Annotated in this window: 84 protein-coding genes and 1 tRNA gene (1 of these 85 running past the window's edge); 47 read left to right on the plus strand and 38 right to left on the minus strand. The window is 71.2% G+C overall.

Translation table 11 applies throughout. The features are described from left to right. The 3 genes from Msi02_RS11980 to Msi02_RS11990 all read left to right on the plus strand — a co-directional run. The coding region (locus Msi02_RS11980; protein ID WP_204048417.1) for a DUF4153 domain-containing protein at positions 1-1,962 on the plus strand (1,962 nt) is incomplete at its 5' end. Positions 1,963-1,975: 13 nt separating this feature from the next. Then, a complete protein-coding gene (locus tag Msi02_RS11985) occupies positions 1,976-3,520 on the plus strand; it encodes an N-acyl-D-amino-acid deacylase family protein (RefSeq protein WP_204048418.1) in 1,545 nt (514 codons plus the stop codon). A gap of 340 nt (positions 3,521-3,860) precedes the next feature. Further along, the gene (locus Msi02_RS11990; RefSeq protein WP_204048419.1) at positions 3,861-4,826 is read left to right on the plus strand and encodes a hypothetical protein; all 966 of its coding nucleotides are present in this window, start codon (positions 3,861-3,863) and stop codon (positions 4,824-4,826) included. Between the two features lie 69 nt (positions 4,827-4,895). Here Msi02_RS11990 and Msi02_RS11995 read toward each other — a convergent pair whose 3' ends face one another. Together Msi02_RS11995 and Msi02_RS12000 are read right to left on the minus strand one after the other, a co-directional pair. Further along, positions 4,896-5,576 (minus strand): response regulator, encoded by a 681-nt coding sequence (locus Msi02_RS11995; RefSeq protein ID WP_079314487.1) that lies wholly within the window; start codon positions 5,574-5,576, stop codon positions 4,896-4,898. Positions 5,577-5,580: 4 nt separating this feature from the next. Continuing rightward, entirely contained in the window at positions 5,581-6,717 is a 1,137-nt protein-coding gene (locus tag Msi02_RS12000) for a sensor histidine kinase (RefSeq protein ID WP_204048420.1), read from the minus strand. A gap of 229 nt (positions 6,718-6,946) precedes the next feature. Between Msi02_RS12000 and Msi02_RS12005 the strand changes: the two genes are divergently transcribed. Beyond that, positions 6,947-8,431 (plus strand): nitrilase-related carbon-nitrogen hydrolase, encoded by a 1,485-nt coding sequence (locus Msi02_RS12005; protein ID WP_204048421.1) that lies wholly within the window; start codon positions 6,947-6,949, stop codon positions 8,429-8,431. Here the strand turns inward: Msi02_RS12005 and Msi02_RS12010 are convergent. Both Msi02_RS12010 and Msi02_RS12015 read right to left on the minus strand, forming a co-directional pair. Then, positions 8,403-9,269 carry an alpha/beta fold hydrolase gene (locus tag Msi02_RS12010; RefSeq protein WP_204048422.1) on the minus strand — a complete coding sequence of 289 codons (867 nt, stop codon included), beginning with the start codon at positions 9,267-9,269 and terminating at the stop codon, positions 8,403-8,405. The two genes, Msi02_RS12005 and Msi02_RS12010, sit on opposite strands and share 29 nt — an antisense overlap. Positions 9,270-9,380: 111 nt before the next feature. Next, positions 9,381-10,070 (minus strand): tetratricopeptide repeat protein, encoded by a 690-nt coding sequence (locus tag Msi02_RS12015; protein WP_239108328.1) that lies wholly within the window; start codon positions 10,068-10,070, stop codon positions 9,381-9,383. A 108-nt stretch (positions 10,071-10,178) separates the two neighbouring features. On the opposite strand from Msi02_RS12015, the gene Msi02_RS12020 reads away from it, so the two are divergent. From Msi02_RS12020 to Msi02_RS12030, 3 genes are read left to right on the plus strand one after another with little or no spacing between them, the layout of a single operon-like run. Beyond that, positions 10,179-11,417: a type III PLP-dependent enzyme domain-containing protein gene (locus tag Msi02_RS12020; RefSeq protein ID WP_239108329.1), complete on the plus strand. Its 1,239-nt coding sequence runs from the start codon at positions 10,179-10,181 to the stop codon at positions 11,415-11,417. Between the two features lie 13 nt (positions 11,418-11,430). Then, the gene (locus Msi02_RS12025) at positions 11,431-11,817 is read left to right on the plus strand and encodes a Rid family detoxifying hydrolase (RefSeq protein ID WP_079314482.1); all 387 of its coding nucleotides are present in this window, start codon (positions 11,431-11,433) and stop codon (positions 11,815-11,817) included. Positions 11,818-11,819: 2 nt separating this feature from the next. Continuing rightward, positions 11,820-13,016, plus strand: a complete 1,197-nt coding sequence (locus tag Msi02_RS12030) for a hypothetical protein (protein ID WP_204048425.1) — start codon at positions 11,820-11,822, stop codon at positions 13,014-13,016. A 60-nt stretch (positions 13,017-13,076) separates the two neighbouring features. Here the strand turns inward: Msi02_RS12030 and Msi02_RS12035 are convergent, their stop codons facing one another. Further along, positions 13,077-13,730, minus strand: a complete 654-nt coding sequence (locus Msi02_RS12035; protein ID WP_239108330.1) for a TetR/AcrR family transcriptional regulator — start codon at positions 13,728-13,730, stop codon at positions 13,077-13,079. Between the two features lie 36 nt (positions 13,731-13,766). On the opposite strand from Msi02_RS12035, the gene Msi02_RS12040 reads away from it, so the two are divergent. Continuing rightward, positions 13,767-14,105, plus strand: a complete 339-nt coding sequence (locus Msi02_RS12040) for a rhodanese-like domain-containing protein (RefSeq protein WP_079314479.1) — start codon at positions 13,767-13,769, stop codon at positions 14,103-14,105. Positions 14,106-14,118: 13 nt separating this feature from the next. Here Msi02_RS12040 and Msi02_RS12045 read toward each other — a convergent pair whose 3' ends face one another. The 6 genes from Msi02_RS12045 to Msi02_RS12070 all read right to left on the minus strand — a co-directional run bounded on the left by Msi02_RS12045 (position 14,119) and on the right by Msi02_RS12070 (position 20,883). Then, complete coding sequence (locus tag Msi02_RS12045; RefSeq protein ID WP_079314478.1) at positions 14,119-15,114, minus strand: LacI family DNA-binding transcriptional regulator; 996 nt, start codon at positions 15,112-15,114, stop codon at positions 14,119-14,121. Further along, the gene (locus Msi02_RS12050; RefSeq protein ID WP_239108331.1) at positions 15,115-16,506 is read right to left on the minus strand and encodes a GH1 family beta-glucosidase; all 1,392 of its coding nucleotides are present in this window, start codon (positions 16,504-16,506) and stop codon (positions 15,115-15,117) included. After that, positions 16,503-17,327 carry a carbohydrate ABC transporter permease gene (locus Msi02_RS12055; protein WP_079314476.1) on the minus strand — a complete coding sequence of 275 codons (825 nt, stop codon included), beginning with the start codon at positions 17,325-17,327 and terminating at the stop codon, positions 16,503-16,505. The genes Msi02_RS12050 and Msi02_RS12055 overlap by 4 nt, the downstream gene beginning before the upstream one ends. Further along, positions 17,320-18,342: a carbohydrate ABC transporter permease gene (locus Msi02_RS12060; RefSeq protein ID WP_204048426.1), complete on the minus strand. Its 1,023-nt coding sequence runs from the start codon at positions 18,340-18,342 to the stop codon at positions 17,320-17,322. Before Msi02_RS12060 ends, Msi02_RS12055 begins: the two co-directional genes overlap by 8 nt. 72 nt (positions 18,343-18,414) lie before the next feature. Next, complete coding sequence (locus tag Msi02_RS12065; RefSeq protein WP_204048427.1) at positions 18,415-19,716, minus strand: ABC transporter substrate-binding protein; 1,302 nt, start codon at positions 19,714-19,716, stop codon at positions 18,415-18,417. 219 nt (positions 19,717-19,935) lie between these two features. Next, positions 19,936-20,883 (minus strand): AraC family transcriptional regulator, encoded by a 948-nt coding sequence (locus tag Msi02_RS12070; protein ID WP_204048428.1) that lies wholly within the window; start codon positions 20,881-20,883, stop codon positions 19,936-19,938. 141 nt (positions 20,884-21,024) lie between these two features. Between Msi02_RS12070 and Msi02_RS12075 the strand changes: the two genes are divergently transcribed. Next, positions 21,025-21,531, plus strand: coding sequence for an anthrone oxygenase family protein (locus Msi02_RS12075; protein ID WP_204048429.1), 507 nt, complete (start codon positions 21,025-21,027; stop codon positions 21,529-21,531). Between the two features lie 291 nt (positions 21,532-21,822). Next, positions 21,823-23,211 (plus strand): glycoside hydrolase family 16 protein, encoded by a 1,389-nt coding sequence (locus Msi02_RS12080; RefSeq protein ID WP_239108332.1) that lies wholly within the window; start codon positions 21,823-21,825, stop codon positions 23,209-23,211. A gap of 69 nt (positions 23,212-23,280) precedes the next feature. Here the strand turns inward: Msi02_RS12080 and Msi02_RS12085 are convergent, their stop codons facing one another. Both Msi02_RS12085 and Msi02_RS12090 read right to left on the minus strand, forming a co-directional pair. Next, positions 23,281-23,859, minus strand: coding sequence for a hypothetical protein (locus tag Msi02_RS12085; protein WP_204048430.1), 579 nt, complete (start codon positions 23,857-23,859; stop codon positions 23,281-23,283). A gap of 278 nt (positions 23,860-24,137) precedes the next feature. Next, positions 24,138-24,731, minus strand: coding sequence for a TetR/AcrR family transcriptional regulator (locus tag Msi02_RS12090; protein ID WP_204048431.1), 594 nt, complete (start codon positions 24,729-24,731; stop codon positions 24,138-24,140). A gap of 81 nt (positions 24,732-24,812) precedes the next feature. On the opposite strand from Msi02_RS12090, the gene Msi02_RS12095 reads away from it, so the two are divergent. Then, the gene (locus tag Msi02_RS12095) at positions 24,813-25,520 is read left to right on the plus strand and encodes an alpha/beta fold hydrolase (protein ID WP_239108333.1); all 708 of its coding nucleotides are present in this window, start codon (positions 24,813-24,815) and stop codon (positions 25,518-25,520) included. Here the strand turns inward: Msi02_RS12095 and Msi02_RS12100 are convergent, their stop codons facing one another. Beyond that, on the minus strand, positions 25,521-26,141 hold the full coding sequence (locus tag Msi02_RS12100; protein ID WP_204048432.1) for a LysE family translocator: 621 nt from the start codon (positions 26,139-26,141) through the stop codon (positions 25,521-25,523). Between the two features lie 74 nt (positions 26,142-26,215). Further along, a complete protein-coding gene (locus tag Msi02_RS12105; protein ID WP_239108334.1) occupies positions 26,216-26,605 on the minus strand; it encodes a response regulator transcription factor in 390 nt (129 codons plus the stop codon). Positions 26,606-26,733: 128 nt separating this feature from the next. On the opposite strand from Msi02_RS12105, the gene Msi02_RS12110 reads away from it, so the two are divergent. Then, positions 26,734-26,808, plus strand: a tRNA-Arg gene (locus Msi02_RS12110). A gap of 327 nt (positions 26,809-27,135) precedes the next feature. Here Msi02_RS12110 and Msi02_RS12115 read toward each other — a convergent pair. The 3 genes from Msi02_RS12115 to Msi02_RS12125 form a co-directional block, all read right to left on the minus strand. Continuing rightward, entirely contained in the window at positions 27,136-29,829 is a 2,694-nt protein-coding gene (locus Msi02_RS12115) for an RICIN domain-containing protein (RefSeq protein WP_204048433.1), read from the minus strand. Between the two features lie 447 nt (positions 29,830-30,276). Beyond that, a complete protein-coding gene (locus tag Msi02_RS12120; protein ID WP_204048434.1) occupies positions 30,277-33,291 on the minus strand; it encodes a glycosyl hydrolase family 95 catalytic domain-containing protein in 3,015 nt (1,004 codons plus the stop codon). Between the two features lie 332 nt (positions 33,292-33,623). After that, complete coding sequence (locus Msi02_RS12125; RefSeq protein WP_239108335.1) at positions 33,624-34,037, minus strand: RNA-binding S4 domain-containing protein; 414 nt, start codon at positions 34,035-34,037, stop codon at positions 33,624-33,626. A 197-nt stretch (positions 34,038-34,234) separates the two neighbouring features. Here Msi02_RS12125 and Msi02_RS12130 point away from each other — a divergent pair, with 197 nt between their 5' ends. Then, the gene (locus Msi02_RS12130; protein ID WP_204048436.1) at positions 34,235-34,975 is read left to right on the plus strand and encodes a VOC family protein; all 741 of its coding nucleotides are present in this window, start codon (positions 34,235-34,237) and stop codon (positions 34,973-34,975) included. A 62-nt stretch (positions 34,976-35,037) separates the two neighbouring features. Here the strand turns inward: Msi02_RS12130 and Msi02_RS12135 are convergent, their stop codons facing one another. Further along, on the minus strand, positions 35,038-36,009 hold the full coding sequence (locus Msi02_RS12135) for a helix-turn-helix transcriptional regulator (protein WP_204048437.1): 972 nt from the start codon (positions 36,007-36,009) through the stop codon (positions 35,038-35,040). Positions 36,010-36,054: 45 nt separating this feature from the next. Here Msi02_RS12135 and Msi02_RS12140 point away from each other — a divergent pair, with 45 nt between their 5' ends. The 3 genes from Msi02_RS12140 (at position 36,055) to Msi02_RS12150 (ending at position 37,135) form a co-directional block, all read left to right on the plus strand. Further along, complete coding sequence (locus Msi02_RS12140; protein WP_204048438.1) at positions 36,055-36,213, plus strand: hypothetical protein; 159 nt, start codon at positions 36,055-36,057, stop codon at positions 36,211-36,213. Further along, complete coding sequence (locus Msi02_RS12145) at positions 36,210-36,662, plus strand: hypothetical protein (RefSeq protein WP_079314464.1); 453 nt, start codon at positions 36,210-36,212, stop codon at positions 36,660-36,662. The genes Msi02_RS12140 and Msi02_RS12145 overlap by 4 nt, the downstream gene beginning before the upstream one ends. Before the next feature lie 134 nt (positions 36,663-36,796). Then, positions 36,797-37,135 (plus strand): Imm51 family immunity protein, encoded by a 339-nt coding sequence (locus Msi02_RS12150; RefSeq protein ID WP_204048439.1) that lies wholly within the window; start codon positions 36,797-36,799, stop codon positions 37,133-37,135. A 274-nt stretch (positions 37,136-37,409) separates the two neighbouring features. Here the strand turns inward: Msi02_RS12150 and Msi02_RS43145 are convergent, their stop codons facing one another. Next, on the minus strand, positions 37,410-37,592 hold the full coding sequence (locus Msi02_RS43145) for a cellulose binding domain-containing protein (protein ID WP_239108336.1): 183 nt from the start codon (positions 37,590-37,592) through the stop codon (positions 37,410-37,412). Positions 37,593-37,725: 133 nt separating this feature from the next. On the opposite strand from Msi02_RS43145, the gene Msi02_RS12160 reads away from it, so the two are divergent. Continuing rightward, entirely contained in the window at positions 37,726-38,028 is a 303-nt protein-coding gene (locus tag Msi02_RS12160) for a DUF1905 domain-containing protein (protein ID WP_239108337.1), read from the plus strand. Between the two features lie 76 nt (positions 38,029-38,104). On the opposite strand, the gene Msi02_RS12165 is transcribed toward Msi02_RS12160, so the two are convergent. Both Msi02_RS12165 and Msi02_RS12170 read right to left on the minus strand, forming a co-directional pair. Then, on the minus strand, positions 38,105-38,761 hold the full coding sequence (locus tag Msi02_RS12165; RefSeq protein WP_079314462.1) for a response regulator: 657 nt from the start codon (positions 38,759-38,761) through the stop codon (positions 38,105-38,107). Next, positions 38,751-40,841, minus strand: coding sequence for a sensor histidine kinase (locus Msi02_RS12170; RefSeq protein ID WP_204048441.1), 2,091 nt, complete (start codon positions 40,839-40,841; stop codon positions 38,751-38,753). The genes Msi02_RS12165 and Msi02_RS12170 overlap by 11 nt, the downstream gene beginning before the upstream one ends. Positions 40,842-41,027: 186 nt before the next feature. Here Msi02_RS12170 and Msi02_RS12175 point away from each other — a divergent pair, with 186 nt between their 5' ends. Together Msi02_RS12175 and Msi02_RS12180 are read left to right on the plus strand one after the other, a co-directional pair. Continuing rightward, positions 41,028-41,690 carry a hypothetical protein gene (locus Msi02_RS12175; RefSeq protein ID WP_204048442.1) on the plus strand — a complete coding sequence of 221 codons (663 nt, stop codon included), beginning with the start codon at positions 41,028-41,030 and terminating at the stop codon, positions 41,688-41,690. 29 nt (positions 41,691-41,719) lie between these two features. Then, entirely contained in the window at positions 41,720-43,831 is a 2,112-nt protein-coding gene (locus tag Msi02_RS12180; RefSeq protein WP_204048443.1) for an ATP-binding protein, read from the plus strand. On the opposite strand, the gene Msi02_RS12185 is transcribed toward Msi02_RS12180, so the two are convergent. The 4 genes from Msi02_RS12185 to Msi02_RS12200 are packed head-to-tail and all read right to left on the minus strand — an operon-like array spanning position 43,785 to position 53,282. Further along, complete coding sequence (locus Msi02_RS12185) at positions 43,785-45,620, minus strand: N,N-dimethylformamidase beta subunit family domain-containing protein (RefSeq protein ID WP_204048444.1); 1,836 nt, start codon at positions 45,618-45,620, stop codon at positions 43,785-43,787. The two genes, Msi02_RS12180 and Msi02_RS12185, sit on opposite strands and share 47 nt — an antisense overlap. Next, entirely contained in the window at positions 45,617-46,969 is a 1,353-nt protein-coding gene (locus tag Msi02_RS12190) for a condensation domain-containing protein (protein ID WP_239108349.1), read from the minus strand. Before Msi02_RS12190 ends, Msi02_RS12185 begins: the two co-directional genes overlap by 4 nt. 2 nt (positions 46,970-46,971) lie before the next feature. Continuing rightward, positions 46,972-47,217, minus strand: coding sequence for an acyl carrier protein (locus Msi02_RS12195; protein WP_204048446.1), 246 nt, complete (start codon positions 47,215-47,217; stop codon positions 46,972-46,974). Further along, on the minus strand, positions 47,214-53,282 hold the full coding sequence (locus tag Msi02_RS12200; RefSeq protein WP_204048447.1) for a non-ribosomal peptide synthetase: 6,069 nt from the start codon (positions 53,280-53,282) through the stop codon (positions 47,214-47,216). Before Msi02_RS12200 ends, Msi02_RS12195 begins: the two co-directional genes overlap by 4 nt. 290 nt (positions 53,283-53,572) lie before the next feature. On the opposite strand from Msi02_RS12200, the gene Msi02_RS12205 reads away from it, so the two are divergent. From Msi02_RS12205 to Msi02_RS12235, 7 genes are all read left to right on the plus strand, one after another. After that, the gene (locus Msi02_RS12205) at positions 53,573-54,973 is read left to right on the plus strand and encodes a class I adenylate-forming enzyme family protein (RefSeq protein ID WP_204048485.1); all 1,401 of its coding nucleotides are present in this window, start codon (positions 53,573-53,575) and stop codon (positions 54,971-54,973) included. Then, a complete protein-coding gene (locus tag Msi02_RS12210; protein WP_204048448.1) occupies positions 54,970-56,463 on the plus strand; it encodes a condensation domain-containing protein in 1,494 nt (497 codons plus the stop codon). Before Msi02_RS12205 ends, Msi02_RS12210 begins: the two co-directional genes overlap by 4 nt. Continuing rightward, positions 56,460-57,413, plus strand: a complete 954-nt coding sequence (locus Msi02_RS12215; RefSeq protein ID WP_239108338.1) for a thiamine pyrophosphate-dependent dehydrogenase E1 component subunit alpha — start codon at positions 56,460-56,462, stop codon at positions 57,411-57,413. The genes Msi02_RS12210 and Msi02_RS12215 overlap by 4 nt, the downstream gene beginning before the upstream one ends. Next, a complete protein-coding gene (locus Msi02_RS12220; protein WP_204048449.1) occupies positions 57,410-58,393 on the plus strand; it encodes an alpha-ketoacid dehydrogenase subunit beta in 984 nt (327 codons plus the stop codon). Before Msi02_RS12215 ends, Msi02_RS12220 begins: the two co-directional genes overlap by 4 nt. Continuing rightward, the gene (locus tag Msi02_RS12225) at positions 58,386-59,480 is read left to right on the plus strand and encodes a 2-oxo acid dehydrogenase subunit E2 (protein WP_204048450.1); all 1,095 of its coding nucleotides are present in this window, start codon (positions 58,386-58,388) and stop codon (positions 59,478-59,480) included. Before Msi02_RS12220 ends, Msi02_RS12225 begins: the two co-directional genes overlap by 8 nt. Then, on the plus strand, positions 59,480-64,858 hold the full coding sequence (locus Msi02_RS12230) for a non-ribosomal peptide synthetase/MFS transporter (protein WP_204048451.1): 5,379 nt from the start codon (positions 59,480-59,482) through the stop codon (positions 64,856-64,858). Before Msi02_RS12225 ends, Msi02_RS12230 begins: the two co-directional genes overlap by 1 nt. Positions 64,859-64,965: 107 nt before the next feature. Further along, a complete protein-coding gene (locus Msi02_RS12235) occupies positions 64,966-65,748 on the plus strand; it encodes a lytic polysaccharide monooxygenase (RefSeq protein WP_204048452.1) in 783 nt (260 codons plus the stop codon). A 285-nt stretch (positions 65,749-66,033) separates the two neighbouring features. On the opposite strand, the gene Msi02_RS12240 is transcribed toward Msi02_RS12235, so the two are convergent. Then, on the minus strand, positions 66,034-67,608 hold the full coding sequence (locus Msi02_RS12240) for a cellulase family glycosylhydrolase (protein WP_204048453.1): 1,575 nt from the start codon (positions 67,606-67,608) through the stop codon (positions 66,034-66,036). A 459-nt stretch (positions 67,609-68,067) separates the two neighbouring features. Between Msi02_RS12240 and Msi02_RS12245 the strand changes: the two genes are divergently transcribed. Further along, on the plus strand, positions 68,068-69,084 hold the full coding sequence (locus Msi02_RS12245) for a LacI family DNA-binding transcriptional regulator (RefSeq protein WP_204048454.1): 1,017 nt from the start codon (positions 68,068-68,070) through the stop codon (positions 69,082-69,084). A gap of 15 nt (positions 69,085-69,099) precedes the next feature. Here the strand turns inward: Msi02_RS12245 and Msi02_RS12250 are convergent, their stop codons facing one another. After that, complete coding sequence (locus Msi02_RS12250) at positions 69,100-71,172, minus strand: heavy-metal-associated domain-containing protein (RefSeq protein WP_204048455.1); 2,073 nt, start codon at positions 71,170-71,172, stop codon at positions 69,100-69,102. Between the two features lie 340 nt (positions 71,173-71,512). Between Msi02_RS12250 and Msi02_RS12255 the strand changes: the two genes are divergently transcribed. From Msi02_RS12255 to Msi02_RS12265, 3 genes are all read left to right on the plus strand, one after another. Then, entirely contained in the window at positions 71,513-72,853 is a 1,341-nt protein-coding gene (locus Msi02_RS12255; RefSeq protein WP_204048456.1) for a hypothetical protein, read from the plus strand. 538 nt (positions 72,854-73,391) lie between these two features. Then, entirely contained in the window at positions 73,392-74,894 is a 1,503-nt protein-coding gene (locus tag Msi02_RS12260; RefSeq protein ID WP_204048457.1) for an outer membrane protein assembly factor BamB family protein, read from the plus strand. Between the two features lie 78 nt (positions 74,895-74,972). Continuing rightward, on the plus strand, positions 74,973-76,505 hold the full coding sequence (locus tag Msi02_RS12265; RefSeq protein WP_204048458.1) for a hypothetical protein: 1,533 nt from the start codon (positions 74,973-74,975) through the stop codon (positions 76,503-76,505). 60 nt (positions 76,506-76,565) lie between these two features. Here the strand turns inward: Msi02_RS12265 and Msi02_RS12270 are convergent, their stop codons facing one another. From Msi02_RS12270 to Msi02_RS12280, 3 genes are read right to left on the minus strand one after another with little or no spacing between them, the layout of a single operon-like run. Further along, positions 76,566-78,728 (minus strand): CotH kinase family protein, encoded by a 2,163-nt coding sequence (locus Msi02_RS12270; protein ID WP_204048459.1) that lies wholly within the window; start codon positions 78,726-78,728, stop codon positions 76,566-76,568. Further along, a complete protein-coding gene (locus tag Msi02_RS12275) occupies positions 78,719-79,549 on the minus strand; it encodes a polyphosphate polymerase domain-containing protein (protein ID WP_204048460.1) in 831 nt (276 codons plus the stop codon). Before Msi02_RS12275 ends, Msi02_RS12270 begins: the two co-directional genes overlap by 10 nt. Beyond that, the gene (locus tag Msi02_RS12280; RefSeq protein ID WP_239108339.1) at positions 79,546-80,151 is read right to left on the minus strand and encodes a DUF4956 domain-containing protein; all 606 of its coding nucleotides are present in this window, start codon (positions 80,149-80,151) and stop codon (positions 79,546-79,548) included. Before Msi02_RS12280 ends, Msi02_RS12275 begins: the two co-directional genes overlap by 4 nt. Positions 80,152-80,697: 546 nt before the next feature. Between Msi02_RS12280 and Msi02_RS12285 the strand changes: the two genes are divergently transcribed. Genes Msi02_RS12285 through Msi02_RS12315 form a run of 7 tightly spaced genes read left to right on the plus strand, consistent with a single transcriptional unit; the run spans position 80,698 to position 88,789 of the window. Further along, positions 80,698-81,936, plus strand: a complete 1,239-nt coding sequence (locus Msi02_RS12285) for an aspartate kinase (protein WP_239108340.1) — start codon at positions 80,698-80,700, stop codon at positions 81,934-81,936. A 28-nt stretch (positions 81,937-81,964) separates the two neighbouring features. After that, positions 81,965-82,777 carry a 2-amino-3,7-dideoxy-D-threo-hept-6-ulosonate synthase gene (locus tag Msi02_RS12290; RefSeq protein WP_204048462.1) on the plus strand — a complete coding sequence of 271 codons (813 nt, stop codon included), beginning with the start codon at positions 81,965-81,967 and terminating at the stop codon, positions 82,775-82,777. Positions 82,778-82,816: 39 nt separating this feature from the next. Beyond that, complete coding sequence (locus Msi02_RS12295; protein WP_204048463.1) at positions 82,817-83,923, plus strand: 3-dehydroquinate synthase II; 1,107 nt, start codon at positions 82,817-82,819, stop codon at positions 83,921-83,923. Positions 83,924-83,956: 33 nt separating this feature from the next. Then, positions 83,957-84,331: a tyrosinase family oxidase copper chaperone gene (locus tag Msi02_RS12300; RefSeq protein ID WP_204048464.1), complete on the plus strand. Its 375-nt coding sequence runs from the start codon at positions 83,957-83,959 to the stop codon at positions 84,329-84,331. 20 nt (positions 84,332-84,351) lie between these two features. Then, on the plus strand, positions 84,352-85,266 hold the full coding sequence (locus Msi02_RS12305) for a tyrosinase family protein (RefSeq protein WP_204048465.1): 915 nt from the start codon (positions 84,352-84,354) through the stop codon (positions 85,264-85,266). A 21-nt stretch (positions 85,267-85,287) separates the two neighbouring features. Then, positions 85,288-87,147 carry an asparagine synthase (glutamine-hydrolyzing) gene (asnB, locus tag Msi02_RS12310; protein ID WP_204048466.1) on the plus strand — a complete coding sequence of 620 codons (1,860 nt, stop codon included), beginning with the start codon at positions 85,288-85,290 and terminating at the stop codon, positions 87,145-87,147. A gap of 1 nt (position 87,148) precedes the next feature. Continuing rightward, positions 87,149-88,789 carry a carboxylesterase/lipase family protein gene (locus tag Msi02_RS12315; RefSeq protein WP_239108341.1) on the plus strand — a complete coding sequence of 547 codons (1,641 nt, stop codon included), beginning with the start codon at positions 87,149-87,151 and terminating at the stop codon, positions 88,787-88,789. A 73-nt stretch (positions 88,790-88,862) separates the two neighbouring features. On the opposite strand, the gene Msi02_RS12320 is transcribed toward Msi02_RS12315, so the two are convergent. After that, positions 88,863-90,020: a helix-turn-helix domain-containing protein gene (locus tag Msi02_RS12320; protein ID WP_239108342.1), complete on the minus strand. Its 1,158-nt coding sequence runs from the start codon at positions 90,018-90,020 to the stop codon at positions 88,863-88,865. Between the two features lie 230 nt (positions 90,021-90,250). Here Msi02_RS12320 and Msi02_RS12325 point away from each other — a divergent pair, with 230 nt between their 5' ends. The 7 genes from Msi02_RS12325 to Msi02_RS12355 all read left to right on the plus strand — a co-directional run bounded on the left by Msi02_RS12325 (position 90,251) and on the right by Msi02_RS12355 (position 97,835). Then, entirely contained in the window at positions 90,251-91,672 is a 1,422-nt protein-coding gene (locus Msi02_RS12325) for an FAD-binding oxidoreductase (RefSeq protein WP_239108343.1), read from the plus strand. Beyond that, positions 91,669-92,298 (plus strand): NADPH-dependent F420 reductase, encoded by a 630-nt coding sequence (locus Msi02_RS12330; protein ID WP_204048467.1) that lies wholly within the window; start codon positions 91,669-91,671, stop codon positions 92,296-92,298. The genes Msi02_RS12325 and Msi02_RS12330 overlap by 4 nt, the downstream gene beginning before the upstream one ends. Positions 92,299-92,391: 93 nt before the next feature. Then, positions 92,392-93,594, plus strand: a complete 1,203-nt coding sequence (locus Msi02_RS12335; protein ID WP_204048468.1) for an MFS transporter — start codon at positions 92,392-92,394, stop codon at positions 93,592-93,594. A 310-nt stretch (positions 93,595-93,904) separates the two neighbouring features. After that, on the plus strand, positions 93,905-94,627 hold the full coding sequence (locus Msi02_RS12340) for an AfsR/SARP family transcriptional regulator (protein WP_204048469.1): 723 nt from the start codon (positions 93,905-93,907) through the stop codon (positions 94,625-94,627). A 405-nt stretch (positions 94,628-95,032) separates the two neighbouring features. Next, positions 95,033-95,200: a hypothetical protein gene (locus Msi02_RS12345; protein ID WP_239108344.1), complete on the plus strand. Its 168-nt coding sequence runs from the start codon at positions 95,033-95,035 to the stop codon at positions 95,198-95,200. Positions 95,201-95,340: 140 nt separating this feature from the next. Further along, a complete protein-coding gene (locus tag Msi02_RS12350) occupies positions 95,341-96,813 on the plus strand; it encodes an AAA family ATPase (protein ID WP_204048470.1) in 1,473 nt (490 codons plus the stop codon). Between the two features lie 86 nt (positions 96,814-96,899). After that, positions 96,900-97,835 carry an MBL fold metallo-hydrolase gene (locus Msi02_RS12355; protein ID WP_239108345.1) on the plus strand — a complete coding sequence of 312 codons (936 nt, stop codon included), beginning with the start codon at positions 96,900-96,902 and terminating at the stop codon, positions 97,833-97,835. Positions 97,836-97,843: 8 nt separating this feature from the next. Here the strand turns inward: Msi02_RS12355 and Msi02_RS12360 are convergent, their stop codons facing one another. The 3 genes from Msi02_RS12360 to Msi02_RS12370 form a co-directional block, all read right to left on the minus strand. Beyond that, on the minus strand, positions 97,844-101,317 hold the full coding sequence (locus tag Msi02_RS12360; protein ID WP_204048471.1) for a discoidin domain-containing protein: 3,474 nt from the start codon (positions 101,315-101,317) through the stop codon (positions 97,844-97,846). 17 nt (positions 101,318-101,334) lie between these two features. Next, positions 101,335-103,098, minus strand: a complete 1,764-nt coding sequence (locus Msi02_RS43925) for a discoidin domain-containing protein (RefSeq protein WP_204048472.1) — start codon at positions 103,096-103,098, stop codon at positions 101,335-101,337. A 211-nt stretch (positions 103,099-103,309) separates the two neighbouring features. Continuing rightward, on the minus strand, positions 103,310-103,723 hold the full coding sequence (locus tag Msi02_RS12370) for a MarR family winged helix-turn-helix transcriptional regulator (protein WP_204048473.1): 414 nt from the start codon (positions 103,721-103,723) through the stop codon (positions 103,310-103,312). A 147-nt stretch (positions 103,724-103,870) separates the two neighbouring features. Here Msi02_RS12370 and Msi02_RS12375 point away from each other — a divergent pair, with 147 nt between their 5' ends. Continuing rightward, entirely contained in the window at positions 103,871-104,911 is a 1,041-nt protein-coding gene (locus Msi02_RS12375) for an aldo/keto reductase (protein WP_204048474.1), read from the plus strand. A 130-nt stretch (positions 104,912-105,041) separates the two neighbouring features. Here Msi02_RS12375 and Msi02_RS12380 read toward each other — a convergent pair whose 3' ends face one another. The 3 genes from Msi02_RS12380 to Msi02_RS44265 all read right to left on the minus strand — a co-directional run bounded on the left by Msi02_RS12380 (position 105,042) and on the right by Msi02_RS44265 (position 112,679). Beyond that, on the minus strand, positions 105,042-105,698 hold the full coding sequence (locus Msi02_RS12380) for a response regulator transcription factor (RefSeq protein ID WP_204048475.1): 657 nt from the start codon (positions 105,696-105,698) through the stop codon (positions 105,042-105,044). Then, positions 105,695-106,861 carry a sensor histidine kinase gene (locus tag Msi02_RS12385; protein ID WP_204048476.1) on the minus strand — a complete coding sequence of 389 codons (1,167 nt, stop codon included), beginning with the start codon at positions 106,859-106,861 and terminating at the stop codon, positions 105,695-105,697. The genes Msi02_RS12380 and Msi02_RS12385 overlap by 4 nt, the downstream gene beginning before the upstream one ends. A gap of 298 nt (positions 106,862-107,159) precedes the next feature. Further along, a complete protein-coding gene (locus tag Msi02_RS44265; RefSeq protein ID WP_308441801.1) occupies positions 107,160-112,679 on the minus strand; it encodes a ThuA domain-containing protein in 5,520 nt (1,839 codons plus the stop codon). 476 nt (positions 112,680-113,155) lie between these two features. On the opposite strand from Msi02_RS44265, the gene Msi02_RS12405 reads away from it, so the two are divergent. Beyond that, on the plus strand, positions 113,156-114,637 hold the full coding sequence (locus Msi02_RS12405; RefSeq protein WP_239108347.1) for a GMC oxidoreductase: 1,482 nt from the start codon (positions 113,156-113,158) through the stop codon (positions 114,635-114,637). Between the two features lie 22 nt (positions 114,638-114,659). Further along, positions 114,660-115,343: the 5' portion of a YqjF family protein gene (locus Msi02_RS12410; RefSeq protein ID WP_204048478.1), read on the plus strand. Its footprint extends 42 nt past the window's final position; 684 of the gene's 726 nt are visible here — the first part of the coding sequence; its start codon is at positions 114,660-114,662; the stop codon falls past the right edge of the window.

Raw genomic sequence — 115,343 nt, forward strand, 5'->3', positions numbered from 1 at the left:
ACGCTCGCGCCGCACACGCTCGCGCCGCACACGCTCGCGCCGCACACGCTCGCGCCGCACACGCTCGCGCCGCACACGCTCGCGCCGCACCCCGGCGTCGGCTACGACCGCGCCGGGCACCTGGCGCGGGCGGCGCTGGGGGCGGGCGTCGGCATGTTCGCCGGATTCTTCACCGGAATGATCGTCTCGGTCTTCCTCGGCCTGGGCGTCCTAGCGCTGATGCTGTTCACCGCCCTCGGCACGATCGCGGGAGTGGTGCGGGGCTCGTCGTCGGCCCGCCGAGCCGCGGCGGCGTTCGCGCAGGGGCCGGGGCGATACCCGCCGATGCCCGAGCCGCCCGCTCGTGTGCCCCAGGGTCCCGCCGAGTCCGCCGCCCAGGGCGTGAGCGTCTCCCCGCCCGCCGCTCGTGTGCCCCAGGGTCCGGCCGAGCCCGCCGCCCAGGGGGCGGGTGTCTCCCCGCCGCCGCCCGCGTACGTGCCGCCGCCGCTGTTCCCGCGGCCGCAACTGCCGGACGCGCCCCGATGGCTGCTGCCCGCCGCCGCGGCGGCAGGCCTGGTCGCCGCCGTCGCCCTGCCGTACGCGTCGCCCGGGCTGGGAATCGTGCTGACGGCGGTCGCGCTGGGTGCGGCGGCGTTCCCGGCGGTGCTGCCGCTCCGGCGTGGCCGGATCACGCCGTGGACGGTGGTCTTCGGCCTCCTGGCGTACGCGCTGGTCTCCGTGGCGCTCTTCCGCGACGCCGAATGGCTGGTCGGGCCGGTGCTGCTGGCCGCGTTCGGCGTCGGGTCCCTCGCGGTGTCGGGCGGCGGGCGGGGCTGGCTCGCGGTGATCAAGGGAGGGGTCTCGGTCGCGTTCGCGGTGCTGCCGCTGCCGTGGTTCCTGGCCGGGCCGCTCCGGGGCCTGGCGCGGCGCCGGATGCTGCCCACGCTGGTCAGCGCCGTCGTGACCGTCGTCCTGCTGGCCGTCTTCGGCCTGCTGTTCTCCTCTGCCGACGCCGTCTTCTCGGCCTTCCTCAGCGACCTGCTGCGTACGCCGGAATGGGCGCAGAGCCTGCCCTACCGGGTCTTCGTCTTCTGCGTGTTCGCGGTGCTGGCCGCAGCGGCGGTGCTGGTGGGCCTGCGCCCGGTGGCCGAGCCCGCCGCGCCCGACCTGCGGATGTCCCTCGGCCGGCAGGTGTGGGTGATCCCGCTGCTCGGGCTGAACCTGCTGTTCGCGGCGTTCGTGGCCGTGCAGATCACGGTGCTGTTCGGCGGGAGCCGCAGGGTGCTGACGACGGCGGGGCTCACCTACGCGCAGTACGCGAGGTCGGGCTTCTTCGAACTCGTCACGGTCAGCGTCTTCGTGCTCGGCGTCGTGGCGGCCGCGGTCGCCCTGCTGCGCCGCGAGAGCCGGGCCGACCGCTGGCTGCTCGCCGCGCTGCTCGGCCTGCTGTGCGCGTTCACGCTGGTCATCCTCGCCTCGGCGCTGCACCGGCTCGGCCTCTACACCGACGCGTACGGCCTGTCGCGGCTGCGGGCCTCGGTGGAGGCGACGATCTGGTGGCTCGGCGCCGTGTTCGTGCTGGTGCTGGCGACGGGAGCGGTGCGGCTGTCCGGCGGCGGCACGTCGTGGTTCTTCCGGGCCCTCGTGCTGCTCACCGGGGTGTCGCTGCTGGCGTTCGCGGTGTGGGACCCCGACGCGCGGGTGGCGGAGACCCAGCTCACGGTCCGGGGCGTGGAGCGGCTCGACCACCGCTATCTGAGCGACCTCGGCGCGGAGGCCGTGCCGATCCTCGACCGCCTGCCCGAGCCGGACCGCAGCTGCGTGCTGAGCGACGTGGTGGCGGTCAACGACCTGTCCAGGCCGGACCCGTGGAACGGCTGGAACCTCGCCCGCGCCCGCGCCCGGGAGGTGCTGGAGCGGCGGCCCGTCGTGCGGCCCGACGACTGCCCCGGCTCGTCGCGTGTGCCCGGCCCGTACGACTGATCTAATCGGGGGCGTGACCTTCGATGTGCTGATCAGCGGTGGCCGCGTCGTGGACGGCACCGGAGCCCCCGCGTTCCGCGCCGACGTCGGCGTGCGCGGGGGCCGGGTCGAGGCGGTGGGCCGCCTCGACGCCGCCGAGGCGGACGTGCGGATCGACGCGGCGGGCAGGCTCGTGCTGCCGGGCCTGATCGACTGCCACGCCCACGGCGACGCGGCCGTGTTCGACCCTCTCGTGCAGCACGCCGCGCTGCGGCAGGGGGTCACCACGTTCGTGCTGGGACAGGACGGGCTGTCGTTCGCGCCGGCCACGTCGCCAGCCGCCTTCGCGTACGCGAGCCGCTACTTCGCGGCGGTCAACGGCCCGCACCCGCACGTGGACGGGCCGGTGAGCGTCGCCGAACTGCTCGCCGGATACGACGGCGCGACCGCGCTCAACACCGTCTACCTGCTTCCGCACGCGACGATCCGGTTCGATGTGATGGGCCCGGCGGAGCGGGCCGCGGACGAGGACGAGACGCGGGCCATGCTCCGCAGGGTCGAGACGGGCCTGGCCGAAGGGGCGGCCGGACTGTCGTCGGGGCTGGAGTACGCCCCCGGCCGGTACGCCGACGCCGCCGAACTCGCCGCCCTGTGCCGGCCGCTGAACGGCCTGCCGTACGTGACCCACATGCGCGCGTACGGCGCGTCCGCGTCGGTGGGGATGGCGGAGGTCGTGGAGATCGCCCGGCGGTCCGGCGCGGCCGTGCACGTCTCGCACCTCCACGGCCCGGCCTCCACCCTGCTGCCGCTGGTCGAGGACGCCCGGCGGCGAGATGTCGACCTGACCTTCGACACGTATCCCTACCTGCGGTCCAGCACGATCCTGGCGATGGTGACGCTGCCGCCGTGGGTGCCCGCCGCCGACCCCGACCGCGCCGTGGCGATGCTGTCCTCCGAGCGTGACCGCCTCGCCGATGAGTGGGCGGGACGCGACGACCTGTGGCCGCGCATCACGCTCTCGCACGCCCCCGGGTTCGAGTGGGCCGAGGGGATGACCCTGCCCGCAGCCGCGGCCGAGTACGGCGCCACGCCCCCCGAGTTCTGCCGGCTGCTGCTGGCGAAGACCCGGCTCCAGGCGGGCTGCGTGCAGGCCCGCCCCGACGAGGGCCCGGCGGGGGAGGAGTCGGTGCGCGCGGTCATGCGCGACCCCGGCCACACCGGCGGCTCCGATGGCATCTACGTGGGCGGCCATCCGCACCCGCGCGGCTTCGGCGCGTTCGCCCGCTACCTCGGCCGGCACGTGCGCGAACTCGGCGACCTCACCTGGGAACAGGCCGCCGTGCACCTGGCCTCACACCCGGCGCGCCGCTTCCGGCTGCCCGACCGCGGTCTCGTACGGCCTGGTCAGGCCGCGGACCTGGTCGTCGTCGACCCGGCCACGGTGGCAGACACCGCGACCTACGAGAGGCCCCGGTCGCTCGCCGTGGGCGTGGACGACGTGATCGTCGGCGGCGTGCCGGTGCTGCGCGGCGGCAAGCTCACCGGAGCCACCCCCGGCCGCCCGCTGCGCCCCGCCTGAAGGCCCGACCAGGGTTGGCTCGCTGTCCATGGGTGGTTCACAGGTGGGCGGCGTGCGTCGCGGACGGCTCGTCCGGCGGGGCGGCGGCGCGCGCCGTCGCCGACGCCGTTACGACAAAGAGGGACGGCCGAAAAGCTGATGCCTCCGGCACCAGCTCGTCGTGCTGCGCGGGTGACTGCGCTCGCAGAGCCCTGAAGCAAGGGACCTGGTGTAACGCGTCCACGATTTGGCGGTATGGCTTGGTGTGGAGGAGGTGGACAAGTCCGGCTCGGGCGGGTCAGCGGAACGGGCGGCGTCGCCGGCCCCTGAGCAACTGCCAGGACTGCGGCTCGGGACCGAGATGAACGGACGGGCGTGGTGGCGGTCTCCGGCGATGACGACGCTGGCCGCGACGGTGACGGCGTTGGGGGTCTTCGCCGGGATTGTCGCCTTTGCGCTGGACCGTGCTCAGAACAGGGACTACGTCGACGGAGCGTTCCGGAACTGGGCGGCCGTCGCGACGGTGTCGCTCCTGGTTTCGGTGGTGCTGCTTCTGCGTGGGATCGCGGCGGTCCGCGCCCTGCCGTCCGGCTGGACGCGGGGACGGGCGTGGTGGACGTGGAACTTACTGGCGTACGTCGTGCTCGGGGCGACGGCGGCGCTGCTCCTGAATCTCGTCGTGTCCGGCAGCAATCACGTCAGGGTGCCGATCCGGGACTTCGCCGTGCTCATCCAGGGCCTCACCCTCGCGGGATGGATCAGCGGAGCTCCCTGGCTCCTGCTGGTGTGGCTGACCCACGAGCAGGTGGGGCTCCTGGCCGTACACATCGGCCGGATCGTGCCTCCGCAGCCGGTGGGCGGGTTCTCCCCGGCGCGGCTTGACGCTCTTGTCGTCGCCGCCGCCGTCCAGGCCACCGCCCACGTCTGGCAGACCATCGAAAGGTGCGCCCTGGTCCTGGCCCTGCTGGTGTCCACAGCGGTGGTCAACACGGGTGCCCTGCGCGCCACCCTGATCATGTCCCACGCCATCCCGGCCTCGGACTTCCCGCCCGGCTGGGTCCTCGGGTACGGCGCCTTCTTCGCCACACTGGTGGCCGCGGTGGTCGTCCCGCTCGTCCTGGCTTGGCGCACCCAGGCGTACAGGTTGATCGACCGCGCCCTGGGCGAACCGGTCGCCGGCATTCCCGACGACACCTATCTGGCGGCTCGAACCCGCCTGGAGACCCACCTTCACATCGACGCCCAGATCCTGCGCCGGCCGATCGCCGCCCTCAGCGTCCTGTCTCCCATCGGCACGGCCGCCCTCACCGCGTTCATCGGCTCCTGAGCGCCTCGGCGAGGCCCTCGAAGCGGGGTCCTACGGCCCCACGGTGTCCCGATGCGCGGCGCCGCGTCGTCATCGCCGATCGGTGCGGGACATCTCCTGGTCTCCGGCGACGACCAGGCCGGACTCGTACGCGAAGACGACGGCCTGCGCGCGGTCGCGCAGGTCCAGTTTCGTCAGCAGGTTGCTCACGTGACTCTTGACCGTGTGCTCGGTGACCACCAGATCAGCGGCGATCTCGGCGTTGGACCGGCCGCGTGCGAGCAGCCGCAGCGTGTCCATCTCCCGGTCGGTCAGCTCACCGAGTCGCTGCCGCAGCCGGGGCCGGGCACGTCCACGCCCGACGAACTCGGCGATCAGGCGCCGGGTGATCGCAGGGGCCAGCAGCGACTCCCCCTCGGCGACCAGGCGGACGGCGCGTACGAGGTCGTCCCGCCGTACGTCCTTGAGCAGGAAGCCGCTGGCCCCGGCGCGCAGGGCGTCGTAGACGTACTCGTCGACGTCGTACATCGTCAGGACCAGCACCTTCGCGTCGGTCCTGCGGCACACCCGCGCGGTGGCCTCGACGCCGTCCACGCCGGGCATCCGGATGTCCATGAGCACCACGTCCGGCGCCAGTTCGACCGCCTTGGCAACGGCCTCGGCGCCGTCGGCCGCCTCGCCGACCACGGTGATGTCGTCGTGGGCGTTGAGGATCATCGCGAAGCCACCGCGGAACAGGTCCTGGTCGTCGGCGACGAGTACGCGCAGCATGCCGTCAGCCGATCGGCAGGGTCGCGGTGACGGTCAGACCCGGGTTCCCCGGCCGGACGGCGAACCGGCCGCCGCAGGCCGTGACCCGCTCCCGCATCCCGATCATGCCGTGTCCTTCCCGTAGCTCCCGTCCGCCCCGGCCGTCGTCGGCGACCTCGACGTCCAGGGTGTCACCGGACCAGTGGAGCCCTACGCGGACGGTGCTCGCTCCAGCATGCCGGATCGTGTTGGTCAGCGCCTCCTGGATGATCCGGTACGCGGCGATGTCCACGTCGGAGGGAAGGCGCCGTGGCTCGCCACGCACGTCGGCGGAGACGTCCAGGCCGGCCCGGCGGGCGTTGTCCAGCAGACCGGGCAGGGCGTCGAGCCCGGGCTGCGGTCCCCGGGCCGGAGCCGGACCACCGGGTGCCTCGCTTCCGCGCAGCGCGCCGAGGATCAGGCGGAGCTGGCCGATCGCGTCCCGTCCGGCCTCGGCGATCGCCTCGAAGACCGCCTCGGCCTTCTCCGGGTGATCGCGCACCACCAGCGGGCCGGTCTCCGCCTGGATCACCATGAGGCCGACCGAGTGGGTCACGATGTCGTGCATGTCGCGGGCGATCCGGGTGCGTTCGCGGGCGACCGCGGCGGCGCGTTCCTCGCGGATGCGGGCTTCGCGCTCCCGTTCGGCCTCCCGGCCGGCCCGCCGGGCCCGTGCGCCCACGCCGAGCGCGTACGCGGCGACGATCGCGGTGAGGAGGTAACGGTAGGTCTCCAGATCCTCGTGCGGGACGACGAGCGACACGGCCACGCCGGCGACGAGACCCGCGATGCCCCCGGCGCGCCGCGCCCGGGAGAGATCCGCCGCCGCGAACGTGTAGGTGCACACGAGCACGCCGTAGGGCAACAGCAGCAGCACCAGAGTCGCGGAGTGCGGCAGCGACTTCGCCGTGATCGACAGGAGCGTCGTGGCGCAGCCCACGACCGCCCCGACGGGGAGGATGGCGCGGCGCCGCCACAGCACGGGCACCGACATCAGGACGGCGAGCGCCACGGCCCACCACGGCTGCCGGTACGGGACGAGGACGGGCGTCACCGTCATCACGGTGACGACGGCGGCGATCGCGACGTCGGCCCTTGATGCACTGAGGATGCTCGCCCGCATGACCGGCTCCGGGGTTGTCGGAGGGAACCCGGCAAGACTATGCGCGCGGCACCCGCCGTCGCCTCCACCGCCCGGTTGAAGGCCGTCTCACTCCTTCGAGTGAAACCCGGTGCCACGACTCTCCGAGCGGTCCTGGTCCCTGCGACCGGCACCCGGATCGTTCCCGCCGGTGATGTGCGTCGAGGCCGGAGCCTGGAGGGTCGGGGCGGCTGGAGAAGGAGGCTGCACGATGAATTCACCGATCCGGCGTCTGGCCGTGGTGCTCGCCGCCACGGCGCTGTCCGCGACGCTGTTCCATCTCGGCACCGGGCTCACGCCGGTGCCCTGGCTCACCTGGGTCGCACCGCTGCCGGTGCTCGTCCTGGCTCACCATGTCGGCGCCCGCGCCGCGTTCCTCGCGGCGTCGGCCGCGTGGCTCGGCGGTGAGACGGCGATGTGGGGCTACTTCCTCGACACGGTGCGGATCCCGCCGCCGATGGTCGTGTCGATGCTCGTCGGGTCGGCCCTGCTGTTCGGGCTGGTCGTCCTGTTGTCACGGGCGCTGATGCTGGGGGGGCGTCCGCTGACGGCGGTCGCCGTCGTGCCGGCGGCCTGGGTCGCCGTGGAGTACGCGACCTCGGTGCTGTCACCGAACGGGGCATGGTGGAGCCTGGCCTACACCCAGGCCGGCGTCCTTCCGGTCCTGCAGACCGCCTCGGTCACCGGACCGTGGGGAATCACCTTCCTGATCCTCGTGGTTCCCGCGGCCGCCGCCGCGCTCCTCGCACCGTCCCCCGCAGTACCGGGGGCGGCCGGGCGGCTGCGCGTGGCGGTCACCGCCGCGATCGTCCTGGCCCTGGCGGTGGGATACGGCGCCTGGCGGCTGCGCACGCCGTACGGTGAGGGCTCGGGCTCGGAGAAGGTGGCGCTGCTCGCCGCCGACCACGACGGCTGGGTCCCGGTCGCCTCGGCGGAGGGACGTGACCTCCTCGGGCGGTACACGGCGCGGATCCCGGGCCTCGCCGCACGAGGTGCGCGGGTCGTGGTCATGCCGGAGAAGGTCTTCATCGCCGACGACGCGACACTGCCCGCCCTGGCGGCGCCGCTGGCGCGGCTCGCCGCCGACCACCGCGTCGACATCGTCGTCGGACTGGTCCTCAAGCGGTCCGGCAGCCTCCGCAACGCGGCCATCGACTTCCCCGCCGACGGGAGCCGGCCGGTCGAGTACTTCAAGCACCACCTCATCCCCGGACTGGAAAGCGATTTCCAACCCGGGGACCGTATGGCCTTCGTGCCCGGTTCGGGCTCCCGCTGGGGGATCGCGATCTGTTTCGACCTGGATCTGCCCGGTCTGGTGCGCGACTACCGCAGGAGCGGCGCCACGGCGATCTTCGTGCCCGCCTGGGACTTCGATCGGGACCGCTGGCTGCACGGGAGGATGGCGGTCACCCGGGGCGTCGAGACCGGGCTCACCGTGGCGCGCGCGGCGCGGAACGGCGACCTGGTCGTGAGCGACGCCAACGGCCGGATCCGGACCGAGGCGCACAGCGCGGACGCGCCGTTCGTGTCCGCCCTCACCACGCTGCCCACCCGCTCGGCCGACACGCCCTACACAAGGTTCGGCGACTGGTTCGCCTGGGCCTGCGCGCTCCTGCTGGTGCTCGCACTCGCCTTCCTGACCCGCACCCGGCGTGCGCCGGCCGGGACTACCCGGCCAGGACCTGGCGCAGCGTGACGGCGAAGTTGTCCGGGTCGCCCGGCGTGCCGAACGTGTCGTCGAGGAACCCGCCGTGGTTGCTGGGGAAGATCACGGGTTTGGTGCCGAGCCGCTCGGCGACCGCCTCGCCCGCGCGGCGGGCCATCTGGCCCTCCGACTCGACTCCGACGCCGACGACGACGCGGGTCGGGGCCGCGCGGAGCGCGTCGAAGTCGGGCTCGTAGTGCGTGCAGGTCATGAGGTTCTGCTCGAACATCACGTCGCCACGCGAACCGTCGTCCTCCGCCGGCAGCCCGAACTCGGCCGGGCTCGGCATGGGCTGATCGGCGAAGTCCGCCGGGATCTCGCCCTGGTGACCGACGACCACGATGAACTTCACCATCGCCGGGCCGAAACCCTGCCGATCGTACGTCCGCCGGATGTCGGCCACGGCGGCCAGCGCCTGCTCCCGGTCCGGCAGCACCTGGGCGGCCGGCGGCTCGTGCGCCACGAGCGTGCGCACCTGTTCCGGATGCCGGGCCACGAGCGCGAGCCCGTTGACCGCGCCTCCGCTGCTGGCGAAGATGTCCACCGGCCCGCCTCCGAGCGCGTCGATCAGGCGGTGCAGGTCGTCGGCGTGCAGATCGGGCGTCGACTCGGCGGCGCCGTCGGTCCGCGTGCTCCGGTCGCTCCCGCGCGGGTCGTAGGTCACCACAGTGCGGTCCTGGAAGTGCCTGGCCAGGGCGGCGAACCCGGCGGCGCCCATCGGCGATCCGATCAGCAGCAGGATCGGCTCGGTGGTTCCCTCGGCCTCGCGCACGTCGTAGTGGAGAACGCAGCCGGGCACCTCAAGGGTGTGCGTCCTGGGCTCGGGCATGGAGTGGCTCCTCTTCGACGCGGGTGAGGCGGCCAACCTTATCTCGAACGTGTCATCGAATGAAGGGCGATTCGCGGAATCGGCGGAGGCGTCGATTCGACCCGGCCGGGGTCACAGGGCCGTACGCGCCTGTTCCACGTGCCGCGCGATGCCCAGAGCGCCGCTCTCCTCCGCGAGGGCGGCCGCCTCGTCGAGCAGCCGCAGGGCATCGTCCCTGCGGTCCTCGGCGGCGGCGATGTAGGCCAGCCCGACCAGGTTGGCGGCGACACCCGGATGGAAGCCGAGCTCCCGGCGCAGCCGCACCGACTCCTCCAGCCGGTCCCGCGCCGCCTCCAGCCGCCCGGCCCTGTGCTCCGCGATGCCCAGGTGCCTGAGCGCGTAGGACATCGTCAGCCTGTCGCCGGCCCTCGCCGCGAGCTCATGCGACCGCCGGAAGGCGGGCCCGGCCGCGTCGTCGTCGTCCCGTACGACCTGGTGGAAACAGCCGACCCAGAAGAGCGCCTCGCCCTCGCCGCGTACGTCGCCGAGCCGCCGGTAGAGGTCGGCGGCCCGCTCGAACAGCTCGAGCTCGCGGGGGTCCTCCACACGGTGTTCGAGGAACCGCGCATGGACGACGCGGCCGCGGGCCAGCGCGAGACCCGCCTCGACCGCGCCGATGTCCCGTCCCGTTCCCGCCGTGGCGAGGTCGGCTTCCACCGCGTCCAGCTCCCGGTCGGCCTCGGCGAGAGCCGAGGAGTCGCCGCCGAAGACCGCCTGCTCGTAGAGAACCCTGGCCCGTTCGAGTCGTACGTCGCCGCTCATCCCGATTCCATTCGTGATCACCGCGGTGCGAGGTCGCGAGTCTACCCCCGCCGTGGTGGTCCAGTACGATCCACAAGGTGGTCTGAACCGGGACAACGAGGGGGCGGCGTGGGTTTCGCGGACGGCCCCCGGCATGACACACCGCGAGGGCTCCCGGAGATCGTCGTCGACGCGCGTACCCGGGGTTTCCTGTGGCCGGGTGAGCCGATCGGCGGCCGTGAGTTCGCCGAGGCCCGGCACTCCCTGTTCGACGGCACGTTCACCTGGCCGGTGATGACGGCGCGGCGCTCGGCCCTCGACCACAACATCGCGACGCTGGCCCGCTTCGCGGACCGGCACGGGCTGGCCTTCGCGCCGCACGCCAAGACCACGATGTCGCCGCAGCTCGTGCGGGCCCAACTCGACGCCGGGGCCTGGGGGGTCACCGCCGCCACGCCGGGCCAGGTGCTCGTCCACCGCTCCTTCGGCGTCCCCCGCGTGCTGCTGGCCAACGAGATCTTCGACCGCGGCGCGCTGCGCTGGCTGGCCGGCGAGATCGCGAGCTTCGACTTCCTCTGCTACGCCGACTCCGTCGAGGGCGTGCGCGTGCTCGACGAGATGGCCGGCGACGTACCGTTCCGCGTGCTGGTCGAGCTGGGCCACCCGGGCGGCCGGTCCGGCTGCCGCGGGCAGGACGAGCTGCTGGCGGTGGCCCGCGCGGCGCGGGAGGCCAGGGGGACCGAGCTGGCCGGGGTCGCCGGATACGAGGGGACCCACCACGAGGCCGCCGAGGTGCGCGGATTCCTGCGCGACCTGGCCCACGCGGCGCGGACGCTCGCGCCGGAGGTGGCCGGCTCCATGGTGGTCTCCGCCGGGGGCAGCTCGTGGTTCGACCTGGTGGCCGAGGAGCTCGCGCCGCTGACCGGGGAGCTGGGCGCGACCGTGGTGCTGCGCAGCGGCGCCTACATCGCCCACGACGACGGCTACTACCGGGAGCACACGCCGTACAACCGGCTGGAGGGCGAGCTGCGCCCGGCGCTGGAGGTCTGGGCCCAGGTCCTGTCCGTGCCCGAGCCCGGTCTCGTGCTGGCCGGCATGGGCAAGCGGGACGTCCCGTACGACATCCACCTGCCGTTCCCCAGGGCCGTACGGCGCGGCGGCCGGGGCCCGGCCGAGCCGCTGGCCGGGGTGACGGTCGTCAAGGTGCAGGACCAGCACGCCTATCTCAGCGGCGACGCCGGGCTGCGCCCGGGAGACCTGGTGGCGTTCGGGCTGTCCCATCCGTGTACGGCCTTCGATAAATGGCGCGTCATCCCCGTGGTGGACGACGACGACATCGTGATTGATTTGATCAATACGTGTTTCTGATGGAGCGGTGACAATGGCTGGCAAGCAGGAGATCCGTACGACCGCCGGGGCCGCGCCGATCGGCGCCTACTCGCAGGGGCTCGTGGTGGGCGACTTCCTCTACACCTCGGGAATGGGGCCGCTCGACCCCGAGACCGGCGAGGTCGTGGGCGACGACGTGGCCGCCCAGACGCACCGGACGATGCGCAACCTCGGGGCGGTGCTGGAGGCCCACGGCCTGACGTTCGACGACGTGGTGAAGGCGACGGTCCACCTGCAGAACCTGAAGGAGGACTTCGCCGCGTTCAACGAGGTCTACCAGTCCTACTTCACCCGGCCCTACCCGGTGCGCACCACCGTGGGCTCCGATCTCATGGACATCCTCGTCGAGATCGACTTTGTGGCGTACGCGGGCCGCTGACGATGGACAGCGCCCTGTACGTCTTCGTCGAGGACCTGCGCGCCGAGGGCGTGCGAGGGCTGCTCGACCGGGCCTCGGCGTACGGCGTGCGAGGCGTCGCGGTGGCCGCGGCCTACCACCAGGCCAGGGACGTGACCCCGCACGGGGCGTCGCGGCTGACGCTGCGCCGCGACGGCGTCCACTTTCCCCCGCCGGACGACCTGTTCGGCGGGCTGCGCCTGACCGCGCCCGTGCAGCCCGGGGCGGAGGACCGGCCGCTCGACGAGCTCCGCCGGGCCTGCGCCGACCGGGGGATGCGGCTGCACGGCTGGACGGTGTTCCTGCACAACGCCACCCTCGGCCTGGCCCACCCCGACGTGACGGTGGAGAACTGCTTCGGCGACCACGGCTCCCCGGCCGACCTGTGCCCCTCGCACCCCGACGTACGGGCGTACGCGGTGGCTCTGGCCCGGGCCGTCGCCCGGCAGGGAGTGGACACGGTCGTGGCCGAATCGCTGCACTTCGGGGCCTTCGCGTACGAGCGGTGCCAGGTGGCGCTCGGCCCCATGGACGCCTTCCTGTTCGGCCTGTGCTTCTGTGCCCACTGCATGCGCCGGGCCGCCGACCTCGGGGTGAACGCCGAGGTGGCCAGGCAGGAGTGCGCCAGGATCGTCGGGGGCGTGCTCGACGGCGATCCCCCCGCCGAGGGCGAGGTCACGCGGGCGGCGCTGACGGCCTACGCCGGTCCCGAGGCGGTGGCGTACGCGCGGGCCCGCTCCGAGAGCGTCACGTCGCTGGTGGGGGAGGTCGCGGCGGCGGTGACGGCCGAAGGCGCGCGGCTGACGTTCATGGACGCGACGGGCGCGGCCAAGGGCTACGCCCACGGGCTGCCCTCGGCCGGGCTGGCCGCGCACGACTCCTGGCAGCTCGGGATCGACCTGGTGGCGCTCGGCGACCTGGTCCCGTCGTTCGCGGTCCTCGGATACGCCAGGGACCCCGCCCGGGTGGCCGACGACGTCGCGGCCTACCGGCGCTCGGTGGGCAAGAACCCCGAGCTGAGGGTCGTGCTGCGCCCGGGCGCTCCGGACACCGACTCCGCCGAGCGGCTGGCCGCCAAGGTCCGCGCGGCCCGTACGGCGGGGGCCGGGGCCACCGACTTCTACGCGTACGGCCTGGCGCCCTTCGAGGCGCTCGGCCGCATCACCGAGGCGCTCGCCTGAAGCCGGAATCGCCGGCTCTCGCCTGGCCGGGGCTGTGAGCGGCGGCCGGTGCGCCGGGTGTCACGGCCGGTCGGTCTGTTCGTGCCGCTGGACCAGGGCGTCCGTGAGGACGGCCAGACCTGCGGCGACCCGCGCGGTGTCGCACTCGCGTAGCACGGCGGTGACGTGCTCGGCGGCCAGCGGGGCGAGCAGCGCGTGGGCGAGATAGTCGGCGTCCGCGCCGGGGCGCGCCTCGGCCAGCAGGATCGCCAGGTGGCGGTGCCAGAAACGGTAGGAGCCGATCCGATACCGGGCGCCGGGGCTGGCGGTCTCGGAGACGCGCAGCAGATCGAGGTGTTCGAAGAGGTAGCCGGCGTAGGCCTCGACGAACGCCCGCACCCGATCGCCGGGTGACGCGCCGGGCCCCAGCGGCGGCGGCCCGGACAGGATCCGCTCCTGCAGTTCCCGTTCCTTGTCGTCGAGCAGGGCCGCCACGAGTCCCGACTTGTCCCCGAACCGGCGGAAGAGTGTGCCCTTGCCCACCCCGGCCTCCGCCGCCACCGCGTCCATCGAAACGGCTTCGACGCCGTGCTCCCGGAACAGCTTCGCCGCCGCCTCCAGCACCCGCCGCCGGTTACGGGCCGCGTCCGCGCGTTCACGAGGTGGGTCTCCCAGCAGGGAGACGAGATCCCTTGACGAACCGGACTGCGGTCCGGTAGTTTCCGAGCTGTTCACACAACCGGACTGTAGTCCAGTTACTTGGAGGACGCAATGACCGCTCTCATCAGCAGGGACGAGCTCAAGGCCGCCATCGACGCCGGGACCGTCACCGTCGTCGACGCGCTGGGCGGCGACTACTACGCGCAGCAGCACCTTCCGGGAGCGATCCCGCTGACGGAGGCCGAGGTCGCCGACCGGGCCGCCGAACTGCTGCCGGACAAGAACGCCGCGATCGTCACCTACTGCTCGAACCCCTCCTGCCCCAACAGCCAGGCCGTGGCCAACCGGCTGACCGCGCTCGGATACACCGACGTGCGCAAGTATCGGGAGGGCATTCAGGACTGGGTCGAGGCCGGTCTGCCGGTCGAGTCGCTGACCACGGCGTCCTGATCGATCCGGCCGTTCAGGCGGAGCCCCGGACGACGAGCTCGGTGGGGAGGATCACCGGGTCGGCCGGGCCGTCCTTGAACAGGCCCAGCAGCAGCCGGACCATCGCGGCGGCCTGCTCGATGATCGGGTGCCTGATCGTGGTCAGCGGGGGCTCGGTGTAGCGGGCCGCCTCGATGTCGTCGAACCCGACGACCGCCACGTCGTCCGGCACCCGCCGGCCCGCCTGGCGCAGGGTCTGCAGTGCCCCGATGGCCATGAGGTCGTTGGCGACGAAGACGGCGTCCAGGTCCGGGTCGTCCTGCAGCAGGTGGCGCATGGCGACGGCGCCGGACTCGCGGGTGAAGTCCCCGACGGCGACGATCGACCGCCGGTCGGACTCGCGCAGCGCGTCGCGGTAGCCCTTGAGCCGGTCCTGGCCGCCGATCATGTCCTGCGGCCCGGCGATCGTGGCGATGCGCCGCCGCCCGCTGTCCAGCAGGTGGCGCACCGCCTTCACCGCGCCGCCCACGTTGTCGTTGTCCACGTACGGCAGGGGCACCGGCACGGCCGGCCTGCCGTACGAGACGACGGGGACGCCCATCCGCGCGATGGCGGAGGGCAGCGGGTCGGCGCCGTGCATCGAGATCAGCATGACCCCGTCGACGTGGCCGCTGGCGATGTAGCGCTCGATCCTCGCGTGGCTCTGGGCCGAGCCGCCGAGCATGAGCACGACCTGCTTGTCGGCGGCCTCGAGCTCCAGGCTGGCAGAGCGGATGACCGTGGAGAACATCGGGTCCTCGGAGAAGACCCTGGTCGGCGGCTCCGACACGACCAGCGCGATCGAGTCGGTCCGCTGGGTGACGAGACTGCGCGCCGCCGAGTTGGGGACGTATCCCAGCTCGTCCACGGCGCGCATCACGGCATCCCTGATCTGCGGTGTCACCGTCATCTGCCCGTTGACGACCCGGGAGACGGTGGCGCGGGAGACCCCTGCCCGCGCCGCCACCGCCTCCAGAGTGGGTCGTTTCATTCATTCCCCCATAAACCCATTGCGTTTGATGACGTCTCGATACCACAGCGCGCTGTCCTTGGGAACGCGTCGCTGGGTTTCGAAGTCGACGTACACGATGCCGAACCTCTTGTGATAGCCGAAGGCCCACTCGAAGTTGTCCAGGAGCGACCATACGAGATAACCCCTCAGGTCCGCACCGGCGGAGATCGCGGCGTGCGCCGCCCGCAGGTGGCCGTCGAGGTAGGCGATGCGGTCCTTGTCGTGTACCTCGTCACCGGTGAGGTGGTCGTCGAAGGCCGCGCCGTTCTCCGTGACGAGCAGCCCGACCTCGGGATAGTCGCGCGACAGCCGTACGAGCAGGGTCTCCAGGCCGGACGGCTCGATGGGCCAGTCCATCGCGGTCGTCGGGCCGGTCGGCGGCTCGAACCGGATGCCCTCGGTGCCGGGGAAGGCGGGGTTGGCCGGCTCACCGGGCGCGGCCGACACGAAGGACGGGTTGTAGTAGTTGATGCCGAGCAGGTCGATCGGCTGGTGGATGACGGCCAGGTCGCCGTCCCTGACGTGGTCCAGGCCGCCGTGGCGGGCGGCGATCTCCAGCACGTCCTCCGGGTAGCGGCCCCGCAGCGCCGGGTCGAGGAACTGCCGGTTCATCAGCGCGTCCACGCGCGCGGCCTCCTGGTGGCCGTCGTCCGTCTGGATGACCGGCGCGAGGTTGAGGGTGAGCGCGACCTCGGCGGCCCCGGCCGCGCGCAGCGCCTGCGCCGCCAGCCCGTGGCCGAGCAGCAGATGGTGGGCGGCGCGGAACGCGGCGGCCGGGTCGCGCCTGCCCGGGGCGTGGACGCCGGAGCAGTAGCCGAGGAAGGCGGCCACCCACGGCTCGTTGAGGGTCGTCCAGGTGCGGACGCGGTCGCCGAGCCGCTCGTGCACGACGGCGGCGAAGTCGGCGAAGCGCGCGGCGGTGTCCCGCGAGGCCCAGCCGCCGGCGTCCTCCAGCGCCTGCGGCAGGTCCCAGTGGTACAGCGTGGGGTAGGGCGTGATGCCGTGGGCGAGCAACTCGTCCACCAGCCGGTCGTAGAAGCCGAGGCCGGCGGCGTTCACCTGCCCAGCCCCGGTGGGCAGGATCCGCGGCCAGGCCACGGAGAACCGGTAGGCCGCCAGGCCCAGGCCGGCCATGAGCCGTACGTCCTCGGCGTAGCGGTGGTAGTGGTCGCAGGCGACGTCGCCGGTGTGGCCGTCGGCCACGTTGCCCGGGACCCTGGAGAAGGTGTCCCAGATCGAGGGACCCCTGCCGTCCTCGGCGGCGGCGCCCTCGATCTGGTAGGCCGCCGTGGCGGCGCCCCAGACGAAGCCGTCAGGGAAGACCATCTTCGACGATCCGGTCCCCCGAGATGCCATGGTCGTCGCCGTCATCCCTTAACAGCTCCCTGCATGATGCCTCCGATGATCTGTTTGCCGAGCAGGACGAAGATGAGCACCAGCGGCAGGGTCGCCACCGCCGTGCCCGTGAGGCCGAGCGTGAAGTCCCGCACGTAGCCGCTGGCGAGCTGCGACAGCGCGACCTGCACAGTGGGATTGTCCGGGGTGAGGACCACCAATGGCCAGAAGTAGTCGTTCCAGGCGGTCATGAACGTGAGCATGCCGAGCACCGCCGCCGCGGGCCGCGCGGCCGGGAGCACGACGTGCCAGAACAGCCGGGCCGTGCTGCACCCGTCGATCCGGCCCGCCTCCAGCAGCTCGGTCGGCAGCGCGCGGCTCAGGTACTGCGTCATGAAGAACACGCCGAACGCGTTGACCAGCGCCGGGACGATCACGGCGTACATCGTGCCGGTCCACTCCAGCTTGATCATCAGCATGTAGAGCGGGATGATGCCGAGCTGCGTCGGGACCATCATCGTCACGACGGTCATCAGCAGGAGCACGTTGCGCCCGCGGAAGCGCAGCTTGGCGAACGCGAAGCCGGCCAGGGTGGAGAAGAACATCACCGACACCGTGATCGTCCCGGCGACGACGAACGAGTTGAGCAGCGCCAGCGCGAACGGCGCGGTGTCGAAGACCCGCTGCACGTTGGCGAAGAAGTTGCCGCCGGGCAGCAGCGGCGGCGGCACCTCGGCCAGCGCCGCGTTGTCGTGCGAGGCGACGATCACACTCCAGTAGACCGGGAACGCCGAGAAGAACGCCACCGCCACCAGGGTGAGATAGGTGAGCGGATGCCCACGCAGCGCTCTAAGCATCGAGGCCTCCCCGCATGCGCCGTACGACGAGATAGTTGAACGCCACGACCACGACCACGAGCAGGAACATCATCCACGCCGCCGCCGAGGCGTAGCCGAACTCGAAGCTGCGGAAGCCCTTCTCGTACAGGTAGAGGGCCAGGGTCTGGAACTGGCGGTCGGTGCCGCCCGTGGCCGCCGCGCCGTTGCTGACCTGCGCGCCGAACAGCAGCGGCTCGGCGATGATCTGCATCGACCCGATGGTGGTGACGATGACGGTGAAGATGACGGTCGGCCGGATCATCGGGAGCGTGATGCCCCACAGCTGCTTGAGGCTGGACGCGCCGTCGAGGGTCGCCGCCTCGTAGATCTCCTTCGGCACGGCCTGCATGGCGGCGAGGTAGATGAGCGCGTTGTAGCCGGTCCACCGCCACATGATCATCACGGCGATGGCGACGTGCGAGGTGGCCACGCCCGCCTGCCAGTTGATCCGGCCGAACCCGAGCCCGTCGAGCACCAGGTTGATCAGCCCGAAGTCGCGCCCGAAGAGCTGGCTGAAGATGACCACCACGGCCACGACGCTGGTCACGTTGGGCAGCAGGAGCGTGATGCGGAACAGCGTCTGTGCCCGCAGCGGCCGGTTCAGCAGGTGTGCCAGCACGAGCGCGAGCAGCAACTGCGGCACCGCGGACAGGACGCCGATCGACAGCGTGTTGAACGCCGCGTTCCAGAAGTAGCCGTCGGCGAACAGCGCCTTGTAGTTGTCCAGGCCGATGAACGGGTTGTCGCTGCTCAGCAGGTTCCAGTCGTGCAGCGACACCCAGGCCGTGTAGATGAGCGGGAAGACGCCGAAGGCCGCGAAGAGCAGGAAGAACGGCGCGACGTACGCGTACGGCGAGGCCTGCCGGTCCAGCCGGTGCAGGCGGGAGCGCCAGCCCGACGCCGCTCGCGTGCGCGCCGGCGGGTGCACGGTGGACGGGGGGCCGCCGGGGGAGGGCGCCACGGTCCGCAGGGACCCGCCCGGGGGTGATGCCATGGGAGATCCTCCTCTGGGCAGGGCCCCCGCAGCGGATCGCGCGGATCGTCCGGGGGCCCTGCCTGCGACGGACTACTTGATGCCTTCCACGTCCTTGAGGACCTGGGCCCACGCCTCGTCGGGCGACTGCTTGCCCTGCTCGACCCGGCCGATGCCGTTGCCGATGGCCGTGCGCACGTCGCCCTCGCGGGGGCCGAGGTGCTGCGGCTTGAGGTTCTTCGCGGCGTCGGAGTAGATCTTGCCGACGGGGGCGTCGTTGAAGAAGTCCTTCGTGAAGTTCTGGATGTCCGGCTGGTCGTACAGCGAGGGGATCGACGGGAAGTTGCCGATCGCCTTGAACACCGCGGCCTGGTTCTGCGCCGAGGTCAGGAAGTCGATCAGCTCGGCGGCCTCCTTCGGGTGCTTGCTCTGCTTGGGCACCGTGAGGTGCGAGCCGCCGGAGTTGCCCGCGCCGCCGGGGACGGTGGCGATGTCCCACTTGCCGGCCGCGTTCTTGGCCTGGTCCTGGATGTAGGCGGTCATCCACGCGGGGCAGATCACGGTCGCGAACGAGCCCTTGGCGAAGCCGGTGTTCCACTCGGGCGTGAACGCGCCGATCTTGGCGGACAGGCCGGCGTCGATCATCTGGACCGACAGGTCCCACGCCTTCTTCACGTCGGGGTTGGTGGCGACGACGATGTTGTCCTGCGCGTCGTACACGCCCACCGGGGCCTGGGCGATGATGGCCCGGAAGATCTCGCCGGGGCTGTCGAAGAACTTGGCGTCCTTGGGCGCCTTGGCGGCGAACTTCCTGCCGGTCTCGATGTACTGCTCCCAGGTGGGCCACAGGGCCGACACCTCGTCGCGCTTGCTCGGCAGGCCGGCCTTCTCGAACAGGTCGGTGCGGTAGCACATGGCCAGGCCGCCGACGTCGGTGCCGAGACCGATGAGGGCGCCGCTCGGAGCGAGGCCCTGCTGCCACTTCCAGTCGAGGTACTCGCCCTGGCGCTTGTCGAGGCCGTACTGCTTCAGGTCGTAGAACTTGTCGGGCTGCGAGGTGAACTGGCTGATGTAGCCCACCTCGATCGCCTCGACGTCCGCGGCGCCTGCCCCGGTGGCGAGGTGCGCGGCGAGGTTGGTGTGGTGGTCGGCGTACGCCGCCTGGCGCTCCTCGATCTCGACGTTGGGGTGCGTCTTCTTGAACTCCTCGTAGAGCGGCTTGAAGCCGAAGTCGCCGAAGAGCCCGACGCTGAGCTTGATCTTCTCCGTGGACTGGCCGCCGCCGGTCTTGGTGTCGGATCCGCCCCCGCCGCACGCCGTGAGGGTGAGCAGGGAGGCGGCGAGCATGGGGGCGACGAACCGGACGATCCGGCGGCCCGCGTGGGGAGTGCCCATGAACCCTCCTTGGGTTCCGCATATGAAATCGATCTTGAAGAGAGCGCTCTCGCACAAGAGTGGGAGTCGGTAGTGAGGCCGTCAAGTGGCTGATCAGTAACGATTCCCGTTATCTCGGAATGCCGTCACCGCTGGTGAGAGCGCTCCCACGGCTATCGGCGCAGCGTGGGAGTGCCGTCCCGCACGTTCGCGTAGCCGGGCGGTCGTCGTGACCGTGCTTCAGCCGGCCGAGGGGTTCAGGCCCTCCCGATACCGCTGCGGGCTCACGCCGCGCTCCCGCTTGAAGGCCGAACTCAGCGCGAACGCGGTGCCGTAGCCGACTCGCCGGGCCACGGTCTCCAGCGTCGCGTCCGTCTCGCGCAGCAGGTCGGCCGCCTGCGCCAGCCGGAGCCCGGTCAGGTAGGCCATCGGCGGCTCGCCGACCAGTTTCGCGAACCGCTGTGCCAGTGCGGCGCGGGAGACCCCCGCCCGGCCCGCCAGCTCGGCGACCGTCCACGGGTGGGCCGGGTCGGCGTGCAGCATCCGCAGCGCCGGCCCCACCACCGGGTCGCCGTGCGCCCGATACCAGCCCGGAGCCTGCGCGTCCGGGCGGGAGAACCACGTCCGCAGCACGGCGATCAGCAGCAGGTCCAGCAGGCGGTCGAGCACCACCTCCTGGCCCGGTTCGTCCTTGACGATCTCCCGGCCGAGCAGCGTGACGAGGGAGCCGTCCCAGGAGTCGCCGCGCAGCACCAGCAGCGTGGGCAGCGCCGCCAGCAGCCGCTGGGTGACCGCGCCGCGCATCTGGTAGGTGCCGATGAGCATCACGGCCGAGCCGTCCGGGTCGTTGCCCCAGTTGCGTGTGCCCAGGTCCATCTCCGCCGACAGGCCGCGGCCGTCCGGCGTGGTGCAGACCTGCCCGGGGTGGATCACGACCTGCGGGGCGGTCGCCGGGTCGTCGGCGACCGTGTAGTGAGCGGGGCCGCGTACGACCGCCACGTCCCCGGGCCCCACCCGTACGGCCCGGTCCTCGTCCGGGGTGATCCACGCCTCGTCGCGCACCATCGCGACCAGGCACAGCGGCGCCTCGTCCTGGATCCGCACCGACCAGGGCGGGCTCAGCGTCGCCCGCAGCAGGAAGGCCCCCCGCGCCCTGGGCCCGTCGAGGAGGTCGGCCAGCGCGTCCATGCCCGGAATCGTAGACGGCCGGATATGCGGTCGAGCGTCTCGGCGATGTCGCCCGGAGCCCTCCGCCGGTTGACTGGTCGCCATGATGACGACAGCGCAGATCCTGGTCACCATCGGCGCCCGCGCCGCGGCGAGGGCGTCATGACGTACCTCCTGGCCGCCGTCGCGGCAGCCGTGTCCATGCTCATGACCGCCGGGATGGCGGGCACCTTCTTCGGGTTCTCGGTCGGGGTCATGCCGGGCCTCAACGCGGCGTCGGCCCCCTCGGCGATCGACGCGATGAACGCCGTCAACGCCAAGATCCAGAACCCGGTGTTCCTGGCGGCGTTCGTCCTCGCCCCGGTCGCCGCCGCCGGGGCGGGCGCCCTGCTGCTGGCCACCCCTCGCTCCGGCGCGGCCTGGCCGTTCTTCGCGGCGGCCGCGGTGTACGCCGTGGGCGTGATCCTGATCACGGCCGCGGTGAACGTGCCGATGAACGACGCCCTGGCCGCCGCGGCGGCCCACGGCGACCCGATCGAGGCCGCCGCCCGGATCTGGTCGGACTACTCGGGCCGATGGACCACCTGGAACACCTGGCGCGCCGTGGCCGGGGGAGTGAGCCTGCTGCTGATGGGCTACGGCGTCCACCGCTGGGGCCGGGGCTCCTGACCCGTCCAGGTCCGGACCGCGACGACTGGAGAGCGCTCTCGCGGTGATGTTTCCACCATTGAGGTCTTCGAGAGAACGCTCTCTTGGATTGCACAGATCCTCTTGACGGGAGTGAGATTCAGAGGGGACAGTGTCGCTCAAGCGGTCCGCGGTCGCGGTGCGCGGGCCCTCACGACCCCCTCCGGACGCCGCCGTCCGGCCCTTCCAGACGTCCACCGTCTTCGCTCCGTGAGGCCACCCGCACTCCCCAATCCCCCCGCCGCGACGACCGGACCGAGGAGAGAGGTACTCATGCGTGTGCTCCACTCCCCATGGCGGCGCTCGGTGCTGGCGCTGCTCGCCGTGGCCGCCGCGGTCATGGCCCTCGCCGTACGGCCTGCCGACGCGTCGGTGCCCGGGACGCCGTCCGGCTGGTCGCTCGTCTGGTCGGACGACTTCGACGGCACGGCCGGTACGCTCCCGTCGTCCACCAACTGGATCATCGACACCGGCCACTCGTACCCCGGAGGCCCGGGCAACTGGGGCACCGGCGAGATCCAGAACTACACGTCCAGCACCTCCAACCTGAGCCTGGACGGCAGTGGCAACCTGCGGATCACCCCGATCGGCAGCGGCCAGAACTGGACCTCCGCGCGGATCGAGACCCGCCGCGCCGACTTCAAGCCGGCCGACGGACGGATCCTGCGCATCGAGGGCCGCATCCAGATGCCGAACGTCACGGGCGACGCCGCCCTCGGCTACTGGCCGGCCTTCTGGGCGCTCGGCGCGCCCTACCGGGGCAACTACCAGAACTGGCCCTCGATCGGCGAGTTCGACTTCATGGAGAACGTGAACGGGCTCAACACGGTCTGGGCCACCCTGCACTGCGGCGTGAACCCCAACGGGCCGTGTAACGAGACCAACGGCCTGGGCAACAGCCGGGCCTGCCCCGGCTCGACCTGCCAGTCGGCCTTCCACACCTACCGGTTCGAGTGGGACCGCAGCGTCAACCCCAACCAGCTCCGGTGGTACGTGGACGGCCAGCAGTTCCACAGCATCAGCCAGAGCCAGCTCGACGCCACGACGTGGTCGAACATGACCTCCCACGCCGGATACTTCATCCTGCTCAACGTCGCCATCGGCGGCGGCTTCCCCAACGGTGTGGCCGGGTTCTCCACGCCCACCTCCGCGACCGTGTCCGGACGGCCGATGGTGGTCGACTACGTCGCCGTGTGGCAGAGCGGCGCGACCAGCAGCCCGCCGCCGAGCTCGCCCCCGCCGGGAGGCGTGGACGCCCGCTCCACCATCCAGGCGGAGAACTACCAGGCCCAGAGCGGCACGCAGGTGGAGACGACCCAGGACAGCGGTGGCGGCCAGAACGTCGGCTACATCTCCAACGGCGACTGGCTGCGCTACGACGGCGTCAACTTCGGCTCGACGGCGGCGCGGCAGTTCAAGGCCAGGGTCGCCTCCGGCGCGGCGGCCGGCGTGAGCGGCCTCGTACAGGTCAGGCTCGACAGCCCGACGGCGACCCCGATCGGCGACTTCGCCGTCGGCAACACCGGCGGCTGGCAGAGCTGGACGACCATCCCGGCCAACATCACGCCGACGACCGGCACCCACACCGTCTACATCACCTTCAGCAGCGGGCAGCCGGCCGACTTCGTCAACCTCAACTGGTTCACGTTCGCCACGTCCTGACCGCCGCGCCATGGGCGGGGGCCGCTCGTGGTCCCCGCCCATGTCCCGCGGCCGAACGCCGGACGTACGTCACCCGGTGGGCGAGACGGTCTCCGGTGACGGCGACCCGCCGGGCGTGACGGGCGCGGACGGAGTCTGCGGAGTCTGCGGGGTCTGTGCCGGGGGTGCGCCGCCTCCGCCGTGCCCCGGCAGGGCGGGGCGGCTGGCGTCCGCGACGATGATCGCCCTCGGGCTGCCGCCGGTCGTGCCCACGATCCACACCTGGTCGCCCTGCTGGATCCCCTGCAGGCCCTTGTAGTCCGCGACGATCCTGGTCGACTCGTCGACCGTGTAGGTGCGGCCGTCCACCGTGAGGGCGCCGCTCCGCACCGAGTCCACCGAGCCCGTCTGGCTCGTGAAGGTCTGGTAGTCGCGGGCCGTACGCGGCTGCTGGGGCTGTCCGAGCTGGAGCAGGGCGAGCTCGGACATGCCGAACCGCTCAGGACCGGGCCGGAGCTGTCCCGCCTGGGCGTACCGCGGCTGGTCCTGGCCCGGTGCGCCCGCCACCGCGAGGCCGGCGCCGGTGGCGAGGGTGAGCGCCGCGGCGACTCCGAGGAGCAGCCGGGGCCGTTTGCCGTGAGGCTTCGGCGGCTTGCTGGACATGGTCATCGGTGTGCTCCCTCCACTCGGCGCTGGGGCACGACATGACACGGCATGACACGGCATGACACTGTGCGGCCTGACGTGGCCGGCGCGGCTGGGATGTGCGCGAACGACGTGAGCGGACGTGACCGTGGCAGGTCATGGAACGTCCGCGGGAACGACGCGCCGGGCGTACACGGCCGCGCATGGAGCGCGCGGCACCGCGAACCCGTCGTCGCGGAGGGCCCGCCAGTGGCACTCCTGGCCGGGCCGCCCGGTCGATCTGTCCGGGTCGATCCGTCCGGTCAGCCGCCGGCCCGCGCCGGTCGGCCCGCCTTCGGATCCCCTGGCCGCCCTACCCCATCGAGTACTGCGTTCACCGCCCGTTCGGTAAAGCCATCGTCCAGAGGCAATTGCCGGAATACCACCCGCAGCCAGACCGCGCCGGCGAGCAGGTCCATGATCGTCATCGGGTCGGCGGATTCCGCGATCTCGCCGCGCTCCCGGGCCCGTTCGAAGATCGGCCGCTCCCGGGCGAACCGGTCGGCGAAGAAGCCCCTGGCCGCCTCCGCGAGTTCAGGGCTGTTGGCGGCGGCCCCGAGCGCCGCGACGGCGATGTCCGCCGCCGGGGGAGTGGTGAGCAGCCGGGCCAGGCCGTCCAGCAGCGCGTGCAGGTCGCCCCGCAGGCTCCCGGTGTCGGGCACGTCGAAGTCGAGCGCCCGCGCCTCGACCAGCGCCGTGCCGAGCAGGGCGGCCTTCGACGGCCACCACCGGTAGATCGTCGTCTTGTTGACCCCCGACCGTTCGGCCACGCCCTCGATGGTCAGGCCCTCGTAGCCCTTCTCCGCCAGCAGGCGCAGCGCGGCGTTCAGGATGTCGTCCTTCTTGCGTGGGGCCATGGCGGGAGCCTACTGCAACGCACCGTTGTGTTTTAATGGCGTACACAACGCAACGTTGCGTTGCTTTCGAGGAGGTGGATCATGAGCATGCCGGTGGTCTTCGTCCACGGCACCCGCGTGAGCGGCACGATGTGGTCCCCGGTCCGTGCGCTGCTGCGGGCCCCGTCCGCCGCGCCCGACCTGCCCGGCCACGGCCGCCGCCGGGGCCTGCCGTACGGCACGGAGGCGGCGTGCGACGTCGTCGCGGAGGCGATCGCGGACCTGGGCGGACGGGCGCTCGTCGTGGGGCTGTCCCTCGGTGGTTACGTGGGCATCGCCGCCGCGGCGCGGCATCCGGACCTCGTCGCGGGCCTGGTCGCGATGGGCTGCACGACGCGGCCCGACCGGCCCAGGGCGCACGCCTACCGGCTCGCCGGGCGCCTGGCCGCCCGCAATCCCGCGCTGGCCGACCGGGTGAGCCGCTTCGCGTTGCGCCGGACGCTGCCCGGGGCCGCCGGGGACGCCATGATCGAAGGCGGGCTGAGCAGCGAGGTCGTGGCGTCCGTCGTCGAGGCGGTCACGGCGGAGGACCCGCTCGCCTCGCTGGCGGCCTACCCCGGACGGGTCTGGCTGCTCAACGGCGCCCGCGATCCCTTCCGGGCCGACGAACAGGCGTTCCTGCGGGCCTGCGCCGACGGCAGCCTCACGCACCTGCCGGGCCGTGGCCATCTGACCGTGCTCGCCGATCCCGCGTGGCTGGCCCGTTTCATCGACGCCGCGGCCCGGGACCTGTCCGCCTGCGCGGCCTGATCAGCCCCGCGCCGTACGCCCGGCCCCGCTGAGCGCGGCGACGAGGGCGAGCGCCAGGTAGACCAGCCCCGAGGCGTACCTGAGCGTGCTCGCGCGCAGGCGGCGGCCGAGCGACCCGGCGGTGAGCGCGTACACGAGGTCCGAGGCCAGCCCGATCACGGCGAGGACCAGCCCTAGAAGGAGGACCTGCCCCGGCACGTCGCCGAAGGGATCCACGAACTGCGGCAGGAACGCCAGGAAGAACAGCACGGTCTTGGGGTTCAGCACGTTGACCACGACGCCTTCGAGGAAGACCCGGCGTAATGGCTGCGGCCTCGGCTCGTCGTCGTCCGAACCCCGGCGGGTCAGGGCGCGGACGCCGAGATAGGCAAGGTAGGCGACGCCGGCCCACTTCACTGCCGCGAACAGCGCCGCGGACCGCGCGAGCAGATAGGAGAGGCCGGCCGCCGCTGCGGCGATGTGGAGCAGCGTGCCCGTCTCCACACCGAGAGCCGAGGCGACCCCGGCACGGCGGCCCTGGGTCACACCCCGGGCGGCGATGTAGAGATGGTTGGGGCCGGGCACGGCCACCACCGCCGCCGAGGCGGCCGCGTACACCAGGAACGTCGAGGCGTCGATCACGCTTGCCGAGGCTAGAGGCGTCCCGGCCCGGACACCCGGGCCAATCGGCGCCGGTGTCCGTGGACCAATGCGGCTCAGAGCGTCCCGGGGCCCTCGGCGAGGTCCCGCACGATCTGGATCAGCTCGGCCGGGTCGAACGGCTTGGTGAGATAGGCGTCGACACCGATGTCGTAACCCCGCCTGCGGTCGTCCTCCTGGGCCCGGGCGGTGATGAGCATGACCTTGATGTGCCGGGTGCTCGGGTCCTTCCGCAACCGGGTGGCCGTCTCCCAGCCGTCCAGGCGCGGCATCATCACGTCGAGCGTGATCACATCGGGATCCACGTCATGGACGCGGTCCAAGCAGTCCTGCCCGTCGTACGCGGTCTCGACCTCGAACCCCTCCAGGGTCAGGTTGACCGCTATGAGCTGCCGGATGACCTCGTCGTCATCCACGACCAGCACGCGTCCCAGAAGCTCGCCCACGGCGGCAAAGCTAGCCAATGAGACGGGGTGGGCGCGCGGTTTTCGCTGATCCACATGCCCGCGCCCGCCGGCGGCCGTAATGATGTCACGAGCGCCCTTCAAGTGCTGGTAGCCTTATCAGCGGTTGAGCCCCCTTAGCTCAGGGGATAGAGCACCGGCCTCCGGAGCCGGGTGCGCAGGTTCGAATCCTGCAGGGGGCACCAGATCAAGGCCAGTCCACACGTCGTGTGAGCTGGTCTTTTTCGTGTCGTACGACTGTGGCGATCTTGTCGTTCTGCGACGGCGTCGGACGCGTCGCGACAGGGTCTGCGGGGAGCACGCGGGCAGAGTTCGCGCCGAAGAGAGCGCAAGGCCCGCGTGGCCGTCTCCGCCGGCGCCTAGGTGGACTTTGTCAGGTCGGCATGGTGCTCGTTGGTGGCAGGTGAGGCATCCGTCTGTCCGGCAGCGCCTTCTGATGGAATCCCGACCGTCGGCAGGGTGGGCCGCGGGCGGTGCGCGTATGACCGTCCGCGGCCCGGTAGGACCTCACATCAGCTGCGTAGGCTCCACTGCTGGTTCGTGCCGCCGTTGCACGCCCACAGAATGATCTTCGTACCGTTGGCGGTGCCGGCGCCGTTGGCGTCCAGGCACAACCCGGACTGCACACCGGTGACGGTGCCGTTGGAGTTGAGGTTCCACTGCTGGTTGGTCTGTCCGTTGCAGTCCCAGATCACCACCTGGGTGCCGTTCGAGGTGCCCTGGCCGTAGGCGTCCAGGCACTTGTTGCCGAACACCTGCAGCTGCTTGCCCGAGGTGTACGTCCACCGCTGGTTGGTCTGTCCGTTGCAGTCCCACAGCTGCGCCTGAGCGCCGTTGGTCGCCGTGCCGCCGCTGACGTCCACGCATCGACCCGACTGGCCGCCCACGATCGTGACGTTCTGCTGGCCGCTCCCGCCGTTTCCTTGCCTGACGAGCGATTTCGACTCGGCCGATCGATTCCCCTGGGCGTCCACGACGTAGAGCCGATACTCACCGGTCGACGTCGGAACGGCAATGGAGGTCGCGGTTCCGCTTGCCCGGGTCATCGTGTTGCCGACGGCGAAGGAGGTCGTACCCGAGGGGGCCAGCCAGACCGTCTTGCTCGCATCGCCGGTGCTGCGGATGGGAATCGATGTCACACCGGCGCCGATGAACGTGCTGGCGGGCAGGACGTAATCCGGAAGAGAAAGATTGCTCTGGGGGATGATGTTCCTGTACGCGTCCTCGAGTCCGGAGTTCACGGCGATGCTGTATGCCTGCGACGGCCAGACGTAGTCGGAGGATACGAGGATGTCCTGGACCGTGCTGTTCGGCAGGTTCTTGTTGGAGACTTTGTTGATAGGGCCGTATGTCTGCGTGATGCTCAGATCATGCTTACGTCCGAAGTCGTCGGAGTTGATAAGCCACGTGACATTCTTGTCCACGCTCAGGACGTTGTCGCGGAAGGTTATGTACGCTGAGCCTTCGTCCGGGTGGAGTCCGTACTTGTGACCGGCCGGGACGCCCTGCAGATAGTTGTTGCTGATCGTGGTTCCCGGCTGGCTGCCCAGCGTGTAGATGGGAGCCGTGTCGCCCAGGCGCTGCACCGTGTCGATGATGTGGTTGTAGCTGATGTTGTTGTTCTTCGCCGTGGTGGTCGGCCGGTTGGGCTGGATCGAGCCTGACGACCCGTCGAAGTTCCACCACCCCCAGCCGAGCGTTATGCCGGACCACGGCGCTTTCTCGATGCGATTGTGTTGGATGGTCAAGGTGTCGGCGAAGTACGCCGAGATGGGGCTGTGCCCGTTGAACAACACGGCACTGTCGTAGATGTAGTTGTTCTTGATGTCGATGTTCTTGGGCGCTCCTTCGACACCCACGGGATACTTCTCGTGATTGGTGGAGGTGTAGTCCCCGATGTAGACATGCTGGGGATGGCCGACGACGATGGCGGACCCGGCGATGTCGTTGGTGTAGTTTCCGATCAACTGCGTGTTCACCACGTCGTTGGCCATGGTGATTCCGTCGACGCCGGTGTGCTGTATCCGGTTGTTCTGCAGGACGAGCCCGTCGGCGTTGTCGATCTGAATGGCGCCGGGCGCCATGTCGACATTGCGGTAGTAATAGACGTGGAAGTTCTGCTTGGCATATGCGAGCGCGCCGAGATTGCCCTGCTGGGCTTGTTTGAGCACCGAGCCGGCCACGTTGAACAGGTTCCAGTCGGAGTGCTGGACCGTGAGGCCGGCGAATGTGATGTTCCGGACGCGAGCGCTGGTGGAGGTGCCGGCGACCCTGAGAAGGGTGGACACGTTGTTCGGCGCGAAAACCGTCGCGGTCGTCATGTCCTCGGAGGTTGCCTTGTAGTAGTACAACGTCCGGCTCGTCTTGTCGAAGTAGAACTCGCCCGGCGTGTCCAGGAACTCGTAGGCGTTCATGACCTTGTGGGTGCCGCCGACCTGGGCGTTCCCGTTGAAGGCGCCCTGGGCGATAGCCGCTCCCGGCTGCTGGAACTGAGCTATACGGTTCGTGCCGTCAGAGGTGACCTGCCGGACTCCCACGATGGCCGTGGTCCAGGTCGTCGCCGTCTCTATTTCGATGTCGTCCTGATTGGCGGCGATGGCGGGAAAATCGCTCAGACTGTACTTCGCTCCCGCGCACTGCGAACCCGATTCCCACGCCCAGGGAGCCTGTCCCGCCGTGATGGTGTAGGTTCCGTAACACCCCTGCGAGTTTATTGTTTTCGAAGCCATGTACGCTCGCTTGTCGTTTACATAGAGCGCACGGAGCTTGTTGCTGCGATTCAGCGGTGCTTTCCAGATGTTACCGCTGTGCTGCGTCCATCCGGTTACCTGAACGCCTCCGCTGAGGATCGGCGTCTCGTTCTGGTACGCGGCGTATACGACCCGGAATCCATTCGTGCCGGAGTCGGCCGGCGTGAAGTCGATTGTGCTGCCGACCGGATAGTTGCCCCCGCGGAGGTACACGTAGATGTCGCCTGTCATGTCGGCGTTCACCGTGCGGACGACGTCCCTCGCGCGCTGCAGGGTTCTGAACGGCGATGTGATCGTTCCAGGGTTGGCGTCGTTGCCGTCGGGGGCGACGTAATAGGTTGCCTGGGTCGCTGCCGAGGCCGCGGTATTACCTGTGAAGGCCGGCAGCAACACGGCGGCGACGAACACCGCAAGCGCTGCTAACGCCTTCCCAGTGGTGGACAGGGCTGACTTCACGCTCTGTTCCTTTCGCTGGTTCCGAGCAGATTTTCGCCGCGAAATCACCCCGTCGTGGCAGAACTCATCGGGGTGTGCCATCGCGCGGGCGTGGCGCCTTGTCTTGCAGTTGCGGACATCGATCGGAGGGCGTGCACCTTTGCGGGCCGAGCGAAACGTATGACGTATGCCGACTGATGTCTAGGGGGTAATGTCGCATCACAAGGGGCCCTGCAACGCTCGATGGAGCGCGGGAAGGCGCATGTTCGTCCACCTCCAGCGCCGCGACGCCAGGTGATCTTTCGCGAGATGGTGAGACGCCGCCGGTCATGGGTACCGCGACCTGGCAGCTCGCCCTCCGATCTGCCAGGTCAGGGCCGATGGATCAGCCGCGTTCCGGGCAGGTTCAAGGAGGAAACCACTTCATCTCAGCAGTGGTGAATCACATTGCTGGTGAAACTTTCATCGTCACACGGCGACGATCTGCCATTCCTGGTTGGCACCGCTGTTGCCGGCCCATTGGATGACTCGGGCGCCGTCGGCTGTGGAGCCGGCTTCGACGTCCGCGCACAATCCATTGCCGATGTTGACCAGCCGGTAGTAACCGCTCGTGGCCGCGGGGACGAGTTTCCACCGCTGGTTCGTGCCGTTGGTGTCGGTCATCTGGACGAGGGCGGCGCCCTGGTTGGCGTTCGGGCTGCTGAGGACCTTACCGCTGCCGACGCTGGTCAGCCGGAACGAGCCGTCGGAGTTCTGCGACATCCGCCACTGCTGGTTGGTCCCGCCGTTCCAGGGCCATTGGACGACGGCGGCACCGTCGGCGGTGGAGCCTCCGTAGACGTCCAGCACCTTGCCGCTGTTGCGGTTGACCAGGCGGACGACGCCGGTGGACGGGCCGCCGGCGCCCAGCTCGACGGTGATCTGAGTCGTCGTACCTGCGGTCAGTGACACCTGCCGGGCATGGCTGCCCAACGGAGAGGCGGCGACGCCTGCGCTGGTGGTAACGGAAGCGACCCCGCGCCGGCTGATGAGCGTCACGGTCTGGGTGATGTCGGAGATGACGGTGGCGGCGACGGTCCGGGCGCTGATGTCCCAGGTGAGCGATTCGATCCGGATGCGGTTGCGGCCGCGCACGCCGGTGATCGTGCCCTTGGCGAACTGATCGGGCAGCGCGGGCAGCAACTCCAGGATGCCGGGCCTGGTGTAGATCAATGCCTCGGCGACAATCGCGGGCAGCGAGTTGGCGGCGTCGGCGTTGTAGATCGACAGGTTCGGGTTGTGCGAGGTCATCAACGATCGGAAGACCATGTTGTTGCCCAGGATCTTCCGCAGGTTGCCGTACACGCCGGCGCCGTCCTTGAGCCGGGCTCGGGCGAGGCTGCGGTGGATGGCGCCGTGGGCCTCCCCTCCCTCGTCCCCTCGCAGATCCAGGGCGCGGCTCGCGTAGCGAATCAGGTCGGGCTTGTCCTCGGGGTTGATCTCGTGCAGCGGCCAGACCGGGTACATGTGCTGTACGTGACGGTGGTTGTACCGGTCGGTCAGGCTGGGCCACGACCATTCCGCGAGCGCCCCGTCGCCGTTGATCCGATAATCGGGCATCTTGGCCAGCAAAGCGGTCCAGCGTTGCACGCCTTGGCCTGGGCCCTGCTCGGTGCCGAGGAAGTCGGCGGCGTCGATGGCGGCCTGCAGCGCATGCTTGCCTGCGGCGATCTCGCCGGTCGCATTGATCGACAGTTGCCTGCCCGTGTTGCCGGGGCTGTTCTCCATGGAGAAGCACGGCACGAAGATGACCTTGCCGTTGGCGTCGGTGCGAGTGAGGAAGTCCTCGTAGAACAACGCGAGCTCGATCAGGACCGGAGCGAGCTTGGTGCGGTAGAAGGTGGCGTCACCGGTGACCTGGTAGTACTCGAGCAGCGGATAGAGCAGCCAGTCGGCGCCGCCGATCCAGGTGTGGCCGGGGAACCCGCTGTCGAAGTGCAACATCTTGCCGTACTCGCCGTCGGTGCGGGAGGGAGCGAGCAGGCCGCGAGTGCCGTAAAGATTTCTGGCGTTGGTGCGCCAATCGTTGATCTGGCCGAGGATCAGATTGAAGTAGCCGTCCATGGCTTCGGTGAGGGACAGGATGTTGCCGCCGGCGACCTGGAAGTTGACGTTGGCGTCGGTGGTGAAGTCGCCGGCCCACGCCGCATCCCAGGCGCCCGTCCACAGGCCGGTCAGCCGCGGTGGCAGGACGCCGCTGGAACTGAGGAATAGGTAACGGCCGGAGTCGTACATCCGCTCCAGCAACGCGAGGTCGATGACATTGCGGTTGGAATTCTGCCGCGCGATCAGCTCACTGGTCGACAGTTGCCGATCGGCGGCGCTGACGTTCAGGTCGAGGCGTGACCGGTCGTACAGCGGGGTGTGCAGGGCGGTATGCCGTGTGAGCAGCGTCGCGTAGTCGGCGCTCAGCGCGGCCAGCGCCATGTGCAGCGGTTTCGCGTCCCACGCGGTGGACGACTCGTAGCGGTCGAGTTTGGTCAGCAGCACGAGTTTGGTCGCCGCGGCCACGACGATGGCCGACCCGCTCGCCCGTACCGAACCGCCGGTCGCGACCACCCGGGTGACGCCCTCATAGCCGAACGCCCCCTGCCCGGCGGGGTATGTGCCCCGCAGGTTCAGGTAGCCGTCACCGTTGCCGACCGTGGCCAGGGTGGCGAAGCCGACGGACCCCGGCACGCCGCTCAGGGCCGTGTTGACGCTCAGTGTGGTGTCGATCGTCCGCCCCGGCGCGGGAGTGAGTTCGTGGACGATGACCCGGTCCGCTCGGGAGGCGAAAGCCCGGCGCGTCCACGCACCATAACTGTCGGTCCACGTCGAGGTGACCTCCCCGGTCCTGAAATCGGTGATCCGGGCGTAGTCGTTGACGGTCGTCATCCCCGGGGTGCTGATCTGCAGCTCATAGCCCGGATGGAAGGTCTGGGTCCAGCGCAGCGACCAGCCGGAGGTGAAGTCGCCGGTGGCACCGTTGAAGTCACCGGCAAGCGCCTTGTCCCTGACGCCCGGCAACCGGCCCGACAGCACCGGCGGAGTCAGGTTACGGGTGCCGTTGGGCATCACGAACCGATGATGCGTGAAGACGACCTTCTCCAGGGTGGGCGCGCCGTAGAGCATGGCCCCGTACTCGCCGTTGCCGGTCAGGAAGGCATCGGTCCAACTCACGGCGGAGGCCGTGTCGTAGATGCCGCGTTGCGGCAGTTGCGGCGGCACGGCGGCGGCCGCTCGGTCAGCGAAGATCGCCGAAGGAAGCGCGGCAGCGCCGACGGTCGCCGCCGTGGTGGCGATGAAGCGTCGACGGTTCAGCGGCATGTTCATTGAAGCTCCTGGTGGCGAGTTGGGCGTGATGCTCGCGGCCGAGTGCCGGCTGTGCCGCCGCGGCTGGTCCACCTCCGCGATACGGCCGCCTCCGAAGGCAAGAACACAATTGGGTTTGTCGGGGGACATCCCATGAATAGGTGCGGTTTCGCGCAACGTATGACGTCTGATGTATTGGGTCAAGGAACAATTTCGAGCTTCGCGTAACCTAGTCCCGGTTTCCAGGACGACCGACCACGCTTTCAGGAGCTCGGTGAAACTTTCATTTACAGGAAGGTTGTCGGGCGCCGGAACGGCGATCGCGAGGTGTGCGCCTACCGTCGGTTACTTCCTTCATTCATCCACGGGTGCGACGCGCCCGCAGGGAGACATCCCATCTTGGTAGACGTGCGGCGCAGAATTCATGCACGATTGTGGAGTCTTGCCGCGCACTCCGCACAGTCGGATGCGGCGTGGCCTGTTCACTCCGTGCGTGGCCGGCGGTCCCGCTCCTCCACCACCGGGCGCCCGAGCAGTTTGTCGATGCTGCGGCGCTCGCGTTTGGTGGGCCGTCCCGCGCCACGAGCCCGAACGGCCACCGTCACGACCTCCTCGCGCGGAGGAGGCGGAGGGCTCTTGTCGACGTAACACTCGGCGGCCACGGCGGCGCCGACGCGCTTGGTGATGATGCGGGAGACGACCACGATGCGTTCACGCCCCTCGTGCCGCAGACGGATCTCGTCACCGACCCGGACGACGTGCGCGGGCTTGACCCGCACACCGTTGACCCGGACGTGACCGCCCCGGCAGGCGTCGGACGCGATCGAACGAGTCCTGGTCAGCCGTACCGACCAGATCCAGATGTCCACCCGCGCACTCACCTGCTCACCCGACACCCCGACACTGTACTGAGAGCGGCGCCCCGCCAGCGGGCAAGCCCGCCTGGCCAAGGGCTTCAGGGACTGCAGCATCGTCCCGTAGCGGCCGGCGGTGAGGATGCCTTCGAGCAGGACGTGATACCCGTGGTCGAGGGAGTACCGGACGAATCAAGGACTGACCCTCCGGTTGATCTGCTGAACATAGGGTGGACGGCATGGCGCTGCGGCTTGGTCTGCTGAATATCAAAGGTCGGGACAGCTCGGCGCTCGGCCGGTTCTGGGCGGAGGCGCTCGGCTGGGGTGTTTTCAGCGAGGGCCCCAATGTGACAGGCATCGGGCCCGCGGGCTTCGTCTGGCCCGACCCCGTCGCCGTCTGCGTCTGTGTGGTCACCGTTCCGGACCCGGAAACGGTGAAGTACCGCGTGCACCTCGATCTCGCCACCACCTCTGCGGCCCATCAGGCGGAGTTGGTCGCGCGCCTGAAGGAGCTCGGTGCGACGCCCGCCGATGTGGGCCAGGGCGACGTCCCGTGGACGGTTCTGGCCGACCCGGAGGGCAACGTGTTCTGCGTGCTGGAGCCTCGGGAGATCTACCGGGACACCGGGCCGATCGCCGCGGTGGTGGTGGAATGCGCGGACCCGCGGGCCATGGCTCGGTTCTGGGGCGAGGCGATGGACTGGACCGTGCACGAGGTGACCGACGATCACGCGCGGCTGCGCTCCGCCAAGGGTGTCGGGCCGTATCTCGAGTTCCTCCGCACAACGCCCGGCGTGAAGACCGTGTGGAACCGCGTCCACCTCGACCTGCTGCCGTACCGCGGCGACGATCAAGCGGCGGAGGTGGCGCGGTTGCAGACTCTCGGCGCGACGTTCGCCGACGTCGGGCAGGGCGACGTCCCGTGGATCGTCCTCGCAGACCCGGAGGGCAACGAGTTCTGCGTACTCGCTCCAGCCTGACGCGGAGTCTAGGTCGCCTCCTCACCGCGCCTTCGCGCTGCGAGACCCCGCTCGGGCGCGCGTCACCGGTAGAGGGCGGCCAGGGCTGCGGCGGTGTCGGCCAGCTTGCGCCGCAGCTCGGCGGGCTCCAGGATCTCCACTTCGGCCCCGAGTTTGAGGAACTCGGAATGGGCGTGCGTCAGCGACTCGATCGGCACGGTGGCCCTGATCCAGCCCTCCGCGTCCGGCCCTTCGGCCGTGTCGTCCACGGCGGTCACCACGGCCGAGCTCATCGTCTCCCGCAATCGCTCCCGCCCGTCCGGCGAGAGCCGGATCACCGCGTGGCCCTGGAACAGCCGCGACCGGAAGCCTGCCAGGTGCTCGCGCCAGTGCCCGGCCAGGTCGAAGCCCTCGGGGCGCTCGAAGGTGTCGTCGGTGACCCGCAGCCGCAGGATCTGGTTGACCCGGTAGGTCCGCAGGGTGCCGTCGCAGCGGGCCACGAGGTACCACTTCCCGCCCTTCAGCACCAGCCCGTACGGCTCCAGCCTGCGTTCGACCTCGGCGGGGGCGGCCCACCGCCGGTAGAGCACCTCGATGACGCGGCCGCTCCACACGGCCTCGGCGACGTCGGGCAGGTGCGGCACGTGGTCGCCGTCGTAGTACCAGCCGGGGGCGTCGAGGAGGAAGTGGTTCCGCATCCGCCTGGCACCGTCCCGCAGGGCGGCGGGCAGCGCGGCCTCGATCTTGAGCTCGGCCGCCGCCGCGTGGGAGCCGAGCCCGAGTTCGGCGGCCGGCCCCGGCAGCGGGGCCAGGAACAGCGCCTCCGCCTCCCGTGGGGTCAGGCCGGTGAGCCGGGTGCGGAAGCCGTCCATCAGCCGGTATCCGCCCTCGTGCCCGGCCTCGCCGTACAACGGGATCCCGGCGGCGTGCAGCGACTCGACGTCGCGGTAGATCGTGCGGACACTCACCTCAAGCTCTTCGGCGAGCTGGCGGGCCGTCAGGCGACCTCGCGACTGGAGCAGCAGAAGGATGGACAGCAGCCGGGACGCGCGCACATCCACTGACGATACGTGTCAGTGAAGGGGCCGTACGGTCCCGGCATGACGTTCATGCGGAAGATCACGCGGCCGCTCGACCCGATCGCGGTCGACGACCGGTATCACGAGGACCGGCCCGGGCGGGCATCCGAGCCGAGGGGCGAATCCCCGGACCGTGGCGACTACCTGGCCGGCAGCCGGCCGGAAGGGGCGGGACGGTGAACGACTTCGACTTCCTCGTCGGCAGGTGGGACGTGGCCAACCGGAGGCTGCTGAAGCGGGGTGTCGGCAGCGACGAGTGGGAGGAGTTCCCCGGCCGCTGCGTCGCGTACGGCTTCTTCGACGGCGCGGGCAGCTTCGACACGCTCACGCTGCCCACCAAGGACTTCGACGGCGCGACGATCCGGACGTACGACGCCGAGCGGGACGAGTGGTCCATCTACTGGGTCAACAGCAGGCGCGGCCTGGATCCGGTCCCGGTCGTCGGCCGCTTCGTCGACGGGGTCGGCACCTTCTACGCCGACGACACCGACGACGGCCGCCCGATCCGCGTCCGGTTCATCTGGTCGGGGATCACGCCCGACTCGTGCCACTGGGAGCAGGCCTTCTCCTACGACGGCGGCCAGACCTGGGAGACCAACTGGACCATGGACTCCACCCGCGTCGGGTGATGCCGCAAGGAGAGGCGTCGAAGCCCGGGCAGGATGCCCCGACCCGCCGGCACGGCTCCAAAGCGCGCGGCGGCAGAGGAGCGCGGGGGACGGCGTGCTTTGCGGATCGGCGCCGGAGGTGGCAGCATGCGCCGATGCGACCATTGAGGCTGATCGAGTCGACCCCCGGGAAGTACTCGCTGTTGCTGGACGCGGGCACCACGCAGGTGGACGACGTGATCGAGGAACTCGGTCACGAGCCGAACGGGTACTTCTGGGAAGGCGTCGCGCAGGTGCTCGTCAGCACCGAGGCCCCCGCCCTGGAAGGCCGGTTCTCCTACGATCCGGAAGCCGACATGTTCTGCGCGCATGGAAAGGACCGCGGCGCGCTGGAGGAACTGGGCACCCGGATGGCGGCCATCGCGACGGACGCCGACCGCGTGCGGCGGCTCGTCGCGACCGCCGAGGCGGACGGGTTCGAGTTCGACGACTGACTCGGCCGCCTGGTGTTGCGTCCCGGTCAGTTCAGGTCCACAGATACGCGTCGATCCAGGCCTGCTCGGCCGCGTAGCCGGAGTCGTGGGTCCGGGCCGCCGCGAGGGCCGTGAGAGCCCGCGCGATGCGGTGCAGTCCGAGGACGGTCAACCGCCGCGCCGCGGCGGCGAGCCGGTCGTCGTAGGCCGGCGGCAGGTGGGACAGGCCGTCAACGGGAACGGGCGGGCCTCCGGTCTGGGGTCCCGCCCGTTCTCGCGGCGTGGCCGGCCGGGGTCAGCTGTAGTTGATGGAGAAGCTGTTGGAGACGAAGTCGGACCGGCCGGCGGTGCCGCTGAACGAGCCGTTGAAGCCGAACGAGGCGCTCGCGTTGGTGACCAGGGACCCGTTGTAGCCGACGTTCCTGGCCGTGACCTGCGCGCCGCTCTGGGTGACGGTGGCGTTCCACGCCTGCGTCACCTGCTGACCGGCCGGGTACGACCACGTCAGGGTCCACGAGGAGATCGGGTCGCCGAGGTGTCCGTGGCCGGCCGCGTCCTCGGCGTCAGCAGGACCGCCGGGGATTGTCGGACCCCGATGCCATGATGTGCTCGTGGTGGTCGACTTTGAAGCCGAGCTGTGGCAGTGGGATGCCCGGCGCGCCGACACGTGGACCTTCGTCAGCCTGCCCGCCGAGGCGTCCGAGGAGATCCGCGACCTGGCGGGCGGACTACGTCGCGGCTTCGGTTCGCTGCGGGTGCGGGTCATGCTCGGAGGGAGCACGTGGAAGACCTCGATCTTCCCGGACAGCGCGCGTGGCGTTTACGTGCTGCCCGTCAAGCGTGCCGTCCGCACGGCCGAGGCTCTCCACATAGGTGACGTCGCGACCGTAACCGTCGAGCTCATCGACTTCTGACCACCGGGGCGCCGGCCCCGCGACGGAGCGCTGCTCCCCGTGGACCTGTGGAACCGCGAATCGGCCGCCGGAGGATTCAGGTGCGGCCCAGGCCCGCCTCACGGGCGCGGACGATCGCCTCGGCGCGGTCGGCGACGTGCAGCTTGGCGAAGATGTTCGAGACGTTGTTGCGGACGGTCTTCTGCGACAGAAACAGCGTGCTCGCGATCTGGGCGTTCGACCGTCCCGCGGCGACCAGCGAGAGGATGTCCCGTTCGCGCGGAGTGAGCTGTGGGAACGCGCCGAGGTCAGATGCCGCGGACGGACCGGCGAAGAACTCGGCCACGCGGAGCGCCACCGCCGGGCCGAAGATCGCTTCACCGTGGGCCACGGCCACGATCGCCCGGGTGATCTCGGCCTGGTTCGCGCCCTTCAGCAGGTAGCCACGAGCTCCGGCCCGCATCGCGGCGAACAGGGTGCTGTCCTCCTCGGACATCGTCAGCACGACGACCCCGATGTGCGGGCTGTCCGCGACGACGCGCCTGGTCGCCTCGATGCCGTCCAGCTCCGGCATCGTGACGTCCATGACCACGATGTCCGGCTGCAGCTCCGCGGCGCGCTCGACCGCTTCCACACCGGTCGCGGCCGTGCCGACCACCTCGATGCCGGGGATCGAGGCCAGCAGCATGGCCAGCCCTTCGCGATAGACCGGATGGTCGTCGGCGAGCAGCACCCGGATCAGCTCATCGGACACCCGCCACCTCCGTCGTCTCCTCGAGGGGCAGCCGTGCGCGGACCAGCGTCCCGCCGCCAGGCGGGCAGACGACCTCGCAGTCGCCGCCGAGCTCGGCCGCGCGCTCCCGCAGCGAGAGCATCCCCACCCCGGCCGTCACGTCGACCCCGATGCCCGAGCCGTCGTCTCGCACCGTCACCTCCAGCATTCGTTCCTGCGCCGCAAGTGTGATGTCGCAGTGCGCCGCCCCCGAATGCCGAACCACGTTCGTCAGCGCCTCCGACACGATACGGTACGTCGCCACCTCGACCGCGGCGGGCAGCGAGCCGAGGTCTCCCTCGGCGGACACGGCGACCTGAAGCCGGCTCGACCTGACGCGCTCCGCCTGCTGCTCGACGGCGCGACGCAGGCCGAGCTCGTCGAGGGCCGGCGGGCGCAGGTCGTGCACCAGCCGACGGACGTCGGCCAGCACGGCGGCGACCTCGGCGGCCGCCTGTTCGAGCATGCGGTCGGACTGCGCGGGAGCGCTCTGGGCCAGATTCCGCGCGGTCTCGATCCGCAGCGCCACGGCGCCGAGGCTCGGCCCCAGCCCGTCGTGCAGGTCGCGCCGCAGCCGCCTGCGCTCCTCTTCCCGCGTGCCGACGAGCTGGACCCGGATGCGTTGCAGGTCGGCGCTGAGCTCGCTCGCACGGGCCGCAGCCGCGGCCTGCCGTACGAGATCACCAAGGAGCCGCTGGTCGCGTTCGGTCAGGTCGGTACGGCACAGGATCAGGCGACCCACCACCTCTCCGCGGTAGGCCACCGGCAGCGACAGCGACGGTCCGTGCGGAGAGCCGTGCTCGACTACAGACCGGGCGCCGCCGGCACGCTCGATCTCCACCCTGACGTAGGAGAGCCGGAAGGCGTCGGCCACCGTCCGGGCCAGCGCGACCAGTTGGTCGTCCGGGTCGGTGGCCAGTTCGAGTCGCTCGGCGAGCGTCGAGACCATTCCGTACGGATCGTCGCGTCCGCCGCGGAGCAGCCGGCGTATCGCCCGCCACAGCCAGCTGCGAAGCGGCGCGTAGACGACCGCGACGATCGCGATCGCGGCCAGGGCGGAGTCGCGTTCCCCAAGCGTGCTGCCCGCGACGGTGAACACGGCGACGTCGATGACGACCACCGACAGCGCCAGCAGGCCGTACAGGACGGTCGCGGGCAGCAGCCGGTCGATGTCGTACAGCCGGTATCTGGTGACCGCGACCAGCACGGCGGCGGAGGTGAGCGCGATCGCGAGGCAGAAGAGCACGGCCGTGACCCTGACGGGCGCCACGAACTGGAGCAGCAGCACGAACATGTCCACGAGCGCGGCCCAGGTCAGCCAGCGGATCTGGGCGCGTCTGTCGGCGTCGGCCACACGGTAGCGGTGCAGCATGACGGCGAACGGCACCACCAGGCTCACCGGCTCGGCGACGTACGCGACGGCCAGCACAGGCGCCCATACGTCGTACGGCAGAGCGATGCTGAGGGGATCGAGCGCGAGCCGGGAGATCTCCGCGGGAAGCGGGGTCGCGGTGTACCGCGCCATCACCTCCATCGGCACCACCACCAGGCACGCCGGGAGCAACGCGGTCAGTGCGAGGCTGACGACGGACAACCACCGCCAGACGCGGGCCGCCGGCAGACGCCCGTCGGGGAACAGCAGGATCAGCAGTGGCAGGCCCATCAGCAGCGCCGACCCGAAGCGCTCGAACAACCAGTAGGCGGCCGAGGCGCCCGGTGCGCCCGGTGACGTGTAGATCGCATATGTCGACCAGGCGCCGAGGAAGCCGTTCAGCGCCCATTCCAACCCGGAGACGGTCAGCACCCAGGTGACGGGATGCCGCGGCAGCCGGCGCAGCAGCAGAGCACCGGGCAGGGCCTGCGCCAGGCCGGCCATGGCCGACGGCCAGTTGGCGACGTCGAGCCCGGCCCCCGGCGAGGCCGCCACTCCGCGGTTGCGGAGGTCCACGATCGCCGTGCCCGCCGCGAGCGCGAGCGCGATGACGGCCGGCGCCGCCGCCAGCGCCGTCCGCACGGCCGCCCGGCCCGTCGCCGTACGTCCGGCCGCTTCCACGTCCACCACGACAGGCATTGTCGCCTGCTCACCATCCCGCTGTCCCGGGACAGGAGTCCCGGGATTTCGTCCCGGGTCGGCCGCGGGGAGCGGGGGACGGGATCCGGGACCGGTGACTCTGTGGGGCCGGGGCGGCGGGCACGGATGGTGGATCCGCACGCCGCACCGGCGCCGCGGATCACGGAGGGAAGAATCATGGACACTCACATCACCAGGGAAGCCGCCAAGGCGCGCACGGACGTCACCCCGTCCGCCGCCTCCACCGGCGGCGCCGCCGGCCTCGGCTCCATTCGCCGCGCGGGGGCCGGGCTCACGATCGGCGCGCTGGCCTGGGCCGCCAGCATCTTCGTGTACGGCACGGACGCCCAGGGGATGGGCGGGCGCATCCACGACCTCACCGGGCTGGCCTTCCAGCTCGGCGTGTTCTGCCTGCTCCGGGTGCAGATGAGGACACGGGCCATCGGCACGTCGCGCGGCGCCGTGATCGCGCTTCGGGTCGAGGCGGTGCTGCTCGCGGTGGCCGGCGTCTGGTCGCTGCTCCACGGGGTCCTGCCCGACGGCCTCAGGGACCAGGTCTGGCTGGGGCTCATGGACATCTTCTGGCCGCTGTCGATGTTCGGCATGTTCGCGATCGGCGTCAAGCTCGCCCTCGCCGCGAGGTGGCGGGGGATGCTGCGCTGGTGGCCGCTCGTAGCCGAGACCTGGGCGGTGGCGACCGTTCCCACCTACCTCGTGTTCGGCGACCCCCTGGCGAACTGGGTCGGCGGCTGCCACCTCGTCATCGGATACGCGCTGCTCGGGCTGCTGCTCACCCGGCGACCCGAGCTCACCGTCGCCGACGAGGAGAACGGTCGCTGACCCGCCGACCTGGTGGACAGGAGGTTCTCATGGCTGAGCTCATGCCGCCGACCACGACGGTCGCGGCCGCTCCCGCGCCGACCGGCGGAGGAAGGGAAAGCGGACCCACGGGTGAGGGTGTGGGCATCCGCGTGCTGGGCCCGTTGGAGGTCGTCGGCGGCGACGGCCTCCCCCTCCACGTCGGCACGCCCAAGGTCCGGACGCTGCTGGCCGTCCTGGTGCTCGCCGAGGGACGCCCGGTGCCGGCCACCACGTTGATCGACCGGATCTGGGGCCCGAACCCACCGGCCGAGGCGCTCGCCTCGCTGCAGGTGTACGTCTCCCACCTGCGACGGATCCTGGAGCCCGAGCGCCTCCCACGCGCCAGGAGCCGGGTGCTCACCTTCGACCACACCGGGTACCGCCTCACCGTCGACCCCCGGCGCGTCGACGTCGTCCGCTTCCTGGCCCTGGTCGCCGAGGCCGAGCACGCCGCCGATCCGCGCGCAACGGAGCGGGCCGCGGCCGAGGCCCTCGAACTGTGGCGGGGCGAGCCCTATGCGGACCTCGGCGGACAGGAGTATGCGGCCGGGGCCGTCGCCCGCCTGGTCGAGGCCAGGGAACGCGCCCGCGAGCTGCGCGTCTCGGCCGTCCTGCGGCAGGGGCGGCATCAGGAGGTGGTGGGCGAACTGGAGGCGCTGACGCACGAACATCCGCTGCACGAGCCGCTGTGGGCCCTGCGTGCCCTGGCCCTGTACCGCTGCGGCCGCCAGGGCGACGCTCTGGAGGTCCTGCGGGCCGCCCGCCGGACGCTGGCCGACGAGCTCGGCATCGACCCCGGCGACGAACTACGCGAGCTGGAACAGCACATCCTCCGCCAGTCTCCCCATCTGCGGCTCCCGGGTGCCCGCACCCCGCTGCCGGTGTCGCCCGCCGCCTCGGCTCCCGGCCCGTTCCAGGCCTTAGGCCCCGCCGGCCTCACGGCCACGCCCGCCACGGGGGGCCGCGTCGGGACCGGCACGGATGCGACCCCGCGGGCGACGGCGGGGCGGCGTGGCGAACTCGCCGCCCTGGATCACCTGCTGGAGGCGGGCGAGGCGGGACGGCCGGGGATCGCCCTGATCACGGGAGAACCCGGAATCGGAAAGAGCCATCTGGCCGAACGTGTGGCCGTCCGCGGCGGCGATCGCGGGCACGCCGTGGCGTTCGCCCGATGCCCCGCGACCCCCGAGGCACCCCCGCTCTGGCCCTGGACACGCCTGCTGCACCAGCTCGTCTCCGGCGCCGCACCCGAGGGCACCGTACCCACCGCATCCGGCGTCGGTCCTTGTCCGCAAGCCGATCCGGCACCGACGGAATTCGAGACGTGCGAGAGCGCCGCGCATCTGCTCGCCGCCCATGCTGTGCAGCGCCCGGTGCTGATCGTCCTGGACGACCTGCACCACGCCGCCCCCGCCATGCTGCGCCTGGTGACCCATCTGGTCGACGCCCTCACTCACGCACGCGTCACGATCGTGGCCACCGCGCGCGACTGGCCCGCTCCTTGTCCCGCGCTCGCCGACACGTTCGCGGCCCTGGCCCGCCGCCATGCCCTGCGCCTTCCCCTGGCGGGCCTGACCCCCGGTGAACTGGCCGAGCTCACTGCCGGCCACGCCTCCCACGACGACCTGCGGTCCCTGCACGTGCGCACCGGCGGCAATCCCCTGTTCGCCATCGAGCTCCTGCGCCACACCACCGCCGGCGCTTCCGGCGGCCTTCCGCCCGGGGTCCGCGACCTCGTGCACGCCCGCATCCGATCCCTGCCCGAGCCCACCGGCGCCCTGCTCCGCGCGGCAGCCATCAGCGGGCGGCACTTCGACCCCGTCGTCGCCGCGCGGCTGGCCGGGCTGACCCTCGACGCCACCCTGCGCCACTTGGAGCTCGCCATGGCGGCCGGCCTCGTCTCCGAAGGACGTCCGGGCCGCTTCGCCTTCGTCCACGCCCTCGTCCAGGAGACCCTCGCCGACGGCGTCTCCGCACTGCGGCGAGCGCGTCTGAACGACGCGATCGATCGGACGACGACTCCCTTGAAGATCACCCACGCGTCGCGCACCGGCACGGATACCGGGGCAGCCGTCAGACGTGGCGCCAGTGGAGGGGGGTGCCTCGTCCGGCGACGATGACGAGCCCGGCATGGGCGGTGAACGTGCTACCCGGCACCGCTTCCACGTGGCTCTCCCATTCGGAGTCATCCCTCATGGGCGGGGGAAGCCGGGTCAGCAGACGGCCCTCGGCGTCCAGGGCGAAGAGCCTGCCGTTCATCCCGCCGAGGGCGACGGCACCTCCCGACGAGCCGGCGGGCTCCCAGGCGCCGCTGCCGAACGGCTGCCGCCACAACTCGCCGCAGGACGTGGCCACCCAGAACGTGCAGTCGGCCACGGCCAGGCCGATCGCGGACTCGGGCGCGGGGCCGACCTCCCGCCATCCCGGCTCGTGGTGGCGCAGGAGCCGCCCGTCATGCGTGACGCCGTACAGACCGACGGCGAGGCCGCCCGCGGCCTCGCGCGGGACGGCCAGCCCGCGTACGCCCTCCGCGGGGCCGACGGGCCGCCAGGGCAGGTTCTGGCCGCACAGCTCCCGGGCCAGCAGCATGCCGTCCGCGCTCACGGCGTACAGCGTCCGGCCGAGCACCGCGAGCGCCCGCAGGTCGGCCGGCGGGCCGATCACGTCCCAGCGCCCGCCGTCGGCGGCGGCCGACAAACGGTCGATCACGTTGCGGGTGATCCGGTCGACGACGGGATCGCGCATGCCGTTGCCCCAGTTCACGGTCGCCGCGGTGAAGACGGTGCCGAGACCGCTGGTGAACACGCCCATCGTCGCCATGCCGCCCTGGCCGTACGCGCTCCAGTGCCGCAGGTCCGCGGTGGCGAGGACGACGAACGACGGCGGGGTGCCGTCCCTGCCGGTCACCCGGGGGACGCCGCCGACCTCCTCGAATTCGGCGGCGTCGGTCTCGTAGCCCAGGCAGCCCTGGCCGAACTTGTCGCCGTCGGTCAGCCCCGTCCCCTCGAACACCCAGTGCGCCGCGAAACGCGTCGTGTACGACTCCTCCAGCATGCGCGGCATGTGCGGCCCCCAGGCTCCCGCACCCGCGCGGAAGCTCACCCCCGTCAGCGCGTTCTCCGGGCGGTTCACCGGCGCCGCCGACCACTCGACGGTCGTCCGGCGGGGGTCGGCGGCGGCCATAGGATCGGTCACCGCGTCGCGGTGGCAGACCATGGTGCGGCCGCCGTCCTCAAGCCTGATCTGCCACCAGCACGTGTTGCCGGAGAAGAACGCGACGTTGCCGCCTCGCCGTACGAACTCCTCCACGGCGTCGCGCATCCCGAGCGACCAGTACTCGTCGTGCCCGTTGACGATCAGCAGCCGGTGCCGGGACAGCAGGTCCAGGCCATCGTCCAGGTCCAGATTGGAGCAGTACGCGACGTCGTAGCCGCCGCGGCGCAGCCAGCGCATCAGCCCCTCCTCCCAGCGTTCGGGAGGAGGTCCACCGCCGGGCCGGTCGAAGGTCACCCGTGCGGCCCGCGTGGGCGACTCGGTCCAGTAGATGCTCTGCCCGGGTTCCCCCGCCCTGTTGTACGCCTGCCAGGTGGTGAAGGGGACGCTCACCAGCACCGGCGAGCTGGGCACGGCCTGCCGTACCACGAAATAGACCTCGTTGTCCGGGCATGGCGCGCTTCCGGGCAGTCCGAACGGCCACGGCTCCTCCGGCCCGAAGCGCGCCCGGTAGAGCGAGCTGCGCCAGCCGGCGGGGATGTCCAGCTCCCACCGACGAGCGGAGGCGACTCCCTCGAACACCACCCGGTCGTCGGTCGCGTCGGTCACCGCCACGGGCGCCGGGCGGTCGAGGACGAAGCCGAGCGAGGCCCCCTGGACGCAGGATGTCGAGGTGGCGTAGGCGCGGACGGTCATCCGACGGCCGCTTCGACGAGGAGGGACTCCAGTTCCCGCAGATAGCGCTCCATGTCAGGGCGGGACAGATACCGGGTGTCGGCGGTGAGCGAGACGCCCTCCGTGGTGAGGTGGACGCAGAACCGGCAGTTCAGCTTGTCCTGGCTCATCGGCCAGGTCACCGACGTCCGCGCCAGCGCCGCGGTGATCTCGGCCGGATCGCACCGGGCGGGTCCGGGGTCGGCGAAGCGCATGTCGTTGAAGCAGCAGTACGGGTGGACCGGCTCGCCGCGCTCGGCGCCGGCCGACGCGGTGATCCGGTTCCGGTCGGCCGGGTCGTGGTAGGCGCTGCGGTAGGCGCGCAGCGCGGCCGGCCCGGCGGCCCGCAGCAGGCCGGCGAAGGACGCGCCGCGGCGGTCGAGCGTGAACAGCCCCTCCTGCGACATCGTGGCGACGATGTCCGTCGTGTCCCGCCGGAACCTGTTGGCCGAGATCGGCAGCACCGCGCACGTCTCGTGGCCGGTGAAGCGGCCGACCAGTTCGGTCACGGCCGTCAGCAGCACGGTCGAGGTCGAGGCGGCATGCGCGGCGGCGATCGAGCGGACGGCGAGCTCCAGGGCGGGGGAGCGCAGCAGCGCCCGCCATACGGGCGGTTCGGCCGGAGAGCCGCTCGGCGCGGCGAACATCGTCGGCGGGATCCGCCGATATTCGCGCTCCCAGTGCGCCGCCGCCGTCTCCGCCGCCCGCCGCCCCTCAGGACCGGCCTGCCAGCGCGCGAGATCGAGCGGCTGAGCGGCCCCGGGCAGCCGGGCACCAGGACCCCTGAGCAGCAGCATCCGCAGGTCGCGCAGCGCGGCCGCCGCGCCGAGCCCGTCGGCGGCCAGATGACAGAAGACCAGCACCACATGGGCGACCCGATCGCCGTCGAGGACCAGCGCCACCCGCAGGGGCCATTCGCCGAAGTAGTCGAACGGCCGCGCCGCCAGCTCGTCCAGGACCCGGTCGGGGTCCTCGGTCGTGACCTCGATCGGCAGCCGGCCCTTCTCCGCCAGCCGCTGGTAGGGCTCGGCCCGCCCGTACGGCTCGGCCGGCATGGTGCGAAACGCGTCGCTCATTGTGGTGCGCAAGGCGTCGCTCATTGTGGTGCGAAACGCACCGTGCCGCTCCACCAGGGCGGCCAGCGCCGTGCACACCTCGGCGACGGTGCGGGAACCCGGCACCTTCAGCACCCGGCCGAAATTGAAGTAACGATCGTCGGGGGCCGTCCGCACGATCGCCTCCCAGATGGCCCGCTGGCCCCAGGTCAGCGGTGCCGTGAGCAGCGCGGAGCCCGGCCCGGCGAACTCGACGTGCGCCACCCGGCCGATCATGTTCACCGGGGAGCCACGGAAGCCAGGTGCGCGGCCAGCCGGTCGAGATCGTCCAGCAGGCCCATGCCGTCCTCGCTGAGGTCGAACTCCACGCCGAACTCCGACTCGATCGCGTCGATCAGCCGCAGCATCGTGATCGACGTGACGCCCAGGGCCGACAGCGGCACGGTCGCGGCCAGCACCTCGTCCGCGGTGACGGCGCCGTCGGACGACTCCGCGACGAGTTCCGCCAGCCTCTTCTTGATCATTTCAGCTCCTCGGCGAGGCGTTCCGCCTCCTCGTCCGACATCTGGTCGAGCTCGGCGATCAGGAGTTCCTCGACCGCCCTGGCCAGCCCACCGACCGTGGGATGGGTGAACAGCGTGCGGATCGGCAGCTCCAGGCCGGTCGTGCCACGCAGCCGGGCGACGATACGCACGGCGAGCAGCGAGTGACCGCCGAGCGCGAAGAAGTCGTCGTGGACCCCGGCCTTCTCGACGCCGAGCACCTCGCCGAAGACCTCGGCCACCAGTTCCTCGGCGTCGGTGCCGGGCGCGACGTACGCCTCCCGGTGCGCCTGCGGAGCGGGCAGCGCGGCCCGGTCCACCTTGCCGCTCGGTGTCAGCGGCAGCCGGTCGAGCCGTGCCCAGGCGGTCGGCACCATGTACGGCGGAAGCGCCGCGCCGGTGAACTCCGCCAGCTCGGTGAAGTCGGCGGAGCCGGTGACATAACCCACCAGCGTGTCGCCGATCGCGACGACCGCCGCCTCGCCCACCTCGGGATGGGCCAGCAGGCGCGCCTCGATCTCGCCCGGTTCGATGCGGAACCCGCGCACCTTCACCTGGTCGTCGAGCCGGCCCAGGAACTCCAGCTGCCCGTCGGGCCGCCACCGCACCCGATCGCCGGTGCGGTAGACGCGCTCGCCGCACAGGTCGGCGAACCGCTCGGCGGTCAGCTCGGGACGGCCGAGGTAACCGCGGGCCACACCCACCCCGCCGATGCACAGCTCTCCGGCGGCACCGGGGGGAGCGAGCCGCCCGGCCGGGTCCAGGACGTGTACGCGGGTGCCTCCGATGGGCCTGCCGATCGGCGGACGCCCGGGCGAGCCGTCCAGCTCGGCGAGCGTGGCGATGATCGTCGCCTCGGTCGGGCCGTAGGTGTTGACCAGCCGCACCCGGTCGCCGAACCGCTCACGCCAGCGGGTCACCGCCGCCTCGTGCACCTGCTCCCCGCCCAGGATGACCAGCCGCAGCTCCGGCGGCCAGGCGATCGACTCGATCTGGTCGACCAGGTGGTGCCAGTAGGCGGTCGGCAGATCCAGGACGGTGACGCCGTCGAGGTGGTCGGTGAGCGTCACCGCGCCGTCCGGCAGGAGCGTCAGACGGGCGCCGGCGGCCAGCGCCGGATAGATCTCCTCGGCGTGCGTGTCGAAGCCGAGCGAGGCGAACTGCACGACCACGTCCCCCGGCCCCAGGCCGTACTCCCGGACCATCCACGAGACCCTGGCCGCGAGGTTGCGATGCTCCACGACGACACCCTTCGGCGTCCCGGTCGAGCCGGACGTGTAGATCACGTACGCCACGGCGTCGCCCGTGACCGGCACGGGATCGGGCGCGCTTCCGGAGACGGCCTGCGACGTGTACACCACTGGGATCCCGGGCGGCAGCCCCCCAGCGATGTCGGGGGAGGTCAGGACGAGCGCGGCGGCGCTGTCGTCGAGCACGAACGCCAGCCGCTCGCCCGGATGTGCGGGGTCGAGCGGCAGGTAGGCCGCCCCGGCACGCCAGACAGCGAGCAGCGCGGCCACGGCGTCCGGTGTCCTGCCGAGGAGGACGCCCACGATGTCACCGGGGCCGACGCCGCGTCTCCGAAGCAGCGCGGCCAGCTCGCCGGCGCGCGCGTCCAGCTCGCCGTAGGTCAGGTCGCCCACGGCGCGGGAGTCCCGGTGCGCGCGTACGGCCGAGGCCACCAGCTCGGGGACGTACGGCTCGGCCGCGACGTCGGGCCCCCGGCCGAGCTCCAGCAGGCGGGCCTCCTCCGCCGGAGTGATCAGCCGCGGGGGAGCGGCGAAGTCCTGCCGCAGCACCCTCTCCAGCCGGGTCGCCATCGCCTCGATCGTGCCGTGGTCGAACAGCGCGGCGTCGTAGGAGAGCACGACGAGCAACTCGCGCTCGTCCTGCCACGCCTCCAGCATCAGGTCGAACTTGACCCGGTCGAAGCCGTGCGCGAACGGCTCGGCCACCAGCCCGGAGAAGGCGGCCGGGGTGGCGCCGGTGTCCTGGTTGTGCAGGATCGCCATCGTCTGGAAGGCGGGCACACGCAGCCGCTCGAACGGGATGCCCTGGTGCTCGAACGCCGACAGGACCGCGTCGCGGGTCCGCTCCAGCGACTCCCCGAAACTCGCCAGGCCGGTCGCGACGGGCGGGCCGGGACGGATCAGCAGGACGTCGGCCAGGTAGCCGACCGTCTTCTCGAGCTCGACCCGGTCTCTGCCGGAGGCGACGGTGGCGATCGTGATGTCGCTCTGCCCGCTCTGCGCGGCGAGCACCGACTGGTAGGCGGTCAGCAGCGTCATGAAAAGCGTCGCGCCGTGTTCCCTGCTCCGCTCGACCAGCCGCGCCACGTCCTCGGCGGGCAGCCGGAACGTGTGGAAGCCGCCCTTCCTGGCGGGAGGCGAGGTGCGTGGCCGGTCGGTCGGCAGGTCGAGCGGAGGCGCGCCGGCCAGCCGCTCGCCCCAGTAGGCGACGAGTTCGTCCTGGTTCCGCTCGCGCTGCCAGCGGGCGACGTCGCCGAACTGCAGCGGTACCGGGTCGAGCCGTTCGCCGGAGTAGAGCCGGGCCAGCTCGTCCAGCATGACGTTCAGCGACCAGCCGTCGCCCAGGATGTGGTGGAGGACCACGCACAGGACGTGGTCGGCGGAGCAGAGGCGGATCAGCGTCGCGCGCAGCGGCGGCCGGGAGGCCAGGTCGAACGGCGCGTTCGTGCGCTCGGCGACCAGCGCCTCCGCGTGTGCGACGTCGGCGGCCGCGACCACCTCGACGGGCACGGGCCCCGGCGGCTCGACCACGGCGACCGGGGCGCCGTCGACCTCCGGGAACCTCGTGCGCAGGCTCTCGTGCCTGGAGACCAGCGCGGCCAGGGCTCGTTCCAGGGCCGCCGCGTCCAGCGGCCCGCGCAACCGCCGGACGATCCACATGGTGTACGAGGCGTCGTCCGGGTCGAGCCGGTGCAGGAACCAGAGCCGTTCCTGGCCGTGCGACAGCGGCGCGGGCTCCCCGGCCGGGCGGGGGCGCGGCCCGTCGTCGCCCCCCGTGGCGGTCTCGTCGAGCAGTTCGGCCAGCGCCGCGACGGTCGGGTGGGTGAACAACGCGCGTACCGGGATCCGCACCGGCAGCCTGGCGGTGACCATGGTGGCCAGCAGCGAATGACCGCCGAGCGCGAAGAAGTCGTCGTCCGCCCGGACGTCCTCGATGCCGAGCACCTCGGCGAAGACGCCGGCCACCAGCCGTTCGGCGTCGGTGCGCGGCGGGATGCCCGCCGACCTGGCGGCCCGAGGCTGCGGCAGGGCCTTCCTGTCGACCTTGCCGTTCGGGGTGAGCGGCAGCGCGTCGAGCGTCACGACGGTGGCGGGGACCATGTAGCCGGGCAGGTGCCCGGCGACGTGCCGCCGGAGGTCGAGGACGTCGGTCCGCGCCTCCGACCCCGCCGAAGCGTCCGAGCCGTCGGGAACGCCGGGGACGACGAAGGCCACGAGCAGGTCGTCGCGTACGGCGGCCACGGCCTGGCGGACGGCCGGATGCGCTTCGAGCACGGCCTCGATCTCGCCGAGCTCGATCCGGTGCCCGCGCAGCTTGACCTGGTTGTCCGTGCGGCCGATGAACTCCAGCGTGCCGTCCGCCAGCCATCTGACGACGTCGCCGGTGCGGTAGACCCGCTCGTCAGCGTGCCGCACGAACCGCTCCGCCGTGAGGCCCGGGCGGCCGAGGTAACCTGCCGCGACACCGGCGCCGCCGATCAGCAGCTCACCGGGCACGCCGATCGGCACCCGGGCGCCTTCCGCGTCGACCACGTGGACGGTGGTGTTCCCGATCGGCCGGCCGATCGTCACCCGTCCGGGCCGCTCGGGCACCTCCCAGGCGGTCGACCAGATCGTGGTCTCGGTCGGGCCGTACATGTTGACGAGCCTGCGTACCCGCGCCCGCAGCTCGGCGGCGAGCGCGAGCGGGAGCGGCTCGCCGCCGGCGAGGGCGACGACCGGCGGGAGGTCGCCCGCGAGCAGCACCCGCCAGCCCGAGGGGGTGGCCTGGACGTGGGTCACGCCCGTGCCGGCGATCAGCCGGGCGAGGGCCGCGCCGTCGCGTGCCGTCTCCGCGCCGGCGACGACCACCCGGCCGCCGGTGACCAGCGGCAGGTAGAGCTCCAGCGCGGAGATGTCGAACGACAGCGAGGTGAGCGCGAGCCAGACGTCCGACGGCTCCGATCCGACGAGGTCGCGCATGGCGAGCAGGAAGTTGGTGAGCGCGCGGTGCGGCACCACCACCCCCTTCGGCCGTCCCGTGGAGCCGGAGGTGTAGAGCACGTAGGCGGTGTCGCCGGGTGAGGGCCTCTCGGCGGGCGCCGCGTCAGCGGGATCCTCACCCGGGAGACCCGAGAGGAGGCCGGCGAGGTCGGCGTCGGTGAGGACGAGGGCCGCGCCCGAGTCCTCGATCATGTACTCGACGCGGGCCTCCGGGTAGTCGGGGTCCACCGGCAGGTAGGCCGCACCCGCCATCGCGACGCCGAGCAGCGCGACGATCATCGCCGGGCCGCGCGACATGCGCACCGCGACCACGCGGCCGCGCCCGACGCCCCGGTCGCGCAGCCGCGCCGCCAGCCCCGCCGCCCGTACGGCCAGCTCGCGGTAGGTCAGCTCCCGGCGAGGTGTGCCTTCCGCCACCACCGCGACCGCGTCGGGCGCGGCGGCCACCTGGTCGAGCACCAGGTCGACCAGGGTGAGCGGAGGCAGCTCGGCGGCGGTGTCGTTCCAGGCGGCGAGCCTGGCCCGCTCTCGCCCGGTGAGCAGCTCGAGCCGTCCCACGGGCAGCGAGGGGTCCGCGACCGCCGCGGCGAGGAGCACGAGGTAGCGCTCGGTCATCAGCTCGACCGTCTCGTGGTCGAAGAGCTCCTGACTGTAGATGGCGACGCCGAGCACGCCGCCGTCGTCCTCCGCGTACAGGTCGAGCGACAGGTCGACCCTGGCGGGGTGCCAGCCGAGCGGGAACGGCTCGGCGACCAGGCCCGGCACCGGATCGGCCACGTCGCCGTGGGTGTGCAGCGCGAACATGGTCTGGAACAGCGGTGTCCTGCTCGGGTCGCGTTCCACTCCGAGCACGCCGATCAGGCGCTCGAACGACACGTCCCGATGGGCGAGCGCGTCCAGGACGGCCCGGCGGGTGCGGCGGAGCAGTTCGGCGAAGCTCGGCGAACCGGACAGGTCACATCGGAGCACCATGGTCGTCGACAGGTAGCCGATCATCTGCTCCAGCTCGGTGCTGTCGCGCCCGGCCGAGGGAGTGCCCACGCAGAAGTCCGTCTGCCCGCTGTGCCGGGAGAGCAGCGCCTGGTAGGCCGCGAGCAGCAGCATGTACGGCGTGCAGCGCGCCTGCCGGGCCGACTCCGCGACCTTGGCGGCCAGCTCGGGCGGGATGCGGAAACGGACCTCCCCGCCCGCCGTGCCCCGCGTGGCCGGACGCGGCCGGTCGGCGGGCAGTTCCAGGACGGGCGCCCCGGTCAGTCGCGACACCCACCAGTCCAGGTCCGCCCGGTTCAGGTCAGCGCGGTCGTCGCGGGTGCGCACGTGGTCGCCGTACTGCGGCGGGAGCGTCTCGGGGAGCGCGCGGCCCGCGTAGTGGGCGGCCACCTCGGTCCTGAGCACGTTAAGCGACCAGCCGTCGCCGTTGATGTGGTGCAACACGACGCACAGCACGTGGTCGGCGGGGCCGAGACGCACCAGTGTGACCCGGAACGGCGGCCGCTCGGCGAGGTCGAACGCGGCATTGGTGCGGGCGCGCACGATCCGCCCGGCCTCGTCTTCCGATCCCGCCGCGACCTGCTCGATCGTCACCGGCGCGGGCGGCTCCACGACGGCCGCCGGCCGTCCATCGACCTGGACGAAGCGTGTGCGCAGCGCGTCGTGCCTGGCCGCGACCGCGCCGAAGGCGGCCTCGAGGGCCGCGACGTCGAGCTCCCCGCGCAGCCGGTAGGCGTAGGCGGTGTTGTACGAGGGATCGTCGGGGTCGAGTTGGTTCAGAAACCAGAGTCGTTCCTGACCACGGGACAGCGGACCTGTCTTCACGTGCCTACCCCCGGGGCAGGTGGCCTTCTGGAAAGATTCTTAACTGTTTTCGGCTGGCCGCAGTCTTCCACGGATCTTCGGCCACCCGCAAGGCTCCGCCGGTGCGGCGCCGGACCGGTTCGGCGGGAGGGGGTTGCCGCCCTCGGCGCGCTCATGTCAGACTGGCGCCGAAATTTAATTAGGAAACTTTCTTATTAGAAAACCCGTACGGCCACGCGTGTCCGCGTGGCCGGGTGACCTCTGATCTGGCGATTCTCGTCCTGGCGACTTTCCGGGAGCCGATCGTGAGCATGACTCTTCCCGGCCTGCTTCGAGAGCGGGCCGCCGCCGACCCGGGCCGGGTGGCGATGACCGTCCACGGCTCGGGCTCGCTGACCTTCGGCGAGTGGGAGCGCAGGTCGTACGGCCTGGTCCGCGCGCTGCGCGGCCGGGGGATCGGCCGCGGTGACCGGGTGGGCCTCGTGTTCGGCAACGGCGACTGGCTGGACTACGCGGTCGCGTTCTTCGGCGTGCTCGGGGCGGGGGCGGTCGCCGTGCCGCTCTCCGACCGCCTGGCCCGCGGGGACGTCGACGCGATGCTCGCGCACTGCGGCGCCACCGCGGTGCTGCGGCCGGGCGAACTGCCGTACGCCGAGGGCGGCGGGGACGAGGATCTCGAACCGCCGGCGCCCGGCGACCCGGCGCAGATCCTCTACACGTCCGGCACCACGGGCCGGCCCAAGGGGGTCGCCGCCACCCACGCGAACCTGGCCCACGGCTGCGGGGGCCGCCGCAGGCCGTTCACCCACTCCAGGCACCTCGCGCACGCCTTTCCCGTCGGCACCAACGCCGGCCAGTGGATGCTGGTCAACGCCGTGGACGCGCACCCCGAGGTGGTCACGCTGCCGCGTTTCACGCCCGGCAGGTTCGCCGCGCTGATCGAGCATTACCGGGCGGGCACGGTCTTCGTCGTCCCCGCCATGGCGATCGAGATGCTCGCCGCCGGGGTGCAGGCCAGGCACGACCTGTCGAGCGTGCTGCTGCTCGGCTCGGCGGCGGCGCCGCTGCCGGCGCGGGTCGCGGGCGATCTCAGCGCCGCGTTCCCCAACGCGACGATCACGAACTACTACACCTCGACCGAGGCCGCGCCCGCGCAGACCGTGATGATCTTCGATCCGGAGCGGCCGTCCAGCGTGGGCCGCCCGGTCTCCGGCGGGGCCGTCAGGATCGCCGCGGCGGACGGCGGGGCGCTGCCGCCCGGCGCGACCGGCGAGGTGTGGATGCGGTCGCCGGCCGTCACCCGCGCCTACTACGGCGACGAGGCCGCCACCGGCGAGGTCTTCCGCGGCGGCTGGGTGCGCATGGGAGATCTCGGCTACCTCGACGACGACGGCTACCTCTACCTGGTCGATCGCGAGAGCGACGTGATCAAGTCGGGGGCCTACAAGGTGTCCACGATCCATGTCGAGGAGGCCGTCCACCGGCACCCCGGCGTCGTCGAGGCGGCCGCTTTCGGGGTGCCGCATCCCACGCTCGGCAAGGCCGTCGCGGTCGCCGTCGTCGGGACCGTCCCGCACGAGGAGCTGCGGATCTTCCTCAAGGACCTGCTGGCCCCGCACGAGCTTCCCGTACGGCTCATCACCCTCGACGCCCTGCCACGCAACCACGGCGGCAAGGTGGACAAGCGCTCACTCCGAGAGGTCGCACTATGACGCAGGTCTCGTTCGCCCAGCATGGGATGTGGGTCACCGAGCGGATGGGGGCGGGGTCGGCATACCACATGCCGATCGTGATCCGCTTCGGCGGTTCGCCGGCTCCCGATCCCGCCGTGCTGGCCAAGGCGTGCGCAAGCGTGGTCGAGCGGCATCCGCTGCTGGGCCGGGCCGTACGCGAGCACGACGGGGTGCCCCACCTGGTGCCCGCCACCCGGCACCCGTCCCTGGAGACGGGCGAGTCGGTGGAGGAGGCCGTCAGGCGGCCCTTCGACCTGGAGAACGGCCCCCTCGTCCGCTTCACGCTCGTCGGCGACACCCTCGTGATCGTCGCCCACCACCTGGTCTTCGACGGCGGGTCCAAGGACGTCCTGGTCGCCGACCTCGCCGCCTTCGCGGCCGGTGCCGTCCCGCCGCCGATCGAGCCTCTCGACCACGCCGCAGGCCAGCGGGAGCGGGTGGCCGCCCTGCTCGGCGAGGCTCGCGCGTTCTGGGCGGACAGGTGGCGCGAGCCGGGCGAGACTCTCCTACCGGGCGGGGTGCTCCGCTCCCGCCGGGCCGGTCAGGGGCGGCTGCTGGAGTTCACGCTCGACGTGCCCGATCTGCCCGGCCTGACCAGGTTCGAGGTGCTGCTCGCGGCGCTGCACGCGCTCCTCATGTCGTACGGCAACGCCGACGTCGTCACCGCGATCGACCTGTCGACCCGCACCGCCGAGTCGGAGGGACACATCGGCCCCTTCGTCAACGAGCTGCCCGTCTTCTCCAGCCCGCCGCCCGACGCGCCGTTCACGACGTTCGCCGCCGGGCTGCGCGCCGAGCTCAGGAGCATGTACACCTACCGCGAGGTCCCCCTGGCGAGGGCGGTCGCCGGGCTGAAACCCCATGCGGCGCTCGCCCCCGTCTCGGTCAGCTACCGGCGCGCCGCGGCGTACGGCACGGGCTCGGCGGAGGGGTTCGGTCAGGTCGACCGGCTGGCGTTCAACCACGCGGTGCGGGGCGCCCTGCAGCTCCAGGTCCTCGACCATGCCGGCCCTTCCGACGGCTCGGCGGTGACGGCACCGGGAATGACCGCGAGCCTCCGTTACGACCCCGGCGAGCTGGCCGATCCGGTCGGGTTCGCCGACGACCTCCGGGCGGTGCTGGCGGCGGTCGCGCAGGATCCCGCCCGGCCCCTGGAGATGCTGCCGACCCGGGAACCCGTGGTCGCCTGGCCCGTCCCCGCGCCGCACCTGGTGGAGGACACGGGCGACACCGGCGCCGGCGTGGATCTCGCCGATCCGCTGGCCGCCGAGATCCGCGCCATCTGGGAGGAGGTGCTCAAGCTCGCTCCCATCGAGCCGCACGACGACATCTTCGAGCTCGGCGGCCACTCGCTGACCATCACCCAGATCATCGCCCGCATGCGCAAGCGGCTGGGCGTGGAGGTCGAGCTGGACGACTTCTTCGACAATCCGACGATCGCCGGCGTGCTCCAGGTGATCCGCCGGTGACGCGGCCCGTCACGGCCGAGCCGGCCGTCTTCCCGGCGGAGGCGGACGGTCCGGACGACGCCGATCTCTCGCTCATGCTGATGATCCGGGCGTTCGAGCTGAAGCTGCTGGACCTGTTCGGCAGGGGCCTGCTCAACGGCACGACCCACACCTGTCTCGGCCAGGAGTACATCCCGGTCGCCATGGAGGCGCTGCTCGACCCGGGCGACCACGTGTTCAGCAACCATCGCGGGCACGGCCACTACCTGGCGCGCTTCCGCGACCCCGCCGGACTGCTCGCGGAGATCATGGGCCGTGAGGGAGCCGTCTGCGCCGGGGTCGGAGGCAGCCAGCACATCCGCAGGGACCGCTTCCTGTCCACGGGAGTTCAGGGGGAGAGCCTGCCGGTCGCCGCGGGGGTCGCGCTGCACCTCAAGCGGGCCGAGCCCGGCCGCCTCGCCTGCGTCTACATCGGGGACGGCACGTTCGGCGAGGGCGCGGTCTACGAGGCGTTCAACATCGCGTCGCTGTGGGCGTTGCCGCTGCTCGTCGTCGTGGAGAACAACGGCATCGCCCAGTCGACGCCCACCTCCCGGCACCTCGCGGGGAGCATCGCGGGCCGGGCGGCGGCGTTCGGCATCGACCACCACCTGGTCGAGAGCTCCGACGTCACCGAGATCCGCCGCACGCTCGATCCCCTGGTGTCGCGGGTCCGTTCCCGCTCGACGCCTCTCGTCGTCGAGTTCGTCACCCGGCGCCTCGGACCGCACAGCAAGGGCGACGACACCAGGCCGGCCCCAGCCGTACAGGCGCTGCGCGAGCAGGACTGGTACGCCCGGTGCGCGGCGGCCTGCTCCGGCCGTTTCCCGCGGCTCGACGCGGAGGCCCGCGCGCACATCGACGCGGTCGCCGCGGAGGTCACGGCGCGGGGCCCGTCACGGTGGGAAGGGACACGGTGGGAGGGGCCGTGAGGGTCGCGGAGAACCTGAACGCGGCGCTGGCCGCCCTGCTCGCCCGGGAGCCGAACCTCTACCTGCTGGGAGAGGACGTCGTCGATCCGTACGGCGGCGCCTTCAAGATCACCCGAGGGCTGTCCACCGGCTTCCCCGACCGCGTCCTGTCGACCCCCATCAGCGAGAACGCCGTCACCGGCCTCGCCGCGGGTCTCGCGCTGTCGGGAGACCTGGCGATCGTCGAGATCATGTTCGGCGACTTCGCCGCGCTCGCCTTCGACCAGTTGCTCAACTTCGCGTCGAAGTCGGTCTCCATGTACGGCTCCCGCCTGCCGATGCGCATGGTCGTACGCTGCCCGGTCGGCGGCGGGCGCGGTTACGGGCCGACCCACAGCCAGAGCCCGCAGAAGCACTTCGTCGGCATCCCGAATCTGGCCCTCTACGAGCTGTCGCCGTTCCACGACAACCTGGCCGTGTTCGAGGAGATGTTCGCCCGGGCGGAACCGTGCGTGTTCTTCGAGGACAAGGTCCTCTACACGCGCCGGATGGGCGCGGTGGAGCCGCCGTTCTCGGTGGAGGTCTCCGGCGGCGTGGCCAGGGTGTCCCTCGGCGGTCCCCCCGACTGCGTGGTCATCGCCCCCGGCGGGGTGGCGCACCGGGCGCTGGCCGCGATGCGCTCGCTGCTGGTCGAGGAGGAGATCGCCGGCACGCTGCTGGTGCCGTCCAGGCTGTATCCGTTCGACCTGCCCGATGTCTTCGACGCGGACGTCCGCGCGGCGCGCCGGGTGTTCGTCGTCGAGGAGAGCACCGCCGGGGGGACGTGGGGCGCCGAGGTGGCCCACGTCGTGCATCGACGGCACTGGGGGCGCCTGGCCCTCCCGGTCACGTTGATCCACTCCCTCGGCGGGGTCATCCCCACCGCGGCTCATCTCGAGCGGGCGGCCCTCGTGAACGAGTCCACGATCCACAGCGCGATCAGGGAGACCATCCGTGGCTGAGCTCCGCGTGCCGAAGCTGAACAACAACGACACCGAATATCTCCTGGTCGAGTGGCTCGCCGCCGACGGCGCGCGGGTCGCCGAGGACGACGCGGTCGCGCTGGTGGAGACGTCCAAGGCCGCCGAGGAGCTCACGGCGGGCGCCTCCGGCATCCTGCGCCACCGGCTGCGGCCGGGAGTCTGGTGCCGCCCGGACGACGTGATCGCCTCGATCGGCGGGACGGTGGAACCCTCCGGCCCAGAACCGGCGTCCCCGCCCACGGCGCAGCAGAGTGCGGCCGACGACTCGGCGCCGCTCATTACGGCCCCCGCGCGGGCGCTCATCGACGAGCTCGGCATCGACCTCGAACGGATCGAGGCGCTCGGCATCCCCGTCGTCCGGCGGGCCGACGTCGAACGCCTGGCCGCCACGCCCGCCGGCGATGAGACCTCCGCCGCCGAGCACCGGCTCACGCGGGTGCAGCGGGCCGTGGCCAGGTCCGTCCAGCTGTCCCACCGGACCATCCCCGCCGCGTACGCCGTCGTCCGCATGGACCTCGGCCCGGCGCTGGAGTACGCGCGGGCCACGACGAGGGAGATCCGCCGCCCTGTGGGGATCGCGGAGGTGTTCGTCCAGGCCGTCGCGGGCCTGCACGAGCGGTTCCCGCTGTTCTTCGCGACCGTCGAGGAAGCCGCCGACGGCACTGCCCGCGTCACCAGGGCACTGCTGTCCGAGGCTCCGAACATCGGCGTCACCGTCGACGTCGGCGAGGGGCTGTACGTCCCCGTCGTCCACGACGCGGCGAGCCGTACGACGAAGGACATCGCGACCACCCTCATGAAGCACCGGCTCGCGGCCACCACCGGCGAGTTCACGGAGAGCGACCTGTCCGGCGCCAACTTCGTCGTCACCCTGCACACCGAGCACGGGGTCGTGCTGGCGATCCCGTTCGTCTTCCCCGGCACCGTCTGCGCGCTCGCCGTCACCGCGCCGCGCGACGGAACCCTCGCCGACATCGGCCTGGCCTACGACCACCGCCTGATCAACGGCAGGGACGCCGCCCTCTTCCTCAACGCGCTCAAAGCCGCCGTCGAAGGGCTCACCTGATGTCCGCAGCCGACCTGTCCGAGGCGAAGAAGGAACTGCTCAGACAGCGGCTGCGGTCCAGGCGGGCCGATCGGCCAGGCCAGACCGGTCACGCGGCCCAGGCCGACGGGGCGATCCCGCGCCGCCCCGAGGGCGCCGAGCCGCCGCTCGCCCCCGCCCAGGAACCGATCTGGTTCATGGAGCACTTCACACCGGGCACCTCCACCTACACGATCGCGATGGCCGTACGGCTGCGCGGGCCGCTCGACGTGCACCGCCTCAGGGCGGCGCTGTCCAGGCTGCCCGAGCGGCACGAGAGCCTGCGGCACCGGTTCCCGGCGACGGACGAGGGGCTGCCCGCCGTACACGTCGTGCCGGAGGCGGACGTGCCCCTACGCGAGGCGGCGGCCGCGACGGACGAGGAGGCCGTCGCGCTGATCGACGCCGAGAGCGCGATCCCGCTCGACCTCGCGGAGGGGCCGCTGCTCAGGGCGCTGCTGGTGAAGAAGGGCGGGGACGAGCACGTCCTCGCGCTGCTCGTGCACCACATCGTCGCCGACGGCCAGTCGGCGCACCTGCTCATGCGCGACCTGCTGGCCCTGTGCCGCGGAGAGGACCCGGCCGCGCCCGCCGTACGCTACGGCGACGTCGCGCTGTGGCAGCGCGGGCGGCGGTTCGACCGTGAGCTGGCCTACTGGCGGCGGGAACTGGCCGCGCTGCCGAGGGCGGACCTGCCCGTGGACCGGCCCCGGCCGCCACGCCAGTGCTTCGACGGCGCGTCACACGTCCACGAGCTCGACCCCGAGCTGGTCGACCGGCTCACCGAGCTGGGCGGGCGGCACGGCGCGACCAGGTTCATGACGATGCTGGCCGTGTTCCAGCTGTTGATCGCGCGATATTCGGGGCAGGACGACTTCGCGGTCGGCACCCCGGTGGCCGGGCGGACCCGGCCCGAGCTCGACGACGTGGTCGGCATGTTCGTCAACACGCTGGTGCTGCGCGCCCGGCTCGACGGCGACCCGAGCTTTGCAGAGCTGCTGGCCCGCACCAGGGACACGGTGGTCGAGGCGCTGGACCACCAGGAGCTGCCGTTCAGCCGGCTGGTCGACGCGCTCGGTGTGCCGCGCGACCCGAGCAGGCAGCCGCTGGCCGACACGTTGTTCTCGATGCACGACTTCGCCGGCCGGAGCGACGACGGCGAGGTGTCGGACTTTCCCCTGCGGCCCGGCTCGGCCCGCCACGACCTGGAGCTCTACCTGGTGCCCACCCCGGACGGCGGCCTGGCCTGCACGTTCACGTACAAGACCACGCTGTTCGACGCCGGCACGGTCGAGCGGATGGCCGGGCACCTGGAGGCGCTGGTGCGGGCGGCCGTCGCCGAGCCCGGCGTGCCGGTCAGCAGGCTGCCGCTGCCGCTGGGGGAGGACGCCGGGCTGATCGCGGCCTGGAACGACACCGCCGCCGATTTCCCGGCGCACGCCACCCTGCACGGCCTGGTCGAGGAGCAGGTCGCGCGTACGCCCGACGCGACCGCCGTGACGTTCGGGGGCGCGTCGGTGACCTACCGGGAGCTCGACGAGCGGGCGAACCGGGTGGCGCACCGGCTGATCGGTCTCGGCGTGGGCACGGGCGCGCTGGTCGCGGTCTGCGCGGAACGCTCGATCGAGCTCGTGGCCGCCCTGCTCGGCGTGCTCAAGACGGGCGCGGCGTACGTGCCGCTCGACCCGGACTACCCGGCCGACCGGCTCGCGTTCATGCTGTCGGACTCGGGTGCGCCCGTGGTGCTCACGCAGCGGCGTCTGGCCGACCGGCTGGGCGACGCGACCGTCCTCCTGCTGGACGAGCCGTCGGAGGTGGCGGACGTGCCCGTGACCTCGCCCGGGTCCGCCGGAGAGCCAGGCACGGCCGCGTACATGATCTACACCTCCGGTTCGACCGGCAGGCCGAAGGGGGTGCCCAACAGCCACCGCGGCATCGTCAACCGGCTCGACTGGATGCAGAAGCGCTATGGCCTCACCCCCGACGACGTGGTGCTGCAGAAGACCCCGGCCGGCTTCGACGTGTCGGTGTGGGAGTTCTTCTGGCCGCTGACGACCGGGGCCAGGCTGGTGCTGGCCGAGCCGGGAGGCCACCGCGACCCGGCCTACCTGCGTGACCTGATCAACGCCGAGGGCGTGACCACCACCCATTTCGTGCCGTCGATGCTGGCGGTGTTCCTCGCCGAGGAGGGCGCGGCCACCTGCACCTCCCTGCGCCGCGTCATCTGCAGCGGTGAGGAGCTCCCGGTCGACCTGGCCGTACGCTGCCTGCGGACGATCCCGGCGGAACTGCACAACCTGTACGGCCCGACCGAGGCCGCCATCGACGTGTCCTCCTGGGAGTGCACCCTCGACCGGCTCTCGGGACGCGTACGCGTGCCGATCGGCTCGCCCATCCAGAACATCACGCTGCACGTCCTCGACCGGCATCGCCGGCCGGTGCCCGTCGGGATGCCCGGCGAGCTGCACATCGGCGGCGTCGGCGTCGCGCTCGGCTACCACGACCGGCCGGAGCTGACCGCCGAGCGGTTCTTCGACGGTCTCTACAAGACCGGTGACGCGGCCCGCTGGCTGCCCGACGGGACCATCGACTTCCTCGGCCGCCTCGACAACCAGGTCAAGCTGCGGGGGCTGCGCATCGAGCCGGGCGAGATCGAGGCGGCGCTGCGCGAGAAGGCGGGCGCCCGCGAGGCCGTCGTCGTCGTGCGGGCCGACCGGCTCGTCGCCTACCTGACCGGCGTCCCCGAGGAAGCCGCCCAGGCGGCCGCGATGCGGGCGGCCGTACGCGACATCCTGCCGGAGTACATGCTGCCGTCGCAGTTCGTCTTCCTGGAGGCCCTGCCGCTCACCCCGAACGGCAAGCTCGACCGTGCGGCACTGCCCGCCCCGGCCGCCTCCGCCGGCGACACCGAGTACGCCGAGCCGGCGACCGGCACCGAGAAGGCGATCGCGGCCGTCTGGGCCGAGGTCCTGGAAGCCGGACGGGTCGGCCTCGACGACGACTTCTTCGACCTCGGCGGTCATTCGCTGCTCGCCATCCGGATCGTCGCCAAGCTGCGCAAGGCGGGCATCGGCCGGATCGGCCTGGTCGACGTGTTCTCCCACCGGACCGTGCGCGAGCTGGCCTCCTTCGCCGAGCGGCCGGTCCCCGCGGGTCCGCGGCCCTTGCTCCAGCGCCTCACCCCGGCGGGGCGGACCGCCCGCCTCACCTACGTCTGCGTGCCGTACGGGTCGGGCAGCGCCGTCGTCTACCAGCCGCTGGCCGACGCGCTGCCCGGCGACCACGCGTTGTACGCCGTCGCCATCCCCGGCCACGACATCGGCCTCGACGAGGAGGCGATGGAGTTCGACGCCCTCGCGGCGCGCTGCGCCGAGGAGATCCTCTCGATCGAGGGACCGATCGCGATCTACGGCCACTGCGGGGTGGGCGCGGCTCTCGCGGTCGAATTGGCGCGGCGGGTCGAGGCGGCCGGCCGGGAGGTCGAAGCCCTCTACATCGGGGCGATCTTCCCGTTCGCCCGGCCACGCGGGGTGCTGGGCAGGCTGTCGAGGCTCGTGGACGTCGACCGGCTGAGCCGCAGCCAGACCGACATCAACCGGCTCAAGGCGCGCGGCGTCGACCTGGACGAGCTCGACCCCGGCGTGGCCGACCGGATCATCCGTACGATGCGGCGGGATTCGAAGGCGGCCGAGAGGTTCTTCACCGAGCTGTTCGACTCCCCGGACCGGCAGCGGCTGAAGGCGCCGATCATCTCGGTGGTCGGCGAGCGCGACCCGGCGACCGACTTCTACGAGGAGCGCTACCGGGAGTGGGCCTTCCTCTCCGATACCAACGCGCTCGTGGTGCTGGACGAGGGCGGCCACTACTTCCTGCGCTACCGGGCCGCCGAGCTGGCCGAGATCCTGCGGACCCACCGCTCGCTGGACCGGCCCGCCCCGCACGAGACGGACGACTCGTGGTGGGTCCACGGCGTGAGCACCTCGGGGACGCGTGATCCGGAACCGGCGGCCGAGCCCGTCGTCAGGCCCGGCATGACCCGGTTCCTCACCGTCGCCGCCGGTCAGCAGATCTCGATGATCGGATCGGCTCTGACCGGATGGGCGCTGCCGCTGACGATCCTCGTCGACTCCGGCTCGATCGCGCAGTTCTCCATCCTGGCCGTGCTCAACCTGGCCGGGCTGCTGGTCTCGCCGCTGGCCGGGGCGATCGTCGACAGGGGCGACAGGCGGCGGGTCATGCTGCTGGCCGACTTCGCCTGCGCGGGCATCCAGCTCGTGCTCGCCTGCCTGATCCTCTTCGGCGAGCTCCGGCTCTGGCAGGTCTACCTGCTGATCGTCGCGTTGTCGATCGCGACGAACTTCCAGCGCCTGGCCTACACGTCCGCCATTCCGCAGCTCGTGCCCAAGCGCTACCTCGGGCACGCGATGGGCGTCACCCAGATGGCCAACGGCGTCGCACAGCTCGTCGTGCCGCTGATCGCCGCGGGACTGCTCGCCTGGATCAAGCTGGGCGGGATCGTGATCATCGACGTGGCCAGTTACGTCTTCGCCATCGTCGCCGTGCTGGCGGTCCGGTTCCCGGACACGCTGCCGTGGCGGCCGCGCGAACCGCTGAGCACCGAGATCCGCAAGGGCTTCGCCTACACGTGGAACGAACGCGGCCTGCGGGCGATGCTCGTCTTCTTCGCGGTGCTGAACATCTTCCTGTCCCCGCTCCTGCTGCTCGTCTCTCCGCTCGTCCTGTCGTTCGCCACGCTCACCGAGGTCAGCGTGATCTCCGTGGTGACGGGCCTCGGCGTGATGCTGGGCGGGCTGACGATGGCCGTCTGGGGCGGGCCGGCCAAGTGGCGCTTCCGCGGGGTGCTCGTGTCGACGCTGGCCATCGCGGCCGGCAGCGTGGTCACCGGGCTCCGCCCTTCACTGCTGGTGATCGGTGCGGGCGCGTTCTCGCTGACGTACTTCCTGACCCTGATGAACGCGATGTACTCGACCATCGTGCAGATCAAGGTGCCCTACCGGTATCACGGGCGGGTCTTCGCGCTGAACACGCTCGTGGCCTGGTCGACCCTGCCAATCGGGATGGGGCTCGTCGCACCGCTGGGCGCCGCGTTGTTCGACCCCATGCTGGCCCCCGGCGGGGCGCTCGCCTCGACCGTCGGCGCGGTGATCGGCGTCGGGCCCGGACGCGGGGTCGCGTTCCTCTACCTGGTGTGCGCGCTGGGCATGGCGGCCGTCGTGGCGGGTGCGCTGCGCGTACGGCGACTGGCCCGCTTCGACGCCGACATGCCCGACGCGCTGCCGGACGACCTCGTCGGCATGGAGACCATCGAGAAACGCCGCGAGGCGAAGACGGCCGCGTAGCCGCCGGCCCTGACATCCACATGTGTCGGGATTCCACTCCAGGGGTTTATTGTTAGGAAACTTTCTTTTATATTAGCCTCACTACCCCCCAACAGAGGAACCCTGACATGCGGAAACTGTTAGCGCCCCTGGCGGCGCTGGTCGTCGCCGCCGCAGCGGTGGTGGTGATCGCCTCGCCCGCCTCGGCCCACGGCTACATCTCCGACCCGCCGAGCCGGCAGGCCTGGTGCGCCGCCGGAAAGGTCCCCAACTGCGGTCAGATCATCTGGGAGCCGCAGAGCGTCGAGGGGCCCAAGGGCCTGCACAACTGCAGCGGCGGTGACGCGCGCTGGGCTCCGCTCGACGACGACAGCAAGCCCTGGCCCGTCACCACGGTCGGCGACACGGTCACCTTCAAATGGCTGATCGAGGCCCGCCACGCCACCAGCACGTGGGAGTACTACATCGGCAACGAGCGGATCGCGGTCATCAACGACCACGGCAAGGAGCCTCCGTCCGTCGTCACGCACACGGTGAGCCTGGGCGGCAGGACCGGCCGGATCAAGCTGCTGGCCGTCTGGAACATCGCCGACACCGAGAACGCCTTCTACAACTGTGTCGACCTCCAGGTCGGCCCCGGCGGCCCGAGCCCCAGCCCGAGCCCGACGCCCTCGCCCTCGCCTTCGTCCTCACCGAGGCCGTCCCCGTCCCCATCGCCGTCCCCATCGCCGTCGCCCACCCCGACCCCGACGCCTCCGACGACGCCCGGCGGCGCCTGGACCGCCGGCGCGTCCTACAAGGCCGGCGATCTGGTCACCTACAACGGGCGTACCTACCGGTGCGTCCAGGCGCACACCGCGCTGACCGGCTGGGAGCCGCCGAACGTCCCGGCGCTCTGGCAGACCGTGTGACCCGTCCTCCCGAAAGCCGGCGGCCGGTCCTCGTGACCGGTCGCCGGCGGGGTGGCAGCACCGGCCGGACGGTCATCCGGAACCCCCGCTGCTCACCCTCGGCCAGGACATCGGCTTCCTCGACGGGCTGCCGGACGACTACTCGGCCGCCGACGTGGTGGACCGCATCCTGATGGGGGCGAGCGCCTCGCCGGCGTCCGCGTCCGCCGCATCCTGAGGATCGGCGACGGGCCCGGCCACGGGGTGGCCGGGCCCGGGTGAATCACCTGTGGCCGGGACAGGGGATCACGCGTAGGGGTTCTGTGTCACCAGGTGGGCCTTGAACCCCTCGCCGAAGGTGCTGGTCGGAGTGCCGTTGGCGTCGGTGATGAGGACGTTGCCCGAGCTGTCACAGACTCCCCAGGCGTTCCAGGTCCAGGCGAGGTAACCGACACCGTTCGCGTCGGCCCAGTTCATGACCTTGTCGATGTAGTCGTGGGCGCAGGTGTTCTGGCCGATCTCACCGGCCACCACCGGCACCTTCGCGGCGACGGCGCCGATCGTGTTGTTCCAGCAGGTGGTGTCCACGCACCCGTTGAAGTTGTAGGAGTGCCAGGAGGCCATCAGGTTGCCGGTCGGGTCCTTCGGCTTGTAGTTCAGCCACTGGCTCAGGTCGTTGGTCCAGGTGAGACCGGCCGTCATGATGACATTGGCGGCTCCGGTGGCACGGACCGCGTCGACCAGGGTCTGCATGCCGGCGACCTGGTAGCCGATCCCGGCGCAGGTGCCGCCGTCACGCAGGCAGGTCCACGCCGCGGTGGCGTCCGTCCAGTTGTTGGCCGCGTCCGGATAGGGCTCGTTGAACAGGTCGAAGATGACGGCGTTGTTGCCCTTGAACGTGTTCGCCACCTGGGTCCAGAACGTCGGCGCGTACTTCGCGTCGGGCATGGGCTTCTGGCAGGTCGCCGCCACATCCGAGCAGCCCGCGCCCGGCCCCGTGTACTGGCCGTAGTTCCAGTGCATCTCGACGATCGGCGTGATCCCATTGGCGATCAGCAGGTTCACGTAGTCCTTGACCGCCTGCTGGTAGGCCGCGCCGCTGGTCCCGCCCGAAGGCACGTCGCCGGTCCCCAGCCAGCACTCCTCGTTCAGCGGGATCCGCACCACATGGATGTTCCACGGCTTCATCGCGGCGACGGAGGCCTGATCCGCCGGGCCGTCCCACATGCCCCTGCCCTGGATGCAGGCGAACTCCCCACTGGAGCGGTTGACACCCAGCAGCCGGTACGGCTTGCCGGCCGAAGTCACCAACCTGTTGCCCGAGACGTGCAACTGCGGGGCCGGCCCGTCGGGCTGGGGGCTGGGAGACGAGGACGGTGATGGGCTCGGGGACGGGGACGGGGATGGGCTCGGTTTCGGCGACGGGCTCGGGCTCGGGCTGGGGCTCGGGCTCGGGCTGGGGCTTGGGGACGCGCCGTTACAGGTGACGCCGTTGACGGTGAACGCGGCGGGCACCGGGTTGCTCCCGCTCCACTTGCCGATGAAGCCGATCGACACCGAGCCGTTGGCGGGGACGTTGCCGTTCCAGCTCAGGCTCTTGGCCGTGACGTGCGCGCCGGACTGCGACCAGTCGGCGTTCCAGCCGTTGCTCACGCCCTGACCAGCCGCGGGAAAGTCGAACTCCAAGGTCCAGCCGGTCAGCGGGCCGCCGAGGCCGGTGATCGCGACGTCGCCCTGGAAGCCGCCCTGCCACTCGCTGACGACCTTGTACTGCACCGAGCACCCGCCGGGGGCGGCCACGGCGGGGACGGATATCGCGGACATGCCCGCTGCGGCCAGCACTCCTGCGGCGGCTGCCGCCAGTCTGACACGTAGTTGCATCGAAGCCTCCTTACTGGGAACCGGACGGCCGTCGAGAGCAGCGCTGTGGATGAACGGTGGGTTACTTAAGGGCTTAAGTCAAGGACGTCCCTCTGCGGGGTGCGAGGCGGGCCGGACACGGAAAGCGACGGAAACGGTTCCCCGTCGTCACATCAGGTGAAAAGCCGATCCGGACGTGCGGGTCCGTCGGCGGCCGCCGGGGCGTTCGAGCGTCTGAGTCCGCGGTGTTCACGTCCTCGATGACGTGTGCGTACCGAGAAAGTTTCAGTGGGCACCCCGACGTCGGCCGCGCGCCGGACGGTGGAAGTGTTCCTCGGCAGCCGCGATGGGGATCTGGCCGACGTGGTGACTTAAGCGCTTAAGATCGCGGGGGTTCCAGCCCTTTCCGGGGGGAGACAGGAAAGGCTGTTCCTCTTCCGGCAGCGGTAACAGAATGGTCAGGACGTGAGGGGGGATGCGGTGAAGCGGCCGACCATCGCCGAGATCGCGGCAAGGGCCGGTGTCTCGATCGGCGCCGTGTCGTACGCGCTCAACGGCCGGCCGGGAGTGTCCGCGGAGACCCGCAAACTCATCCTCGACATCGCCAACGAGATCGGCTGGCGGCCGAGCGCGGCGGCCAGGTCCCTGTCCGGGTCCCGGGCGCACAGCGTCGGCCTGATCATCGCCCGCCCGGCGGACACGCTCGGTGTCGAGCCCTTCTTCATGCGGTTCATCGCCGGGCTGGAACGCGAACTGTCCGGGCGGCGCACCGCGCTGCTCCTGCAGGTCGTCGAGGACCACCGCGCTGCGATCGACGCGATGCGGCTCTGCTGGGCGGAACGGCGCGTCGACGGCATGGTCGTCACGGACCTGTGGACGGAGGACGCGCGGATCCCGGTGCTCGAGGAACTCCAGATCCCGGCCGTTCTGGTCGGCCGGCCCCGGCCGGACACGGAGTTGCCCGCCGTCTGGACCGACGACGCGGCAGCCGTGGTCTCGGCGGTCGACTACCTGGTGGCGCTCGGACACCGCCGCATCGCCCGCGTCGCGGGGTTGTCCGCACTGGAGCACACCCAAGTACGCATCGCGGCCTTCCGCCAGGCCGTGCTCGGTCACGGCCTCGGTGAACCACAGGTCGTCGAGACCGACTACACCTGGGAGGAGGGCATGCGGGCCACGCGGACGCTGCTGTCCCGGCGCGACCGCCCGACCGCGATCACGTTCGACAACGACGTGATGGCCACCGCCGCGCTCAACGTGGCGCAGGAGATGGGCGTCGCCGTGCCGGACGAGCTGTCGATCGTGGCCGGTGACGACTCGCAGCTCTGCGTGATGGTACGACCGGCGCTGACGGCGCTCTCGTGGGACATCCAGGCGTACGGCGTGCAGACCGCACGGGTGCTGGCGGACACGATCGACGGCCGTGCCCCCGGCTCGCGGCAGGTCGGCACGGCGAGTCTGGTCGTCCGGTCGAGCACCACCTCCCCGCCGGCCTGACCGACCGGCGCCGTGTCAGGGCAGGTGGATCGAGGGCGGGGGCGGGGCCGCTCTCGTGGCCCGCAGCCCGGCGATCGCGCCATCGGTCATGGCGATCGCCGCTGCGATGTGCACCGGAGCGAGCACGAACGACGCGGGGCGGTGCCGCCCGCCGACGAGCATCAGAAGTGCGGCCAGCGCGAAGCCGGCCTGGGCCAGGCGAACCGCACGTTCGCTCACCCCTCGTGCTGCCGCCGTCGTCCGAAGGACCCGCCACACGCCGGCCAGATCGCCGCCGCACACCACGTCGGCCGACCAGCACGCGCCGCCGCAGGCGTCGGTGATCGCGACACCGGCGTCGGCGGCGGCCAGCGCCTCCTCGTCCGCCGCCGAGATGACCAGGACATCCTCACCGGCTTCCTGGAACCGCCGTACGTGCCCGGCCAGGCCGTCCTCGGCGTCCAGTATTCGATCGGCATGCGGCAGCAGTCCGGCGACGCTCGGTTCGTCGGTCAGCACCACGGTGGATCCGGCGGACCCGGCGGCGTCGAGTACGGCGGCGGCCAGCGGCGCGAGCTCCGCCCTGACGGTGACGCGGCCGAGCCGCCGGTCGTGCTCGTGGACGACCAGGCGGCCCCTGTCCGGGCCACTGCCGCGCTCCAGCCGGATGCCGCCGTGCCGCCACGGGCCGGCGCCGGCACCGCCGACATCGTTCCGCGACAGCCCGGCCAGCACGTCGGTCGCGGCCTGCCGCACATGAGCCACTTCGACGCCCGGCTCGGCGTCGGCGGTCAGCACCCGGGGGCGTTCGCCACAGAGCACACGAGAGTCGATGACGATCACCGATATCCGGTCCAGCCGCCGGAACACCGCGGCGTTCAGCGGCAGGATCCCTCTGCGTGCCAGCTCCCAGCCCGCTGCCGAGGCGAATCCCCCGCGCCCGTACTGGGCGGCCTTGGGCGCCGCGGCGAGGATCGCATCGGCCGCCCGGCCCGGACTGCGCGTGAGGGCGAACACGATGGCCGCAAGCGCCGGGGCGATGGGACCGAGCCGGTCACTCCATTTCTCGACGGGCCCAGGAGGGCGGTGCCTCGGCCGGGGCGGGCGAGGCCGCGGCTCGTGTGGCAGGCTCTCCGGACGGAAGCACAGCTCGGCCTCCCGGCGCTGCCAGACCTTCCGCCGCTCCCACACCTCGGCGAGAAGGAGCGCGCGATACACGGCGTCGACCGCCGGGGAGGCGATGCCTTGGGACAGGCCGTGGGCGGCGGCACTCACCAGGGAGAGCATCAGATCGGTCTCGATGGGGCCGATCCGTCGCTTGAGCCACCGGCGCAGGCCGTGTTCCACCTCGATCAGGGCGACGGCCAGCCGTGCCTCGTGGGGCAGCGCCGGAAGCCGGAACACCTTCCCCGCCACCGCCGATGTCAGGGCCACACAGTCGGCGGCGAGCTCGGCCGCGGCGGCGGCGATGGCCGCGCTGTCACCCGGATGAGTCGCCCGGCTCCAGGGGAAGTCCTCCTCCTGGGTGCCGTAGGTTTTCTCCACCGCGCGGACCGTCTCCAGCAGCCGCTCCAGGCCCAGTCGCCGTTCGTCGAACGCCACCAGCACCTGTCCGGTCACCGCGTTGACCTCGGCCCAGCGGACTCCTCGCAGCCGGCTCAGCGCCTTCGGCACACCCGTGGCCAGTTCGCGCGCCCGTCCGTCCTCGCCCTCCAGACCGCGTACCTCGATGTAGGCGTGCCCGTGCTCCGCCCACGCCCGGCGATGGTGCCGGCGCTCGTGCAGATCCGTCAGGACCTGCCCCACCCAGGCCGCCTTCCGGGGCAGCGCCCTGGCGGTATCGAGGCCCTGCCGCGCCACGGATTCGGTCTTCGTCACGGCCAGGCGGACGCCCCTGCCGCCTGCGCCGGCCGCCTCGCCCATCGTCCCGGCGGCGGACGCGGTGATCTTCGCGGCGGCGGCCGCTCCCGCGATCGCCATGCCCGCGCCGGCGACGACTGCCGCCTGCGCGGTGTTCAGCGCCGCGCCCGCCGTGCGGCCGGTCGCCGACGCCATCCGGTCCGCCATCCGTGCCGGGCCGCTGAGCAGCGAAAACACATTTCCTGGCATCGGCGGCGCTCTACCCGGTAGGACCCCGCCCTACGCCTGTCAGCCGGAGGAACATCACTGGTGCGCGCCATATCGGGAGCATGCGGCGCATTCCGGGAAGCGCAAGTGGCGGCTTCGTGGCCGCTGATACGCTTTACGCCTTTCGGTAACTCTGATCACATACGGGGCAAGAGTGACGACGGGGCCCGGTTATCACCAGCAGTATCCGCCTCAGCCGCCGCCGCAGTGGCAGCCTCCGCCTCCCCCTTCGCCGCAGTGGCAGTACGGTCCTCCACCACAGCAGTGGCAGGCTCCGCCTCCGCCTCCCCCTCCTGCGCCCCGGCGCAGGACCGGACTGTGGGTGACGCTCGGCATCCTGTCCCTCGTCCTCGTCGTCGCGGTGGGGGCGGGGGTGGGCCTGGTCTTGCGGGGTCGCTCCGGCGACGACCCCACGGGCGACGCCGCCACCGACTCCAACACGGTTGTCGTGAAGGACGACGAGATCACCAAGCTGGTCGAGTCGCACAGCAGGGCACTGGCCTCGGGTGACGCCAAGGCGTTCACCTCGATCTTCGATCAGAAGAACGCCGCTCTGGTCCGCGGCCAGGCGAGAGTCTTCGCCAACCTGCGCAAGATGCCGCTGGCCGAGAAGTCCTACCAGGTGTTGCGCCGCCAGGGCCGGGCTCAGGACAGTTTCGGGCGAGGCGTGAAGTTCACGCAGGACGTCGCGTTCGTCCACCGGTTCGCCGGCATCGACCTGCGTCCGGTGTCCGAGTGGTATCGCTGGACCATCGAGAAGGCGTCGCCGAAAGCACCCCTCGTCGTGACGAAGGTGGAGGGAGCACCGCCGACGATCAGCGGCGAGGCCTCGAAGACGATGTACTTCCCCGGGCCGTGGGACATCTGGCCGGACGTCGTGGTGGCGAAGGCGGGCGGCAGCCTGGTCCTCGCCAGGCCGCAGGACGCCGCCCTGGCCCGGCGCGTCGCGCCTGCCGTCTCCGCCGCCGCCGCGAGCGATCTCGCCTTCTGGCAGAAGAACGGCGATCCGGACGCTGCGGTGCCGACCGGGTTCCTGGTGGCGCTGGTCGAGGGAAAGACCCAGCTCGGCAAGCTGTTCCGTACGGCCAAGGCGAACGAGGCAGGCGTTTCGATCCCGATGCCGAGCTGGGGGATCGCCGACGACACCGTGAAGATCGGCGGCACCCGCGTGGTCATGGACACGACGTCCGAGTTCTTCAGGGACGAGCAGGGGATCATGGAGATCTCCGAGCACGAGCTCGCGCACTCGCTCGTCGCCGGGCTCGACAGTGCGCAGTTCGCTCTGTTCGGCCGCGCGAACTGGATCACCGAGGGCTTCGCCGAGTACGTCGCCGGCCGCAACCAGCCGATCAGCGGAAACCGGCGTATCAGTGAGGGCCGTGCCTACGTGGCAGGGCGGCTCGCCATGCCGTTCGACGGGAAGCTGCCGACCAACGCGCTTTGGGACTTCAAGCAGATGACCAGCGTCAACTACCTCATGGGGCATCTGGCCATGCGGTTCGTCGCCCAGAAGTACGGCGAGCGGAAGCTGGTCGAGGGCGTGGTCGCGGCCTACCGGGCGCCGGGCGACGACAGCGAAGCCGCCCTGTTCCAGGCGCTCGGCGTGACGAAGGCGGACTTCGAGCGGCAGTGGGCGGGCTACGTCCGCGCCCAGCTCGCGTGATCGGGGGAGAGGCATGACGGATCAGCACACCGGGAACCCGTACGGCGGGCCCACTCCGCCCTCGCCGTACCCCCACGGCCCGGGCCCATCGCCCCAGGGCGGCCAGGAACAGCCGTACGGCGGCCAGGGACAACCGGGCGACGCCGCAGGCTGGAGCCGGCCCGCCCCCGGTCAGCCCGCACCCGGCCAGTCGGCCTATGGTCAGGCCGCACCCGGTCAGCCGGCCTATGGTCAGCCCGCGCCCGGTCAGCCGGCCTATGGTCAGCCCGCGCCCGGTCAGTCGGCCTATGGTCAGCCCGCGCCCGGTCAGTCGGCGTACGGGCAGCCGGGTGGTCAGGGGCAGTGGGGTCAACCCGCGTCGCCAGGCCAGGCGGGGCCGGGTCCGCAGGCCCCGGCCCCTCCGGCGTACGGCCCGCCGGGCCAGGCCGCCCCCTGGAGCCCGGGTGCCCCCGGCGCGCCGGCGCCGTACGGTCAGCCGGGACAGGGCCAGCCGGGACAAGGCGGGCCGGTGCAAGGCGGGCCAGGGCAAGGTGGGCCGGTGCAGGGCGGGCCGGGTCAGGGATATGCGGGCTCGCCGTACTCGCAGCCCTGGCCGCAGCCGGGCCAGGCCGCTCCGCCCGCGCAGGGCCAGACGCCCTGGTATCCGGGCCAGCAGGGCTACGCCGGCCAGCAGGGGGGCTACCCAGGCCAGGGTTATGCCAATCCGGGACAACCCGCCACGGGGCTTCCGCCGCAACCACAGCCGCAGGCGCCCGGCGGCAAGGGCAAGACGGCGCTGTTCGTCGCGCTCGGGCTGGTGGTGCTGCTGGCGGTGGGCGCGGGGACCGCCTGGTTCGTCGCGGGCGGCGGTTCCGGCACCGGATCCGGCGGAGGCGCGGGGGAATGGTCCGTCCCGCTCGCGAGCGCCGACAGCATGGACTTCACCCAGGGGCTCGCGTTCGCGGGCTGGCTGACCGACAAGACGGTCATCCGGGTGCAGCGCGACGGGGTGCTCGCCTACGACCTGACCTCGGGCAAGCGCGCCTGGGGCACCCCCTCGCCCGGCGACCAGCTCTGCGGCGCCACCGCCGACCTGGAGAACGGCAAGGGCGCCGTGGCGTACGGCAGCGACCAGCTGTGCGACCACCTGGCCGGCGTCGACGCCGCGACGGGCAAGATCACTTGGAAGATCAAGATTCCGGCGGAGAAGTCCCGGCTGGCCAACTCGCTCACCGTGCCTCGGATCATGAACGCGGGCTCCGTCGCCGTGGTGTACGCGAACCGCGTCCTGTCCGGCTACCGCCTTTCCGACGGCGGCAAGCAGTGGACGGCCCGGTTTCCCCAGGGCTGCCACATCAAGGACGTGAACACGGCGGCCACCCGGGTGGCCCTGCTCCTCGACTGCAGCTTCGAGGGCTCGGGCAACTTCGTGCAGGTGCTCGACCCGAAGAGCGGCAAGGCCGGATGGCGATACAAGATGGGCGATCTCAGCCTGATGAGCCTGATGCTGTCGGCCGATCCGCTGATCGTCCGCCAGGAGGAGGGCGACAAGAGCACTTTCACGGTCCTCGACGACCGGGGCGGCAAGGTCAGCGAGTTCACGACCGGCAAGGTGGACATGCTCGCGATGAACACGGTTGCGTTCGTGGACGGGATGTTCGAGCAGCGCCGCTACGCCGTGCACGGTGACCGTCTCTACCTCACGACCTTCCCGCAGAACGTGCCGGGCAAGGCGCGATCAGGCGACAAGGCGCTCGCCTTCGACCTCAAGACGGGCAAACAGGTGTGGGAGTCGTCCGGCACCCAGCCCACGAAGCTGAATCTCGTCCGTGCCGACGACCACGGCCTGCTCGCTCTGGAGGTCGGCGACTGGCGCGACCTGCCTCCCCGGCTCGTCCGCCTGGACGCGGCCACCGGCAAGGCGGCGGAGGTGGCGGAGCTGCCGCAGAAGTACGGCACCGAGGGGGACGACGCACGGGTGTACGAGCGGAACGGCGCCGTCGTCATCGTGCCGTGGACCTCGGTCGCCGTGAAGCACGCGGTCGTCTACGTCCACACCTAGGAGGGCTGACCGGGCCGGGCCCGCGCGGCGGCCGAGAACTCGCATGCCGAAGTGATCACGGCAGGGCAGTATGTCCCTGTGGACCACGTCCTGTGCGGCCGCGCCGAGAATCCGGCCCTGCCATTCGATCTCGTGGAACGGCTGGTCACGGTTGCCGACGAGGACATCGCCGCAAGCCTGGCCGGGCGTGCCGACCTGACCCGTGCGCAGGCGGTGGCGCTGGTCTCGCGCGTCGAAGAGAGCGCCGGATTGCTCGCGGAGCGGGGGCTGCTGACGGCCGCCGACATTGATCCGGTGGCCCAGCCGCTCGCCGCGTTCGCCCTGCTCACCGAGGGAGCCGGCCGTCCGGAGTGGGCACGCCTGTTCGCGGGGGATCCGATCGTCGAACGTCGGGAGCGGCTGGCCGCCTGCCCCGGCCTCCCGCCAGACGTGGCGAAGACCCTCGCCGCCGACACCGACATCCGGGTCGTCGCGGAGCTCGCACTGTGGACGACGCCGGACATGGCGGCGCGGCTCGCGGAGCACCCGCATGCCGAGGTCCGCCGCTCGGTGGCCGCCAACGAGGCGACACCGCCCGAGGTGCTGGCCGCGCTGCTCACCGGCGAAGGGATGTCTCCGGCGCGGCGGTGCCTGGTCTGCGACCGGAAGGAGACGCCGTTCGTCCACGATCCTGAGTGCCGGGAGCCCGACTGCGAGCTGCCATGGGATGCCTCGTGTGACGGCTCCCACGAGTCCACGCTCCACGAGATGCAGCAGCAGGCGCTGAGAAACCCGGCCACGCCTGCCGCGGCCGTGCTCGGCTTCGCCGACCATCCTTCGACGCTGCTGCGCTGGGCGCTGGCCGGGCGCACCGACCTGCCTCATGAGGTGTACGAACGGCTCGCCGGCAGCCCGGAGCCCGGCATCCGCGGCACTCTCGCGGAGAATCCCGCGATCGACGACCGCCTGATCCACAGGCTGGCCGCCGATCCCGGTCACGACGTGCGGCGCGAACTCGCCCACAACCCGCGCGTGCCGCTGGACGTGCTCATCCGCCTGGCCGGAACCGTCAGGATCGGTCCCACCCTGCTGCCGCGGATCGCCGCCGCCACGCCCGCCGAGGTCGGGGAACTGGCCGCCTCGGCGAACCCGGCCGGGCGGATGCTGGTGGCCGAACGGCGCGACCTGCCGTCCGAGATCCGCGACGCGCTGGCCGCCGACCCCGACGCCAAGGTGCTCAAGTCCATCGCGCCGCATCCGGGCCTGTCCGAAGCCCAGTTGCGTGCCATGGTCGACCGGCACGGCGTACGGGTCCTCGCCAGGGTGGCGAGGAATCCGGACGCGTCGCCGGCGTTGCTGGAGGACCTGGTGCGGCACCGGCCGCCGGTGCAGAAGGCGTTCCGCGAGGTCGCGCGCCACCCCAACGCGACGGCGCGGGCGCTGTCGGCGTGCCTGCAGGACCGGCAGGCCAGGCCGGTCGCCGCGGGTCACCCGGCCCTGCCGCCCGAGGTCGTCGTCGAGTTGCTCGCGGACGACGAGTGGCAGGTGGTGGAGGCCGCCGCCGCCAACCCGGCACTGCCGCTCACGGTGATGTCGGCGCTGGTGTCGTCACACGGCCCGGCGGACGGTTGATTCGACCGGTGCGCGACGAGGTCCCGTCCGGCGGACGGGACCTCGCCGATCCGCTTCACCTCAGGGACTGGTGCAGGTGACCGCCGGGGTGGCCGAGGACCCTCCGCCGACGAAGCCGAAGGTCGTGGTCGCGTTGGCCGCGAGCGAGGCGTTCCACGACTCGTTGCGCACCGTCACGTTCGCGCCGGAGCCCGACCGTACGCCTCCCCAGATCTGGGTGATGGTCTGCGAACCGGGCCAGGTCCAGTTCACGGTCCAGCCGTTGATCGCCGCGTTGCCCGCGCGCACCGTGACCTCACCCTGGAAGCCGTCCGGCCAGGAGTTGACCACCCGGAACGTCGCCGAGCACGTCCCGGACACTCCGCCGGACGGCGAAGGACTCGGGCTCGGCGAGGGGCTCGGGCTCACGCTGGGCGACGGGCTCGGCGAGGGGCTGGGCGAGCGGCTCGGGCTGGCACTGGGCGAGGGGCTGGAGCTGGGCGAGGTGATCGCACCGCCCCACCCCGCCGTCGAGTCCAGCCAGGCGGCGCGGCGCAGCGTCCAGTCGCGCAGGTACTGCACCTGACCCTGCCAGGTGGACGCGGTCGGGGTGTTGAAGAAGCCGATGGTGCGTGTCGTGAGGTTCGGCCAGCGCTGGAAGTTGCGCTGCGCGGCGTTGGTCAGCGGCTGGGCGAGAGCGTCGATCCTGCTCTGCAGCGCGGCGTCGGAGAGCACGCCGCGGCGCAGCGTCTGCCAGCGCGCCTTGACCTGGTCGACGAAGGCCGGATCCCGCATGAGCTGCGTGAACCAGTCGTTGGCGACCGGCTGCCGGGTCTGCTGATACTGCCAGCCCGCGGTCTGGTCGTTCTGGAAGAACCCGCCCACGCCGAACGTGAGGTCGTAGTCCCACAGCGGCCCAGCGAAGATCTTCGTGTCCCGGTCCTTGTAGAAGTAGGCGCTGCGATAGTTGGCGTCCATGTTCCGGCTCAGCTCGTAGACGATCAACTGGTCGACGAAGGAGTTCACGTCGACGTACGCCCGGTAGCCGGTGTTCGGGTCGGCGAAGTTCTGCGAGTGCAGCACGTTGTGGAACTCCTGGATGTAACCGCGCAGCCAGTCCTTCTGCTGCGGCTGCAGCGGTGAGGGGTCGACCACTTCGAGGTAGCTCCAGCAGGTGGCCGACGACCCGCTGCACGGCAGCGTCGGCTCCTCGGCGGCCATCCACTCGAACTTCCAGATGTACCCGCCCGTAATTTTCGGCAGGGTCGTGTCGTCCTCGTCCAGCTTCTTGAGGTCGAGGCGGTTCTTCGAGTTCTTGATCGTCTCGGCGATCATGTAGACGCCCATGTAGTCGTCGGCGCCCACCGGGCCGGCGTCGGTGTTGAGGTAGAGCTCCACGAACCGATACCGGGGAACCTTCAGCCCCATCTCCTTGCCGAGGTCGTAGACCAGGGCCTCGCGGATCAGCGACTTGTCGGGGAACGGCCCGCGCAGCACCCAGTCGGAGTCGGCCGGCATCCCCAGCACCGGATAGTCCGCGTCGTCGTTGTCGTTGTCCCGGAACTCGAGGCGGTACGGCGCCTTCTCGAACGAGGCCGACGACTGCCCCCGCAGGTGCACTCCGGCGCGGGTGGCGACCGCCGGAGCCGCGGCCAGCGACGTCGTCGCCGCACCGCCGCCCGGGTCGAAGATCATGGTGGCGGCGTCGAGGTACTCCCTGCCGGGCTTGCCCTTGCCGTACGAGTCGATCAGGACCAGCGGCAGGTCGTGGGCCGTGGTGGTGCCGCGGGGGACGTACATGGCCGTTCCGGGCTTCCCGGACGCCGTGCCGTCGACGAAGGCCTGCGCGCGCAACTGCGTGGTACGGGTGAACTGCAGCGGCTGGCCCCCGTAGAGCGCCGACTGCGCGGTGGGCGGCGTTCCGTCGGTGGTGTAGCGGATCTGCGCGCCGCCGACCGCGGTGCTCAGCGACACCGACACCTGTCCCTGGAAGGTGCCGCTCGGCACGGAGAAGACGATGTCGCCGGTCAGGTCGTCCGCCGCCGCGGCGGCCGCGGACGCCGGGGCGGTGGTGCTCGTGGCGCGGCCGGCCGACCCGGTGCCGGAAGCCGCCCCGGCGCCCGCCGAGGACGGGTACGCGTTGAGGGGCCCGGCGAGGAGCCCGGTGAGGAGCACGGCGGCGACCCAGGTCCTCGTGATGCGGCGGGCGGTCGCGGCGCCGGTGCTGCGGAGCGTCAGACGCACGATGCCTCCTGTTCGGGGCGGTGGGAGAGGTCCGGCGCCGGGTCCGTCGGCGACGCGGTGCCGCGGAAGTGGCGGCGCAGCGTCCGCCGCCACGGCGCGTCGGGCAGGTCGGGGCGGAGCGCGGCCAGGCCGGTGGCGTACTTGGAGATGCGGGCGGGTCTCATCCCCGCCCGCCACAGCATGCGGTCGACGGGCGTGGCGGCCGAGGCGGTCTTGGTCTCGACCACGGCGAGGCCGGGCAGCCGCAGGGCGGCGTCGCCGTGCCGCCAGGCGAGTGCGCTGTCGAGCGTGACCCGGCTCGCGGTGTCCGGCAGCAGCAGGGTGGCGCGCCGGTATTCGGTCACCAGGACAGGGGCGAGGGAACTCCTGGCGGCGGGACCGATCGACTCCCGGGTGAGCGCCTCGTCGACGAAGTCGCGCCCGGGGTCCACGGTGCCGCGGTCCCGCGGGTCGTAGGGCAGCCGGTGTTTGGTGATGCTGCCCCGCGCGCCGCTGATCTTGACCTCCAGCCAGCATTGGGCGGAGTCGAGATAGGTGCGGGTGCGCACCTTGAAACGCCGGCGCCTGCGATAGGCCGCGCAGTGGTAGCTGGCCAACTGAGGGGTGTCGAAATACACCGACTGATAGCGGAAGGCGCGTTCACCGTCGATGTCCAGCACCTGCGCGTACGGCGTGAGCCGTTCCAGCAGACGGGGCAGCGCCTCCGCCGGGACCAGGTACTTGCGGTCCACCCTGGTCTGCAACGCGGCCCGGTCGATCAGCTCGTCGAGCCCGACGGGGGCCAGCCGCGCCAGGGCCGGTCCGATGGGCAGCGCGGTCATCGGCGCGCTCCGGCGGGTGCGGGCGCTTCGGGTTCGGCGGTCAGCGCCCGGTCGGTCAGCGCGTACCGGACGTCGACCACGGTGGTCTCGTTGACCAGGTCGAGCCGCTGGACGGTGACGGCGTGCACCCGGGCGTCGAGGAGTTGTTCCAGGTGCGCGACGAGCGCGACATGGTCCGTGAAGGCCGATTCGAGCACCAGGATCTGGTGCCGGTAGTGCCGGAACAGCCGCCGGTGGTCGCCGAGGAACATCACCGCGAGGATGAGCGCCATCATGCCGCCGTTGAGCCACACCGAGGTGGTGCTCACCGCGCCGAGGATTCCCAGGGCGAGGGCCGAGAAGTAGTAGGCGACCTCGTGCTGGTCGAGTTCCGTCGAGCGCAGGCGGATGATGGACAGCACGCCGAACAGCGCCATTCCCAGCCCGAGCCCGGCGCCGACGTTGCCGGCGCTCAGCGCGCTCGCCACGGCGAGCACGCCGATGTTGACCCCAAGGTAGGAGACGACCAGGTCGCGTCGGCGGTGTCGTGGGAAATAGAGCCCGAATACGAGCAATACCACCGCGCAGATGTCGATCGTGAACAGGACGAGCTGAGCCAACACGTTCGTTCCTCCTGAGTGGCTGCCGGGAATGGGGCATCGCCCGATTCCCGCAGGGGGTCCGTGAGACGGTCGCCGAAACTTTCGTAACTATTTAGAAACTTTCGGAAGCCCACATCGAACGATAGGTGGATGTCAGGTGTCTCGTCAATGAACACCCGTTGTACCGCTGTGTTCGGAGTAACGCTCCGCATGTGTGAAGAGCAGAGGTTCCCCCTGTTCGAGGCGTATTTCAGGCCGCCGTGCTCGTTATCGGGTGCGAGAGGGGGGCGACGCCAGTCGCGGTGCGCTCATGCCGGCCCAATGTGAAACTTTCACCCCCGGCTGTCTGCGAATGCGAGGTGTGGCCGCAGTCGCGAGGCGATGACGAGGGTCGGCCGGCACGCTGCGCAGTCATTTATGCACAAATTGTGCCGATTAATCAATATTAGGTTGATATTCGTATGATGCGGCGCTTCGGCAGAGTTGTCCTCGGTGATTCGAAAGAGGGAGCTGCCGATGCCTCGTTCGAACGGTAAAGACAACCGGATTTCGCACCACACTCCCGTGGTGCAGAAATACGGCGGGAGTTCACTCGCCACGCTTGAGCAGATCGAGGGTGTGGCGAAGCGGGTGCGGGAGAGCGGCGAGGCCGGGAATCCGGTCGTCGTCGTGGTCTCCGCCCGGGGCGACACGACCGACGAACTGCTCCGCCTCGCGCGCGAGGTCGGCGCGGAGACCAGTGGGCGGGAGGTGGATCAGCTCCTGGGCGTCGGCGAGACCGCGTCGGCCGCGCTGCTCGCCCTGGCGCTGCACCGGCTAGGAGTGCCCGCCTACTCCCTCAGCGGTGTTCAGACCGGCATCCTTGCCACCGGGACGCACGGACGCGGCGTCATCGTCGCGGTCGACACCGAGCCGATAACAAAGGTGCTCGCCTTGGGAGCGGTCGCCGTGGTGGCGGGATTCCAGGGGATGAACGAGCGGCTCGACCTCATCACCCTGGGACGGGGTGGCTCCGACACCACGGCCGTCGCGATCGCGGCGGAGCTCGGCGCCGACCGTTGCGAGATCTACACCGACGTCGACGGTGTCTACACCGCCGACCCCAGGATCGTCCCGCCGGCCTCGCTCATTCCCCTCATCGACGTCGACGTGATGGCCGAGATGTCGTCGGCGGGGGCCCAGGTGCTCCATTCCCGCGCCGTCGATCTCGCGGCCGCGCACGGCGTGGACATCCACGTTCTTCACTCGACGAGGCCGGGTCCCGGAAGCGTGATCGCGGCCCGCAGCGACACCAGGAGAGAAATGCTCGAGTCCAGCGGCTCCGTCACCGGCGTCGCGGTAGACGCCCAGGTCGCCCGCGTCGGCCTGCTTCTGCCGGACGCGGACGCGACGGCACAGTTGTTCGATTTCTTCGCCCGCGAATCCATCTTCGTCGACATGGCCACACTGCACGACGCGGAGGGTGGAATCCGCGTCGGAATGACGGTCGACGGCGCGGACGTCGACGCGGTGCGGTCGTACGTGACGTCCACGTTCCACGGCGAGGCGCCCGAGGTCGATCGGGCCGTCGCCAAGATCTCCGTCGTCGGCCGGGGGCTGCTCACCAGCCCGGAGTGCGCCGCACGCGCCCTGCGGCGCCTGCGCCGCGCCGGCATCGCGGTGAACGCGGTCGCGACCTCGCAACTGCGTATCTCGATGACCGTTCCGGCCGATGCGGCCGTACGGGCGGCGCGGCTGCTGCACCGGGAGTTCGGTCTCGAGTCGCTCGACACCGAGGTGGGTTCCACCTCCCCGGTCCCGGCCTGACCCTGCCAACCCAAGGAGACAGACGACCATGAAGGTGAGCAATCCCTTCGCTCGTGAGCTTCGGCTCCGCCGGATGTACCGCGGCGGGGACGACGGGCTCTTCATCGTGCCGCTGGACCACTCCGTGACCGAGGGGCCGGTGACGGGAGGCCGGAACCTCGACCGGCTGCTCGACCGGCTGTCCGGCAACGGCGTCGACGCGGTGGTCCTGCACAAGGGAAGCCTGCGTTACGTCGCCCCCGAGCGGTTCACGCGGATGTCCCTCATCGTGCACCTCAGCGCGAGCACGGTGCACGCGCCCGACCCCAACGCCAAATACCTCGTCGCCAGCGTGGAGGAAAGCCTCCGGCTCGGGGCCGACGCGGTCAGCGTCCACGTCAACATCGGTTCCGACCAGGAGCGCCGGCAGATCGCCGACATGGCGGCGGTGGCGGACGCCTGCGACCGCTGGAACGTGCCGCTGCTGGCGATGATGTACCCGCGCGGGCCGCAGATCACCAACCCGCGGAAGGCCGACCTGGTCGCGCACGCGGTCTCGCTCGCCGCGGACCTGGGAGCCGACATCGTCAAGACCGTCTGCGCCGAGGCGACCTCCGAGATGCGGGACATCACGAGCCTGTCGCCGATCCCGGTCGTGGTCGTCGGTGGTCCGCGGGACCCCGACGCGGACAAGGTCCTGGCGTACGTGGACGACGCGCTGCGCGGGGGTGCGGCGGGTGTCGCGATGGGCCGCAACATCTTCCTCGCCCCCGAGCCGGGCGCCATGGCGGCGAAGGTGGCCGACCTGATCCACCCGCACCGGCACGCCGGCATGAGCGCCGTGACCTCACCGGCGGCGTGACCGGCCGGTCGATCCCGTGATCACTTGAGGAGACCTGTGATGAAGCTGAGTTGGCTCGACATCCGCTCACTGGGCGAGGCCAGGGAGGCGATCCTGCAGGAGGCCCTGCACTACCGGCTGGACGCCGTCGTGGCGGACGACACCGCCGACCTGGCGGACCTGCCCCCGACGGTCACCAAGGTGCTGTTCCCCCGCCCGGGGGAGATGCCGACCGAGTTCGGCGACGCCTCGGTCGTCATCGTCGACCCGGAGACCCACGGGACCACTCCGGCGGAGCTCGCCGTCGAGCACCCGGACGTCGAGTTCGGCCGGTTCGTCGAGATCGTCGACGCGCCCACACTGGACGACGCCTGCGAGTCGGCCCGTACGGAGAAGTGGAGCGTGCTGCTGTTCCGCGATCCCACCAAGATCCCACTGGAGATCGTGATCGCGGCGGCGGCCCGGTCCGACGGCAACATCATCACCATCGCCCAGGACGTGGCCGAGGCCGAGATCATTTTCGGGGTCCTGGAGCACGGCTCCGACGGGGTCATGATGGCTCCCGCCGGGGTCGGCGACGCGGCCCGGCTCAAGGCGGCCGCCGACGCCGACACCCCGCACCTCGAACTGGTCGAGCTGGAGGTCCGCAGGACCGAGCACATCGGGATGGGCGAGCGTGCCTGCGTCGACACCTGCACGTACTTCAGGGAGGACGAGGGCATCCTGGTGGGCTCGCACTCCAAGGGCATGATCCTTTGCGTCAGTGAGACCCATCCGCTGCCGTACATGCCGACGCGTCCCTTCCGGGTCAACGCGGGCGCGATCCACTCCTACACGCTGTCCAAGGACGAGCGCACCCACTACCTCAGCGAGCTGAAGGCCGGCAGCAAGGTCATGGCCGTGGACGTCAAGGGCCAGACCCGGATGGTCACCGTCGGCCGTGTCAAGATCGAGACCCGCCCGCTGATCTCCATCGACGCCGTCGCCCCGAACGGCCAGACGGTCAACCTGATCCTTCAGGACGACTGGCACGTCCGCGTCCTGGGCCCCGGGGGCGCCGTCCTCAACAGCACCGAGCTGAGGCCGGGCGACATCGTGCTGGGTTACCTGCCCAGTGAGGACCGGCACGTCGGTTACCCGATCAACGAGTTCTGCCTGGAGAAGTGACGACTTATGGAAACCCGGCGAAAGGACAACGGCATGCTCAACCGGCGTGAGGTCATGCTGCGCGGAGCCGCGCTGGCGGTCGGCGTGGGGGGAGTCGGAACGCTCGGCTACCTCAAGGCCCAGGGCGGCCCTGCCGTCGTGGACGCCCATGCCACGCACTCCGTGCCGCTCTACAGCGAGCGATACAAGGGCCGCACGATCGAGGTCCGTGAGTCCGCGTCCGGCACCGAAGTGTACGTGGACGGCACGCGGCTGCACCTGATGAAGCTCGGTGAGAACGCCTACCTGAGCGCGATGTGCCACTACGAGGTCCTCGGCAGCCCGGTGCAGGCCGCGCGGGCGGCGGTCAACGAACTGCACGGCGCGAACCTGGTCGACCTGGGTGGGCACGGCGCCCACACGGCGTGAGAGAGGACACGGCCGCGACAATGCGCATCCGCAAGAACCACCTCGACATGACGAAGGACGAGCGGCGCCGCTTCATCGACGCCGTCCTGGAGATCAAACGCCGGGGCGTCTACGACGAGTTCGTGAGGCTGCACGTCGACGTCAACTCCAAGGACTACATCGACAAGGACACGGGAAAGCGGGTCGGGCACATCAACCCCGGCTTCCTGCCCTGGCACCGCCAATATCTGCTGGAGCTGGAGAACCAGCTGCGTCTGGTCGATCCGTCGGTCACCCTGCCCTACTGGGACTGGACCACCGACCAGTCGAAGGACTCGCCGTTGTGGGACGACGATTTCATGGGCGGCGACGGCCGGCCCGAGGACGGCATGGTCATGACGGGCCCGTTCGCCTATCCCAACGGGTGGAAGCTGAAGGTCAACGTGCAGCCGGCGGGGCCCGAGGACCCGGCGCTCAACGGGCACTACACCGTCGACGACCGCGAGTTCCTGATCCGGCGCATCGGGCAGAAGATTCCTGATCTGCCCACCCCCGAGCAGTTGAACCAGACGCTGGACCTGCCCGTCTACGACTGCCCGCCCTGGGACTACACCTCGGGCGGGGAGGCTCCGTACAACAGCTTCCGCAACCACCTCGAGGGCTACACGAACTTTCCCTGGGAGCCCAAGGCCGGCAAGCTCCACGGGGCCGGGCACCAATGGGTGGGCGGGCACATGATGTACATCGCCTCGCCCAACGACCCGGTGTTCTTCCTCCACCACTGCTTCATCGACAAGTGCTGGGCGGACTGGCAGGCCCGGCACCCCGGGGTGCCGCACTACCTCCCCACGGAACCGACGCCGGAGGTACCCGACGTCAACACGTGGCTCTTCCCCTGGCGCACCAAGAGGGTCCGCGACGTGATCGACCACACCAAGTTCTACAAGTACGCCTGACCTGCGGAAAGGTTCATCTCGATGTGCGGAATAGCTGGGTGGGTCTCCTACGGGCGGGACCTGACGAGGCACTCAGAGGAACTGGAGGCCATGGTCGCGACGATGGCCTGCCGCGGACCCGACGCCGGCGGGGTGTGGCGCGGCGGGCACGCCGCGCTGGGACATCGGCGGCTGGCCGTCATCGACCTGGAGGGCGGCCGGCAGCCGATGGTGGCCGAAGACGGCGGGCAGGTCCCGGCGGTCATCAGCTACAGCGGCGAGGTGTACAACTTCCGGGAATTGCGCGACGAACTACGCAGCCGAGGCCATGCCTTCCGCACCGCCAGCGACACCGAGGTCGTCCTGCGCGCGTACCTGGAGTGGGGCGAGGGCTTCGCCGCACGCCTGAACGGGATGTTCGCCTTCGCCATCTGGGACACGCGAACCCAGGAACTGCTGCTGGTCCGCGACCGGTTGGGCGTCAAGCCGCTCTTCTACCACGTCACCGAGGACGGCGTCCTGTTCGGCTCGGAGCACAAGGCGATCACCGCCCACCCGGCGGTCGAGGCGGCGGTGGACGCGGACGGGCTGCGGGAGGTCTTCGGCCTCACCATGACCCCGGGACACGCCGTTCTGCGCGGCCTGCGTGAGGTGCTGCCGGGTGGGATCGTCCGGGTCTCCCGCGACGGGGTGCGCAGGAGCCGCTACTGGCGGCTGGAGTCGCGGCGGCACACGGACGACCTGGCCACCACCGTCCGCACGGTACGGGAGATCCTCGAGGACACGGTCCGCCGGCAGCTCATCTCGGATGTGCCGCTGTGCTCGCTGCTCTCCGGCGGCTTGGACTCCAGCGCGGTGACCGCGCTCGCCGCGCGCGGACTGGCCGAGGAGACCGGCGAGAAGGTGCGGACCTTCTCCGTCGACTTCGTGGGGCACAGCGAGCGTTTCCGGCCGAACGCGGTGTGGGAGAGCCCGGACGCGCCCTTCGTGGCGGACGCGGTGCGGCACATCGGGGCCGACCACGAGGACATCGTCCTCGACAACGCCGACCTGCTGAGCCCGGACGTGCGCGGAGCCGTACGCAGGGCACTCGACCTGCCCACGGTCACCGGCGACATGGAGTACTCCCTCTACCTGCTCTTCAAGGCGATCCGGAGCCGGTCGACCGTGGCGCTCTCCGGGGAGTCGGCCGACGAGCTGTTCGGCGGCTACAGCCACTTCCACGACCCCGAGGCGGTCCGGTCCGCGACGTTCCCCTGGCACCTGCCGTACAGGCGGGCCGGAGGCCAGGACGCGTTGCGCGCGGTCGGGCTGTGGGACGGCCTGGAGCTGGGGGACTACATCGACCAGCGCTACAAGGAGGCCATCGCCGAGATTCCCGACCTGGACGGCGAGTCGCCCGAGGAAGCCCGTATGCGGGAGATCAGCTATCTCCACCTGACGCGCTTCGTCACCTTCCTGCTGGACCGCAAGGACCGGATCAGCATGGCGGTGGGGCTGGAGGTCCGCGTCCCCTTCTGCGACCACCGGCTCGTCGAGTACGTCTTCAACGCGCCGTGGGCGATGAAGACCTTCGACGGCAGGGAGAAGAGCCTGCTGCGCGCCGCCACCGAGGATCTGCTGCCGCGGTCCATCGTCGAGCGGAAGAAGAGCCCCTATCCCTCCACGCAGGACCTGAACTACGAGATCGCGTTGCGGGAACGCGTCGCGGCGCTCGCCGGCGGCGATTCGCCGGTTCTCGACCTCGTGGACCGCCGGGGGCTGCGCGGACTGCTGGACCGCCCGCCGGGCACGTTCTCCATCGGCGGGCCCTACAGCGCGCGCGCCGTCCTGGAGCGGCTGATCGACCTGGACCAGTGGGTCCGCGAGGACGGCGTCCGGCTGGCCGGCGGGATTCGCTGACATGCCGTCGCAGTGGCCACGGCGCACGTTCCTGGCCATGGTCGGCGCGACGGCCGCCGCGGGGGCGCCGCCCGCCTTTCGGCGGAGCGGGCCCGCGGCCTCCGGTCCCGTGGTGGCGCATACCACCGCGGGGCCGGTGGCCGGCGTTCGCACCGGCGGATGCGCCGTGTTCCGGGGCGTGCCGTACGCCGCCGCGCCCGTCGGCGCGCTGCGCTTCGCCTCGCCCCGGCCGCCGCGGCCGTGGCGAGGCGTCCGCGACGCGAGCCGCTTCGCACCGGCCTTCCTCCAGCAGGGCGATGATTCGAGCCGCGAGGACGCCCTCTACGCCAACGTCTGGACGCCGGACCCACGCGGTCGCCGCCCGGTCCTCGTGTACATCCACGGCGGGGGCTGGCAGGTCGGCTCGGGAAGCCTGCCGACGTACGACGGCGCGCGGCTCGCCGTACGGGGAGACCTCGTCGTCGTCACCTTCAACTACCGGCTGGGGCCGTTCGGGTTCGGCCTGCACGAGGAACTGCTGGACGCCGCCACCGGGTCCTGCTCCAACTGGGGCCTCCAGGACCAGATCGCGCTGCTCCGATGGGTCCGGGACAACGCGGCGGCCTTCGGCGGCGACCCGCACAACGTCACCGTGTGCGGCACGTCCGCCGGCGGCGCCTCGGTCTGGCAGCTGACGCTCCTCCCGGAGACGCGTGGCCTGGTGCGTCGCGCGATACCCATCAGCGCCTGCCACGTGTGGAGCCCGAGCACGGCGTTCACCGCGGCCGACTCCCGACGGGCGTTCGAGACGATGGCGGCCCGGCTCGGCACCACCGTCGCGGGCCTGCGCGGCCTGCCCGCGGCGGCGATCCGGCACGAGTGGGAACGCATGTTCGCGGGGCCGCCGGCGGAGCACGCCGTGGCCAGCGGCCGGGAATACCGGGGGCCGTTGCCCGACGGCCGGTGGATGCACGACTTCGACCACCGGTCGCCCACACCGGCGCTGCCACTGATGGTCGTCTACACGCGTACCGAAGGGTCCTTCTACACAGGGCCCGGCTCTCCGATCCCCTCGCCGGCGCCGACCGACGACCCGTCCCTACGGGCGGCGGTGCGGGGCGTGCTGGACAAGGGGCTCGTGCGGGTGCCGGAGCACCTGGTGGACGAGTGCGTCGGCGCCTATCGGGCGGCGGCGGTCGCCGGCTGTCTGCCGGACGACCCGCGCTCGCTGTGGACGGAGGTCTGGGGCGACGCCCTCTTCCGATACCCGATCGTGCGCCTGAGCGAACGGCACGCCCGCGTCGGCACGACCCCGCAGTACGTGATGGAGTTCGCGTTCCCCGTACGGCCCCCGTGGTTCGGCACCCCGCACGAGGCGACCTCGCCGTTCCTCTTCGGGACCTGCGCTCTTCCCGGGAACGTCGCGGAATTCGGCGACGGCCCCTTCCAGCGCCGGGTGAGTGACGCCTTCATCGACCTCGTGGCGTCCTTCGCCCGCACAGGCACGCCGTCGTCCGGCGCGACGCCGCGATGGCCGGTGTTCTCCCCGGACCGGCCCAGCACCCTGGTCCTCGGGGAGCCGGGTGGACCACGCGTGGCGACGACCCCCAAGGCGCGGCAGCTCCGCTTCTGGGACGAGATCCACTGGCCCCCCGCGCCGTGACCGTCACGCCCGCGCGGACACGGGCGCTTCCCGGTCTCCCGGCGTCGCCGAAGGCCGGGAAGCGCACGACGCCTCAGTCGAAGACGCGCTGCTCCCTGCCCTCGCTCAGCGGGGCGTAGTGTTCGGTGAACAGCTTCGCGACGAGCTCGCCGCGGCTGGTGACACGGACCTTGTCGAAGATGGACTTCACGTGGTCGCGGACCGTGTGCGGTGAGATGAACAGCTTCTCGCAGATCTCCGCGGTTCCCATGCCCCGCGCGATGAGCTGGGTGATCTCGAGTTCGCGGTCGGTGAGCTGGTAGGCCCGCACCATCAACGGCGCGACCTCCGAGATCGGCGCGCGCTCGATCACCACCACCGAGGCCCCCAGCTCGCCTTCGGCCGTGCGCAGGCACGAGGCGTGACACACCAGCCACCGCCCGGCCCTGCCCCGGACCCGCAGCCGCGCGGAACCTCCGGCCCGGCCCGCCGCGATCGCCCGGGCCTTGCTCACCGTGCTGTGGATCCACGCGGGCACCGCCACCCCCAGCGGGGTGGGACTGGCCGGCTCCGCCCTCAGCGCGGCGATCTCGGTCAGGTAGTCGCGTGCCTCGTCGTTCAAAGACACCAGTTCGCCCGAGGGGGCGAAGTACAGCAGCCCGGGCCCTACCCCGTCACTGGGGGTCGGCCCGGTCTCGGGGTCGGTCCGCGGCTCGGCGAACGACCTCAGCCTGCGGGCGAGGACCGCCGATAACCGATGCAGGACCATCGCGTCGTCGGAGTGGAAGACGGGCTCTCCCTCGGCCCTGAAGAGGCTGATCTGCCCCCACGGATGCCCGTCGGCACGCGCCACCGCACGCAGCTCGTCGTTCAGGCCGCGCGGCCGCAGGAACGCCCGATACAGGGTGCTGCGGCCGGGGAGTCCGCCGGTCGCAGCATGCAGCCCGGCCGCGGGCACCTGGGCGCGCGCCAGGTCGCTGAACAGGTTGACGTTCTCGGTCAGCAGCTCCGACTCCCAGTACACCGAGCAGCCGTCCTGACCGAGGTTCTCCACCCGGATCGGCGAGGTCATCATGCCGGTCATCGGATCGGTCGCCCGCCACACCGCCGCGTCGAAGGGGATGATCGGGCGCAGCAGCCGGGAGGCCCAGGAGAACAAGGTCAACGCGTCGGGCGCCTCGTCGAGCTCGCGCGCCAGGGCCGTCACCTTCCGCGCCACGGCCGTGGGCAGTCCGCCGTTCCCGCTCATCATCGCGTTCTCTCTTCCCGTCGCACGCGGACGCACGGTGTCCCGTCCAGGTGACCGCACCGCCGGCCGCCCGCGCAACCCCCCGTTTGAGGGATGCGCCGGATCCGTCAACAACCCGATCACGGGATACCGCGCCTGCTCCGCCGCGGCGGACGATGCCGGTGTCTGTTGCGAACCGCTCCTGCCGGACGAGGCGGCAGCGCGACCCCGATCCGGCACCGTTCAGGAGAGGCATGACCATGGAGACCGCTGTCCGGAGTGCCGCCTGCGCCCCCTCGTCCGAGCAGGCGTCGCTCGCCGCGCAGGTCCGCGGGCCTGTGCTGTTGCCCGGACTGGACGACTACGACACCGAGCGGCGGGGATTCAACACCCTGCTCGACCACCGTCCGCGCGTGATCGTCGGCGCGACCGGAACCCAGGATGTGGTGGCCGCCGTCCGATTCGCCACCGCCCGCGGGCTGCCGGTGGGCGTCCAGGCGACCGGGCACGGGCCGGCCGTGTCCGCCGACGACGCCGTGCTGATCTCCACCCGCCGGATGACCGGCCTGCGCGTCGACCCTCGGCGGCGCACCGCTCGCATCGAGGCGGGAGTCTGCTGGGAACAGGTGATCCACGAGGCGGCGGCGTTCGGGCTGGCTCCGCTCAACGGCTCGTCACCACTCGTCGGCGCCGTCTCCTACACGCTCGGCGGGGGCCTGGGGGTGATGGCCCGCACCTTCGGCTACGCGGCCGACCACGTGCGGGGCATCGACGTCGTCACCGCCGACGGCGTCCCCCGCCAGTTGGACACCGAGCACGAGCCGGACCTGTTCTGGGCGTTGCGCGGCGGGAAGGGGAACTTCGGCGTCGTCACCTCTATCGAACTCGGGCTGGTGCCGGTCACCCGCCTGTACGGCGGCACGCTGAGCTTCGCCGGCGAGTCGGCGCCCGAGGTGCTGCGGTGGTGGCTCATGTGGACGGCCGATGTCCCCGAGGAGATGAACTCCTCGATCGCGCTCGTGCGCCTGCCGGACGACCCCGGAATCAGGGAGGAGCTGCGAGGCCGGTTCCTCACCCAGATACGCATCGCCTTCACCGGTCCCGCGGACCAGGGTGAATCGCTCGTCGCCCCCTTACGCGGCCTCGCCCCGCGTGTCCTGGACACCGTCGCCGAGATGCCCTACACGGACGTAGCCTCCATTCACGCCGATCCGACGCGGCCGTACTCCTACCACGAGCGCACGACGATGCTGCGTGGCGTGGACCAGCACGCGATCGACGCACTGCTCGCTGTCGCCGGTCCGGGAACGGACTGCCGCCTGGGGCTCGTGGAACTGCGGCATCTGGGCGGTGCGCTCCGGCGGGCGCCGGCCGAGGGCAACGCCGTCGGGAACCGCGAGGCCGATTTCTGCCTGCTCACCGTCGCACCGGGCGGTCCGCGGATGGGACGGCGCGAAGCCGACGACCTGCTGCTGGAGCAGATGTCGCCGTGGTCCACCGGAGGGAGGTATCTCAATTTCCTGGACGCGTCGGCGACCCCCGACCAGGTGCGCGCCGCCTATTCGCCCGACGCCTACGCCCGCCTGGCCGAGCTGAAGGCGGAGTACGACCCGGGCAACGTCTTCCGCCTCAACCACAACATCCCCCCGTCCCGCCGGCGCGCGGTGGCGCGATGACGGTCAGCGTGATCGGAGCCGGGCCCATGGGTCGCGCGATCGCGCACCGGTACGTCATCGCAGGGGAGCGGGTGATGCTGCTGGACCTGCGCGCCGACCGCGCCGCCCGGGCCGCGGCGCGGACGGGAGCCGAGGTCGCCGCGGACGTTCACGCGGCACTGCGCGCGGACATCGTCACCCTCGCATTGGGAGGGCACCGCGACGTTCTGGACTTCGTCACCGCGTACAGGTCCGAGCTGGCCGGCCTGGTGCTGGTGGACACGACGAATCCGGTCCACGACTGCCACCCGGGGGCGGATCCGGCCGGTTCGCTCAGCATCGCCGAACGGCTCGCGCTGGCGGCGCCCGAGACGTCGGTGGTCAAGGCGTTCAACACCCTCTGCGCCTCGGCTCTGCTGACCGGGCGGATCGACGACGCTCAGCCGGACGTGTTCGTCGCCTCGGACGACGACGTGGCCAAGGCCACGGTCATCGAGATCGTCGATCGCAGCGGACTGCGCGGGCTGGACTCCGGTGGATTGCGCAACGCCAGGGTCCTGGAGCAAATGGCGGTGCTCTGCATCGAGATCGTCACCCGTCTCGACGTGGTTCCGGAGGCCGCGATGAAGTTCCTGCCCAACTGGTGACGGCAGACCCCGCGCGTGCGCACCGCCGGACGAGGTGCGCCGCAGGCCCTCCGGCAGAACGTCCACACGCCGACGAAACAGAAGGACTGGCTCATGCGTCTTCGATTGCTCATCCTGGCACTCGGCAACTTCGCGATGGGGGTCGACACCTTCGTCATCGCTCCGATCCTCGACCCCATGGCGGACGACCTGGCGGTGAGCCGCACCACCGCCGGCTGGCTGATCACCGCGTTCGCCCTCTCCTACGCGGTGTGCGGCCCCGGTCTGGCCGCGCTGATCGGTCACAGGCCGCCGCGCCGCCTCCTGCTGGCCGCGCTGACCGTGTTCGCGGTCGGAAACGCCCTGACCGCGGTGGCGCCCGGTTACTGGGTGGCGATGCTCGGCCGCGTCGTCGCCGGCGCGGGAGCGTCCATGTACACCGCGAACGCTCTTGCCGTGGCCCGTGCCATGGCTCCCCCCGAGCGGAGCGGGCGGGCCACCGCGACGGTCGTCGGCGGCCTGACCACGGCGATCGTGCTCGGCCTGCCCCTGGGGGCCTGGCTCGGTGCGAACACGGGGTGGCAGGCGACTCTGTGGGTCGTCGTTGCGCTCACCGCGGTCGCGGCCGCAGGCGTCGCCTTCAGCCTGCCGTGGATGCCGGGCCAGGCGGCCACATCCCTGCGGGAGCGGCTCGCGCCGCTCACCCGGCCTCCGGTCCTGACCACCCTGATGGCGACCTGGTTGTGCCTCAGCACCAGCTGGACCGTCTACAACTACGTCGACCAGGTCACCCGGAAGGCGACCGGCGGCGACGCCGCGAAGACGTCCTTCGTGCTGCTGAGCTTCGGTGTCGGCGCGGTCGCAGGCAACCTCCTCACCGGTCGTCTCACCGACCGCCTCGGGCCCGCCAGAACGATCGGGTACGCGGCGCCCCTGCTCGTGCTGGCCGCCACGGCGGCTCCGCTGCTGTCGGCGACCTTCCCCGCCGCGCTGGCGCTCGCGGCGGTGTGGGGCCTGTTCCATTGGATGGTGAACGTCCCCCAGCAGCTCCGGGTCGTCGCCGCCGCGCCGCAGGCCGCCCCCCTCGTCCTGGGACTCCATCAGAGCACGATCTACATCGGGATCAGCACCGGTGGCGTCGCGGGTGCCGTCGGCTTCACCGCGGGGGGCGCGCACGGGGTCGGCTACGCGGCGCTGGCCGTAGGTGTGCTCGCCCTCGCCGGGCTCGCCGTATCCCTGCGGGTCAACAAACCGGCCGGGGTGGCGAGGAGCCTGCCCAGGCCCGCCGGCCAGGCGTCGCAAGCCGCCTCGTCATAATGGGCCGTCCTAAAGCAAGAAAATCCTGAATTCAACTTTCATTGACATCGGTTGTCGGAGCGGCTACGTTCATTTGGCGAAATCGGGCCTATTTTCTCGTCGTTTTCCTCGCGGGTGTGTGACATTCGCCTGCGGCGTATAGAAGGAATCGCGGGATCGGCGCATCCTGTCGAGGTGTACAGAACGGAAATCTGTGTCGTACGGCTAGCGCGGGGAGTTGTCGCAGGTGAAAACCGAGCACGAGTTCCGAGTTCTGGGCCCACTCGAGGTATGGAGTTCCGGCAAACGTATAAAGATCAGAAGCCTGCGCATGCAGGCCCTGCTCGCCATGCTGCTGGTGCGCGCGAACGAGGTGGTGAGTTCGGAGCGGCTCGTCGACGCGATCTGGGGCGAGGAGCCGCCCGCTTCGGTCGACAGCCAGCTTCGCATCTGCACTTCCGGCCTGCGTCGCGTGTTGCGGATGCAGAGGTCGGGGGGCGAGATCGAGACCCACCCCTCCGGTTACCTCATCCATGTGCCGGAGGACGCGCTCGACCTCCTCGCGTTCCGGGGCGCGACGGAGCGGGCGCGAAAGGCCCTCAAGGCGGGCCGGCTCGAGACGGCGGCGTCTCTCATGAAGGCGGCGTTGGCGCTGTGGCGCGGCCCGCTCTGTGAAGGGCTCGAGAGTCAGCCGCTGCGGTCCCTCGCCCGAAAAGAGGAAGAGGAACGCCTTTTGGTGGCCGAGGAATACTTCGACCTGGAGTTGCTGCTGGGCCGGCACCGCCAGATCACGGGCGAGTTGGCGAGCCTGGTCGCGGAGAACCCCTTCAGGGAGACGCCCGCCGCGCAGCTCATGATCGCGCTGCACGGCGCGGGGCGTCAGGCGGACGCCCTGGAGGTGTACCAGGAACTACGGCGGCGCTTCTCCCAGCAACTGGGCATCGAACCCACGGGGACCTTGCGGGAGCTGCAACGGCTCATCCTCAACGGAGAGTGCGTCATGAGGGTGCTGTCGGAGGCCCGGTCCTTTCAGAAGGCCGGTGTAGTGGTGTGACCGGCACGCCGCGTCCATCCCGGGCGCGGCGAGCGCACGCGTCGGCGCGTGAACGGGCCCGGCGGACGGCGTTTCTGCGTCGAGGCCGTCCGTGCCCTGTCGCTCGATAGGGAATGACATCACCGCCCGGCGCGGCGGCATATCAACGGCGTTCGTCGGTGGCGCGAATATCGCCGGTGCTCTCCGCGGCCGTATGCCGGCGGGCGATTCGGTGAATAGCCGGCGACGAAATGGTTATGCGGCGTCAGGTCTTCCTCGCCGGTTGACGGGTGAGGGCGCCGAGCAGCCCGGGAAACACCTCGTCCATCTCGGCGCGGCGCAGCGAGTTCATCCCGCGACGTCCCGACGTAGTACTGCCCGATCAATCGTACTTCTGCCGCAGAGTGGGCCGCGGACGAACGGAGAATGTCCAAGACTGTGCGGTTCCACGAGATCGGCGGGGCCGAGGTGCTGCGGCTGGACGACCTGGAGCCGGGTGAGCCGGGGCCGGGCGAGGTGCGGATCCGGGTGGAGGCGATCGGCGTCAACAGGGCCGAGATCCTGTTCCGGTCCGGCGGTACATCGAGCCGGTGAAGCATGTGCCCGCCACGCTCGGCACCGAGGCGGCCGGAGGCCACAGCATGTGCCGAACGCTACAGAGCCGGCGTCGCATCGCCGCCTCCTTTTAGGACTACAGTTTATATAACTGTACTCCTACTTCTGTGAGTGTGCGCATGGACAAGCCGGTCGAGATGTTCGACCGCGACTACGAATGGTCCGCCTTGACGCGGTTCATCACTGACGAGCAACCGGGCGCGACTCTCGGCGTGGTCTCCGGGCGACGCCGCCAGGGCAAGACCTTCCTGCTGGACGCCGCATGTCGTGCCGCAGGCGGCTTCTACTTCGGAGCGACCGAGGCGGCCGATGCCGAATCGCTGCGCCGTTTGAGCGCCGCGCTGACCGCCCATGCCCGCCCTGCCACCCCCTACCATTTCGCCGACTGGTCCGAAGCTCTCGACGCACTCCTCGCTCTTGGCACCGAGCGGCCCACCCCCGTCGTGATCGACGAGTTTCCGTACCTCGCACGGGCGAACCCGGAGCTGCCTTCCCTCATCCAGGAGGCGTTCCGGCCGATGCGGGATCAGCGCACTGCATCCCGTACGCGTCTGTTGCTGTGTGGTTCGGCCCTGTCCTTCATGGGCCGGCTGTTGTCCGGCAACGCGCCGTTGCGTGGACGGGCGGGACTGGAACTGCTCGTCCGTCCGCTCGACCACCGTCTGGCCGCCGAGTTCTGGGGGATCTCCGATCCGGCGCTGGCTCTCAAGGTCAACGCGGTTGTCGGCGGCACGCCCGCCTATCGTCGCGAGTTCGCACGGGGTGACACGCCGGTGGGACCGGAAGACTTCGACGACTGGGTGGTTCGCACCGTGCTCAACCCGGAGACGCCCCTGTTCCGTGAAGCCCGTTACCTACTGGCCGAGGAGCCGGACCTGCGTGACAGCGCCCTGTATCTGTCCGTCCTGGCGGCCGTCGCCGACGGCAACGCCACGCGCGGGGGTATGGCCGGCTACCTGGAGCGCAAGGCGACGGACATCGCGCATCCCATCAACGTCCTCGAAGACGCAGGCCTGTTGCATCGCGATTCGGACGTCTTCCGGGATAACCGCGCCACATATCGCATCTCCGAGCCGTTGATCCGCTTCTATCACGCCATCATGCGGCCGGTCTGGGACCAGCTCGAGCGACCGGGCAGCGCCGCCCGGGTCTGGCAGGCCAGCCGCCGCCGCTTCGTCAGCAATGTCCTCGGCCCGCATTTCGAGCAGATCTGCCGCGAGTGGTCGCTGCATCACGCCGATCCCGACCTGTTCGGCGGGCTGCCTGCCCGCGTCGGTCACGGTGTCGTCCACGATTCCAAAGCCAGAACCGGTCACGAGGTGGACGTGGCTGTGATCGGCATCGCTGACGGCGGCAAGCCGCCGCTGCTGGCCGTCGGCGAAGCCAAATGGAACGACACGATGGGAATCGCTCACATCGAACGTCTCCAGCACATTCGCGACTTGATCGCCGCGTCCGGCCGCTATGACACTACGCGTACCCGTCTCGTCTGCTTCAGCGGCACCGGATTCAACGACAGGGCGGTGGCCCAGGCGAGCGCCTCACCCGATGTGCACCTGATCGACCTGCCGGCCCTGTACGGCCGGAGCTGACGCGAGCCGGCCTGTCGCGGCCGGCTCGCTGTGGCAGGGAGGCCGTCGGTAGGGTCCCCTGGGGTAGGACGCCGACGAGAGGGATCGTGAGCGTGGTGGAGCGGGCCGACGGGGCGGGGCTGCACGAGGTGGGGCCGGGGATCTTCGCCTGGGTGCAGCCGGACGGCACCTGGTGGGTGAACAACGCCGGAGCCGTGGCGGGCGACGGCGGCGTGCTGATCGTCGACACCTGCGCGACCGAGGCGCGCACCCGGCGGTTTCTCGGCGCGGTCGCCGAGGCGACCGGTGACGCCCCGGTCCGGATGGCGGTGAACACCCACCAGCACGGGGACCACTGCTACGGAAACAGCCTGCTTCCGGACGACACGGTCGTCTTCGGGCACGCGGCGATGAGAGAGGCGTTGCTGGCCGATCCGATCATCGACGGCTGCCCGCCGGTGTGGACGCCGGTGCCCGACTGGGGACACGTGACGCGCCGCCCGCCGACGGTGGTGTTCACCTCCGAGTTGACCGTCCATCTCGGGGCGCGCCGCGTCGAGTTGCGGCACCCCGGCCACGCCGCGCACACCCCCGGGGACGTGGTGGCGTGGCTTCCCGGCGAACGGGTGCTGTTCGCCGGGGACCTGCTGTTCAACGGGCTCACGCCGCTGGTGCTGATGGGGTCGCTTGAGGGGGCGTTGCGGTCGCTGGACTGGCTGGCGGCCTTCGAACCCGAGCACGTCGTGCCGGGACACGGGCCGCTCGCCACCGCCTCCGAGTTGCCGGAGATCCTGGCCGCGCACGAGCGGTACTACCGATTCGTCCTCGACGCCGCCCGAGCGGGACGTGAGAACGGGCTCACCCCGCTGGCCGCCGCGCAGGCGGCCGACCTGGGCGAGTTCGCCGGATGGGCGGACGCCGAGCGCCTGGTGCTCAACCTCCACCGTGCCTACGCCGAGGCCGAAGGCGGCGAGGTGGATCTCCTCGCCGCCTTGGCCGACGCCGTGACCTGGCACGGCGGGCCGCTGCCGACCTCAGTCTGAGGCCGGCGTCACGACCAGCCCTGCAGCCCGGCTCCGTACGGATAGAGAGGGTTGCCGTAGGTGGTGGGGACGGTCTGGCCCGCGTCGATGCGGGCCCGGATCTCCGACCGCTGGGCGGCGGTGGCCCCCAGGTCGTAGGGGAGGTTCCAGTCCTCGACGGCGTCGGCGAGCACATCGCCGCCGCCCGGCTTGAGGATCTGGTCGAGGCTACGCGGGAGCTGCCACGGCAGGCGGCCGCGCGGCGTGTAGTCGCCGAACAGCAGCGAGGCCGTGGCCGGGCCGACCTCCTCACCGCCCCGGTACGTCACCACGATGGCGTCGGCCAGGCCGTTCCACTCACTGATGACGATAGGCCGGGGGAGGGTCAGCACGACGACCACCGGAATGCCCTGGTTCTTGAAGTTCTGCATGACGGCCAGCTGGTCGGCGGGCAACTGGGGCTGCTCCTTCACCCACGCGGTGGCGTGCGTGTAGGTCGGCTCGCCGACCGCCACGATCGCGAGCTTGGGCGAAGGCCCGGTGTCCTGGTAGACGTTGACGCCCGCGGTGGCCGCCCGCGCCTTGACCGCGTCCAGCAGCGTCTGCGAGCCGTACTCCTGGTGGAAGAAGCTCGTCCAGATGCAGCAGGCCGATCCGTCGGTGGCCCGCGGACCGGCGACCACGACGTTGTCGCCCGCCTTGAGCTTCAGCGGCAGCACGCCGTTGTTCTTGAGCAGCGTGATGGACTCCCGGGCGGCCTGGTTGGCGAGCGCGACGTACGACGGCTGGTGGAAGCGGTAGGGACCGTTCACCGGGTCGCCGTACGGGCGCTCGAACACGCCGAGCGTGAACTTCAGGCGCAGGATCCGGGTCACCGCGTCGTTGATCCGCGCGATCGGGACGTTTGCCAGGAAGGTCGCCATCGTGAACCCGGTGGCGCCGGGGTCGGCCCCGCCCATCACGTCGGAGCCGGCGTTGGCGGCCTTGACCCAGACCGAGGACGGCAGCCAGTCGGTGGTGATGAGACCGGTGTAGCCGAGGTTGTTCCGCAGGTAGTCGAGGATCGGCTTGCTGTCGCCCGCGCCCGAGCCGCCCGGGTCGAGGTAGGAGCTCCCGGCGTACCCCGGCATGATGTTGACCGCGCCGGCCTCCATCGCGGCCCTGAACGGGATCATGTGGTACTTGATCGTCACCGCGTCGTAGGTGATCCCGGCCTCGCCGCCCGCGCCCTCGCCCGGCCAGTGCTTGACGGTCGCCAGCACGGAGGCGGGGTTGAGCTCGGGGCCGCCCTGGAGCCCGGCCACCAGCGCGCGGACCTGGGCGGCCGCGACGTCGGCGTTCTCGCCGTTGCCCTCCTGGATGCGGGGGTAGAGGACCTTGGTGCCGACCTCGGCGAGCGGGCCGAGCACGCCGCGCGCCCCGACCTCGAGCTCCTCGCGGCGCTGCATGTCGCCGAGCTTGTAGTCGAGCGCGTAATCCTTGCCCGCCGCGAGCGCGCTCTGCAGGGGGTAGGTGGTCTGGTATCCGGCGATGGTGTCGCCCGCCGAGACGGGCGGGATGCCGAGCCGGGTTCCGGACGCGCCCAGCAGGACGGCGTGCAGGTCGTTCGGCAACGCCGGGCCGAAGTGCCAGCCCGAGAGCGGGTAGGTCTGGGCGTTGTAGAACATCTGGTACGCCTTCTCCTCGGGGGTCATCCTGCCGAGAAGGTCGTTGACTCGGGTTTCGACGGGCAGCCGCCAGTTCTCGTACGGCTCGATCGTGCCGTTCTTGTTGAGGTCGCGGGCGCCGTTGACGATCGGGACGCCGTCGGCGACCTGCTCGATGTCGGGCAGGTAGACGCTGAAGGTGCGGATGTTCGACGTCGTCCTGGCGCCCGACCCGCTCACCGCGACGACGAACCACTTGTACGTCCACCGGTCGGGGATGTCCCAGGTGGGCGTGTAGCTCGTGCCGGTCGGCTCGGCGACCTTGGTGTAGAGGTCGATCAGGTTGCCCGAGGCGGTGAAGTCGTAGTCGGTGCGGCTGACGTTCAGCCAGACCTCGTAGCGCGCCGCGCCGGAGACGGCCGCCCAGGAGAACGCGGGCCGCCGGGTGTCGGTGATCATGGCCTTGTCGGCGGGGGCGGACAGCGCGAACTGACCGGTGGTCGCCGGGGCCTTGGTGGGCGGGGACAGCAGGGGAGCGGTCGTGGCCGCCGTGTCCACGGTGCCGAAGACCTGGAACTCCCAGAGCGAGTAGCCGTAGCCTGTCGCGCGGGCCGTGCCGACGAAGCGGACGTAGCGGCCGTCGCCGGTGACGTTCAGGTTCTCGACGCCGCCCCTGCCGCTGGTCGTGGTGTAGATCGGCGTCCACGACGTGCCGTTGGCGGACACCTCGATCCGGTAACCCGTGGCGTACGCGGACTCCCAGTTGAGCGTGACACCGGTGACGTGCCCGGCGCCGCCGAGGTCCACCCGCAGCCACTGGTCGTCGGAGTACTGGCTCGACCAGCGGGTCGTCGTCCGCCCGTCGAGGGCCGCCGCCGGAGCGTTGCCGCCCTCCCAGGACGAGGCCGTCACCTGCTTGTACGCCGAGATCGGCGTCCCGCCCGGCGGGTCGGTGGTGCCGCCTCCACTGGTGTGGACGGCGAACTCCCACAGCGAGTAGCCCCAGCCGGTGGCGCGGGCGGTGCCGTACAGACGGACGTACCGGCCCGAGCCGGTGACGTCGAGGGTCTGCGTGCCGCCGGTGCCGGTGGTCGTGCTGTAGACGTCGGTCCAGGTGGAGGCGTTGTCGGACACCTGGATCTTGAAGGCCGTCGCGTAGGCCGCCTCCCAGGTCAGGACGACCTTGCAGATCGTCTTGGCCGCGCCCAGGTCCACCTGAAGCCACTGCGGGTCGGCGGCGGCGCTGGACCAGCGGGTGCCGGGGTCACCGTCCACCGCCGCCGACGCGGGCGTCCCGGCGTTCTCGGTGGACGAGGCGGTCGCGGGCCGGTTCAGCGCGGCGTTGGGGCCGGCGCAGCCCGAGGAGGTGCCGGTGGTGCCGTAGACCTGGAACTCCCACAGGGAGTAGCCGTAGCCGGTGGCGCGGGCGGTGCCGTAGACCCGGACGTACCGGCCCGAGCCGGTGACGTTTAGGGTCTGCGTGCCGCCGGTGCCGGTGGTGGTGGAGTAGACGTCGGTCCAGGTGGTGGCGTCGGCCGACACCTGGATCTTGAAGGCCGTGGCGTAGGCGGCCTCCCAGTTGAGGGTGACCTGGCTCAGCGTCGCCGTTGCGCCGAGGTCGACCTGGAGCCACTGCGGGTCACCGAACGCGCTGGACCACCGGGTGCCGGTGTCGCCGTCCACCGCCGCCGAGGCGGGAGTGCCGGCGTTCTCACTGGACGAGGCCGTCGCGGTCTTGCCCTGCGACAGCAGGACGGGTGCGGCGTGGGCGGGCCCGGCGACGACGCTCGCGAGCAGCGCCAGCGCCACCGCCAGGACGAGAGCGAGCCCGCGCGGGAACGGAAGGGTGTGCTTCATCGCGTCTCCTGCCTGCGCTACCAGCCGACCGCGACCAGCAGCCACTGCGGGTCGCCGTGCGAGATGAACGAGGACTGGCCCGCGTAGTCGTCGTAGGGGAAGCCGTAGGCGAGCTTGCCGATGGCGTGGTCGTGCCAGAACTTCGCGTAGTAGTTCGCCGGGGCGGCCTTGTAGTAGTTCGCGGGGTCGGACTGCTGGGCGTCGGACAGCCCGGCGACGTGCCGGTTCAGCGCCGCGCACATCTTCGGGGCCTCGGCGAGCGGTCCGGCGCACCCGGTGACCTGCGAGGTCGTCGCCGTCACGCCCTGCTGGGCGGCGTAGCCGGTGAAGTAGTTCGCGTACGCCCCGCCGGGCTGGAAGATCGACGCGCTGCCCGGAGCCGGGATGCGGTACGGCGCCTGCACCTGGGCCAGCGGCTTGAACTCGGCAGGCACCTCGTCGATGAACCGCTGGAACGTCGCCGCGCGGGACTCGGCGAAGGTGGCGTAGTCCTCGCCGACCGCCACGTCGTAGCCGTCGCGGGCGTGCAGGCGCATCGCGAGCTTCAGCCCGAACGCGTCCACCCGGGTCGTGTTGCCGTTGAAGACCGAGGGCCCGACGGTGAACTCGATGAAGTCGTAGTACTGGCTGTTGGGGGAGCCGAGGTAGAAGTACATCCGGCCCGCCGTGTTGGCCGGCATGTCGAAGTAGGGCTGCTCGGCGATCGAGTGGACCTGGCCGTTGTAGCTCCAGTAGACCTGCGAGTCGGGATACTGGCCGTTGGTCCGGTTGAGGATCTTGACCATGACGACGTTCCTGGCCGCCGGGATGTTGGAGGTGTCGCCCCAGAAGGCGTCGGGCGGCGGGGTCGTCGGATCGGTCGAGCCGCCCGTGGTGTTCACGGTGAAGCTCCACAGCGAGTAGCCGTACGCGGTGGCGCGGGCGGTGCCGTACATCCGGACGTACCGGCCCGAGCCGGTGACGTTCAGGGTCTGCGTGCCGCCGGTGCCGGTGGTGGTGGAGTAGACGTCGGTCCAGGTGGAGGCGTTGTCGGACACCTGGATCTTGAAGGCCGTCGCGTAGGCGGCCTCCCACGCCAGGACGACCTTGCAGATCGTCTTGACGGAGCCCAGGTCCACCTGAAGCCACTGGGGGTCGCCGAACGCGCTGGACCAGCGGGTCGCGCCGTTGCCGTCCACCGCCGCGGACGCGGGCGTCGCGGCGTTCTCGGCGGAGGAGGCGGTCGCCGGCCTGCCCTGGGCGGCGTCGGCCGTGCCGCAGGCGGTGCCGGACGTCGTGCCGTAGACCTGGAACTCCCACAGGGAGTAGCCGTACGCGGTGGCGCGGGCGGTGCCATAGACCCGGACGTACCGGCCCGAGCCGGTCACGGTGAGGTTCTGTACGCCGCCGGCGCCGGTGGTGGTGGAGTAGACGTCGGTCCAGGTGGTGGCGTCGGCCGACACCTGAATCTTGAACGAGGTGGCGTAGGCGGCCTCCCAGTTGAGGGTGACCTGGCTCAGCGTCGCCGTTGCGCCGAGGTCGACCTGAAGCCACTGCGGGTCGCTGAACGCACTGGACCACCGGGTGCCGGTGTTCCCGTCGACGGCGGCCGACGCCGGTGTGCCGGCGTTCTCGGTGGACGAGGCGGTCGCGGGTTTGCCCTGCGACAGCAGGGCGGGCGCGGCCGTGGCCGGCGAGGACACGGCCGTCGCCGCGACGACGCAGGCCACGACCAGGACCAGTGCGCTGAGCACGGCCGTCAGGGCGCGGCGCGCGGGATGGATCGTCGAACGCTTTCTCATGATGGCGATCTCTCTTCGGGGGGTGAACGGGGACGAGCCCTGACCAGAGAATGATCGCCTTCGATACTTAGGTCAATACTTGAATTTAGTGTGCAAGAAAAAATCTTGACGTGCGAGGTCCACTGCCGCCGACGGCCGGGAGTTGCCGAGGGGCCGTATGTTCCGCTGTCCGGAATCGTCGGCACTGCTCCGGTCTCCAGCCGGGAGCGCGTCAGAGCCGGCTGAACACGGCGGCCAGCGTTTCTATCTCCTGCGCGGAGAGCTTGTCGGTGAAGTGGCGGCGTACCGCGGCGTCCAGGCCGGGAAGCGCGGCGGTGATCGCGGCGCGCCCACTGTCGGTGAGGGTGACGATGACGCCGCCGGCGCGTTCGCGGGCGACGAGTCCACGGGTGCTCATGCGAGTGAGCTGGTGGGAGACGCGGGTGCGGTCCCAGCCGAGTGACGCGGCGAGCTCGCTCTGGCGCAGCGCGCCTCCCGCCTTGCCGAGGTTGACGAGGATCGCCAGGTCGGGCTCGGACAGGCCCGCCGCCTCGGCGGTGTCCGCGATCACGCGGGCCCGGACGACCTCATGGGCGCGCTTGAAGGCCGCCCAGAAGTCGACGGGCTCCGATGCGACGCCGGTCACGGCCTCGTTCGATGCTGCGGCCTCTCCATCTCGTGTTGACATATCAACAAGCCTCTTCCTAGTGTTGAAATATCAACGCTAACAGACGGCTGCGTTCGCAGCGGCTCTGTCGGCGGCGTCCATGCTTCTCGCCCCACAGGAGGCGTCATGCACACCCGACATCTTGGAACCGGTGGCCCTCGGGTCGCCCCTATCGCGCTGGGCTGCGCCGGCATGTCCGACCACACCGCCCCCGCCGACGAGGCCGACGCCATCGCCACGATCCGCACGGCCCTCGACGCCGGCGTCACCCTCCTCGACACCGCCGACTTCTACGGCATGGGCCACAACGAGGACCTCATCCGCCGCGCCCTCCGCGCCGGCGATCGCGACAAGGTGCTCTTCAGTGTCAAGTTCGGCGGCCTGCGCGGCCCCGACGGAGCCTTCGTCGGCATCGAGGGCCGGCCCGCCCACGTCAAGAACGCGCTCGCCTACTCGCTGCGCCGCCTCGGCACCGACCACGTCGACATCTACCGCCCCGCCCGTCTCGCCCCCGACACCCCGATCGAGGACACGATCGGCGCGATCTCCGAGCTCGTCCAGGCCGGGTACGTACGCCACATCGGTCTCTCCGAGGTGGGCCCGGAGACCATCCGCCGTGCCCACGCCGTGCACCCGATCTGCGATGTGCAGATCGAATACTCCCTGTTCAGCCGTGATCCCGAAACCAACGGCATCCTGGACACCTGCCGCGAGCTGGGGATCGGCGTCACCGCCTACGGGGTACTCGCACACGGCCTGCTCACCGGCACCTACCGGCGACCCGCCGGAGAGGACCCGCGCGCCCACTGGCTGCCCCGCTTCCACCCCGACAATCTCGCCGCGAACCTCGCCCTCGTCGAGAGGCTGCGGCCGCTCGCCGACGCGCACGGCATCAGCGTCGCGCAACTCGCCACCGCCTGGGTCGTCGCCCAGAGCCACGAGCGCGGCACCATCGTGGCCGTCCTGGGCGCCCGCCGTCCGCACCGCGTCGAGGAGGCCCTGGCCGCGGCCGACGTCACGCTGACCGACACGGACCTCCGCGCGATCGACGAGGCCATCCCGGCCGGGGCGGCGGCCGGCACCCGGTACGCCGCATCCCTCATGGCTCTGCTGGACAGCGAACGCACCCCTGCGCCGTCCATGGAAAGAACAGGTCGCGAATCATGAACACGCGGTTGCTGAGCGACCTGCGCGAGGGCGGCACGCCGGGCGTGCCCGATTTCGCGCACGGCGCCGCACGGCACCACACGGCGCCGCAGCATCGAATCCGCCCTCACGGCGGCCTGACAGCGAGACCTCAGCCGCCGGGTCGCACCAGGCCGCTCTCGTAGGCCAGGATGACGAGCTGGACCCGGTCGCGGACGTCCAGCTTGGCGATGGCCCTCGCGACGTGGGTCTTGGCGGTCAGCGGGCTGATGACCAGGCGCTCGGCGATCTCGCCGTTGGACAGGCCGAGCGCGACGAGCCGCACCACTTCCCGCTCGCGGGCGGTGAGGGCGGCCAGCCGCTCTCCGACGTCGGGCGCGAGGTCCTGCCGCCGGGCGAACCGCTCGATGACGCGGCGGGTGACGCCGGGGGAAAGCAGCGCGTCCCCGGCGGCCACGGCCGCCACCGCGCGGCGCAGCTCGGCCGGCTCGACGTCCTTGGTCAGGAAACCGCTGGCTCCTGCGCGCAGCGCGGCGAAGACGTGCTCGTCGGTGTCGAAGGTCGTGAGGATGACGACCCGGCAGTCCTGGCTCGTGACGATGCTCCGGGTAGCCGTGATGCCGTCCGCCCCCGGCATGCGGATGTCCATGAGGACGACGTCGGGGCGGGTGCTCGCGACCAGCCGTACGGCCTCGTCGCCGTCGGCGGCCTCCCCGACGACGGCCACGTCCCGCGAGCGGGCCAGCAGGCTGCGGAAGCCCGCCCGTACGAGCGCCTGGTCGTCGGCGAGGAGCACTCTGATCGTCACTCCGCCGAGCCTGCCACAGGGATCTCGGCCTGCACGGCGAAGCCCCGGGACGCCGGTCCGGCGGTGAGCGTCCCGCCGAGGATGCGCACCCGCTCGCGCATCCCCGTGAGGCCGTTCCCCTCGATGACGCCCCCGCCGGAGGAGTCGCCCTTGCCGTTGTCGGTGATCTCGACGGTGACCGAGTGCGTGTGGCGGCCGACCGTGACCTCGGCCATGGTCGCCTCCGAATGCCTCAGCGTGTTGGCGAGGGCCTCCTGCACGATGCGGTGGACCGCGACGGAGGCGGGTGCGGGGATCGTGGACAGGTCCCCGTGTTCGTGGAGGGTGACGTCGAGCCCGGCGGCGCGGGCGTCGGCGACGAGCGCGCCGAGCGATGACACGTCGGGCTGGGGCTCGGTGCCGGCGGGACCCTCCCGCAGGACGGCGATGAGCGAGTTGAGGTCCTTCATCGCCCGGTTCCTGACGTCCTGGGCCAGGCGCAGCGCGGCGGCGGCCTCGGCCGGCTCCTCCACCAGAGTGTCGGCGGCGACGTTGAGGTGGACTCCGACGACGGCAAGCGTGTGGGCGACGGTGTCGTGCACCTCGCGTGCGACGCTCAGGCGTTCCTCTGCGGCGCTGGCGCGATATTCGGCCTCGCGCAGCAGGTCCCCCCGGCGTTTCGACGCGGCGTAGGCGAGGCCCGCGGCGACGAGGGCCGCGAGCAGCAGCCCCTCGCCGAGGGTGTGGACGAGATAGCGGATGACGTTCCTGTCGATCATCCACCGGGCGTCGACGGCGGAGTAGACGAGCTGGGCGATGCCGACGACGACCACCCAGCGCACGCGGGAGGTGCCGGCGGCGGTGAAGTACGCCGCCGCCACGGGCCAGATCCACCCGGCGGGAGAGATATGCGCCAGGTGGTAGACGAAGACGGCGGCGACCGACAGCAGCAGCACGGTCATCGGCCATCGACGCCGGACGAGCAGGACCACGCCGAGGAACAGCGCGAGAGGGATGACGCCGTCCCACGGCTGGCGCACCCCTGTGCCGAGGGCCACGGCGACGAAGACGACCACGGTGAGAACGGCGAACGCGAGGTCGGCGATCCAACCGGCGTGGCGGACGGATGAGCGGGTGGACGAGCTGGCGGGGGCGGAAACGGGCAGTGCGTGCGATGCGGCCATACGGGGCCTTCCGTGGATGGTCGGCTGACGACGCAACGCTAGAGCGGGACGCGTCCGCGTCGCGTCGTCCGGCCACAGGCACCTCCGGCCTGCTCCGTCCGCCGTACGGCTACTCCGCCCGGAGTACTCCCGCTTCGCGGGGACCTGACGCGGGCGGGCCCGAAACGGAAGCGGGTGCCCCGCGACCGGTGTCGCGGGGCACCCTGTTCATTCGGCGGGGCGCCGGGTCTCCTTCCGGTCGCCCGGTGCCCCGGGGGCCTCGGCCCGACTCACCGTCGGCGCCGTGCCCCACTCACGGTCAGTTCTTCGGCGTGCCGCCGTACTGAACGATCAGTGCGTCGGCGTCGCGCAGGATCGTGGCCCTGACCTGGTCGTCGGCGACGACCTTCTTGTCACCGGCGACGTCCTTGAACTTCTCCAGCTCCTTCACGATCTTGTCGGTCTTCTTGTCCTTGTTCTCCGCGTCGCGGACGGTCGCCAGGTTGGTCTGGAGCCTGTGGGCGTTCTTGCTCGTGAGCTTCCCGGCGGCCTCGAAGCGGTCGATCAGAGCGGAGATGTCGTCCGTCGAGGTGACGACGGAGAACTTCACCGTCTGAACGGTCCGGTTGCCGGCCTTGTTGACGGCGGTGACGGTGAGCGTGTGCTCGCCCAGGGCCAGCTCGTACAGCGCCCTGACCGTGCCGGACTGGACCGGCTGGCCGTCCAGCGTGCCGGTGACCGTCTTGATCCCGGAGCCGCTGTCGGCGGCCGTCCAGGCGATGGTCAGGTCCTGGCTGTCGCCGTACTGCCGGCCGTTCGCGACACCGGAGACGACGACGGTCGGGGCCTTCGTGTCGATCTTGACCGTCACGGCCTTGATGTCCTCGACGTTGCCCGCCTTGTCCGCCGAGCGGTAGCGCAGCTCGTGCTGCCCCTCACCGGTGACGTCGACGGTCTTGGTGTACGCCGTCCAGGCGCCGCCGTCCATCGAGTACTCGGTCTTCGCCACGCCGGACGTGCCGTCCGTCGCGGCCAGGGTCACCGGGACCGCACCGTTGTACCAGCCGTCGCCGTTCGCCGGAGCGACCGTCGCGGTGGTCGTCGGCGCCGTCGCGTCCACCTTGACCGCCAGGGTCTTGGCGTCCTCGACGTTGCCCGCCTTGTCGGCCGAGCGGTAGGCCAGCGTGTGCGAACCGTCACCCGAGACCACGACCGGGCCGGTGTAGGCGGTCCAGGCACCGCCGTCGAGCTGGTACTCGGTCTTGTCGACCCCGCTGCCGTTCGCCTCGTCGGCGGCCTTCAGCGTGACCGAGATCGGACCGGTGAACCAGCCGCCCGCCGGCTCCGCCGGATCGACGGTGGCCGTCGTCACGGGCGCTTTCGCGTCCTTCGGGGCGCGGACGAGCGTGAAGTCGTCCACGTCGAAGTCGGCCCCGGTGAACACCAGGTAGAGCTTCACGCTCCCGGAGGGGACGTTCGTGAGCGCCGTGGAGACGTCCGCGTACGACTCCCACCCGCCGGTGTTCGGGACGGTGACGCTGCCGAGCACGGGGCCGGTCGGGGAACCGGTCCGGATCTCGAAGCCGCCGCTCGGGTTGGGCGAGGCCACCCGGGCCGTGAACCGGGTGACGCCGGTGAGGTCCACGCCGTCGTACGCCGCCCAGTCGCCGGGGTTGACGTAGCCGAGCACGGTGCCGCCGTGCGCGGGGGCGTGCGGGTAGGTGTCGACGCCCTTCGCCTCGGTCCAGCTCTCGGCCTGGACGGTGACGTCGCCCTCCGCCGGGCCGAGCTCCTTGATGCGGATGTTCCGGAACGCCACCTCGTCGCCGTCGCCGTGGTTCTGGATGCCCACGTAGCCCTGCTGGAGGGACCGCTTCGGGTCGGTGTTGGTGAAGTCGTTGATCTTCACGCCGTTGAGGAAGATCTGCAGGCGCTCACCCTCCACCCGGAGCTCGTAGGTGTTCCACTGCCCCGGCGGGTTGAGCGCGGCGTCCCTGGCCTTGAGGTCCGCCGACTGGAAGCCGTAGACCGACCCGGTCGTCTTCTCGGGAACGTCCGTGGCGTCGATCTGGATCTCGTAGCCGTTGTCGACCGCCGACCACGGGTCGTCCGAGGCGGGGAAGCCCACGAAGACGCCCGCGTTGTCGTCGCCGCGCATCTTCCAGTCGAGCTTGAGCGAGTAGGAGTGGAACTCCTTCGCCTTGTACCAGAACAGCCCCAGGCCGCCGTGCGAGGTCAGGGTGCCGTCGGCGTTGGTGAATCCGCCGGGCCCGGCCTGCTGCCAGCCGGTGGTGCTGCCGTTGTAGAGCGTCGTGTAGCCGGTCTCGGGACGGCAGTCGGCCTTCAGGTCGCCCATGGCGTACCTGATGCCGCCGAGCAGGTGCTGCCGGAACTCCGGCTCGGAGAAGGACTCCGGCGTGTGCCCGCCGCCCGTGTAGAACGACCGGCCGCCCTGGTACTCCTTGCACCAGGCGATCGGGTGGTCCTCGCCCATCCTGCCGCCGGAGTAGGACTTCTCGTCCAGCGTGGCCAGCACGTGCGCGGTGGTGCGGGCGTTGGAGCGGTAGTCGTACCACTCGTCGGTGCGGGTCCACTGCGAGCCGAGGTGGGCGGTCGCCGGGTGGGCCCGGTCCTCCACCTTCACGGTCGCCTTCTGGACCGCCGGGTGCGAGGCGAACCACGCCCCGACCAGGCCGCCGTAGAACGGCCAGTCATACTCGGTGTCGGCCGCCGCGTGGATGCCCACGTAGCCGCCGCCCGCCTTGACGTACGACTCGAAGGCCGCCTGCTGGGCGTCGTTCAGCACGTCGCCCGTGGTGCTGAGGAACACCACGGCCTTGTACTTGGCCAGGTTCTGGGCGGTGAAGACGGCGGGGTCCTCGGTCGCGGTGACCTTGAAGCCCAGGTCCTTGATGGCCTGGATGCCCGCCGGGATCGAGTCGTGCCGGAAGCCGGCCGTACGCGAGAAGACCAGGACCTCGCCCTCGGCGCCGCCGCCCGGGGCCGTGGAGGTCGTCCACTTCTGCGCGTTGCTGCCGTCACAGGTCTTGATGACCATCTGCCCGGTGTTCGAGGCGTCGAGGCACTTGCCCGACTGCGGGTTCTTGATGGTGCCGTCCGTCCCGATCGTCCAGACCTGCGCGCCGACGTTCGCGACGCAGTCCCAGATCTGCACCCGCGTGCCGTCGGCGGTGCCGCCGTTGGACACGTCGAGGCACTTGCCGAGCGAGCGGAGCGTGGAGCCGTTGACGCTCCAGACCTGGGCTCCGGTGTCGTTGCACTGGTAGAGCTGCACGCTGGTGCCGTTGGCCGTGTTGGCGCCCGCGACGTCGAGGCACAGGCCGCCGGCGTTGACGATCGGTCCCGGGCTCCCGCCCGCGGGCGGCTCGGCCGTCAGCGTGAAGTCGTCCACGTCGAACAGCGCGCCGTCGTTGCCCTTGAAGAACAGGTAGAGCTCGGTCGTGCCCGCCGGGGCGTTCGCCAGCGGCGCGGAGACGTCGACGAACGTCTCCCAGCCTCCGGTGACCGGCACGCTCACCTTGCCCAGCAGGGTGCCGGTCGGCGAGCCCGCGCGCACCTCGATGGTGCCGCCCTTCCCGCCGGAGGAGACGCGGGCGGCGATCCCCTTGGCCTTGCTCAGCTCGTAGGGCTTGAAGGAGATCCAGTCGCCGTTGTTGATGTCGCCGACCGTCTTGCCGCCGTGCGCCTGCGACTTGCTGATCGGGTTGACGCCGGAGGAGGCCGCGTAGTGCTCGGCCTGGCGGTGCCGCGGCTGCAGGATGTGCTGGGTGTGGGTGGTCAGCCCGCCCTTGTCGGTGTACTCGGCGTCGAACACCGCGAAGATGTTCGCCGCGTCGTCGTGCTCGCCGTCCACGGGGATGGTCAGCTCGCCCGAGCAGCCGTTCTTGGAGGTGATCTGGTGGCCGTGGCTGTCGTGGCCCAGCACGTAGGTCATCTTGACCTTCGCGCAGTCGACGTCCCCGTCCTCGGGGTCGGTCACCTTGATCGTGAAGGGGACCGAGTCGCCCCACTGGAACAGGCTGCCCGCCGTGGGTGTCTCGATGGTCACGGTCGGCGCGGTGTTGCCCGCCGTGACGACCACGCTGGCGCTGCCGCTGTTGCCCGCGGGGTCGCGCACCGTGAGCGTCGCGGTGTACGTGCCGTCCTTGTCGTACGTCTTGACCGGGTTCGCCTCGGTGGAGGTGGTGCCGTCGCCGAAGTCCCAGGAGTACGCGAGCGTGGCGCCCTCGGGGTCGGCGGAGCCGGCCGAGGAGAACGTGACCGTGAGAGGCGTCTTGCCCGAGGTCTTGTCGGCCTTGGCCACCGCGATCGGGGAACGGTCACGGCCCTTGATGTACTCGAAGCGGTACAGCGCCGAGTTGGCGTCGCCGTTGAAGTAGCCGGTGCCGTAGTCGAGCACGTAGAGCGCGCCGTCCGGGCCGAACGCCAGGTCCATCACCTGCGTGCCGGTCCACGGGAAGTCGACGATGCCGCCGCGCGTCCCGTCGGCCTGCACGTCGATCGCCTTGATCCACTTGCGGCCGAACTCACCGACGAAGAGGTGGCCGTCCAGGTCCTGGGGGAACTTGACCGCGGAGTTGAGGGCGGCGTCGTAGTGGTAGACCGGCCCGCCCATGGGGGACTCGGAGCCGCCGCCGAACTCGGGCGGAGAGCCGGCGTCGCCGCCGTACCTGATCCAGGCGGGCTGGGCGGGCGGCAGCGTGCGCTGCCCGGTGTTGCGCGGGGAGGCGTTGACCGGGCCGCCGGCGCAGTCGTACTTCGCCCCGGAGGGACCGGAGGGGAAGGTGAACGCGTTGTAGGTCTCGGTCGGCGTGTTGGTGCCCGTGCAGTAGGGCCAGCCGTAGTTGCCGGGGCGGGCGACCCGGTTGAACTCGACCTGGCCGCTCGGCCCCCGGTTGGGGTCGGTGGTGCCGGCGTCGGGGCCGTAGTCGCCCACGTAGACGACGCCGGTGGCCTTGTCGACGCTCAGCCGGAACGGGTTGCGGAAGCCCATCGCGTAGATCTCGGGCCGGGTGTCAGGGGTGCCCGGCGGGAACAGGTTGCCCTCGGGGATGTCGTAGGTCCCGTCCGGCTTGACCTTGATCCGGAGGATCTTGCCGCGCAGGTCGTTGGTGTTGCCCGAGGTGCGCTGGGCGTCGTACGCCGGGTTGCGGTCGGGCCGCTGGTCGAGCGGGGAGTAGCCCGACGAGTCGAAGGGGTTGCTGTCGTCGCCGGTCGACAGGTAGAGGTTTCCGGCGGCGTCGAAGTCCATGTCGCCGCCCACGTGGCAGCAGATGCCGCGGTCGGCCGGCACGTCGAGGATCTTTACCTCGCTGGCCTTGTCCAGCGTCCAGTCGGGCTTGACGGTGAACCTCGACAGCCGGTTCACGCCCTTCCAGGCCGAGAAGTCGGATGCCGTGGCCGGGGCGTCGCCGTCGGGGGTGTCGAGACGGGGAGCGTAGTAGAGGTAGATGAACCGGTTGGTCGCGAAGCCCGGGTCGGCGGCGACTCCCTGGAGCCCCTCCTCGTCGTGGCTGTAGACGTTCAGCGTGCCGACCACGGTGGTGTCGCCGCGCGCGTCGGTGCGCCGCAGGACTCCCTCCCGAGCGGTGTGGAGCACCGACAGGTCGGGCAGCACCGTCATCGTCATCGGCTCGCCCATCTCGGCGACGCCCCTGGCCAGCTCCACGCGCTGGTAGTCGGCGGCGTCGACGGGCGCCGCATGCGCCTGCGCGGGCGCGGCCGGGGTGAGCACGGTCAGGCCCGTGAAGGCCAAAAGTAAGGCGCAGGTCTGCGCGATCCGTTTTCTGGCGCGATCGGTCGGCCGCCTGGGGGGCATGGCGGAGCTTCCTTTCCCTCGGTGCGGTACGGCCCGGCTCGGTCATGGGCACGCGTTCGCTTCACAAACCGGCCGCGTAGCGGTGATCGCCCCGAAGGTAAGCGCCTTTTGGAGATTTGGGAAGATAGTTTTGGCAAAACGGCGGAACTTTTGCTGGGTTGTGACGAAAGTTCCACAAGATGGCGGCATGTGACCGCCCGGGCCCGGCGTCACGGCCGGGCCCGTCACCTGCGGCCTTGGCAGACTGGCTTCGGAGGCGTACACCTACTTGTAACAGGTTCTTGTTTTGCCCGAGCGAGGAGCGTCGCATGGGTGCAGCCGCAGTGAAAACCGCTTTTCGGTCAGGATTACGGCCGGGGCTGACGCGCCGCGGCTTCCTCGCTGTAACAGGTTTCACCGTCGGTGCGCTCGCTGCGCCGGGCCGCTGGACGGCCGCTTCGGCGGCGCCGCGCCGCGCGCTCGCCGACGGCGACCGCGTGCCCACGCTCGTCATCGGCAGCGGGTACGGCGGGGCGGTGGCCGCGCTGCGGCTCACGCGGGCCGGAGTGGACACCCACATCGTGGAGATGGGCCGCGCCTGGACCACCCCCGGCGCGGACGGCCGGATCTTCTGCGACATGCTGAACCCGGACGGGCGCGCCTACTGGCTGCGGACGAGGACGGCCCAGCCCGTCGGCCATCTCCTGGGGCTGCCGGTCGACCGGGGCATCGACAGGTACACCGGTGTGCTCGACGCGGAGGACTTCCCCGGCATCCGGGTGTACCAGGGGCGTGGCGTCGGCGGCGGCTCGCTCGTCAACGGCGGCATGGCCGTCGTCCCCAGGCGCGCCTACTTCGAGGAGATCCTGCCCGGCGTCGACGCCGACGAGATGTACCGGACATACTTCCCGCGCGCCAACGCCGGCCTCGGCGTGAACGAGGTCGATCCCGCCTGGTTCGAGTCCGCCGAGTGCTACCGGTTCGCGCGGGTCGGCCGCGACGCCGCGCGCCGCGCCGGCTTCGCCACCACGTTCGTGCCGAACGTCTACGACTTCGACTACATGGAGCAGGAGCAGGCGGGCCGGGTGCCGCGATCCGCGCTGGCGAGCGAGGTCATCTACGGCAACAACCACGGGAAGCGGTCCCTCGACAAGACCTACCTGGCCGCGGCCGCGGCCACCGGCAGGCTCACCATCAGCCCGCTGCACACGGTCACCGGAGTCGCCCCTGCGGCCGGCCGTGGATACCGGGTCGAGATGGTGCAGACCGACACCTCCGGCGCGACGGTCGCCACCAAGTCGGTGGTCGCGGACCGGGTGTTCTTCGCGGCCGGGAGCGTCGGCACGAGCAAGCTGCTCGTCGCGATGAAGGCTCTGGGCAGGCTGCCCGACCTGCCCGACGCCGTCGGCCGGGGCTGGGGCAACAACGGCAACGTGATGGTCGCCAGGGTCGGCCACGTGTGGAACCCCACCGGCGCCCTGCAGTCGGGCATGCCGGTCGTCGGCATCGACAACTGGGCGTCGAGCGCGCCGGTGTTCGCGGAGATCGCGCCGTTCCCGGCCGGGGTCGAGCTGTGGATCAGCCTGTATCTCGCGATCACCAAGAACCCGAACCGGGGCGGCTTCGCGTTCGACCAGACCACCGGCACCGTCGGCCTGAACTGGCAGACCGCGCAGAACCGCCCGTCCGTCGAGGCGGCCAGGACCGTCTTCGACGCCGTCAACAGGAAGGAGGGGACGGTCTACCGCTCCGACCTGTTCGGCGTCGGCAAGGTGTGGGGCGACGACCTGACCTACCACCCGCTCGGCGGCTGCGTGCTCGGCCAGGCCACCGACGCGTACGGCCGCCTGCCCGGCTACCCCGGCCTGTACGTCGTGGACGGCTCCCTGATCCCCGGCAGCACGGGCGTCAACCCGTTCGTCACGATCACCGCGCTCGCCGAACGCAACCTGGACAAGATCATCATGACCGACCTGTAGCGTCCTGGGTAGAGGCCGCGGCATGGTCTTCATGCCGTCGGGACGGGTCGATCACCCGGTCATGTACCACCGCTGGTCCGACATCACCTTCATCCACTGGAGGTATCCGCCTGAACTCGTGCAGGCGTTCCTGCCGGACGGGCTCACGGTGGACACCTACGAGGGGTCCGCGTACGTCGGGCTCACGCCGTTCCTGATGCGGGACGTGCGGCCGCCCGGCCTGCCGCCGCTGCCGTGGCTGTCGCGCTTCCCCGAGACCAACGTGCGCACCTACGTCAGGGACGCCCGGGGGAGGGGCGGCCTGTGGTTCCTGTCGCTGGACGCCGGGAGGCTGCCCGCCGTGCTGGGCGCCCGGGCCACGTATCGGCTGCCGTACTACTGGTCGGACATGTCCGTGACCGGCGAGGGGGCGCGACGCCGCTACCGCTGCCGACGCCGGTGGCCGGGGCCCTCCGGGGCGCGCTGCGACGCGGACGTCGACCTCGGCGCTCCGCTGACCGAGGCCGAGCGGGACGGCCTCGCGGACTTCCTGGTCGAGCGCTACCGGCTGTTCACGGTCGTCGCGGGCCGTCTGGCGACGGCGGAGGTGGAACACCCACGCTGGCCCCTGCACCGTGCCCGGCTCGCCGGGCTGGAGCAGGGACTGCTCGAGGCGGCCGGCCTTCCCGCGCCCGGCCACAGTCCGCTCGTGCACGCGTCTCCCGGC

This window comes from Microbispora siamensis (genome assembly GCF_016863095.1).
Taxonomy (GTDB): domain Bacteria; phylum Actinomycetota; class Actinomycetes; order Streptosporangiales; family Streptosporangiaceae; genus Microbispora; species Microbispora siamensis.

Bases quoted from the DNA above. Each gene is read 5' to 3' on its own strand.
- Msi02_RS11990 (WP_204048419.1), top strand. From the start codon at position 3,861: ATGAACGGACGGGCGTGGTGGCGGTCTCCGGCGATGACGACGCTGGCC.
- Msi02_RS11995 (WP_079314487.1), bottom strand. From the start codon at position 5,576: ATGCTGCGCGTACTCGTCGCCGACGACCAGGACCTGTTCCGCGGTGGC.
- Msi02_RS12000 (WP_204048420.1), bottom strand. From the start codon at position 6,717: ATGCGGGCGAGCATCCTCAGTGCATCAAGGGCCGACGTCGCGATCGCC.
- Msi02_RS12005 (WP_204048421.1), top strand. From the start codon at position 6,947: ATGAATTCACCGATCCGGCGTCTGGCCGTGGTGCTCGCCGCCACGGCG.
- Msi02_RS12010 (WP_204048422.1), bottom strand. From the start codon at position 9,269: ATGCCCGAGCCCAGGACGCACACCCTTGAGGTGCCCGGCTGCGTTCTC.
- Msi02_RS12015 (WP_239108328.1), bottom strand. From the start codon at position 10,070: ATGAGCGGCGACGTACGACTCGAACGGGCCAGGGTTCTCTACGAGCAG.
- Msi02_RS12025 (WP_079314482.1), top strand. From the start codon at position 11,431: ATGGCTGGCAAGCAGGAGATCCGTACGACCGCCGGGGCCGCGCCGATC.
- Msi02_RS12030 (WP_204048425.1), top strand. From the start codon at position 11,820: ATGGACAGCGCCCTGTACGTCTTCGTCGAGGACCTGCGCGCCGAGGGC.
- Msi02_RS12040 (WP_079314479.1), top strand. From the start codon at position 13,767: ATGACCGCTCTCATCAGCAGGGACGAGCTCAAGGCCGCCATCGACGCC.
- Msi02_RS12045 (WP_079314478.1), bottom strand. From the start codon at position 15,114: ATGAAACGACCCACTCTGGAGGCGGTGGCGGCGCGGGCAGGGGTCTCC.
- Msi02_RS12050 (WP_239108331.1), bottom strand. From the start codon at position 16,506: ATGACGGCGACGACCATGGCATCTCGGGGGACCGGATCGTCGAAGATG.
- Msi02_RS12055 (WP_079314476.1), bottom strand. From the start codon at position 17,327: ATGCTTAGAGCGCTGCGTGGGCATCCGCTCACCTATCTCACCCTGGTG.
- Msi02_RS12060 (WP_204048426.1), bottom strand. From the start codon at position 18,342: ATGGCATCACCCCCGGGCGGGTCCCTGCGGACCGTGGCGCCCTCCCCC.
- Msi02_RS12065 (WP_204048427.1), bottom strand. From the start codon at position 19,716: ATGGGCACTCCCCACGCGGGCCGCCGGATCGTCCGGTTCGTCGCCCCC.
- Msi02_RS12070 (WP_204048428.1), bottom strand. From the start codon at position 20,883: ATGGACGCGCTGGCCGACCTCCTCGACGGGCCCAGGGCGCGGGGGGCC.
- Msi02_RS12075 (WP_204048429.1), top strand. From the start codon at position 21,025: ATGACGTACCTCCTGGCCGCCGTCGCGGCAGCCGTGTCCATGCTCATG.
- Msi02_RS12080 (WP_239108332.1), top strand. From the start codon at position 21,823: ATGCGTGTGCTCCACTCCCCATGGCGGCGCTCGGTGCTGGCGCTGCTC.
- Msi02_RS12085 (WP_204048430.1), bottom strand. From the start codon at position 23,859: ATGACCATGTCCAGCAAGCCGCCGAAGCCTCACGGCAAACGGCCCCGG.
- Msi02_RS12090 (WP_204048431.1), bottom strand. From the start codon at position 24,731: ATGGCCCCACGCAAGAAGGACGACATCCTGAACGCCGCGCTGCGCCTG.
- Msi02_RS12095 (WP_239108333.1), top strand. From the start codon at position 24,813: ATGAGCATGCCGGTGGTCTTCGTCCACGGCACCCGCGTGAGCGGCACG.
- Msi02_RS12120 (WP_204048434.1), bottom strand. From the start codon at position 33,291: ATGTCCCCCGACAAACCCAATTGTGTTCTTGCCTTCGGAGGCGGCCGT.
- Msi02_RS12130 (WP_204048436.1), top strand. From the start codon at position 34,235: ATGGCGCTGCGGCTTGGTCTGCTGAATATCAAAGGTCGGGACAGCTCG.
- Msi02_RS12140 (WP_204048438.1), top strand. From the start codon at position 36,055: ATGACGTTCATGCGGAAGATCACGCGGCCGCTCGACCCGATCGCGGTC.
- Msi02_RS12150 (WP_204048439.1), top strand. From the start codon at position 36,797: ATGCGACCATTGAGGCTGATCGAGTCGACCCCCGGGAAGTACTCGCTG.
- Msi02_RS12175 (WP_204048442.1), top strand. From the start codon at position 41,028: ATGGACACTCACATCACCAGGGAAGCCGCCAAGGCGCGCACGGACGTC.
- Msi02_RS12180 (WP_204048443.1), top strand. From the start codon at position 41,720: ATGGCTGAGCTCATGCCGCCGACCACGACGGTCGCGGCCGCTCCCGCG.
- Msi02_RS12185 (WP_204048444.1), bottom strand. From the start codon at position 45,620: ATGACCGTCCGCGCCTACGCCACCTCGACATCCTGCGTCCAGGGGGCC.
- Msi02_RS12190 (WP_239108349.1), bottom strand. From the start codon at position 46,969: ATGATCGGCCGGGTGGCGCACGTCGAGTTCGCCGGGCCGGGCTCCGCG.
- Msi02_RS12195 (WP_204048446.1), bottom strand. From the start codon at position 47,217: ATGATCAAGAAGAGGCTGGCGGAACTCGTCGCGGAGTCGTCCGACGGC.
- Msi02_RS12205 (WP_204048485.1), top strand. From the start codon at position 53,573: ATGACTCTTCCCGGCCTGCTTCGAGAGCGGGCCGCCGCCGACCCGGGC.
- Msi02_RS12210 (WP_204048448.1), top strand. From the start codon at position 54,970: ATGACGCAGGTCTCGTTCGCCCAGCATGGGATGTGGGTCACCGAGCGG.
- Msi02_RS12230 (WP_204048451.1), top strand. From the start codon at position 59,480: ATGTCCGCAGCCGACCTGTCCGAGGCGAAGAAGGAACTGCTCAGACAG.
- Msi02_RS12235 (WP_204048452.1), top strand. From the start codon at position 64,966: ATGCGGAAACTGTTAGCGCCCCTGGCGGCGCTGGTCGTCGCCGCCGCA.
- Msi02_RS12240 (WP_204048453.1), bottom strand. From the start codon at position 67,608: ATGCAACTACGTGTCAGACTGGCGGCAGCCGCCGCAGGAGTGCTGGCC.
- Msi02_RS12250 (WP_204048455.1), bottom strand. From the start codon at position 71,172: ATGCCAGGAAATGTGTTTTCGCTGCTCAGCGGCCCGGCACGGATGGCG.
- Msi02_RS12275 (WP_204048460.1), bottom strand. From the start codon at position 79,549: ATGACCGCGCTGCCCATCGGACCGGCCCTGGCGCGGCTGGCCCCCGTC.
- Msi02_RS12290 (WP_204048462.1), top strand. From the start codon at position 81,965: ATGAAGGTGAGCAATCCCTTCGCTCGTGAGCTTCGGCTCCGCCGGATG.
- Msi02_RS12295 (WP_204048463.1), top strand. From the start codon at position 82,817: ATGAAGCTGAGTTGGCTCGACATCCGCTCACTGGGCGAGGCCAGGGAG.
- Msi02_RS12300 (WP_204048464.1), top strand. From the start codon at position 83,957: ATGCTCAACCGGCGTGAGGTCATGCTGCGCGGAGCCGCGCTGGCGGTC.
- Msi02_RS12305 (WP_204048465.1), top strand. From the start codon at position 84,352: ATGCGCATCCGCAAGAACCACCTCGACATGACGAAGGACGAGCGGCGC.
- asnB (WP_204048466.1), top strand. From the start codon at position 85,288: ATGTGCGGAATAGCTGGGTGGGTCTCCTACGGGCGGGACCTGACGAGG.
- Msi02_RS12315 (WP_239108341.1), top strand. From the start codon at position 87,149: ATGCCGTCGCAGTGGCCACGGCGCACGTTCCTGGCCATGGTCGGCGCG.
- Msi02_RS12320 (WP_239108342.1), bottom strand. From the start codon at position 90,020: ATGATGAGCGGGAACGGCGGACTGCCCACGGCCGTGGCGCGGAAGGTG.
- Msi02_RS12325 (WP_239108343.1), top strand. From the start codon at position 90,251: ATGACCATGGAGACCGCTGTCCGGAGTGCCGCCTGCGCCCCCTCGTCC.
- Msi02_RS12330 (WP_204048467.1), top strand. From the start codon at position 91,669: ATGACGGTCAGCGTGATCGGAGCCGGGCCCATGGGTCGCGCGATCGCG.
- Msi02_RS12335 (WP_204048468.1), top strand. From the start codon at position 92,392: ATGCGTCTTCGATTGCTCATCCTGGCACTCGGCAACTTCGCGATGGGG.
- Msi02_RS12340 (WP_204048469.1), top strand. From the start codon at position 93,905: ATGCAGGCCCTGCTCGCCATGCTGCTGGTGCGCGCGAACGAGGTGGTG.
- Msi02_RS12345 (WP_239108344.1), top strand. From the start codon at position 95,033: ATGTCCAAGACTGTGCGGTTCCACGAGATCGGCGGGGCCGAGGTGCTG.
- Msi02_RS12350 (WP_204048470.1), top strand. From the start codon at position 95,341: ATGGACAAGCCGGTCGAGATGTTCGACCGCGACTACGAATGGTCCGCC.
- Msi02_RS12360 (WP_204048471.1), bottom strand. From the start codon at position 101,317: ATGAAGCACACCCTTCCGTTCCCGCGCGGGCTCGCTCTCGTCCTGGCG.
- Msi02_RS43925 (WP_204048472.1), bottom strand. From the start codon at position 103,098: ATGAGAAAGCGTTCGACGATCCATCCCGCGCGCCGCGCCCTGACGGCC.
- Msi02_RS12375 (WP_204048474.1), top strand. From the start codon at position 103,871: ATGCACACCCGACATCTTGGAACCGGTGGCCCTCGGGTCGCCCCTATC.
- Msi02_RS12385 (WP_204048476.1), bottom strand. From the start codon at position 106,861: ATGGCCGCATCGCACGCACTGCCCGTTTCCGCCCCCGCCAGCTCGTCC.
- Msi02_RS44265 (WP_308441801.1), bottom strand. From the start codon at position 112,679: ATGCCCCCCAGGCGGCCGACCGATCGCGCCAGAAAACGGATCGCGCAG.